Raw genomic sequence first — 113,418 nt, 5'->3', positions numbered from 1 at the left:
TTGCGGGGCACGAGCACCGCCCAGGTGCCGGAGGCGTCCACCTGCCTGGTGACGGCGGGCGAGGGCGTACCGACTTCGGCAGTACTGCTGAGGCGTTGAGGCACCCAGGTTGTTCCAGGGGCGCGGGGAACTGCGCGACCAGCCACGACGAACCCGCACGCGAAAGAGGCGAGCACCATGGCAGAAGCGAAGACGGAACCCCTCCTGACCCCGGTCGCCGACGACGACGGCGCCCCCTTCTGGGACTACGCCGCCCGAGGCGAACTCCGCGTCCAGGCCTGCGCGCAAGACGCCTGCGGCGAGCTCCGCTTCCCCCCACGCCCCTGCTGCCCGCACTGCGGGTCCTTCGACACCACGTGGCGCCGCATGAGCGGCAAGGGCAGGATCTGGTCCTACGTCATCCCGCACCCCCCGCTCCTCCCGGCCTACGCCGCCCTCTCCCCGTACAACGCGATCCTCGTGGAACTGACCGACGCCCCCAGGATCCGCCTGGTCGGCAACCTGGTCACCAAGGCGGGCGCACCCCCGAACTCCGTCCCACCGGAACGCCTGCGCATCGGCGCCCGCGTCCAGGTGGTCTTCGCCGAGCGCGGCGGCCTCGTGCTGCCGCAGTGGGTACTGGAGCGCTCATGACACCCCCGGAGCCGACCGGCCTGCGGGTGGACCGGGACGAGAAGACCGGGGTCGCCGTGGTGACCCTGGACCGCCCGGCCCGCCACAACGCGCTGTCTCCGGAGACGGCGGCCGAACTCGCCCGGCAGTGGCGGGAGTTCCGGGGCGACGACGCGATCCGGGCGATCGTCCTCACCGGCGCCGGTGAGCGGGCCTTCTGCACCGGCGTGGACCGCACCGCCGAGGTCCCGCAGCCGTCGTCCCCGTACTCGATCGAGGACCCCCTCCTCACCGTCGGGCCGAAGGCCAACGACCTGTGGAAACCGGTGCTCGCCGCCGTCAACGGCATGGCGTGCGGCGGCGCCTTCTACCTCATCGGCGAGTGCGAGTTCGTGGTCGCGGCGGAGCACGCCACGTTCTTCGACCCGCACACGACGTACGGGATGGTCAGCGCGTACGAGGCCATCGCGATGGCGCAGCGGATGCCGTTCGGGGAGGTGGCGCGGATGTCCCTGATGGGGACGGCGGAACGGGTGTCCGCGCGGCGGGCGTACGAGATCGGGCTCGTGTCGGAGGTGGTGCCGGGCCCCGAGGTGGTGGCCGCGGCGGTGCGGGCCGCCGCCACGATCGCCGCCTTCCCGACGGCGGCCGTGCAGGGCACGGTACGTGCCGTGTGGTCCGCCAAGGAGGCCGCGCGGAGCCAGGCCATGGCGCACGCCCCGCACCTCATCGCCCTGGGCAACGCGGACCCCGCCCGGCAGGCGGAGCTGTTCGCGGCGCGCGGCCGGGGCGACGGCTTCCGGACCCGGTAGGGCGCCCCTCGCCCGCCCCGCGCCCGCGCCGGGGCTCAGCGGGAGGTCGCCGTCCCCCGCTCCGCGTCCAGCGCGTACACACACCGGTCCTTGCTGCACGCGTACACCACCCCGTCCCGCACCACCGGCGCACCGGTGATCTCGCCGCCGGTGGCCAGCTTCCAGCGGAGGCGGCCGTCGTCGGCCTTGAGGGTGTAGAGGAGGTGGTCGGTGGCGCCGAAGTGGATGCGGCGGTCGGCGACGACGGGGGAACCGACGACCTCGCCGCCCGCCTGGAAGCGCCACTTGGGGGTGCCGGTGACGGCGTCGAGGGTGTAGAGGCCCTTGCCGCTGCCCACGTGCACGTGGCCGTCGGCGACGAGGACGGGGTCGACGGAGGAGCGGGCCTCGGTGGCGATGCGCCAGCGGTCGCGGCCGTCGGTGGCGTCGAGGGCGTACACGGTGCCGAGGTAGTCGGCGAGGTACACGCCGCCGCCGGTGACGGCGGGGCCGGGGGCGAAGGCGGGCGGACAGAGGAACGCGGCGGGCGCCTCGAAGTGCCAGCGGACGTGCCCGGCGGCCACGTCGACGGCGAGGACACGCGTCCCGGCGGCGATGTACACGTAGCCGTCGGGCGCCTGGGTGACACGGACCGGCACGCCGCCGCAGGACGCGGCGTCGCCGACGGGGTAGGACCAGCGCTCGATGCCGGTGCGGGCCTCGACGGCGCGCAGCCGGGCGTCCTTCCAGACGTACACGGTGCCGTCGACGATGACGGGCGCGGCCTCGGGCGTCTCGAACTCGGTCTGGGCGTTGGTGATCTCCCAGAGCTTCTCGCCGTTCGCGGCCTCCCAGCCCTGTACGCCGCCGCCTCGGGTGGCGGTGACGACGGTGCCCCGGTCGGCCTGGAGGGCGTACACCCAGGCGTCGGTCTGGATCCGCCACAGGTCGGAGCCGTCGGTGCCGTCGAGGGCGTACAGGGTGGGGCCGTCGGAGGCGTGGATGCGGCCGTCGGCGACCGCCATGGACCAGGCGACGTCACGGGTCTTGAAACTGCGCCGGCCGGTGCTCACGTCGAGGGCGTGCACCTCGAAGGACGTGACGTACACGAGGTTCCCGGCGACGGCGGGCGTGCCCCAGACGTCGTTGGACATCCGGAACCGCCAGGGCCGCCAGGAGGCCGGGGCACCGGAGCCCGCGGCCGGAGCGGCCACGCCCCCCGTGACCCCCGCGTCGGCCCCGTTGGCCCCGGGCCGCCCCGCGACCGCCCCCGGCGCGGGTGCCGACCTCGACCAGGACCCGGCGAGCCCGGAGTCGACGGGCGCGGCCGCCCCCCGGGCCTCGGCGACGCGCGGCCCGGGCCCGATCGGCACCTGGGCCCCGGCGAGCTGCACGGGTCCGGCGTCGGGCGCGGCGCGGCCGGGTGCCTGGAAGGGCTGGGAGGCGCCGGGGTGCGGCGCGTGGAACGGCTGGGACGCCCCGTTGGGCACCTGGGCGGGCAGTCCGGGGGCGTGCGAGGGCACGGCGGGCGCCTGCCGGGGCGGCGGCGGCACGGCGGACACGGGCGCGGCCGAGGCCCCGGCGGCGGAGTTGCCGCGCGCTCCCCGGCCCGCGGAGCCGCCACCGGCGGCGGCACGCATGGCGGGGCGGCCGCCCCGGCGGGCCTCGATGAGCGCGACGGCCCGCTCGGGCAGCCAGGCGGAGGCGGTGCCGCTGTCGTCGCCGTTGCCCTCGGAGGCGAAGAGGTGCGGGGCGAGCTGGGACTGGAGGTCGTTCGGGGTGGGCCGGAGGGCGGCCTCCATCTGCATGCAGGACTCGATGAGGGGCCGCAGCTCGTCGGGCAGGCCCTCCAGGTCGGGGCCCTCGCGAAGCAGCATGAAGACGGTCTCGACGGGGTTGGCGCCGTGGAAGGGGGCGTGCCCGGTGGCGGCGAAGACGAGGGTCGAGCCGAGGGAGAACACATCGCTGGCGCCGGTGACGCTGCGGGAGTCCTTGGCCTGCTCGGGCGACATGTAGGCGGGGGTGCCGACGGCGACGTTGGTCATGGTCAGGCGGGTGTTGGAGACGCCCGACGCGATGCCGAAGTCGATGACGCGGGGGCCGTCCTCGACGACGAGCACGTTGGACGGCTTCAGGTCGCGGTGGACGAGCCCGGCGCCGTGGATGGACTCCAGGGCCTCGGCGACGCCCGCGGCCAGCCAGCGCACGGCCTGGGTGGGCAGCGGCCCGTGCTCGTTCACTATTTCCTCGAGCGAGGGCGCGGGCACGTACGCGGTGGCGAGCCAGGGCACGGCGGCGCGCGGGTCGGCGTCGACCACGGCGGCCGTGTAGAAGCCGGACACGGCGCGGGCCGCCTCGACCTCGCGCGTGAAGCGGACTCGGAACAGCTGGTCCTCGGCGAGCTCGGTTCTGACCGTCTTGATCGCCACGCGCCGCCCGGAGGCGGAGCGCGCGAGATAGACGAGTCCCATGCCACCGGCGCCGAGCCGTCCAAGGACCTCGAACGGGCCGATCCGCCGCGGATCGTGCTGCGTCAGCTGGTCCACCACTTGCCTGCCACCTCCCCGTACGCGCGGCCGCCGTTCCGAGCGGCCCCGTGCAGCGTCTCACCACCGAGCCGCTACGGCGGCACGCACCCTGATTCTTCCTGGCTCGGGCCACGGTTGCGAACCCGGGGCAAGATCGGGCTGTTTCGGGACAAAAGCGAAGTATGGGTACATCAAAAGGGGCGATGCCCTCCGATACCCCTCACACACCTCTCCCGTACCTCTTCCGCTCCTCGCCCGGATCGCACCCGGATCAAGCCCGGATCACGCCTGGTCCGGCTCCTGGAGGACGGCGAAAGCCGCTCCTTGGTTGTCCACCAGGGTGCAGATGCGTCCGTACGGCGTGTCCTGCGGCTCGTCGCGCACGCGCCCGCCGAGCCGGCGGGCGGTGGCCGCGGCGGCGTCGCAGTCGGCGACGACGAAGTAGTTGAGGAAGTGCGGGGGCATCTCGGCCGGGAAGGCCCCGCCCATCAGCGCCCGGCCGCCGATCGCGGTGTCGGGCCCCGGCCGCGCCCCGGCGGGCGACCAGACCCGGAAGTCCTCGCCCGCGTCGTCCAGGTCCTGGCCCCCGTAGCCGAAGACGCCCTCGTAGAAGGGGTCGACCGTCTCCTTGGTGCGGGCGTACACCTCGGTCCAGCAGAAGGCGCCGGGCTCCCGCTGCCTGCCGAAGCCCAGGTGCGCGCCCGCCTGCCAGAGGCCGAAGACGGCGCCCTCGGGGTCGGCCGCGAGCCCCATCGTGCCGAACGGGCCGACCGGCATCGGGTCCATGATCATCTGCCCGCCCGCACCCTTGATGCGCCCGGCGAGCGCGACCGCGTCCGGGGTCGCGAGGTAGACCGTCCAGGACGTGGGCATGCGGCCGTCCGGCTTGGGGGCGAGCGCGGCGACGGGCGCACCGGCGAGGAACGCCTGGGTGTAGTTCCCGTACTCCGCCCCGGCACCGTCGTCGAAGGTCCAGCCGAAGAGCTCGCCGTAGAAGCGCTTGCCACCCTCGACGTCCGGGAGCATCGCGTCCACCCAGCAGGGGACGCCTTCCGCGAATTCCATGAGACCGATCCCTTGGTTCGCCCGCGGAGGGCCGTCCTGTGGCCTCCGTCACAGTCAAGCTAGCCGCACCCCGACAGGCCCGCAGCACATCGATTCGAACACGTGGCCAATTCTGCCGGGGCGGCCGAGCGATCACGGCCGAGCGGCGGCGTACTCCTGAACGATCATTTCCGGCCGGAGCGCGGCCCCCGTCACGGGCGCCCCCGCCCCGCTTCCCCCCCTCCCGTCACCCCGGTGCACCCCTCCGGCGCCCCTCCGCCACCCCTCTGGCACCCCTTCAACCCCATTTGCACTCGGCCGAATCGCGCTCCGATCACCCCTCGGTAAGCTGACGGCATGACAGGACAGGTACGTACCGTCGACGGCCGTGTGGCCGGTCGGCGTGGTCAGGCGACACGTCAGAAACTGCTGGACTGCCTGAGCGAGATGCTCAGCTCCTCGCCCTACCGGGACGTCAAAGTCATCGACGTCGCCCGGAAGGCGGGCACTTCGCCGGCGACGTTCTACCAGTACTTCCCGGACGTCGAGGGCGCCGTCCTGGAGATCGCCGAGCAAATGGCCGCCGAGGGCGCGCAGTTGACGCAGCTCCTCGAAGGCCGCTCCTGGGTCGGCAAGGCCGGCTGGCAGACCTCGCAGGAGCTGGTCGACGGGTTCCTCGACTTCTGGCGGAAGAACGACGCGATCCTCCGGGTGGTCGACCTCGGTGCCGCCGAGGGCGACAAGCGGTTCTACAAAATCCGGATGAAGATCCTCAATTCGGTGAACAACTCCCTTACGGACACCGTCAAGGAGCTCCAGTCCAAGGGCAAGGTCGACAAGGACGTGAGCCCCGCGGCGATGGCCGGTTCGCTGGTCGCGATGCTCGCCGCGGTCGCCTCGCACCAGCGCGGCTTCCAGACCTGGGGCGTCAAGCAGGCGGAACTGAAGCCCAATCTGGCGCTGTTGGTGCACCTGGGCGTGACGGGCAAGAAGCCGACGAAGTAGGCGCCCGGCACCGGAGTCCTGTCACCACGGCGGCGGATCACTGTCTGTGATCCGCCGCTGTGCTCTCCGCATGATCCGGTGTGCCGCGGCTCGATCGTTGACGCCTGCCCCCCGTGGCGCCCGCCCCCGTGGCATCCTCCCCCGTGGCGCCTGCCCCCCGTTCGGGTGCGCTACCTCCGTTCCAGCCGGAACAGCCGTATCTCGCGCTCCACCCGTGCCTGGTACGTCGCGTACGGCGGCCAGAACGCCACCGCCGCCTCCCAGGCCGCAGCCCGCTCCGCCCCCGCCAACAGCCGTGCCCGCACCGGGATGTCGACCCCGCGCCAGTTGATCGAGGCGTCCGGACCCGCCAGCAGGTTCGCGGTCCACGCCGGATGCGCGGGCCGTCCGAAGTTCGACCCGACGAGCAGCCAGCTCCCGCCGTCCTCCGGCACGCACGCCAACGGAGTACGCCGGTCGAGCCCGCTCCGCGCACCCCGCACAGTCAAGATCACGCCGGGCAGCATCCGGGCGCTGAGCAGCACCTTTCCGCGCGTGAGCCGGTGCACGCCCCGGTCCATGGCGGGTACGAGGCGGGGGGCCACGCGGGCGAAGGCACGGGTCGCGGACACCTTCCGCACCAGGCGGAGCCCGACCCCGGCGGCCATCAGCGCCCCGTCCCGTCGGCCCGCCGCCCCCGGCCCGCCCCGACCACCCGAACGGCGGGCGCGTCCCGATCCGGCGCCCCGGCGGCCACCGCCCCGTCCGCGCCGCGCGCCCCCGCGGCTCCCCGCGCCCCCTCTTCCCGCTCTGACCGCTCCGCCCCCGCCGCGAACAGCCCGGCGCGGTCGGCCGCGTGCGCCCGCAGCCGGTGCACCGGCCCGAAGAGCAGTTCATCGCCGGAGGCCCGCTTGAGGTACAGGTGGGCGTCGTGCTCCCAGGTGAAGCCGATGCCGCCGTGCAGCTGGACGGCCTCGGCGGCGGCGGCGCGCAGGGCTTCGAGACCCTGCGCGAGGGCGATCCCCCCGACCAGCTCGCCCCGGCCGCCGTCACCGTCACCGTCACCCTCGCGTGCGTCCGCCGCCCACGCCGCGTAGTACGCCGCCGACCTGGCCGCCTGCACCCGCACGTACACATCCGCGAGCCGGTGCTTCACGGCCTGGAAGGACCCGATCGCCCGCCCGAACTGCTCGCGCTCCTTGACGTAGGAGACGGTGCGGGCGAGCGCGCGGTCGGCGGCGCCGACGGCCTCGGCGGCGAGCAGGACGGCGACGCGCTCCCCGACTCCGCCGAGTGCGGCGCCCACGTCACCGCCGTCGCCCAGCAACTCGCCCGCCACCTCCCGGAGTTCGAGCCGGGCGCGCGGCCGCGTCTCGTCGAGCGCGGTCTGCCGTACGCGGACGAGACCGGGGGCGTCACCGCGTACGAGGAACAGCAGCGCCCGCGACCGGGCGAAGCCGCCGGTGTGCGCGGCGACGAGGAGCAGCCCGGCGCTGTGCCCGTCGAGGACCTGGTCGACCTGCCCGTACAGCCGCCAGACACCGTCGACCGCCCGCGCCTGCACGCCGCCCGCGCGGCCGCCACCCGCCCAGTCGGCACGGTGGGCGCGGTCGTCGCGGCCGTCGCGGTCGTCTTCGCGAGCGTCGACCAGGCCGAGGGCGGTGGCGAGGGCGGCGCCCGGGACGGCGAGGGCGGCGGTCAGCTCGCCGGTGGCGACGCGGGGCAGCAGCTCGGCGCACCGGCGCGGGGTGCCGAGGGCGAGCAGGAGCGGTGCGGCGAGCCCGGCGGTGGCGACGAGGGGCGAGGGGGCGAGGCCCTGGCCCAGTTCCTCGTAGGCCAGGGCGAGTTCGAGGGTGCCGCAGCCGGTGCCGCCGTGCCGCTCGGGCAGGGCCAGGCCGGGCAGGCCGAGCTGTCCGGCGAGGGCGGCCCACAGCCCGGCGTCGTACCCGGCGGCGGTGCGGACGGCGGCTTTGACGTCGTCGGGGCCGCTGCGTTTGGTGACGATCTCCCGCAGGGTGCGGCGGATCTCGTCCTGTTCCGCGGTGAGGGCGGCGTCCATCGGCGGGCTCCTCTCCCGGGCCCGGGGCCCCGGATCTGACGAACCGTCACATGAGCTGACGGGCCGACATGCTAGGACGCGGGGGCGTGGTTGCCCAGGGCCGTGACGCGCCCGCCCCGGCGACGGCCCCCTTCCCCCGACCCCCCCCCGGCCTCCGCAGGCGACCTCCCACCCACCCCCAGATCTGATGTACCGTCAGATTCATGGCCGTTGACACTGGTTCACGCCGCCCCGGAGGTGCCCGCAGCTCTGGTCGCCGAAAGGTCGCCGTCGTAGGAGTGGCTCTCTCGGACTGCGGGCGGGTCGACGACGCGACGGCGTACGCGCTGCACGCGCAGGCGGCCCGGCGCGCCCTTGCGGACTCCGGGCTCGACCGTGCGGTGATCGACGGGATCGCCTCGGCGGGGCTCGGGACGCTGGCGCCGGTCGAGGTCGCCGAGTATCTGGGCCTGCGGCCGCGCTGGGTGGACTCGACGTCCGTGGGCGGCGCGACCTGGGAGGTGATGGCGGCGCACGCGGCCGACGCGATCGCGGCGGGGCACGCCAACGCCGTCCTGCTCGTGTACGGCTCCACGGCCCGCGCCGACCTCAAGGCGCGGCGGCGCACGGCGAACCTGTCGTTCGGGGCGCGCGGCCCGCTCCAGTTCGAGGTCCCCTACGGGCACACCCTGGTCGCCAAGTACGCGATGGCGGCGCGCCGCCACATGCACGAGTACGGGACGACGCTGGAGCAGTTGGCGCAGGTCGCCGTGCAGGCACGGGCCAACGCGGCGGCGAACCCGGAGGCGATGTACCGCGACCCGATCACCGTGGACGACGTGCTGACCGGCCCGATGATCGCGGACCCGTTCACGAAGCTGCACTGCTGCATCCGGTCCGACGGCGGCTGCGCGGTGCTGCTGGCCGCCGAGGATTACGTACCGGACTGCGCGTCCGTGCCGGTGTGGGTGCTCGGGTCCGGGGAGCACGTGTCGCACACGGCCATGTCCGAGTGGGAGGACTTCACGGTGTCCCCGGCGGCGGTCAGCGGACGGCTCGCGTTCGAGCGGGCCGGGGTGGGCCCGGCGGACGTGGACATCGCCGAGATCTACGACGCCTTCACCTACATGACGCTGGTGACCCTGGAGGACCTGGGCTTCTGCGCCAAGGGCGAGGGCGGCGCGTTCGTGGAGAAGGGCCGCCTGCTGCGCGACGGCGAGCTCCCGACCAACACCGACGGCGGCGGCCTGTCCGCCCAGCACCCGGGAATGCGGGGCCTGTTCCTGCTGGTGGAGGCGGTACGGCAGCTGCGCGGGACGGCCGGGCAGGGGCGGCAGGTGCGGCGGGCCGGGGGGCGGCTGCCGGAGGTGGCGGTGGTGTCGGGGACGGGTGGGTGGTTCTGCTCTTCGGGGACGGTGGTGCTGGGGAGGTAGGCGGGGCTGCCGGGCCGGGGGGCGGCCCCGGTGGGGTCGACGGGGGCGGGGGCGCCGTTCCCGGGCCCCGAACCCCCGGAGGCACGGGCCGTGCGCGGGGGATCCCCCCTCCCCGCGCCCGCCCCGGACGGATCAGTCCTGGTGCAGCTCGTTGCGCCCGGCGCCGCCGGAGAGCTTGTCGGTGCCGGTGCCGCCCCACAGGACGTCGTCGCCGCTGTTGCCCCACAGCGTGTCGTTGCCCGCCTCGCCGTACAGCTTGTCGTTGCCCTTGCCGCCGTGGAGGACGTCGGCGCCCGCCTTGCCGTGCAGGACGTCGTTGCCGTCGTCGCCGTGCAGGGTGTTCTCCTCGCCGTTGCCGGAGAGCGAGTCGTCGCCGGTGCCGCCGAAGCAGTCCTGGCCGCAGTCGACGAGGGTGTCGTCACCGGCGCCGCCGTACGAGCCGAAGCCCATGGGGCCGCCGCCCCCGACGAGGCGGTCGTCGCCGCCCTGGCCGTGCAGCATGGACCCGGTGGAGCCGTTGAGCACGTCGTTGCCCGTGCCGCCGTAGACACCGGCCCAGGCCTCGCTCTCGGGCTTCAGGGTGAGGGTGTCGTTCTTGTCGCCGAGGTCGATGTCGTAGGTGTCGGAGTCGTCCGAGTTCTGCGGGATCTCGATCCGGCACCGGACGGTCTTGTGGTCGGACGCCGACGGGTACGCGCACTCGTCCCACTCCGCCGCGTTCGCGTCGATGGAGATGTCGAACCGGTCGCGGAAGGTGAGGACGTAGTACGCCTCGTTGTCACCGACGTGGTCGATCTTGTCGGTGACCGTCAGCTTGTTCTGCTGGCCGGGGGCGGCCTTGTACCAGAGTTCGTCGCCGTCGTGGACGAGGGCGGCCGTCGCCGCCGGTGCCGCCGGTGCCGCCTGGGCGGTGGGGACCGCTAAGGCGGCGCCGCCGAGGGCGAGGACGAGGGAGGCGATGGCGGTGCTGGTCCGGTGAGTGCGCATGCGGAAGTGCCCTTCGGGATGTCGGTGTGCGGTGGTGCTTTCGGTACGTCCCGTTAGACCAGGGGCATATGGAGGGAGTTGTGCAGTTGATCATGAACATAGGAGGGCCGCGCCGTTGCCGGAACGTGGACGCGGCGACGGGCAGGGCCACCGCCGCCGCGGGCCCTGCTTCGGGTCCTGCTTCGGGCCCTGCCGCGGGGACGGGGCGCGCGGGACGGGGCGCGCGGGACGACAATCCCCTCATGACGACACCCACGCCCGAGCGGCAGCCCGCGTCCCCCACCACGCCCGCGACGGAGTTCCGGCGACTGCTGCGCGCCCAGAAGGTCTGGGACGTCGAACTGCCGGAGTTCGACCCGGCCGAGGCGCCGCCCGCCCCGGTGGACCTGTTCCACGGGTGGTTCGCGCAGGCCGTGGCGGCGGGGCAGCCGGAGCCGCACACGATGGGCCTGGCGACGGTGGACGAGGCGGGCGACCCGGACGTACGGACGGTGATGCTGCACGACGTGGACGAAGCGGGCTGGCACTTCGCGTCGCACGCGACGAGCGTCAAGGGTCAGCAGCTCGCGGCGCACCCGTACGGGGCTCTGCACTTCTACTGGCCGGCGCAAGGACGCCAGGTCAGGGTGCGCGGCCCGGTGCGGACGGCGTCGCACGCCGAGGCCCTGGCGGACCTGCACGCGAGGTCGGCGGGGGCGCTGGCGGCGGCGCTCGTGGGGCGGCAGAGCGAAGTCCTGACGGCGCCGGAGGAGTTGGCGCGGGCCTCGGCGGCGGCGTGGGAGCGGGCCGCGCGGGAGCCGACGGCCGACGCGCCGAGCTGGACGCTGTACGCGCTGGCGCCGCACGAGGTGGAATTCTTCCAGGGAGACGCGCGGAGGCGTCATGTGCGGCTGCGCTACCGTGCGGCTGAAAACGGGGGCTGGGCTAGGGAGTTGATGTGGCCGTGACGACCCACGAGGAACCTGTGGTGGAATTGCGCCCCGCGACGCCGGCCGATGTGGCGGCGATCGCCCGGATCTGGCACGAGGGCTGGGGCGACGGCCATCTGGGCAACGTACCGGCGGCGCTGGTGGCGGTGCGCACGGCACACTCGTTCGGCCTGCGGGCGCCGCAGCGGGTCGCGGACACGGCGGTGGCGACGGTCGGCGGCGAAGTGGCCGGTTTCGTGATGGTCGTCGACGACGAGGTGGAGCAGGTGTACGTCGACGCGAACCACCGGGGCACGACCGTGGCCCGCTCCCTCCTCGCCGAGGCGGAACGCCGCGTGGCCGCCAGGGGCCACACCCGCGCCTGGCTCGCCGTGGTCAACGGCAACGCCCGCGCCCGCAGGTTCTACGAACGCAACGGCTGGACCGACGAGGGCCTCTTCGAGTACCTGGCGGCGAGCGACAGCGGCCCGATCCGGGTGCCGTGCCATCGGTACGCGAAGCGGGTCGCCGCCTCCTGACCGCCTGCCGGGGCGGACGGGCACGACGACGGTCAGCGCGGCCGGAACACCGGCACCGGCACGCCCTCGCCCTGCTCCCGGAAGGTGACCTCAAGGGGCAGGCCAGGGCGCGGCGCGGGCTTCGGGCCGGCGGCCGGGGCGACGAGTTCCGTCATCATCCGGGGGCCCTCGGCGAGGTCGACGACGGCCGCGGTGTACGGGACGCGGGTGCCGAAGGGCGGCAGGTCGTTCCGGTGGACCACCGACCAGGTGTAGAGCGTGGCGTGGCCGCTCGCGCGCTCCCAGGTGACGTGCTCGCTCCAGCAGTGCGGGCAGAACTCGCGCGGGTAGTGGTGGGCGCGGCCGCACGCGGGGGCATGGCAGCGGCGGACGAGGAGATGACCCTCGGCGGCGGCGTCCCAGTAGGGGCGGGTGAAGGGGTCGGGGTCGGGGAGGTCGAACCGTACGCCGCTCACCGGACCGACCCCCCACCCCGCCCGAACCAGCCCTTCTCGCCCTCGCCGCACCGCCGCCCCAGCCCCCACGGGCCACACCCGCCGCGAAGCACAGCGAGCCGCTCGCCGCCCCCGACCCAGATCAAGTCCACGCCGCGACCTCCCAAGTCCCGCTCACCATCGCCCGCCGACCCCCGCTCCGCGCCTCGCATACACCCCCACAAGGGAATGTTCCGGGCGCCCGGCAAGAGATTCTGACGGTACGTCAGTTCAGCGCACCCGACGGCCCGGCGCAAGACGGGTGCGTCCGGGCCTCCCGCACACGTGATCGGATCGCAACCGGTTTCGGACTTGTCCGTCACCCATCAAGTGACGACGTGGTTACTCTCCAGAACATGGCCGACTCCACCAACCCCCCAGCGCGCCGCAGCCAGCGCCCCGCGCCCGGCCGCCCGGCCCACGACCGCCCGGTGTACGTCATCGGCGGCGGCCCCGGCGGACTCTCCGTGGCGGCCGCCCTGCGCGCACGCGGCGTACGCGCCGTCGTCCTGGAGAAGTCCGACCGCGTCGGCGCCTCCTGGCGCGCCCACTACGACCGCCTCCAGCTGCACACCACGCGCCGCCTGTCCGCCCTGCCGGGCCTCGCGATGCCGCGTTCGTTCGGCAGGTGGGTCGCGCGCGACAACGTGCTCCGCTACCTGGAGAAGTACGCGGAGCACCACGAGCTGGAAGTCGTCACCGGCGTGCGGGTCTCCCGCCTGGAACGCACCGCCGACGGCGCGGGCTGGCTGCTGCACGCCACCGGCGGCCGGGAGCTGACCGGCAGCGCGGTCGTCGTCGCCACCGGCTACAACCACTCCCCGCTGCTGCCGGACTGGCCCGGCCGCGACACGTACACCGGCGATCTGCTGCACGCGAGCGCCTACCGCGAGCCGTCCCCCTACGCGGGCAAGGACGTGCTCGTCGTCGGCGTCGGCAACACCGGCGCGGAGATCGCCGTCGACCTGGTCGAGGGCGGCGCGGCGCGGGTGCGGCTCGCGGTGCGCACGGCCCCGCACATCGTGCGCCGCTCCACCGCCGGGTGGGCGGCGCAGCGCTCCGGCATCCTGTGCCGCAGACTGCCGGTGCCCGTGGTCGACCGGCTGGCCCGCGTGATCGCCAAGGTGAGCGTGCCCGACCTGTCCGCGCGGGGGCTGCCGCGACCGGACACCGGCCTGTACACCCGGGCCCACGAGGGTGCCATCCCGGTGCAGGACGTCGGCCTGATCGACGCCGTCCGCACGGGCCGGGTCGAGCCCGTCGCGGCCGTCGAGTCCTTCGAGGAGGACAAGGTCGTCCTCGCGGACGGCACCCGCGTCGGCCCGGACACCGTCATCGCCGCCACCGGCTACACCCGCGCCCTGGAGCCCCTGCTCGGCCACCTCGGCGTGCTCGACAGCCAGGGGCGCCCTCGGGTGCACGGCCCGCGCACCGCCCCCGAAGCCCCCGACCTGTACTTCACCGGCTTCACCAACCCCATCAGCGGGATGCTGCGCGAACTGGGCAGGGACGCGGGGCGGATCGCGGGGGCGGTGGCGAAGTCCGCGGCCCGCGCGGGCCGTAAGTAACCGGCCAGTTCCCCTACGCACCCTTGGCACGGGCGGGCTTCTGCGGTTCCGTGGTGTTACCGGTGTTACCGGGCGTACGCGCATGTCGCACCCACCCCAGCAGCCCCACGCACCACCACTCGACCTAAGACCTCACCCAGCTCACCCAGCTCACCCAGCTCACAACTTCACCGCACCAAGGCAGCTCCCTGTGCCACGGCAAGCCGGCCTCCCCCGCGCCGTCGTACAAAATCCGCAGCCCCATTCCTGACACAGCGTCAGTTCAGTAATCTGACTATGCGTCAGTTATGTTGCTGTCACACAGGAGCGGGCGGACCGATGCTTGGATCGACATACGGCACCTTCACCTCCGACCCCCGCCGCGCCCGCGCGGTGGCCTGCGGCAACCTCCCCGCCGCCACCGTCCACGGCCGCGCCGCGGCGACCGGCGACCTGGACGTGGGCGGCCGGCCGCTGGCCGCCGACGTACCCGACCTGGACCGCTTCTTCCGCCCCGAGTCGGTCGCCGTGATCGGCGCGTCGGACGCGGAGGGGCGGCCGAACACCGGCATCACGCGCCAACTCGTGGCGTGGGCGGAGCGCGTCGGCGCCCGGCTGCACCCGGTACACCCCACCCGCCCGTCGGTGTTCGGCACGCCCTGCTTCCCGTCCGTGGCCGACCTGCCCGAGCCGATCGACCTCGCCGTACTCCTGATCAGTGACCCGCTGCCGGTCATCGAGGAACTGGCCGAGGCGAAGGTGAAGTTCGCCGTGGCGTTCGCGTCCGGCTTCGCGGAGACGGGCGCGGCGGGCGCGCTCGCGCAGCAGCGCCTGGCGGCGGCCGTCGGCCGCTCGGGCATGCGGCTGCTCGGCCCGAACACCAACCTCAACGCCTTCGAGCGGTTCCGCGACGACCTCGAAGGCCCGGCCATCGCCCTCATCACCCAGTCCGGCCACCAGGGCCGCCCCGTCTTCACGCTCCAGGAGCTCGGCGTCCGCCTCTCGCACTGGGCGCCCACGGGCAACGAGGCGGACCTGGAGACGGCCGACTTCCTCTCGTACTTCGCGGAGCAGCCCGAGGTGGGCGCGATCGCCTGTTACGTGGAGGGCCTCAAGGACGGCCGCGCGTTCCTCCTCGCGGCGGACCGGGCGGCGCGGCGCGGGGTGCCGGTGGTCGCCGTGAAGGTCGGCCGGACGGAGACGGGCGCGCGCACGGCCGCCTCGCACACCGGGAAGCTGACCGGGGCGGACGCGGTGGTGGACGCGGCGATGCGGCAGTACGGCGTGATCCGCGTCGACGGCCTGGACGAACTCCAGGACACCGCGACGCTGTTGGCACGGGCCCGGCCACCGCGGGCCGACGGCGTGGTCGTGTACTCCATCTCCGGCGGCACCGGCGCCCACTTCGCCGACCTGGCCACCGAGGCGGGCCTGCCGCTGCCGACGCTCTCCACCGCCAAACAGGCCGAACTCCACGACTGGATCCCGCACTACCTGAACGTCGCCAACCCCGTCGACAACGGCGGCCACCCCGTGGGCGACTGGCGCGGCCGGAAGATCATCGACGCGATCCTGGCGGACCCCGAGGTCGGCGTCCTCATCTGCCCCATCACGGGCCCCTTCCCGCCGATGAGCGACAAGCTGGCCGAGGACCTGGTGGCCGCGGCGGAGCAGACGGACAAGCTGGTGTGCGTGGTGTGGGGTTCGCCGCTGGGTACGGAGGCGGCGTACCGCGAGACGCTCCTCGGCTCGTCCCGCGTGGCCACGTTCCGCACCTTCGCCAACTGCATCGGCGCCGTGCGCGCCTACCTCGACCACCACCGCTTCACCGCCTCCTACCGCTCCCCCTTCGACGAGGCGCCGCGCGCCGTCTCCCCGTCGTACCGCAAGGCACAGGCGCTCCTCCGGCCGGGCCAACGCCTCAGCGAGCACGCGGCGAAGCAGCTCCTCCGGGCGTACGGGATCCGGGTGCCGCGGGAACAGTTGGTGACCAGCGCGGCGGCGTCGGTCCGGGCGGCAGGCCTCGTCGGCTACCCGGTGGTCATGAAGGCGTCCGGCACCCGCATCGCCCACAAGACCGAACTCGGCCTGGTCAAGGTGGGCCTCACCTCCGCCAGCCAGGTCCGCGACGCCTACCGCGACCTCACCGACATCGCCCGCTACGAAGACGTCGCACTCGACGGCATCCTCGTCTGCCAAATGATCGAACGCGGCGTCGAGATGGTCGTCGGCGTCTCCCCCGACCCCCTCTTCGGCCCCACCGTCACGGTCGGCCTGGGCGGCGTCCTGGTGGAGGTCCTGCGCGATGTGGCGGTGGGGGTCCCGCCGTTCGGCGAGGAGGAGGCCCGCCGGATGCTGTCGTCCCTGCGCGGCCGAGCCCTCCTCGACGGCGTCCGGGGCGCACCACCGGCCGACCTCGACGCCCTCGTCGAGGTCGTACTGCGGGTCCAACGGATGGCCCTTGAACTGGGCGACGAGCTGGCGGAGCTGGACATCAACCCGTTGTTGGTCCTGCCACGGGGGCAGGGAGCGGTGGCGCTGGACGCGCTGGCGGTGTGCCACTGATGACCACGCCGACGCCCGCACCGAAGTCCACACCGACGCCCACACCTGCGCCCACACCTGCACCCACACCCATCCTCCACACCCCCATCCTCCACACCCTCACCCCCAACGGCGTCTCCTGGATCACCCTCAACCGCCCGGAGGTCCTGAACGCGATCACGGCAGAGCAACGCGACCACCTGATCACCCTCCTCGAAGAGGCCACGACCACCCCCACCATCCGAGCGGTGGTCCTCACAGCCACAGGCAAGGGCTTCTGCACAGGCGCCGACCTGCGCGGCCCCACCACACCCCCACCGGACACCGAACGCACGGCGGGCGACATCTCCCGCACCCTCAGGCAGGGCGCCCAACGCCTGATCACCGCGATCCTGGACTGCGAGAAGCCCGTCCTCGCAGCGGTGAACGGCACCGCGGCAGGCCTCGGCGCCCACCTGGCCCTGGCCTGCGACCTGGTCCTGGCCGCGGAATCGGCCCGCTTCATAGAGATCTTCGTACGCCGAGGCCTCGTCCCCGACGGCGCGGGCGCCTACCTCCTCCCCCGCCTGATCGGCCCCCAACGCACCAAGGAACTCATGTTCTTCGGCGACGCACTCCCCGCAGCGGAGGCGGAACGCCTCGGCCTGGTCAACCGCGTCGTCCCCGACGCCGACCTCCCGAAGACCGCCCAGGCCTGGGCGGACCGCCTGGCCACGTCCCCGACCCGAGCCCTGGCCCTCACCAAGCAACTGGTCAACGCCTCCTTGGACACGGACCGCACGGCCGCGCTGGCGGCGGAGGCTGCGGCGCAGGAGATCAATATGGCTTCGGCGGACGCGAAGGAGGGGGTGGCGGCGTTTGTGGAGCGGCGGGGGGCTGTTTATCGGGGGAGGTGAGGGGGGCGCGGTGCTGTTCCGCCTTCGGACTGGCGGTGCGAACGGTAGGAATGGGGGTGCGTCAGGTGTGGGGCTTAGGGCAGTTCGTGGTGGCTGGCTGGTGTATGGGTTATGCATGCGGGGAGTGCGGGTTTGTGGTTGAAGGAGCGAATTGTCGGTCTCGCAAGAAGTGAAGAGAAACTGGCTGGCCGCCGGATAAAACCGCAGGTCGCGGCCTGTGGTACCCGCGCGTGCGGGGGTGGTCCCCAGCTTCGGCACGGCGGCCTGGGTCAAGAGCGGTGGTCCCCGCGCGTGCGGGGGTGGTCCCGCCGAGAGGCGGCCATCCGCGCCGCGCGTGATGTGGTCCCCGCGCGTGCGGGGATGGACTCTCCCCTACCTTGACGCCGCACCAGAACTGTCGGATGTGGATGATCAATTGCGGGTACGGCGACGGCCCCAGCACCGACCACACCCGGGAGGCGGGGATGCGGCGACACCTGGCAGGCCGGGCCGATCCGGTCAGTTCAGTGCGGCAATCGCCTTGAGGATCAGAGCCCGCGCCTCGGCCCCGTGGACCGCCATGCCCCGCAGTTGCTCGAAAGCCTTCAGATACAGGGCGATCTCCGAAGGTTGGGTGATGTTGACCTCCGCCGAGAGGAACTCCACGGACACGAGAGTGTCGTCGTACACATGGAAAGTCTCGACAGGCCATTGCATTCGCTGCCGCGTTGCCATGGGGACGATGCCCAGCGATACCTGCGGGAGCGCACCCGCAGTGAGGAGGTGGCCGAGCTGGGCGGCCATCGCGTCCTCGTCGCCCAACTGGGCGTACAGGACGGCCTCCTCGATGAGCATCACGAATCGGTGGCCCGGTTCGTGAATGACGCGGGACCGCTCGACGCGGGCGGCCGCGGCCTCCGCGCCGTCGTTGAACGGAATGCCGCGGAAGTCGGCGATGCGGCTCAGCAGCGCGGCGGCATAGCCCTCGGTCTGCAACAACCCCGGCACCATGGTCGAGGAGTAGATCCGGAACAGCTGGGTGTCGTGGAAGAACTGCACCATGCTGTCCTGCAGTTGCTTCATGCCGCGCCGCACCTGATGGCGCCACTCGCTGTACATCGATTCGGCGTTCAGCGACTGGGTGACGATGTCCTCAGCCTGATCAGCTGCCCCGCAGGCCGCAGTCCAGGCCCGTATGTCCTTGGCTGAGGGTGCGGTGACGGCGTTCTCGACGCGTGACGTCTTCGAGTGGTGCCAGCCACACCGGTCAGCCAGCTCAACGACCGTCAACCCGGCGGCCTTTCGAAGGTCACGCAGCCGGAGTGCGACAACCCGGCGTGCGGCCTGGGCAGACGAGGACGGGGAGATGGGCATGAACTGGCCTGTCCGGTACGCACTGCGCGCTGTCGGTGTCGGTGTCGGTGTCGGTGTCAGTAGATCTCGTACTGGTCGTGCGGGGTGGCGCGCGCCCACACCGCCTCGAACGCATCGGCACACAGTTTCGCAGAGTCCGGAGCGTCGGTTACTTCCTCTCCTGTCCAGGAGCCGTCACCGGCGAAGTGGTTCCAGTGGACCCAACGGCCGTCGAACAGCCAGAAGTCGTTCCCTGGCAGGGCGATGCCGCAGGCGCGACGGCGAGGCAGCCACCGCACCTGCTCACCGGCGGCGACGTTGGTGAAGGTCCCGTCGTACAAGAAGCGGGTGTACTCGCTGACGGGCTCGGACACGATCCGAGCGCGGCGGACGGTGACGCCTCGACCCACGGTCTCCTGGATCAGGTCGAGCCACGGCCGCCACCACGAGGCCCGGTCCGCGCCCGGATCATGACGGAAGCCGTTCTTCCAGTCGGCGAACGGCCCTTCCTCGTAGTCGACGGCGTACGAGTCCCGCATCTCAAGATGCACGGCGGAGCGGGTGCAGTCCGCGATCAGCTCATCGAATGTGGGCACGCTCGACGGCATCGCACGCCTCCCTGATCATGTGCGTCATCCGGGCCGGGATACGGACCACGGCCTCATCTTCCGGGATGCCCTTGGCGTGGCCGGGCATCTCGAACGCGGCGCATTCCGATTCGAGTTCGGGGTTCGGCTTCCAGCCCTGGAAGACGAGCTCCTGCTTCGCCTGGTCGACCCACACGGTGGGACTCTGCTTGTCCCCCGTCTCGGGGTCGATACCGATGAACAACAGCGACACGACTGCCTCCTGTGGGTGTGCGCTTGTGTGCATCACAGTCGCAGTATCGGATTGGCCAAGCAAGGGCGCGAAGTAGCCATCAAGCTGCGCTAATTGGAGTGTGTAGACAGATCTGCACATTGCTGGTGGCACGGTGCATCGCACTCGTACGGTCGGCGGATACGACGACCCCGGGAGTCGGTACAACTTGCCCGGGGCGCGACCGATCGCGAAGGAGTCGACATGGTCGACATGAGCGAAGCCGTGGACTCCGCAGCGGCACCCGGTGAGCGGGCCGGAGAAGCGGCACTACGTCCTGGCGCGCAGGGCTCGTCGAGCGTGCACGGGCCCGGCGGGGGCGGGGTCGCGGAGTGGTTCGCCAAGGCCCACCCGCTGCCGCGTCAGGCGGAGTCCGAGTGGGCGCGTCATGGTGTCGCGCTCCTGCCTCTCGGCGTACGTTTCGACGCCGTACGCGTTCCCGCTCGGCGCGTCCACGACGCGGTGGGCAGCGCCGAGCCCGCAACCGTGGCGGAGGCCCTGGCCGAGTGGCTGCACGGGCCCGTCATCCGCGCCGCCCGCACCGGCAGCGGCTTCTACTACGTCCTCGTAGCGCCGGATACCCCCTGGCGCGGAGCGGAGGACCGGCTCGGGACCGGCACCTACCTGGCGGTGCCCCGCATCGGCCGGCCGGTGTCCCCCGTCACGTACTGGGCCGTGCCCCCGCCCCGCCGCGGAAGCCTGTGCGACCCCGCGTTCCTCTCCGCACTCCTGGCCGTCGCCCCCGCCCCCGGGACGCAGGAACAGTGACCACCCCGGACCACACCACGACGCACGCCGTGGCAGACGAGCTGTACCGCATCCACCTCCGCCACCTCGACGACTGCCAGACCTGCCGGATCCAAGGCGACTGCGAACAGGGCACCCGGCTGCGGCGGGCCGTACGCGCCGCACGCCTCGCAGACGGGGCGAGGCCGCGCCGAGGCACCACATAGCCTGCCCCGCCCAGCCCGACGGCCACCTTCCACACCCCTCAGGTTGGCGAGGCCTCACCAACCCACGCCCCCTGCCCGCGAGTTGCCCCACACCGCCACAACAGCTCTAGAGTTACGCCGACGTGGCGTCATCCGGCCTCCGGGCCGACAGGAAGCAGTGCCTTGCCGGGCATGCAGCGATCTGAGGGTGAATAGCCGATATGCCGGTATCTCGCAAAGTAAGGAGAAACCGCGGATCGGCGACATGAAGCCGCAGGTCACGGCCTGTGGTCCCCGCGCGTGCGGGGGTGGTCCCCTGCCACAGATCGCCGCTGACCTCGCCGTCGGGTGGTCCCCGCACGTGCGGGGGTGGTCCCGTCACCTCGGTCTCGGAGAGGTCACCGACGTCGTGGTCCCCGCGCGTGCGGGGGTGGTCCCACTACGAACCGGGCGCGTGTGCCACTGAGACTGTGGTCCCCGCGCGTGCGGGGGTGGTCCCAGGCCGCCGTCACCGCCGAAAACCAGCGTGTTGTGGTCCCCGCGCGTGCGGGGGTGGTCCCGGCTGGCAGAGATCGTCCAGGAAGTCGATGCGGTGGTCCCCGCGCGTGCGGGGGTGGTCCCCTGGACGCCCTGCGTCTCGACGCACAGCTTCCGTGGTCCCCGCGTGCGTGGGGAGCGCGGTGCCGTTCCGCCTTCGGACGGGGCGGAGCGGACGACAACAGTGGCGTGGCCTCAGCGCTGATGTGCGATGGGGGCGATGACCGCCGGCGACAATCGCCGTACTCGTAGGGGTGATTGGCGCTGGGTCTGGCCTCTTCGCGCTGCCCGCCCGCTGAATCGCCTCGCCCCCCGCCTGCCTTCGGTCGGGAGGGGCCCTTCACTCTTGGTTCGTCAGCCTCGGCGTGCCGCGCCCTCTGGCCACACAACATCGACGACAAGCCCCTCGGCGCGCGCTTGCTCGACTGTGTCGGACGTGCCGCCCCCCTTGCCGGAGGGCGGAGTACCGTCCCACACCGCGACGAGTCGGTCGCCGCGGCGCAGCAGTTCGCCGTTCGCCGACTCGTACGCCTGCCGGTTCGCAGTCTCGTGCGGCATGACGACGACTTCGGTGGCCGCTTCGACGAGACGGTCGAAGGTCTCGGCGTGCTGGGGCTTCACCTTCGCCTGCCGGTAGTCCCGTGACGGCAGCACGACGACGAGACGCCCTCCGGCAGCGAGCAGTTCCTCAGCGAAGATCGAGTCCGAACCGGCAGCGATGCACGAGATCCCGACGAGGTCGCCCTCGGTATGCCGGGCAAGGAACTCGCGCAACGCGTCGCGCACGAGTCCGACGCTCTTGTCGGTCAAGTCCATGTGTCCGGTAACGGCGTACGCCGTCATGCCTGTGCCCCTCTCGTCAGCTCGCCAACAGGCCGCGAACCCTATCCCGTGCTTCCCTCATGCCACGGTTCGCGTCTCGCCCCACGGTGTACGGGTACAACTCGCCAAGCAGATCGCGTACGCGTTTCGACTGCGTCCGCTCGGCGGCGTCGACTGCCCTGTGCGTCTGCGCGACACCTGAAGTGACGTCACCCATCAGGAAGTAGCACTCCGCGAGACCGACGTGGTCCAGTGCGTGACTGCGCCCCGCCTCCGCACCGCGATGTTCCAGAGCTGTACGGATCTTTCCGGCGGCCGTCTCGGCGTGCTTGCTCGCATCTTGCCGTGCGAGGTCGAGCAGCCGACCACCAGTGACCCCTGCGAGTTCGGCCTCGTCGAAGTAGGCAATCCAGAAGGGCGCATCAGCCCCCTTCGCGTCGTGAAGTACTTCGGCTGCCTGCAGGGTCGCGCGCTGGAACGCCGCTACACGTCCCATCGCGGCGTACGCCCACGCCTCACGGGTGTGGAGCATGGCCCGTACCTTGGGGCCGACCTTTCCGCGGGCGCCGTCCTGGGCCAGCCGAACAAGGTCACCCGCGTCCTTCGGACGGCCGCGACAGAGCATCTGGCGCGCCATCCCGGCGATCACATTCGTGCCGAACTCGACGTCGCCGGCGGCGTGTGCGGAGCGCAGGGCGAGCAGGTAGTACCTCTGTGCGTCCCGTTGCATGCCCGAGTCCCACGACATCGTCGCGGCCATGCCCGCGAGCTGCGCCATGACGCCGAGCAGACGTCGCTCGATCACCGACGTCTGATGACCGTCGAGCGCGTCCGACACCTCAGCGAGCTGCCCGATCACCGCCTTCCGACGCAGCCCGCCACCGTACGCGTGATCCCACTCTCGGAACTTGCGAGCTGTCGATTCGAGCTCGCCGCACTCCCGTGCACCAAGCCGCCCACGGGGCAGAGCAACGGGGACGGTGGCACTCTGCGCATCGAGAGGCAGGAGCCACCCTTCCAGGGGCTCGAGCAGAGCGGCTCCGCCTACTGCGGCTGCGGCGATCGCCTTCGACGCCGCGCGACGATCCATCACAAGGTCACTCCTGGTCATGCGCGTGGCCATGCTCACTGTGGTCTCGCGCCGCCATGGCATGTCGTCGATCTCGTCGACCGACGGTCCCTCGACGATTGTCTCCCGGGGTGCTTCTCCCCTCGACTCCCAAGGGCGTTCCGCGAGCCCGAGCAGCTTGCCGGGGATTCGTAACCCGTCGGCGATCCGCGAAACCACTTCGAAACTCGTGATCTGCTGTGCGCCGTTGATGACCTGCGACACCTTGCCGGGAGTCATCGAACACGCTGCCGCGATCTTGTTCTGAGAGATGCCACCGTACTTCTTGAGCAGCATGAAGGCAGCAGCGAAGTCGTGTTCCGCAAGGGCGCGCTGCACATCGACCCGTTCGAGGATTCCGGCGGGCAGCGGACCAGGGTTCGTGGCGTTCATGGCGGCAACTTCCGCAGCAGGGTAGGCACAGCGAAGCAAGATTCCACGAGTGGAACGAGTGTTTTACCGCCTCGGTAACACCCGCCGGTCATCCCGGAGTTGCACGCACGAGACGACCCTCGATGGGGAACGGAACAGACGACCCCGGCGACCGCGCGAACGGTCCCGGGGGCATGGCCGACCATTGAGGAGTCAACATGGGCGAGGCTATGGCCCCCACGCCAGGCCCGAGAAGCAGCGCGCGGGAGCAGGCACTCGACTGCGGCGCCATCGCCGCCTGGCTCGCGAGGGCCCATCCATCCCCCCGCGAGGCCGTCACCGAGTGGGCGAATCGAGGCGTCGCGCTACTGCCTCTCGGCGTGCGGTTCGACGCGGTACGCGTCCCGGCATCACGCATCCACCGCTCCGTGTGCAGCGAAGACCCGACGGCGGTAGCCCCTGCCCTCGACGACTGGCTCGGTGGTCCAGTCGTCCGCGACCTGCGGGCGTCCAGCGGCGACTACTACGTACTGGTGGCACCAGGAGCCGAGTGGAACGGCAAGGAGGAACGCCTCGGCAAGGGCAGCTTCCTCGTCGTCCCGCGCGTCGGGAACCTCTCGCTGATCACTCACTGGGTCGTGCCCCCGCGGTATCCCGGCAACCTGTGCTCCACCGCCCGCCTGCGCGCACTGCTCACGCTCGCCGAAGCGCTGAAGGCGACCGAGTCATGACGGTCGCCGACGACGTGACGGCGCACGCGGACGAGCTGTACCGGATCCACCTCCGCCACCTCGACGACTGCCAGACCTGCCGGACCCAGGACGACTGCGAACGGGGCACCCGGCTGCGCCGGGCCGTACGCGCTGCACGCCTCACGACCGACGCAAGGCCGCGACGAAGTACCACATAGCCTGCCCCGCCCAGCCCGACGGCCACCTTCCACACCCCTCGGGTTGGCGAGGCCTCACCAACCCACATCGCCCGCTGACAGGTTGCCCCACACCCCTACAGCAGCCCTACAGTTACGCCGACGTGGCGTCATCCGGCCTCCGGGCCGACTGGGAACAGTGCCTTGCCGGGCATGCGGCGATCTGAGGATGAATGGCCGATATGCCGATATCTCGCAAAGTAGGGAGAAACCGCGAAACGGCGACATGAAGCCGCAGGTCACGGCCTGTGGTCCCCGCGCGTGCGGGGGTGGTCCCGGTCTCCCGGCTTGACACGGGCTACGGGGTGAGTGGTCCCCGCGCGTGCGGGGGTGGTCCCGGAACTGGTCGTCTCGCCGCTCATGTACTCATGTGGTCCCCGCGCGTGCGGGGGTCTCACCGTTGCCCACTGGTTCTCGTACGCGGCGCGCGCCGAAGTTCCGCCCTGGCACGCTGCTGCCTCTCGTCGGGTACGACCCCCAACCGGCCACAGGCCTGTGCCTGGTACGTCTCCGAACTCAGACGAACCCCTAGGTCTGCGCGACCCCGATCGTGGGCGGGGCCGACGCGTACCTCCAATGGGTCCAGTCGTCCACGACCGCCGACTAGACGCGGGCCTCATCCAGCAGCTCGGCGACCGCTGCCAGCGCCGGTATCTGGCGGCGGACAGATCGGCGATGACCGACGCCAGACACCTCCGCCCTGCTCCGGGAGAGCGGAGCCGTTTCGTCACTCCCGCCCATTGACGTGAGCCGTACGCTGGCGAGACCGGCACCGCCAGACGAGGGGGCAGCATGGACATCCAGGACGACCTCAGCATCGGCGAGCGGATTCGGGTCCTACGCGAGTCGCGAGGTATGTCGCGCCCCGGTCTGGCGCAGCTCTGCGGACGAGGCCCCGACTGGTTGAAGAAGATCGAGTCAGGTGAACGCGACCTCGACTCGCACACGCTCCTGCTGCGGCTGGCCGCAGCGCTGCAGCTCTCGGATCTTTCCGTACTCACCGGACGCAACGACGGCCCCGCGCAGCCCGTCCCGGTCGGCCGTCTCGCCCACCCCGGTCTGCCCGCCATCTGGTCCGCCGTGATGAACCGGACGCTCGGCCCCTCCTCCGCCGCACCCACGGACCCCGCCCTGCTGCAAGGGCGGGCCGATCAGTCCTGGCGCCTGTGGCACCGCAGCGAGCGGAACCGCACTCAGGTCGGGTCCCTGCTACCTGATTTGATCCGCGACGGCGAAACGGCCGTGCGCGCCCTCGGCGGAGACGAGCGACGAGCTGCACTCGTGGCGCTCTCCGACATCTACCGTCTGACCGGGCAAGCCACCGCCTACATCGCTCCGCCAGAGCTTGCATGGGTCGTCGCGGACCGCGCACTCGCAGCAGCACAGGACGCGGACCAACCCGCCGCAATGGCGGCGGCGGCCTGGAACATGGGCAACATCCTCAGGGAAACCTCGTACCCCGAGGAGGCCTTGCGCGTCGTCACCGAAGCAGCAGACCTTCTCCGTCCCCACCTCGACGAGGCCCCCGAAGACTGGCGTGGCATCTACGGCGCGCTCCAACTGCACGCCGCGGTCACCGCCGCACGCGAAGCCCGAGAGGGAGACGCCTGGCGGTACTGGGACAAGGGAGACCAGGTCGCCAAGAGCCTGCCCGCCACCTACGTACACCCCTCGACGGTCTTCGGCCGGGCCAACGTCGACTTCCACGCCGTCTCGGTAGCAACCGATCTGAAGCTGTCCACCCGCGCCATCGGGCTCGCCGACGACCTCGACCCCGACACCATGCCGAGCCTGGAACGCAGGGCCCGGCTGTGGACCGAGGTTGCCCGCGGCCATCTTCAGCGCGGCGATCGCACCGCTGCCCTGCACGTCATGCAGATGGCCGTCGAGATCAGCCAGGAAACCGTGGCCTACACCCCGACCGCCCGCGGCGTCGCCGCCGACCTCTGGCGCTCCGCGCCGCGCGCGATGCGCAAGGACGCGGGGCGGCTCGCCGAGTCCGTAGGCGTGATGACCGGGAGCTGACCAGGGACAGCCGGGGACAGGGGGACAATCCGTCCCCCTTCCCGCACGTTCCGGGGCCTACGGTGCCCACCTCACTGAAGCCAGCGAGGGGGATACGCCATGCCTCTACCTGCCCGATTGCACGCCTCGCCCCGCCGTGACGAGCCGGTGTCCGTCGACACAGGGACCGGCGAAGTGCGTGTGCCGCTTGCCCTTTACGCGCTCGACGAGCACCGCGGGGACATCGAGCTCGTCCTGTCCCGAGTCGAGGGAACAACGCTCTCTGCCCTCCTCGCCGCGCACCTGCGCCCCCGTCCGCGGGCGGTGGGATGATGGACGGTCCCGATCGCGCGGCGATCCGCACTTGGCTCGCACGCGCCCACCCCTCCCCGCGCAGGGCCGAGGCTGACTGGGCAGACCACGGGGTCGCGCTGTTGCCTCTCGGCCAGCTCTTCGACGCGCTCCGCGTCCCGGCCTTCCACATCCACGCCGCCGTCGGGAGCGACAACCGGAAGACGGTCGGCGAGGCCTTGAACGACTGGCTGCACGGCCCCGTCATCCGCGACACCCGCACTGGCAGCGGCCTGTACTACGTGCTCATCCCTCCGGGCGCCGCGTGGGAGGGAGAGGCGGACCGACTCGGGGCGGGCGCGTACTTGGGTGTCCCGCGCGTGGGCACACAGGTCTCGCCGGTGACGTTCTGGGCTGTGCAGCCGGAGCGTCGCGGGCAGTTGTGCGACCCGGCGCACCTAGCCGCACTGCTCTCGACCGGCGAGACGCTGGAGGCGATCCAGCCGTGACCGCGACGGAGAGCGCCGCTTCGCGCGCGGACGAGTTGTACCGGATCCATCTCCGCCACCTCGACGACTGCCCTGTGTGCCGTGAGTGCGTCGAGTGCGGCAAGGGCTTCCGCCTGCGCCGGGCCGTGCGCGCGGCCCGGCTCGCCGCCGACAGGGGGCGGCCGCGGTGGACGTGACCGACGCGGCCGAGGCCGTACGAGCCTTCCTCGTACCCGCCCCGAGCACCCTCACCATCGAGCAGCGGTGGGGCAACGCCTGCGTCTGGTGCCCGCAGACGATCCTGCCCGGCCAGGGTGTGAACCTCGGCGGCACCGACGACTGCCACCCGCACGCCTGCCCACCGTGCCACGAGGACCAGGCTGCGGCTCTGGCCGCGTACCTCGACTGGAACGAGCACGTCTCGCACTGCACGATCTGCCGGACAGGCCCGTGCGATACGACCCTGACCATGAAGCACGCGACCATGCGGGCGCGGGAGCACGCAGGATGGGGAGCGGCCTACTGCGCGTCCTGCCAGAAGACATTCGGGCCCGGCGAGGGGTTCATGCCGCACGTCTGGCTCGGGACGTCCCGCGTAGTGCTCTCCCTCGTACACACCGGCCCGTGCGCGTTGCCCCAGGTCCCCGATAAGTACTGAGGTCCCCCGATGGACAAATGACGACCGACGGAGCGGCGCGAACGATAGGAATAGGGTTGCCTGAGCTGTAAGGCCGACGACAATTCCTGTTGGCTGGCTGGCACATGCCCTACGCACGCAGGGTGCATGGATTTGTGATTACAGGAGCGAAATGCCGGTATCACAAGAAGTGAAGAGAAACTGGCTAGCCGTAGCATAAAACCGCAGGTCGCGGCTTGCGGACCCCGCGCGTGCGGGGGTGGTCCCCAGTGGTCGAGGTAGCGGCGCCACCGGTATTCGTGGTCCCCGCGCGTGCGGGGGTGATCCCTGGGAGTGGAAGCCGTACCCGGGGTCGTTGTGGTGGTCCCCGCGTGCGGGCATGTCCCCGGTGCCGGGCTACCTGGTTCGGGGGAAGTGACGGCGGGCGGGCGAGGACGTCTGCCCTCCACTTGTCACCCGCCGACCATCACTCCCGGCCGTGACTCCTGGTAGAGCCACGTCCACACCGCACGCCGACAGCGTGCGCAGCCCCGCGAAGCGGGGACCACCTTGTCGATTTGATCGAGAAGGGACCACCCCTGATGTGCTCAGGGACGCCACAAGCATCATGCCGCACCCTCTTCCACATGCACGAGCCGTGTCTATGTGCGGACGTACGGCAACCACCGTGCTTCCACTACGACTTACCGGATTGGGTCCTGCCTGCCACGGTCTCCGGCCCTACGGTGAGAGCACAACTTCTCTATCAAGCAGGGCCCAGGAGCTGTGAGTGGCATGGCGAAGCACGAGAAACGATCCAAGTCCCGTGAGCTGAACTTGAAGGTCCCGCTGCCTCACCTCCCGCTCTGGAGCTTTGTGCCCAGCAGCGCCTTCGGTGTCTGGACCACGCAGGTGGAGATGGACACCACCACCGTGTGGGCGCAGACGGTCCTCTGTTCAGTCGCCATGGTCTGCGAAACGTTCAGGACCGTGTTCCGTGGCCGCTGGGCTTGACGACCCCTCGGCGGATTGACCGGCGGGCTTGGACGGCGCCAGCGTCAGCAGCCCGCAGCCGTAGGCCTTGGCTGGGCCTATGCCGTTCAGGAGGTGGTGGGTGAGGGCGTCGGGGTCGGTGATGTGGAGGCGGCCCTCGAAGGTGACGGTGTGGATGGTGAGTTGGGGGCCGCGGCCGTTCTTGGCGAAGGTGCGGCGGTGGCGGGCTGTGATGCGTACTTCTCGGGGAGCCGGGTGGGGGGTGTCCTCGGGGTTCAGGCCGGGGGCCGGGGGGTCGGTGCGGGATTCGGGGACGGTGAAGCCCCAGCGGTCGGTGCGCTGGAGGAACCAGAGGAGCTGCGCGGACGCCGTGCGGTGCGCCATGCGGAAGCCGCGGCGGCGGGCGGGGTTCTCGGTGGCGGACATGCGCTTGCGCTGGGTGGGGGTGGGCGAGGTGGGCGTCGGAGAGTTCTGCACGGGGTTCGCGGTGAGGCGGAACGAGAACTCCCGGCCCGGGGTGAGGTGGGTGAGCAGGGGCGCGTAGTCGCGGACCAGGGCGTGTTCGCCGTCCGCGTCCGGCCAGCCCGCGCGCTCCACGATGTGCGACCAGTCGGGCCGGGCGCGGGTCAGGACGACCAGGTGGGGGCGGTGCGGGTCGTCGGAGTCGAGCCGCCACAGCGGCCGTTCGTCGCTCGCGGCGCCCGGCAGGCCGCCCATGACGGCACCGTGCACGGCGTGCGGGCTCGCCAGGTAGCGACGGCTCTCCGCGCGGAGCGGATTGATGCGGATGCGGGACAGGTACGGCATCGGGTCACCGGCCCAGGAGTTCGAAGGGGTCGTGTCCGTTCTCGTCCGTCTCGAACTCCGTGGGGGCGTCGGGGTCCGCGAAACCGGTCGGGATCCGCAACCATTCACGGCGCACCCGGCGGCCCGCGAACGCGCGGTCGTGCGGGTCGAAGGAGAGCGGTACGTCCCGCAGGACGTCGTCACCGTCGGCGTGCTCCAGGGTCGCCGAGCAGGCCAGCGTCGCGGGGTGGAAGGGGCCGTCCAGGCCGCGACGGCGGCCCAGCTTGTAGGCGTAGCTCTGCCGCGCCCGCTGCGACGCCTGCCAGGGCAGCGCGTGCAGCACGCCCTCCAGGTCCCCCTCCTCGACGCCGAGGACGAGCGGCTGGGTGGGTGGGCACGAGCGGCGGCCGAGCGCGAGCGGGAAGTGGGGTGCCCGCACGGCACCGTCGAGCCGGTCGAGCAGGTCGCGGGGGCCTTCCAACGCGGCGACGAACAGCGCGTCCTGGAGGTAGTACCGCGTGGTGACGTGCGTGTACTTGGCCGGTGAGGTGGGCCGCTGCACCCCCTTGGCGGAGACCCCGGCCTGGGGCAGCGGCCTGCCGCGGAAGTCGCTGACGACGTGGTAGTCCCGCAGCAGGGTGCCCGGCACATCGGCCCGTACCCCCATGCGCAGCGTCAGCAGTTCGTCCAGTGCCGCTCCCCGGGGCAGCCCCAGGGCCGCCGCGAGCAGTCCGGTCACGCCGGATTTGGTGGGCTCGGACTTCGTCTCCCGTACGTTGAACGCTCCCTGCGCGCCCCAGGACTGCAGGGGCCCGGCCAGACGCAGGACGAGAACGGCCCGGTCGCCGGCCGGGACAGGCCGGGCGGCGTGACCGTCGGGCGCGGCGAGCCCGGGCTCCTCGGGCGTCATCGCCCGGCCTCGCCGATCGCCGTGGACAGGTGCGCGTCCAGGCCGTCAAGCAGCGCGGGAAAGCCGACAGCCGAGCCGAAGGCGTCTTCGAGCCGCCGTGCCGTCTCGCCGCGGAAGGCGTGGCAGACCGCGCTGAAGGCGGGGGTGTCGCCCCACCGGTCGACGGCGGTGCGGTGCTCCTCGGCCAGCCGCCGGGCGGACTCGGCGGCGATGCCGGTTGCGCCGGACGCGGGGGTGACCGGCTCCTCGTAGGCCGTGACGAGGTTGACGGGTTGGTCGGGCCGGACGACGACGGAGACCAGGCTGGGCAGGGTCTGGTGAGCGAAGGAGTTGCGGTAGCCGCCCGGCACGGACCGGGCGAAGGACGTGACGAACTTCCGGATCCCGTCGACGGCGGCCGCGTCGTCGCCGAGGTTCCTCCGGAGCTGGTGCAGGCCCACGCTGGCATACCGGTAGAGCGTCGCGGAGTTGAAGCCGATGGTGCCGATCATTCCGGCGCCGGGCTCCCGCTCCTCCTCGGCGCGGTCGTCGACAGCGGTGAAGTAGTCGAACTCCAGGGTCACGGAGTGGGTGGAGAGGGCGTGGGCGACCTGGACGGCGGCGTCCACGCGCAGCGCGGCGATGTCGGCCACCATCCGCCCGAAGAGCGCCACGTCCAGCGAGTGCCCGGAGCTGAACTTCTCTTGCACCGGCAGCTTTTCGACCTCGGCCAGCAGATCCTTCTCGTCGAGGGCGGCGAGTTCGGCGGCGCGGTCGCCTACGAGCCCCGCGACGTTCTCCAGCTGGCTGCGTCCGTAGAAGAGCAGGTAGGCCGTGTCGCCCTTCTTCCGGCCCGCGCTGATCTTCAGCGGTGCCAGCAGGGCGTCCGCGAGCCGGCCCGCGGGTTCCTCGGCCAGGTCCGTGCGGTCCTTGAGGATGTCGGTCAACGCGCCGGCGACGCGGCGGGTGCGGGTCGCGAGGTCGTGGGCGGGCATGTGCTCGGTGAAGTGCATGCGGGTGGCGCGTTTCCACGCCTGCGAGGAGATGCGGGACCGGCGCGTACCGCCGTAGTAGGCCTCTTTGGGGTTGCCCTGGTCGTCGCGGTTGAGATTGGCCGGGGGCACGGTCTGCAGGATGTGTACGTCGACGTAGAGGCGGGGCGGGAGGAACGTCACGATGGGCTCCGGTCGGGTCGGGCGGGTCGGTGGAGGTCAGGCGCCGGACGACGCTCCGCGGGCGCCGGGTGCCGGGGTGCCCGCTCCGGTGGCGCCGCTGTCGTCAGCCGGGCCCTGGTCGGCCCCGTTCTGCTCGCCGCGCGTGTAGTAGGCGAGGGCCCATCTGCGGCGCACCCACTGCCGTCGCTCCGCCTGCGACCACTGCCGCAGATCGCGCGCGAGCTGGTCGTAGTCCAACGGAATTGCCTGGCCCCGAAGTTGGGTGACGAGGCCGCGGAGCCGGTACAGCAGGGCGGGCACGGATGTGGTGGTCGCCGCGGTCTCGACCCTGCGGTCGAGGGCGCTGTCGAGGAACTTCTCGCTGTCGCGGAGCCTGCGCAGCGCCGCACCGAGGTTGACGCCCTTCTTGTGCATGGGGCGCTTCTGGCTCTGCTGGTGCAGGCCGTAGAGAGTCAGCGCCCCGTGCTCGGCGACGAGTTCGGGCGTGAGCTCGCCGTCGGTCTCCGCGGCGTAGTACGGCCAGAGCGCGATCACCGATCCGGCCGGCTGGCCGAGCCCCGACCGCAGGTCCGCCAGCTCCTCACCGGGAGGCCCGTTCTTCCCCACCAGTGGCTTCCAGGTGCCGTCGGCACGGAGGTGGCGGCGCCAGTAGGGGACCGGGGGGCGCCGCTCGGTGCTCTCCGCCTCGGCGGGCGAGGTGGACGCAGGGGGCGAAGGGTTGGTCACGGTGGTCACTGCTCCGGAGTCGGATGGTCATCGGACGCGGGCGGCCGCCGTGCCTGGAGGTGGGCGGCCCGGCGGAACAGGATCGTGCGGAGGTTGGCTCGGAAGAACGTCTCCGCGGTGCTCAGCCGGGCGAACCGGGGCTGGCCGTCCTTGCCCTTCACCTCCCGACCGGCGAAGGCGGCCGCCATGTCGGTCGCCGAGAGCAGGTCGTCGGCGATCCTCCAGGCCTCCCGGTGGGCCCGCTCCTCCCAGGCCAGCAAGCCCTGTTCGGTGCGGTCGAAGTCCTCGTCCCCGACGTCCCGGAGGCCGACGAGGAGGCGCCGAACCAGCGGGTCGAGGGCGTGCAGCAGCGTCTCGCCCGGGTACTGCCAGGTCCCCGGGGCGGCGGCGGGCGCGCCGACCGCGCGACGCAGCTCGGCGGAGAGGGCGTTGACGGCCCTGGCGAGTTCCTCGGCCTGTTCGACCACGCCGAGGACGGCGCCGCGGATGTCGCTGTCGGGGCGCAGGGCGGCGAGGGGCAGCGGGATCTCGTCGTGGTAGGCGTCCTCGATGTTGCCGAGTTTTGTGCCGTAGCGGATGCCGGTGAGCTCCACCTGGGCGCCGTAGCCGCCGGGCAGGCTGTCGCCGACGTCGACGAGCTGGCTGAGCAGGATGCTGGTGTGGAGGCCTTCGGCCCGCTCGGTGGCGTGCTGGTCCACGGTGGACCTGCGGACGGCGAGGAGCGCGTCGAGTCCGCGCCAGGCCGCCCGCCCGCTCCGGTGGCGCACGGGACGGAAGTGCGCGTGCTCCCCCTGCCGGTCGCCGCTCCGCGCGGTCCGCCGGGAGCGGGTACGGGCGCTGTCGACGTGCCAGGAGGTGTGCGGCTCGATGTCCATGTCGGGGAGCAGCCGATCGCCCGCGGCTACGACGGCCCGGGATACGCGCAGTTCGCCGCGGGTCGTGCGTTCGGGCACGAGGCGTACGCGGCGCGACTGCCAGGTCCACACGTCGAGCAGCCCCATGCCGGATCGCTCAGTCCAGACCGGCGTCGCGCAGGAGAGGGTCTCCGCCGCCTCTCCGTCCTTGGCGCGACGCCGCCACTGGGGGAGGTCGTCCTTGCGGGGGTTCCTGCCGTACGGGATGTTGAGCAGCAGGGTCTCGTACACCGTGGTGCCGAGCGGCATGACGACGCCGAGCTGCCCGAGGGGCCCGACGGGGTTGCCCGTCGTCTTGCCCGCCTTCACGTTCGGGTCTCCCGTCGCACCCGTCTTGATCGCGCCGGTGTCCCAGCAGTGGACGTGCAGCAGCCAGCGGGCCGCCTGTGCCGGGGTCAGCGCCAGCGGGTCGCCCTCGGTGCGGGAGGAGAACAGCGGCACGTTGTTGCCCAGGGCCGCGGTGGCGACCAGTACGGCGGCGCCTTTGGTGGCGTCCCCGGAGGTGGTGAGGCCGGGGACCTGGGCGAAGGGGTCGTCCGGGGAGAAGAGGTCGAAGAGGTGGTGGTGGGCGTCGAGATAGGCGGTGAGCCGTTCGCGTTCCTCGGCGCCGAACCGCCCGGCCGTGAACATGCGCCCCCACGCCATGGCGTCCTCGGGGGAGCCGAGGGCGTCCACCACGAGGGGAAGCAGCAACTGCCGGTAGATGGCGGGGCGTTGAGTAGGGGCGTCGACCAGGAGTTCCGCATGGTCGTGGGCGTCGAGCAAAAGCTCACGGACGCTGATCTCGTGCGGGCGGGCGGAGAGTTGCCCCCCGTCCCGACTGACGGCCGGACGGTCCCGCACCGGCAGCCACGGCTCATCCAGCAGGTTCCACAACGCGCATCCCCCTCGACGCGACCGTCTCCACCCCGTCCGGACCACGGACGTCAGCCAGCTTTTCACACCGGAATCGCATACAGCGGGTGAACAGTCGATTTCCCGGACGGCCCGCTGAGGCTCCCCGGGAAAGGGCAGCGACACCGCCCTAGGGCCCGCCCACGGCACCCTCGTCGACCAGGCCCAACTCGGCGTCGTACCGCAGTCGGCGCCCTTGAAGGACGACGCGGTGCCGCACATCCAGCACCAGCGCCCGACGAATGCTGAGCCGCGGCTCGACCTCCGCCGTCTTCCCCCGCTCCCCCCGCTCCTTCTTCCGCTTCCGCCACGCGGGCAGCGGGTGCAGGACGGCTGGGTGCAACGGCGCGTACTCAGCGGGGAGCTCGAGCGTGTGGGTGAGGAGGTCGTCGATGCGATCAGGGGGTACGTGGCCGTCGGTGCCCAGCGGCATTCCCTCCATCGTGCGGTAGGCGCCGCCGTCCCGTACGACCACCACGGCCTCGCTCGGCGGTCGTTCGCCGCGCACCAGAGCCGACAGGCCCCGGCCGCCCCGGAGGACGGGGGCCGCCACATAGTGCAGCCCGGCGAGAGTGCCGCCCTCGTCGCCGCCTCGCCGGGACAGCAGCAGGCGGCGGGCCTGGTCGGCGCGTTTTCTCCGGACGTCGCGCCACTGCCTCCGGGCGGCCTCCTCGGCGGGGCGCCACGCGGTCGGGAGGCCGGAGGCGTCTCCGTATCCGGCGGCCACCAGGTCCGGGATGCGCCGGGGCAACGTCCAGGGCCCGTCGGCGCCGTGGGCGGCGAGGACCAGGTGGGCGGCCATCAGGAGCGGGTGGCGTCCGTACCGCTCCTCGCACGCGGGCAGGAAGCCGGGCGGGCCCGGGGAGCCGTCCGCGGTGCCCTCCGGTGCGTCGGCGGTACTCATGCCGGTGACCAGAACACGCGGTGCGCGCAGGCGGGCGGGGCGCACGCGGCGCGGGTCGCGGTGCAGTCGGCCGATCCGCTGCAGGAGCAGGTCGATGGGGGCGGGGTCGGTGACCAGCAGGTCGACGTCCACGTCGAACGCCTCCTCGGCGACCCTCGTGGCAACCACCAGCAGACGGTGCGGCCCCTCGCCGGTGGCGCGCGGGGAGAGGGCGCGCAGGCACAGGTCCGTGCGCAGGGCGCGGTCCCGCGCGGTCATGTGCTCGTGCAGCAGGACGACTTCGTCCGGGTCGAAGCGCTCCCGCAGTGACCGGTAGAGGCTCTGGGCGCGCTCCCTCGTGTCGCGGATCACCAACACGCGCCCGCCGTCGGCCAGTTCCTCCGCGAGACGTGCGGTGAGCGCCGCGTCGGCCGCCTCCACGCCCGTCTCCGTCGCCACGTCCTCGGGGAGTACGTCGACGGTGTACGCCCGGTCCGCGAGGAAGCTGTCACAGATCCGCACCGTCGGAGAGCCGGGTGCCGCCTCGCCGTCGAGCGGGGCGTGGACCGCAGTGACGCGGGCGCATCCCGCCGGGCCGGGGAGCCCTTCGCCCCCGGGCGCCTCACTCCCTGACCTCTCACTCCCAAACCCCTCGCCCCCCGGCTCCTCGCGACCAGTCGCGCCCGCGAGGTACGCGTCCGCCAGCCCCCGCCGCTGCTCCGCCGCCAGCGTCGCCGACAGGAGCACCACCGGCACCCGGGCCTGCCCGAGCCAGCGCAGCGCCTCCTGGAGGAACTGCGAGCCGTGGACGTCCGTCGCGTGCACCTCGTCCAGGACGACGACCTTGCCCAGCAGCCCGGCCATCCGCATCGACGCCCAGTTGCCGCGTGCGGCCGCGTACAGCAACTCGTCGTAGGAGCTGACCACGAACGGGCACAGCAGTCCGCGCCCCGTGCCGAAGAAGAAGTCCGCCGGGCTCTGCCCACCGTCGTCCCCCTCCGCCCTGTCGCCGTCCTCCTCCCCACCACCGTCCCGCGCCCGCCCGGCGCGGCCGTCCCCGCGCCCGGCATCCGCGCGCTCCCCGCAGTCGCCCAGCGCCGCCGCGCGCTGCGCCGCGGTCGCGTGGTGCAGCGCGGTCCACTCGGGGGCGAAGTTGTGCCACAGGTGCAGCAGGGCGACCTGGGCGCCGAGCCCTTCGCCCGTGGCCTGCGCCCATTCCTTGACCTCGCGGAACAAGGGATCGGCCGTCGCCCAGCGCGGCATGCCGACGAACACGCCGTCGAAGCCGAAGCGGGCCGCCATGATCTCCGCCGTCAGCAGTCCCGCCCGGGTCTTGCCCTCCCCCATGGGGGCCTCGACGATCAGCACCCCGGGGGCGGGCATCGTACGGGCCACCTCGGTCGCCAGCCGCTGGACGGGCCGTGGCGGCTCTCCGTACCGCCGCTCGAAGACATCGTCGTCGGGCACGGGAAGGTCCTCCCAGGCGCGGCGCCGGCCCAGTTCCCGCCATGCCGTGGCGGCACGCTCCCGCGCCCCGCGGAGCGTCACCTTCGCGGGGTCGTCGACGCCCTTGAAGTAGCGGGGACTGCTGGCCATCTGGTCGGCCATCGCGACGAGACCCGCGAGGTGCAACTGGAGGGCACGGGAGGGGACTTCACTGGGTACGAGTCGCTCCACGCGCTCCAGTCCGAGGAGTTCGCCCACCCGGCGCAGCAGGGCCCGCTGGACCTCGGGCCAGCGTCCACCGCCCTCGGCCTGGCCGCGCGCGGGCGGGGGCGGCTTGATGGCGCTGGCCAGCGGAAAGAAGCCATGATGCCCAGCGACCAGCGGCCAGACCCAGGCCACGTGCTCCGCGGGCCAACGCGCCTCGGCCAGGAACCGTTTCACGAGATGTGCGCCCGCGTGCTGGTGCGACCACCCGTACCGCCCGACAGTCGGTTCGTGCCAGCTCAACCCGGCTTCCCTGACAGCCTTCGCCACCGAGGGATGCTTGCCCTGCCAGGCCGGTGTCGCCTTGCCCAGGTCGTGCAGAGCCCCGAGCCACATGAGCAGTTCGCGCCCCCGGCCGGGCCCTCCGGCCGTCCGGTCGAGCAGGTCGCGGGTGGCGCGCGCGAGGAAGTCCTCCCAGACGCGCTCCGCGACAGCCGCCGTGTCGAGGAGGTGGGACAGGAGCAGGTTCTCCGTCCCGCCCGCGTGGCAGGCGGTCTTGCCGCGCAGGGCCCACATCATCCGCTCGATGTCGCCGTCGCGCCCGTCGCCCCCGTCCACACCGTTGCTCCCGTCTCCCGCGCCTTCCTCGCCCCGTCGACCGTCTCCGCACCCCGCGTCACCATCGCCCACAACTCCCCCTCACCCATGCCCTGTTGCCTCCTCAAGGAAAGCCTGCCACCACGGCCCCCGCCGCCGTCTGTGTCATCCTGCTGCCATGACGGACGACATGCCCCCGGACGGCCGGGCGCTGACCGCCGCCTTCGACGGAGACCTGCTCACGGAGTACGTGCCCGACGCGCTCGGCGCCGCCGATGTCCGCCGTCGGCTCGCCCTCGGTCGGCCGCTGGACGACGGGGCACTCGAGCCGCTCCACGTCGGGCGACTGCGCGTCCCCCTCACCAGGCGCGCGGAGACCGTACCGGTCGTCTCCTGCGCCGCACGGGCCCGGCTGCTCCTGCTCACCGAGGAGGCCCTGGCCGGGCACGCGCCACGCCCCGAAGTGTTCAGCTACCGCTCGCTGGGCTGGGAGTACCGCCCCGCCTACCAGGCCCGGCAGCGGCACCTCCGGACCCTGGCCGCCCGGCCCGAACTGCCGCTGGTCCTGGTCCTCGACGTCCACCGCTTCGGCCGGTCCCTGCCGCTTGCCACCCTCCGCCGCGCGCCCTGGATGACGGAACGCCTCGCCGGAGCACTCACCGCCCTGCACGGCGCCGCGGGCCGCAGCCTGCTGCCCGGTCACCGCTGGTCCAACCGGCTCGCCACGGCCGCACTGGCCCCGCTGGACGACACCGTGGCCGCCCTGGCACCGGGCCGCTGGGCTCGCTGGGGCGACGACCTCCACATCTTCGTACGCGACCACGCCGAGGCCGACGGCATCCGCGCCGCAGTGGTGACCGCCCTCCAGGAGCTCGGGCTGCGGCTGTCGGCGGAGAAGAGCACCGTCACCGCCCCGGCCGCTGTGCTCGCCGGGCCCGCCCGTGTCATCGACGGCCACCCGGCGGAGGTCTGGCGGACCGGCCTGGCCGCCGACGATGTCACCGCGCTCCGCTACGCGCTGCCCCGCACCCCGCCCGACGAGGCCGTCTCCCGGACCCTCGTCGGCGCCGTCCGGGACCGGCCGGTACTCCTCCCCCGCGCCGTGCACTACCTCGACCTCGCCGCGGGCACGGCCGCCGGTCGGGCCGCCGCGCAAGAGCTGCTGCGCACCGCGGCGGCCGACGCGTTCACCGCCGCTCGCGTCCTGGCCCTCGCCGGGCGGCATCCGGACCTCGCCGCCGAAGTGCCCGACGCGTTGCTGGCGGTGGCGTACGACTCCGGGTTCGTCCCGCTGTGCGAACTCGCCTTCCGGGTCGACGTGTCGCGCGGCCGCGGCGACAGGCCCCCGCCCTCGACACGCATGCGGGACCTGCGAACTGCCGACGGTCTCTCCCCACGCCAACAGCCACAGGTCTCTACGCTGTTGTGACATGGAGACGGAGGAACGACGCACAGGGATATCGAGGGCGTCGGGAACGGCCGATGCGACGGGGACTTCGGACGCGTCAGGCCCTTTCGGCTCCACGACCGCCGACGTCTGGCACTCCCGCCCCCTCGCGGACCGCCACCATCTGACGGCCCTGGCCGTCGTCCTGCACTGCTTCCGGCAGGCTCTCGAACCGGGCAGCTGGTATCTCAAGGGCTCCGCGGCGCTGGCCGCCTGGATAGGTGCGGCGGCCCGGCTCCCGAACGACCTCGACCTGGTCGTACCGGACGACGCGGGCCGTCGGCTGCTGGCGTCGGGCACCCTGCCGCCCGGCCCGCGCGGGGAGTCGGTGCGTGTGACACGCCACGAGCCGGTGGTGTTCAGCGCGGGCGCGAAACCCCCGGTGCACCGGGCCCTTGTGGCCGTCGACGGGCCTGAGGCGCTGCCGCCCGTGCTCCTGGGCCTGGTCCTCGTACCGGAAACCGACGCGGGCGACGCCGAGCGCGTCACGCCGCTCGACTTCCCCGGGCCGACGGGAACGGTCACCGTGCCGTCGGTGACCGGGTACCGGTTCCTGACGCAGAAGCTGTTGCGCTACGCGCGGCAACGCAGCGGCGGCCGCGTCAACACACACTGGTGGGACCTGAGCGACATGCTCCTCGCCGCGGCTCACCCCGACTTCCCCGAGCTGCGGTTGGGCGAGCTGCGCCGGGATCTCGCGACCGAGGTGGCAGGCCGTGGCCTGGCTCTCCCGGACCGTCTCCCCGCACCGCCCACCGAGTGGCTCGACTTCTGGGACACGGCGACGTTCGCGCACGGGCTGCCGTTCGGCCGACTGCCCGAGGCGGCGGAGCGGCTGTCACACTTCTGGGAGCCCGTGCTGCGGGGCGTGGAACCCGGGGCCGGGGAGAGCGGGGACGCGGCGGACCGGGCGGACGCGGCCTGGACACCGGATGCGTGGGGCTGGGTCGGCCCCTGACGCGTTCCGCGCCGTCTCACAGGCGTACGAACTCCCCGTGGGCCGGCGACGGCAGGTGCTCCAGCCACCGGTCACGCCACCGCCGGGCATGGGTCAGATGATGGCGGCCCGCCCGCCCGGCTCCCGCGCGGGCGAGCCTGGTGAGGAAGTCCTGGGCGTACGCGGCGCTCTGGGCGCCCAGCGGCTTCCCGTACTCGTGCACGGCGGCCTCCGGACACCCCGATCCCTTGAGCGTCTTGGTCACGTGCAGGCTGAAATGCGCGCGCTCCCGCGTCTCGGCGAGGTCCATGGAGACCAGCCGGGTCACTCCGGCACCGCTGTGCATGCGCCCCTCGGCCCGGAGGTTGGCCGCCGTGACCGCCGCCCGGACGGTCGCCACGTCCGGTGCGAGGCCACTGAGCCCGTCGCCCAGCGTCGCGTGCAGCCGCCCCGTCGGCCGCACCGTGTCGCTCAGCGCGCGCAGGTGCTCCAGGAGCTCGGTCTCGCGCCCGAGCCGGAGCCGGTACGCCTCTCCCAGCATCTTGGCCGGGTCCGTCCGGCCCGCCAGCCACTCCTCGGCCAGCGGCAGGAGTTGGTGGGCGTTGCCCTCGGTGAGACGGGCCCCGTCCGGACGGCGCAGGGTGCCCCACTCGATGTCGTGCACGTCCGTCACCACGTAGCAGCCGGTGGGCGAGCGCCCCGTAACGGTGTCGGCCCAGCCGTCGGCGGAGGGCAAACCGGGCAGGCGCGGGTCCTCGCCGGGCGCGGCGCCACGTAGCCCCTCTCCTCCGCCCAGGGGGCGTACCAACACCCCGGCCAGCAGCGACGCGGCCTGTGCCGGGTCGAGGACGCGTGGGACCCCGTCGAGCACCGGGCCGCTGCGGGTCTCCTCGATCTCCGGCCGGTCGCGCCTGAGCCGTGCGGCCATCGACACCTCGTAACAGGCGGCCAGCAAGGACTCACGCCGCTGGGCGACGCTCCCGCCGAGCTCCACACGGTCCCAGGCCCACCCGTGCCGCGTCCCTTCGCCGAACCGCATCCGGGGCGGCGGCGCCACGCCCGAGGCCGTGAGGACCAGGTCCTTGCCGTAGTACGAGGCCGTCCACCGGCCGGTGTCCGTCGTGCTCGCCGTGCGTGCCAGGCTCTCCCGCACACCGCGCAGCCCGGCGTCGTGGTCCCCGCTCGCCTCCACGCTGGCCCGGAGCGCGCTGGTCACCACGGCGAGGGTGATCGTGCCCCCGCCGTCCTCGGCGATCCGGCCGAGGACGTCCCCGGTGTCCGCGCAGCCCGCCGGGAAGCCCGCAGCGTGGCGGGGCGGCCAGGTGAACGCGGCGCTCACGGGCGTCCCCCGCGACCGATGCGCCCCCTACGACCCGTCCGGCTCCCGCGACCGGCGCGGCTCCGGAAGAGGGTGACGAACAGGCGGCGCAGGCCGGGGAAGGCGCTCATGAGGAGGACCGTGGTCACGCAGGTGACCGCCAGCGTCCGGTACAGGGAAGGCGCACCCGACTGCGGCAGCCCCTGCCAGATCGCGAGGCCGGTCGCCAGCGGCAGACCGACCGCGGCCAGCAGGCCCAGGATGGCGTTGGTCGTCTCGGTCTCCGCCGCCTGCACCTGCCGGGCCAGCTCACCCAGATCGCCGACCAGGCTCTGCAGCGCCTCGGGCAGGCCGCAGCCCCGCTGGAGGTTCCGGATGATCGCCGTGCACACGGCCTGCCGTCCGAAGTCCGCGGCCCAGTAGCCGCGCCGGAAGACGAGCAGGTCCCGCTCCAACTGGCCCACCTTGCGCCGCAGCGGCTCGCTCTCCCCCATCCGGGCCACCTCACGGCCGAACGCGTCGAGGACGGCCTTCTGCAGGCAGGCCAGCGCGAGCGCGTCGCTGTGCAGCGTCGCCAGGTGGAAGCTGGAGGCGTCGAAGTACTGGAAGTCCGGGGGCTGTTCCGGATTGGGGTCGGCCGCGGTCCCCACCACGGAGAGCCCTCGGGCTCCCGCAACGCCGCGCACGGCGGTGGGGAAGCGCAGGCGCAGCTCCCGCAGTTCCTCCTCGGCCTCACTCGGAGGCGCGTACTCAGTCGCGTACAGCATCTTCCACAGCCACTGCTCCGGCGCGTCGAGCTCCAACCCCTCGTGCAAGACGGGCAGTTCCCGCCGCGGGGTGACGAGTACGCCGTGCACCATCTCGCGCTCGGTCTCGGCGAGGCGGCAGCCGCTCGGCAACTGCCGTGCCACCCATTGCCGTTGCTCGCCCTGCCGGTGATGGGCGTCGATGTTCGCGCAGAACTGCAGGACCTTGGGCAGGTGGGCGGGTCTGACGGCGGGAAGCGTGCCGTGCAGGAGCGCCACCCCGTTCGCCGCGGCGGGCGTGTCCATGCCCGCGAGGGCGGTGTCCATCACGGCACCGAGCCGGATCACTTCCACGGCGCCGAGCCGGAATCCGGCCGGAGACACCACGTCCCCCGCGCTCTCCCTGTGCCATCGGACGTCGGGCGCCCACAACAGGGGGACGAGCCGAGGACTCGTGTACGAGGAGCGTCGGGCTGTGTCCGACACGACCTCGTTCGGCCGTCCCACCCGCCAACGCCGCTGCAGCGGTCCCGGCGTGAACGCCCCGTCCGGGCTCCGCTCAACCCGTACGGCCGCGACGAGAACCACCTCGCGACGGTGGAGCAGCCCCGGATCGTCGAGGTCATCGGGCCGCGCACCGGCGGGCCCCACGGGCGGGCCACTCATCCCAGCGCTTCCGGGCGAGCCAGCTCCTCCAGCGCGTCCAGCGCTGCCAGGGCAGCGCGCAGATGCTGCCGCCTCTCGGCCTCGTCGAGCCGCCGCCACTGCCTCGTCTCCGGCGGTACGGCCTCGCCGTCCAGCAGCACACGGGAGTACGCGCGCCGCGGAAGCCCTCGGGCGACGAAGGTCATGGCGCCCGCCCGGGCGTGCGCCCGATGAAACACGAAGGCGTCCATGCCGTAGCGCTGACCGGCGGAGAAGACCTGCGTACGGCGGTGGTTGACCACAGCCGTCTCGTCGTGGGACGTGTCGAAGCAGTGCTTGCCGTCCTCGGGCCGGTAGCGGGCCACGGGCAGGCAGTTCGGGGGGCTCCCGGCGGAGCCGGGGGTGACGGTCACATCCATCAGGGTGTGCGACAGCTCGCCGCACAGCACGGCGGAGGCGAACGCCCAGCGGTGGTCGTGCACGGCGGCGTCCGCGCTGTCCGCCCGCCAGACGTGCAGGAAGAGCCTGGTGTCGCCGTCACCGGTCCGCGCGAGCGGCAGCTTGACGAACCCGTTGGGGTGGATGATGGCCTGCGGCTCGCGGGGCGGAAGCAGACCGGCGTCGAAGCGCTGCTCCAGGGCGGCCAGGAGCGCCGCACCGACCAGCTCGTCACAGACGGCCGTGTCCGCCATGGAACCCCCTTGCCCTTCGCGTCCCGGTGCCCCTCGCACACAAGGAACCAAGCGTAGTCGGGGGTGCGCGGGGTGGTCCCGAGCCGATTGGACTCGGGGAGCCACCACCAGACAGATCCCGCAGAGCACCCTGACAAGATGGACGAATGCCAGCGAAACCCGGGGAACCCCCAGCCCCCGCCCACGACGACCTCCTCGCCGCCAAAGCGCTCCTCTACGACCCCCTCGGCTTCGCCTGCTCGGAGCCGGTGCCCGAGGCCGAGAGTGCCGAGTACGGGGCGCACGCGTTCACGTTGGACGGTCTTGCCGTGCGGTTTCGGGTCGCCAAGACGACGCCCACCAAGGTCGGACAGTTCGTCACCGTGTGGCAGCGGTCCGAGGCCGGGCCCATCCGGCCTTTCGACGACGCCGACCCCGTCGATCTGTTCGTCGTCAGCAGTCGTGACGGCGCGCACTTCGGGCAGTTCGTGTTCCCCCGGGACGTGCTCCGCGAGCGCGGCATCGTGTCCAAGGGCGGCGTGGGCGGGAAGCGGGCCTTCCGGGTCTATCCGCCGTGGGTCACCACGACCAGCCGTCAGGCCGAGCGCACTCAGGCCTGGCAGCGGGACTGGTTCCTGGCGGTGGCCGAGGGCGGGGCCCTCGACGCCGAGAGGGCCCGGAAGTTGTACCACCCGTAGGGACGCGAAAGCCGTACCACCCCTTGGCGCGGGGGCCGTTCCCCACGGCTGCGGGGCGACAGGGCTGCGGGGCTTCCGATCTGACAACCCGTCAGGTTCAATGGAAGCATGATGGGACACGCAGGGATGGCGGCCACCGCCGTCCGCTACCTCAGGTCGGTCGGGGCCCCGACCGCCGCCGCCCAGCCGGTCGAGGCGCTGCCCCGGCCACAGCTGCGGGCCGTCCGCGAGGACGAGCGCGCGCCGGTCGACGCGGCCGAGTTCCGGCGGGTGCTCGGGCACTTCGCGACCGGCGTGACAGTGGTGACCGCCCCGGCGGCCCCCTCGGCCGACGTGGCTCCGGCGGGCCCCGCGGCGGCGACCGCGGCGACCGCGGCTCCCGGGCCCCCGGCGGCTCCCTCAACCGCCGCGGCCCCGGCGGCCCCCGAAACCCCCGCAGGCTTCGCCTGTCAGTCCTTCGCCTCCCTCTCCCTCGACCCGCCCCTCGTCTCCTTCATGGTCGCCCGCACCTCCACCACCTGGCCCCGCATCGCCCGCGCGGGCGTCTTCTGCGTGAACATCCTGGGGGCCGACCAGGGCGCCCTGTGCCGCGCCTTCGCGGTCAGCGGGGCGGACAAGTTCGCGGGGGTCGAGTACGACGCCGCCCCGGTCACCGGGTCGCCCCGGCTCGCGGGCGTCCCGGCCTGGATCGACTGCGTCGTGCACGCCGTGCACACCGGCGGCGACCACCTCATCGTCGTCGGCCGCGTGGAGGCCCTCGGCACCGCCGAAGGTTCCGACGAGGGCGGCAGCGAGAGCGCCGCCGCGCCCCTCCTCTTCCACCGCGGCGCCTTCGGCGGCTTCACCCCCCACGCCGCGAAGTAGGCGCCCTCACGCCGCGAAGCAGGTGCCCCACCCCGCGAAGCAGGCCCTCACCCCGCGGTGCAGACGCCCTCACGCCGCCAACTCCGCGCCCCCCACCCCCCGCCGCCGGATCACCAGCACCATCAGCGCCGCCGCCGCGCACAGCGCCCCGGACGCGTACCAGACCACGTCGTAGCTCCCGAAGACGTCCCGCGCCACTCCGCCCAGGAACGCGACCACCGCCGCGCCGACCTGGTGCGACGCCAGGACCCAGCCGAAGACGATCGCGCTGTCCTCGCCGTAGTGCTCGCGGCACAGCGCCAGCGTCGGCGGCACCGTGGCGACCCAGTCGAGGCCGTAGAAGATGATGAAGAAGATCATCGGCGGGTGCACGGTCGGGGCGAGCAGCATCGGCAGGAAGAGGAGCGAGATGCCGCGCAGGCCGTAGTACACCGCCAGCAGGCGGCGGGACTCGAAGCGGTCCGTCAGCCAGCCGGAGGCGATCGTTCCGACCACGTCGAAGACGCCGATGACCGCGAGCAGCGACGCCGCCGCGGTGATCTGCATGCCGTGGTCGTGCGCGGACGGTACGAAGTGTGTGCGGATCAGGCCGTTCGTCGACGCCCCGCAGATCGCGAACGAGCCCGCGAGCAGCCAGAAGGGCCCCGTCCTCGCCGCGTCGAGCAGCACCCGCACCGTCCGCCTCGCCGCACCCCGCGTCGGCTCCGGCTTCGGCGTGAACTCCCCGCCGTACGGGGCGAGTCCGACGTCCGCCGGATGGTCCCGCAGCAGCAGCCACACGAACGGCACCACGACGAGCGCCGCAAGGGCGACCGTCACCGACGCCGGGCGCCACCCGTGCTCGTCCACGATCCACGCGCACAGCGGCAGGAAAACGAGCTGGCCGGAGGCCCCCGCCGCCGTCAGGATGCCCGTCACCAGGCCGCGCCGCGCCACGAACCAGCGGTTGGTGACCGTCGCCGAGAAGGCAAGCGCCATCGAGCCGGTGCCGAGGCCGACGAGCAGGCCCCAGTAGAGCATCAGCTGCCAGCTCGCCGTCATCCATACGCTGAGCAGCGCCCCCGTCGCGACCAGGCTGAGCGCGACCACCACGACCTTGCGGATGCCGAAGCGGTCCATCAGCGCGGCGGCGAACGGGGCGGTGAGCCCGTACAGCGCCATGTCGATCGAGACCGCGAAGCCGATCTCGCCGCGCGACCAGTCGAACTCGTCGTGCAGCGGGTCGATGAGCAGGCCCGGCAGGGAATTGAAGGCGGCGCCGCCGATGATCGTCACGAAGGCGACGGCGGCGACGAACCAGGCCCGGTGGATCCGGGGCCTCCAGTTCCCGCCCCCACCGCCTCCCACCCGCGGCTGCGGCCCCTTCGACAGCTCGGTCCCGGTGGTCCGCACCCGCGGATCGGTTGTCTCGTTCACGTCAGACAGCATCCGTAGAACCAGCCACCCCGATCGAGTGGCCCGAAGGACAGCATTCGCTAGGATCGGGCCATGACCGAGGCCCAGGAGCCCCGCGTACGGCCGCCGCGCCACCGCGTACGACCGCCGCGCCACCGTGTCGTCGTCCTCGCCCTCGACGGCGTCATCCCCTTCGAGCTGGGCATCCCCCAGCGGATCTTCGGGCGCGCGCGGAACGCCGCGGGTGACCGGCTGTACGAGGTCGTGACCTGCTCCGTCCGGCCCCCGGGCCCCGTCCGCACGGACGCCGACTTCGCGATCCTCGTCGAGCACGGGCCGGAGGCCCTCGCCACCGCGGACACGCTCGTCATCTCCGCCTCGTACGAGCTGGGGCCCGTGTACGAGGACGGCCGCCTCACCGAGGAGCTGGCCGCCGCCCTCGCCCACCTGCGGCCCGGCACCCGCCTCGTCTCCATCTGCACCGGCAGCTACGTCCTCGCCGCCGCGGGCTGGCTCGACGGGCGCCCCGCGACGACGCACTGGGCGTCGGCCGACCACTTCCAGGAGCTGTTCCCGCGGATCAAGGTCGACGCGGACGTCCTGTTCATCGACGACGGCGACGTGCTGACCTCCGCGGGGGTCGCGGCGGGCGTCGACCTGTGCCTGCATCTGGTACGCCGTGACCACGGCACCGCCGTCGCCAACGAGGTGGCCCGCCGGACCGTCGTACCGCCGCACCGCGACGGCGGGCAGGCGCAGTACATCCAACGCCCCTTTCCCGAACCGCAGTTGGCGACGACCACCGTGGCGCGGGCGTGGGCCCTCGGGCGGCTGCACGAGCCGATCCAGCTGCGGGACATGGCCGAGCAGGAGGCGATGTCCGTGCGGACCTTCACGCGGCGCTTCCGCGAGGAGGTCGGGGTCAGCCCCGGGCAGTGGCTGACGCGGCAGCGGGTGGAGCGGGCGCGGCACCTCCTTGAGTCCAGCGAGCTGTCGGTCGACCAGGTCGCGCGGGACGCGGGGTTCGGTACGGCGCAGTCGATGCGGCAGCACTTGCAGGCGGCGCTCGGCGTGACGCCGACGGCGTACCGGCGGACGTTCCGGGCGACGGACACGCGCCACGGCCTCTGACACCGCGACCGCCGACGCCACGACCACTGACACCACGACCGCCGACGCCACGACCACTGATAATGAGCCGCAAGCCGCGGTGCCGGACACCGCGGAGCGCGGGGAGAACGGGGAGGGTACCGATCATGTACGCGATATCTCTGGGTGCCGACGGCGCGGAGCTGCGGCCGTTGGAGCCCTGGCAGGCCGAGGAGTTCCTGGCCCACATCGACCGGGGGCGGGAGTTCATCGGGCAGCACAACGGCCTGCCCGACGTGGTCCACGACCTGGCCTCCAGCCGGGCCTACCTCAAGGCGTACGCCGACAAGACCGCCACCGACACCGGCCGGATCTGCGGCATCCACCTGGACGGCGAGCTCGTCGGCGCGGTCATCCTGCGCACCATGGACGTGGCCCGGGGCACCGCCGAGGCGGGCTGCTGGCTGGAGCCCGCGGCGGCCGGCAAGGGCCTGGTGACCCGGGCCGCCCGCGCCCTCATCGACTGGGCCATCGAGGAGCGCGGCATCCACCGCGTGGACTGGTGGGTCTCCTCGGCCAACGCCCCCAGCATCGCCGTCGCCCGCCGCCTTGGCATGACCCGTGACGGCGTTCTCCGGGGCAGCTATCTGTACCGGGGGAAGCGGCATGACCAGGAGATCTGGTCGGTGCTCGCGCCGGAGTGGCGGGAGGCCAAGTCGGCGGCCGCGCCAACGGGTTGAGCCCGGGGCCGGGCAGGGTCGGGGCCGCCCGTGGTCCCCGCGACACGCGGGGTTGATCCCGTCTTGAGGCGTGGCTCGTCGGCCAGGATGTTGTGGTCCCCGCATGTGCGGGGGTGGTCCCGTGAAGGACTTCGTAACCGGGTTGATCCCGGGGTGGTCCCCGCCGCCTGCGGGGGTGATCCGATGACGCCCTTCGAAATGCCGGGCCGGATCGGGTGGTCCCCGCATGTGCGGGGGTGGTCCCGGCACGTTGCCGATCGCCGCGTCGAACTCGCCGTGGTCCCCGCGCGCGGGGGTGGTCCCGGATGCACAAGACCTAAGGTGGTTCGCCCGTTGTGGTCCCCGCGCGTGCGGGGGTGGTCCCTCGCAGACCGGCACGCCCTCCCAGGCTCCTGAGTGGTCCCCGCGCGCGGGGGTGGTCCCACCGACCCGGACCAGGTGTACGAACAGTGCCTGTGGTCCCCGCACCTGCGGGGCTGGCCCCGGCCTCAGCTCGACGGGCGCTCCGGGACCCCACCAGGCGAGACCGCCGCACCTCCCCCAGAGACCACCCCGGACTCCCCACCCCCCACAGCCCCAGCCCCGGCCCCAGGCGCAGGCCGCACCTCCGCCAGCGTGCCCACCAACGTCAGCACCACCGTCAACCCCACCCCCGCCAAGATCGCAGTCGACGGCGTCGTGACACTGAGCAGGCCCCCGGCCAGCGAACCGCTGACCGCGTACCCCGCCCCGATCGCCGCGTACATCACGGAGTACCCCGCGGCCAGCGCGCTCGGCGGCAGGACCTCGCGCAACGTCAGGTTGCGGGTGAGCATCGAACCCGCCTGGAGGAAACCGGCGCAGGCGAGGCCGACCGCCAGCCATGCGGCCGTCGGCAGGACGGCGACCACGGCCAGGCAGCCGCTGACGGCGAGCATGCACACCAGGCTCTGGGTGCGGAGCCGTCCGGGCCACTTCCGCAGGCCGTACACGAACGAGCCGACCGCCGAGCCCACCGCGAGACCGGCGAGGAGCGGGCCCGACATGCCGACGGATATCTCGCGCTGCTCCAGGAGCGCGGGCAGCACCAACTCGGCCAGGGCGAGCAGCGACAGACCGGCCGCCCCCGTCACGTACACCGGCCACGCGCGGGCCATGATGCGCAGCATCGGCTCGCCGTCCCGGTCGGACTCGTCGGCCTTCCAGCCCGCGGGCAGCAGCCACAGTCCGGGCACGGAGAGGCCCATCAGGGCGGCGGCCAGCAGGAGGGGCAGGCCCGGTGCGACGCCGAGCGCGAGCCCCGTGACGGCCGCGGGCGCGATGGCCCAGATGACGAAGACCAGGACGGATTCGGCGGACATGGCCTGGGCCATCGACCGCTCCGGAACCAGGCTGTTGAGGAGCGCGCGCATCCCACCCGGCGCGGCCCCGGGCGCCCCGCCCGCCACGAACGCGCACACGGCCAGCACCAGGGCGGGCGCGTCCGGCAGCGCGCCGAGCGCCGCGAAGCCCACGGCGCCGACGCCGAGGCCGACGGCCAGCTGCGGCCGCGCCCGCTCGGCCCGCATCCGCATCCCGAGGAGCGCGGCCCCCACGATCTCGCCGACCACGTACACCGCGGCCAGGATCGCGCCGAGCGCGTACCCGCCCTCGCGCTCGCGCACCAGGAACACCACGGCGAGGGGCGCCATGGCCACGGGCATCCGGGCGCCCACGGCCACGGCGGCCCAGGCCAGGGTCCCCCGCGACGCGATCTCGCGATAGCTCATACGTACGAAGGTAGGTCACCCCACTGACAACGCCCCACGGCTCTTCCCACGAGGACGGAGGGCACCGGAACTCGGGTACGGGTACGGGGACCGGAAGCCTGCAACAGGGACCGGAACTCGGGTGCGGAGTCCGGAACTCGGTTACCGCGGCGGCGGGTTCAGAACACCAGCACTCCCCGGGCCACCCGCCCCGCCTCCGCGTCCTCCCGCGCCACCGCGAACTCCTCCACCGGGTACGTCCGCGTCACCAGCTCGTCCAGGAGCAGCCGCCCGGCCAGGTACAGGTCGGCGTACAGCGCGAAGTCCCGCTGCGGGCGCGCCGAGCCGTAGCGGCAGCCGAGGATGGACTTGTCCAGGAACAGCGACGAGACGAGGAAGGACGCCTCGGCCGTCGCTGGCGGCACGCCGAGCAGGACGGCCTGGCCGTGCCGGTCCAGCGCGTCGACGGCCTGCCGGATCAGCTCGACGCGGCCCACGCACTCGAAGGCGTGGTCGGCGCCGTTCGGCAGGATGTCCGCGACGCCCTCCGCCGACGGCAGGAAGTGGGTGGCACCGAACTGCCGCGCCACCGCCTCCTTCTCGGGGTTGGCGTCGACGGCGACGATGGTGGTGGCCCCGGCGATGCGCGCCCCCTGGAGGACGTTGAGGCCGATGCCGCCGGTGCCGATGACGAGGACGGAGTCCCCGTACGCGACCCGCGCGCGGTTGAGCGCGGCGCCGACGCCGGTGACGACGCCGCAGCCGATGAGGGCCGCCGACGTCAGCGGGATCTCCTTGGGGATGCGTACGGCCTGCACGGCCTTGACGAGGGTGCGTTCGGCGAACGCCGAGTTCGCGGCGAACTGGTACAGCGGCCTGCCCGCGCGCGAGAACGGCTGTTGGGGCATCCCGATGGCCTTGCGGCACATGGTGGGGCGGCCCCGGTGGCACTGCGCGCAGGCCCCGCAGTTCGCGATGGTGGACAGCGCCACGTGGTCGCCGGGCGAGACGTGCGCGACGCCCGCGCCGACCGCCTCGACGACGCCCGCGCCCTCGTGCCCGAGCACCACGGGCGGCGGGAACGGGATCGTGCCGTCGATCACCGACAGGTCGCTGTGGCACAGCCCGGCCGCCGCGATGGCGACCAGGACCTCCCCGGGGCCCGGGTCGCGTATCTCCAGGTCGTCGACGACCTCGACCCGCGCCCCGTCGAACACCACGCCTCTCATGCCGTACCCCTCACCGGCCCCTTGGCCTCTCTCGGCAGTCCGAGCACCCGCTCGGCGATGATGTTCCGCTGGATCTCGTCCGAGCCGCCGTAGATCGTGTCGGCGCGGGAGAACAGGAACAGGCGCTGCAGCGCGTCCAGTTCGTACGGGGCGTCCGCGCTCCAGTCCGTGGGGCCGACGGCCGCCGCCGCCCCCCGTACGGCCATCGCCAGCTCGCCGAGCCGCTGGTGCCAGCCGCCCCACAGCAGCTTCGCCACACTGGGCGCGCCCGCGGCCGAACCAGAACCTGAGCCGGAACCCGAACCGGAGCCCGACCCGGATTCCGAACCCCCCAGCGTCCGCAGCGCGTTCCACCGCATCACCCGCAGCTCCGCCCACTGCCGCACCAACCGGTCCCGCAGCACCGCGTCGCCCGCCGCCCCGCCGCGCAGCGCCTCCCGTACGACCCGCCCCAGCTCCTCCGTGAAGCCGATCTGCTGGGCCAGCGTGGACACCCCGCGTTCGAAGCCGAGCAGCCCCATGGCGACCTGCCAGCCGTTGCCCTCGCCGCCGACGAGGTGGGCGCCACGCGCGCGTGCCCCGTCGAAGAAGACCTCGTTGAACTCGCTCGTGCCGGTGAGCTGCCGGATCGGGCGGACGTCGATGCGGCCGGGCTGGTCCATGGGAAGCAGCAGGAAGGACAGGCCGTGGTGGCGGCGCGAGCCGGGCCCGGTGCGGGCCAGGACGAAGCACCAGTCGGCCTCGTGGGCGAGGGACGTCCAGATCTTCTGTCCGGTGATCCGGTACGTCCCGTCGGCGTCCCGCACGGCCGTGGTCCGCAGGCCCGCCAGGTCGGAGCCCGCGCCGGGCTCGCTGTACCCCTGGCACCACAGGGTCTCGCCGCGGGCGATGCCGGGCAGGAACTCGTCCTGCTGCTCCTTGCTGCCGTGCGCGAGGAGCGTGGGCGCGAGCAGGTTCTCGCCGATGTGTCCGCAGCGGCCCGGCGCGCGCACGCGCGCGTACTCCTCGGCCCAGACGACCTGTTGCGTCAGGGTGGCCCGCCGGATCCCGTACGCGGACTCCTCGGCCGGCCGGATCCCGTACGCGGACGACCCGCCGCGCGGACCGGTGTCCCACCCGATGCCGATCCACCCGCCCCGCCCCAGCTCCCGCTCCCACGCCCGCCGCACGTCCCCGCGCTCGTGCTCGCTCCCGGGCCCACCGCGCCCTGCGGCCCCCGCGAAGTCCCCGGTCAGCCGCTCCTCGAGCCACTCCCGGGCCTCCCGCCGAAACGCCTCGTCCGCGGCCCCGAACTCGAAGTCCACGGCGCGGCCTAGGCGCTGGGACGGGGGTGGGAGGTGGGCCTGGCCCCGGGCGGAGACCCCGCGTTGGGCCGCTCCTTGGCCGCCGCGGCCCGTGCCATCTCCTCCAGCTTCGCGAGCAGCGGCATCGGGTCCGTGCCGACCGTCCCGGGCAGGAACTCGGCGATCCGCTCCGGCGTCCAGCCGCCCTCCGCGTACCCGGCGCGCAGCTCGCGCGGCTGCGCCCAGACGGCGATCTTCGGGCCCGCGATCGTGTACACCTGGCCGGTGATCCGCTCCTGGCGCGCGCGGTCGCTGAGCAGGTAGACGACGAGGGCGGCCACGTCCTCGGGGTCGCCGATCTCGGTGAGTTCCATGGGGACGTTGGCGGACATCCGGGTGCGGGCGACGGGGGCGACGGCGTTGGCGGTGATGCCGTACTTGTGCAGGCCGAGGGCGGCGCTGCGGACCAGGGAGATGATGCCGCCCTTGGCGGCGCTGTAGTTGGCCTGGGCGACGGAGCCCTGGTGGTTGCCGCTGGTGAAGCCGATGAGGGTGCCGGAGCCCTGTTTGCGCATGACGGCGGACGCGGCCCGGAAGGCCGTGAAGGTGCCCTTCAGGTGGGTGGCGAGCACCGGGTCCCACTCCTCCTCCGCCATGTTGAACAGCATGCGTTCGCGCAGGATCCCGGCCACGCACACGACGCCGTCCACGCGCCCGTAGCGGGCGAGGGCCACGTCGACGACGCGCTGTCCGCCCGCCATGGTGGAGATGTCGTCCGCGACGGCCACCGCCTCGCCGCCCGCCGCCTCGATCTCCTTGACGACGGCCGCGGCGACCTCGCTGGTGGGCTCGGCGCCCTCGACGGACACTCCGTAGTCGTTGACGACGACCCGCGCGCCCTCGGCCGCCGCGGCGAGCGCGACCGCCCTGCCGATGCCCCGTCCGGCGCCGGTGACGGCCACCACCTTGCCTGCCAAGAAGTTCCCCACACCGGCCCCTTCCCGCGGTTTCTGACGGACCGTTAGATTCTATGACCCGTCAGACACCGGAAGACAAGCCCCGGGGAGCACCCATGTCAGCCTCGTTCGACCCCGCGCCCGCCCCGGCCGCGCCATCCGGCCCGCCGATGCCGCCCGCGTTCCTCGACATCGCCAAGCGCGTCAACAACTGGGGCCGCTGGGGCGCCGACGACGAGATCGGCACCCTGAACCTCATCACCGACGAGGTGGTCCGGACGGCCGCCGCCACGGTCCGCACCGGCCGCCGCGTACCGCTGGCGCTGCCGCTGCGCCAGAACGGGGTGCAGACGGGCTCGATCCCGGGCCGCGTCAATCCGCTGCACACGATGGTGCAGATCAACCAGCCCCTGTTCGGGCCCGGTTCGGTCGCGACCAGCGACGACACCGTGACCATGGGCCTGCAGGCGGCCACGCACTGGGACGCGCTGCCGCACGTCTCGCACTCGGGCCTGATCTACAACGGCCGCCCCGCGGACACGATCACCGCGCACGAGGGCGCCCGCTTCAGCGGCATCGGCACGGCCGCGCACGTCGTCTCGCGCGGCGTCCTGCTCGATGTGGCCCGCGCCAAGGGGGTCGACCGGCTGCCCGTCGGGCACGCCGTGACCCCCGAAGACCTCGACGAGGCGGCGGAGTTCGGGGGTGTCACCGTCGGCGCCGGGGACATCGTCCTCGTACGCACCGGGCACATCCGGACCTATCTGGCGGGCGACAGGCGGGCGTACGGCTATCCGTCGCCGGGGCTCTCGGTGCGGGCGCCGGAGTGGTTCCACGCGCGGGACGTGGCGGCCGTCGCCAATGACACGCTCACCTTCGAGGTCTTCCCGCCGGAGATCGAGAACCTGTGGCTGCCGGTACACGCCCTGGACCTGGTCGAGATGGGCATGCCGCAGGGCCAGAACTGGGATCTCGAAGAGTTGTCCACAGCCTGTGGAGAAGAACGCCGTCACAGCTTCCTGCTGTCGGCGACGCCGGAGCCCTTCACGGGCGCGACGGGCGCACCGGTGGCACCGGTCGCCGTCCTCTGAGTCACGGGCCCGGGTCCGAGCATGGACCGCCGGGTCGGAGTTCGGGTGGCGGCGCGTCGGCGCCCGCCCCGAGCGCTGTACCGCGCGCCGCCATCCGGCTCCGGCGTACGAGCCCCCGCCCCCCTTCTGCCCTGAGGGAGCGCCACGCCGAATCACGATCCGCACCTCGCCAAGGACCGGGCCACAGGCGCCAGCGCCCCTCGGCGTCCCCTCGCGGCGAATCGCTGCCCACCAGCGTGATCAATTGGTCACGGTACGTCAACACCGAGTCGGGGATTTATGGGGTTTGCCGCTTTTGAACCGGCCCGCGCACGGCCGCGCATCGTGGCACGGGACGGCGCATGCGACGGCACACCGGGCGGCGCGGGCGCGCGGGGCGGCGGGGCGGGGCGGCGGGACACAGACGGGGAGCGGGGGCGGTCAAGGGTCACACGGTGTCGTACCCGGGGTCGCGCGGATGCGGCCGGGGCGTCCAGCGGGTCTGTACGCGAGGTCACGCGGGTGGGGCCGGGGCTTCGTGGGCGACGTGGGCGGGCTACACCGCTTCGTACGCGACGTCCTCGTGGGTGGTCCCGTCGAACGTGACGGCGGGGGTGCCCGCCTCGCACCGGTCGACCTCGCACCAGATGCTCTTGCCGGTGCCCTCGTGCCGCCAGCCCCAGCGGTCGGCGAGTCCGTCGACCAGTTCCAGGCCGCGGCCGTTGGTGTCGTCGCCCTCGGCGTGCCGGGGGCGGGGCGGGCGGGCGCTGCGGTCGGCGACCTCGACGCGGACGGTGCCGGGCTCGTCGGCGGGGACTCCGGGCAGCAGCATGCGCAGGACCGCCGGACAGCCCGTGTGCACAACGGCGTTGGTGACCAGCTCCGAGATCAGCAGGATCAGCGTCTCGGCCACCGGCTCATCGGCAGCTATGCCCGACCCGGCGAGCCGTGAACGGGCCCATCTGCGGGCCCGGCCCACTTCCGCGGGATCGGGACCGACTTCCAGCTGAACTTGAAGCACCTGCACCGCTCACACCATCCGAACCGGCGGACACATCGCCTCGTGACTCCACAAGCTCACAGAACGTGAAACCCTTGAGAGACAGCATGGTTGACGTTCAGTCACCCCAACAAGCGCTTCGGGCATATTCCAGCGCGAAGGAGTACGCGTGCGGCATACTGTGCGACGCGCGCCGCAGGGGGTCGAACAGGCGGGCGCTCGGCCTCGTCCTGCGCGGCGAGAGGAGCGCGTTACCAGGCACGGAGCTGCCTCGGGGGCAACACCGGCACGGCTCGGCCTCAGGACCTCTCGCATCTGAGACAAGGTACCGGAGCCGGGCGCCGACTCCGCGTCGTGACGAGTCACGCCTAGGACACAACCCGATATCGACGCTCGGTGCGACGCTCAGTAGCCTTACCGCCTTCCCCCGGGCGCACAAGTCGATCATGGGACCGTGCCCGTGCCGCCCCGCGTCCCGCCCGCACCGGGCCCCTCACAGCGCCGCCGCCAAGGCTTCCTCGGCCCCCGCCGCACCCCCGCCGAGCCCCGCCCGCACCCACGCCCGCTTCAGGTGCAGATGGACGTCGGACTCCCAGGTGAACCCCATGCCACCGTGCACTTGCAGACAGTCACGGGCGTTGCGTACGGCGGCGTCGTCGGCCAGCAGCCGGGCCCCGGAGGCCTCCAGCGGGTCCCCGGTGACGGCGGCGGCGTAGACGGCGACGCGGGCCAGCTCCGCGCGGACCAGCATGTCGGCGCACAGGTGCTGCACGGCCTGGAAGCGGCCGACGGGGCCGCCGAACTGTTCCCGTTCCCGGGCGTGTTGGACGGCCAGTTCGGCGGTGCGGGCGGCGGAGCCCAGTTGTTCGGCGGCCGTCAAGAGCACGGCCGGGGTCTCTTCGTCGGGCACGGGCGCCCCTTCCCGCACCCGGTGCAGCGGCGTCAGCGGGTCGACGGACCGTACGGCCACCGCCCCCGCCGCGTCCCCCCGCACCACGTCGGCCTCGTCCAGCCACGGCACGAAAGGCCCGGCGACGGCCGTGACGACCACCGTGCCCCCGGCGGCGCCCTCGACCGCCCCGGCCGCGAGGAACGTCGCCACGGCGGGCCCGGGCAGCAGCACCCGCCCGGCCTCCTCGAACGCCAACACGGCCGCGGGCAGCCCCAGTCCGACGCCGCCCGCGTCCTCGGGCAGGCAGAGCGCGAAGAACCCGGCGTCGCCGAGCGTCCGCCACAGCTCCCGGTCGAGCCGGGGCGCGTCGACGGCGGCCCGCAGCGCGTCCCGCCCGAACCGCCCTTCGAGGACGTCCCGCAGGCCCCGCCGCAACGCACGTTGATCATCGCTGAGTTGGAAGTCCACGCGCCGCTCACCGGCCCTTCGGCAGGCCGAGGATCCGCTCGGCGACGATGTTCCGCTGGATCTGCGAGGTCCCGGCGGCGATGGTGTACGACAGTGAGGAGAGGCGTTCGCGGGTCCAGGCCTCGTCGAGGTCGAGGGCGCCGGGGCCGAGCACCTGGGCCGCCGTGTCGTACAGCTCCTGGCGGGCGTGCGAGTAGCGCAGCTTGAAGACGGAGCCGCCGACGCCGGGGACGCCGCCGGTGCGCTGGGCCTCGCTGACGTTCCACTGGGTGAGCCGCCACAGGGCCCCGAACTCGGCGCTGAGCCGCCCGAGCCCGCGCCGCAGCACCGGGTCGTCCCAGCGCCCGCTGGCGCGCGCCGCGCGGGCCAGCTCGCCGAGCAGCCGCCGGCAGGCCACGACCTCCCCCACGAAGGCCGTGCCCCGCTCGAACGACAGGGTCACCATGGTCACGCGCCACCCGTCGTTCTCGGCGCCCACCCGGTTGCCGACCGGCACCCGCACCTCGTCGAGGAACACCTCGGCGAACTCGGCGGAGCCCGCGAGGGTCCGCAGCGGCCGCACCGTGATCCCGACCGCGTCCATGGGCAGCGCGAGCCAGGTGATGCCCCGGTGCTTGGGTACCTCCGCGCTCACGGGCGTGGTCCGCACCAGGAGTTCGCACCAGTCGGCGACCTCCGCGTGCGAGGTCCAGATCTTCGAACCGCTCACTACGTAGTCGTCGCCGTCCCGCCACGCGCGCGTGCGCAGCGACGCGAGGTCGGACCCGGCGTCCGGTTCGCTGAACCCCTGGCACCACACCTCGTCCCCGCGCAGCACGGGCGGCAGCCACCGCTCCCGCTGCTCGGGGCTGCCTTCGGAGGCGATGGTGGGCCCCGCGTGCAACAGCCCCACGAAATTGGCCCCTACGTAGGGCGCGCCCGCCTTCTCCGTCTCCTCCAGGAAGATCAACCGCCGGGTCGCCGAGGCATCCCAGTGCACCTCCCCGTACCCCGCGTCGTACAACATCCGCTGCCACGCGGTGTCGTACGCCCGCCGCCCCGGCCAGTCGTCGACCGACGGCTTCCCGGGCAGCTTCGGCAGCACCTCGGCGAGCCACCCCCGCAGCCCGGCCCGGAAGGCTTCCTCTTCCTCCGTGTACGTCAGGTCCATCGAGGTCCCCTCGCCCGACCGTTTCTGACGGTTCGTCAGCCAGCAGGCTAGCCCCGCACCCCTGGACCGACAAGGAGCGGGGCTCTACGCTCACCGCACCATCTGACTATCCATCAGATTCGCCGGGCTACGCCGAGGGGGCCGCCGTGCACGACGACACCGCCCATGCCCTGAGCGCCTGCGGGACGCTCTGGGAGCTGATCGAACGCCGCGCCGCCCTCACCCCGGACGCCCCCGCCCTGATCCAGGCCGCCGCCGACCCCGCCGACGACCGGACGCTCACGTTCGGGGGGCTGCGGAAGAGCTGCGAGCGGGTGGCGGCGGGGCTGTACGGGATGGGAGTGCGGCCCGGGACGGTGGTCGCGTGGCAGTTGCCCACGCGGATCGAGACGGCCGTCCTGTCCTTCGCCCTCGCCCGGCTCGGGGCCGTGCAGTCGCCGGTGATCCCGTTCTACCGGGAGCGCGAGGTCGGCTTCGCGCTGCGGGAGTCGAAGGCCGCGTACTTCGCCGTGCCGGGCGTCTGGCGGGGCTTCGACCACGCGGAGCTAGCCCGGCGGCTCGGCGCGCGCGGCGTGTTCACCGCGTACGACGAACTCCCTGAGGACGACCCGGGCATGCTGCCCCCGCCGCCCGCCGACGGCCGCGCGGTGCGCTGGATCTACTGGACGTCCGGTACGACGTCCGACCCCAAGGGCGTCCTGCACACCGACCGCTCCCTGCTCGCGGGCGGCGCCTGCCTCGCGCACGCGCTGCGCCTGACACCGGCCGACGTCGGCTCGATGGCCTTCCCCTTCGCGCACATCGCGGGCCCCGACTACACGGTGATGCTGCTCCTGTACGGCTTCCCGGCCGTCATGTTCGAGCACTTCGCGCTGCCGGCCGCGCTGGACGGCTACCGGCGGCACGGCGTGACGGTCGCGGGCGGCTCGACGGCGTTCTACTCGATGTTCCTGGCCGAGCAGCGCAAGCGGCCCGCCGAGCCCCTCATCCCCACGCTCCGCCTGCTCGCGGGCGGCGGCGCCCCCAAGCCCCCCGACGTCTACCACGCCGTCGTACGCGAACTCGGCTGCCAACTCACCCACGGCTACGGCATGACCGAGGTCCCGATGATCACGATGGGCGACCCCGAGGACAGCGCCGAGAACCTGGCCACCACGGAGGGCCGCCCGCCCGCCGGTATGCAGATCCGCGTCACCGACGCCGACGGCAAGGAGGTGCCGGTCGGCACCGACGGCGAGGTGCGGCTGCGCGGGGAGGCCGTCTGCGAGGGCTACTTGGACGCCGCCGCGACGCGGGCCGCCTTCGACGCGGACGGCTTCCTCATCACCGGGGACCTTGGACACGTACGGGAATCGGGACACCTGGTGCTCACGGGCCGCGCCAAGGACATCATCATCCGCAAGGGCGAGAACATCTCCGCCAAGGAGATCGAGGACCTGCTGCACACCCACCCCGCGGTGGCCGACGTGGCCGTGATCGGCCTGCCGGACGCGGAGCGCGGCGAGCGGGTGTGCGCGGTCGTGGAACAGGCCGCCGACGCCCCCGCGTTGACCCTCCCGGAGGCCACCGCGTACCTCCGGGGCCAGGGCCTGTCCGTGCACAAGCTCCCGGAGCGCCTCGAACTGGTGGCGGCCCTGCCCCGCAACGAGGCGCTGCGGAAGGTCCTCAAGTACAGACTGCGGGAGCGCTATTCGGCGTGAGCCACGCGCGCGCGTGCGCGTGGCCGCACGACGGAAGCAGTGGACGTACGCCCTACTCGGGGACCGTGAAGTACGACGCGAAGGCGGTGACCACCTGGTCCTCGGTGACCGGGCCCAGGTCCGTGGCGACCTGCTCGGCGACGCCCGGCTGCACGCCGAGGACCCGCAGCACCCGGGCGACCTCGGCGCCGGTGACCGAACCGTCGGCGTCGCCGTCCGCCAGGGCGATCAGCGCGTGCAGGAACGGCCGGGCGATCTCCGCGAACCGCGCGGGGTTGTCGCGCAGCCGCTTCACGGCGCCGCCCACGAACTCGTCCCGGGTGATCCGCTGGTCCCCGTCCCGGTCGGCGATGCCCGCCATGCCCTGCCAGAACGCCTCAGCCCCGATGTACAGGGCCTGGCCCTTCTCGGACCGCGCCGTCACCCCGAACTCCGCGAGCAGCGCCTTGGCCGCCGTGCTGAAGTCCTCACGGGAGATGTAGCCGTTGCCGTCCTGGTCGAAGGTGGCGAAACGGGCCGCGATCCTGCGTTCGTACTCGGCACTGTCCATGGTCTTCGGGCCGCCTCACTTCTCATGCGGTTGGGGGGTTCGGCCGCCGTGACCGGGGCCGCGGCGGCCGTACTTCAGGTATCTGTCCAGGAGCGTACGACGCCGTCGCCCGCCGGGAGGCGGAAAAGCGACGCCTGTGCCAAGACCGCTGGAATTCCGGGACACAGGTGTGTCACGGGCGCGATCCTGGACCGGCGCACGCCTGCCGCGGCATCCGCTCGGGACGGTTGTATCAGCATTCCGATCTTGACCGGGATGTGGGGCTCCGCTTGCCCGCCGGACCGGCCGCCGCAGGCCGCACGGGACTCGCGGGACTCGCGGGACTCGCGGGCTACGCGGTCAGCGGCGCCGCGCTGTCGTCGACCGCCGACTCGGCGTCCGGATACACCTCGAAGAGGCGCCGTACGCCAAGGGCGGCGAGGACGCGGTTCACGTGCGAGCCGTCGACGGCGCCCTGCGCGGGCAGGATCAGGCGCAGACGGCCGCGGCAGGAGCGCATCAGACGACGCGTGGTGATCAGTACGCCGACGCCGCTGGAGTCGCAGAAGAACACGTCGGACAGGTCGAGGACCAGGCTGCGGCGGCCCTCGGCCACGGCGTCGTGCACGCGCTGTCGCAGCACGGGTGACGCCAGGAGGTCCATCTCCCCCGACACCCGCAGCACGACCCAGTCGCCCTGCTCGCCCACGGCCACCTGCAACGCCACGCGTCCAGCCTCTCGTCCGCTGATTCGGAAGCAGCACCTTCGGTTCCTCTTTCGCGGCTGCCCCACGGCTCTTCCATGAAACACCAGAGCCCCACCCGCCCCGGAAGCGGGCCGCGGACGGCGGCCGAGTTCAATATCATCCGCCGCCCCGCCCAAGGCCCGCTTTGCCACAAAGAACGGGAAAGCGCGGGGAAAGGGCGGTGCGCTGTCAGTGCCGCCGACTACATTCGATGTAACGGTGAGGGTGAGGACGGCGAGCGCACGAGGGGGCCGCATGCCGAAGGACGCGCCGCGTCGCTGGGACCGCCGCATGCAGCAGCGCCTGGCGCACGGAGAGGCAGCCGCGCTCGGCGAGCTGTACGACCACTTCGCCTCGCTGGTGCACGGCCTGGCGCACCGCGTCCTCGGCGACGTGGCGGCGGCCGACCGCATCACCCGCGAGGTCTTCACGCACGTCTGGGAGAACCCCGAGGCGTACGACCCGAAGCAGGGCCCGCTGCGCTCCTGGATCGCCATGCTCGCCCACCAGCAGGCCGTGCGCCGACTCCGCCAGACCGAGTCCGCCGCGCTCGCCCGCGGCGGCGAGGGCACCACCGAGGACCTGGAGCGCACGGTCCGCCGCGCCTCCGCCGCCGCCCGCGCGGACTACATCGTCACCGCCATGCCCGCCCCGCTGCGCGCCGCCCTCGAATTGGCCTATTTCCAACGCCGGGACTACCGCCAGACCGCCGCGGACCTCGGCGTGACCGAGGACGAGGCCCGCCGCAGGCTCCGCCTCGGCCTCCAGCTCCTCTCCACCGCCCACGACACCGCGCCCTCCGAAGAGCCCACCGACACCGGAGCCCACGGCTACGGGAGAGCGCTGTGACCAGGCCCGACCAGCCGGACCCGTACGAGGACGACGGGACGGGCCCCGAGGACGCCGCGGCCTTCGACCCGGCCGGACGGCCCGGGCCGTCCGGGAGCGGTGCGCCGCGCATACCCGCGCCGAGGGTGTCCGTGGAGGACAGCGGGGGGCCGCTGCCGGAGGGGTGGGGGACCCCGGAGCGGGGGGCCGGGGGCGGGGCGTCGGGGGCGGGCGCAGACTTGGGGGCGGGGCCGGACGCGGGGGCGGCGCCGGGGGCCGGTGCGGGGGCACCGGATCCGGAAGCAGCGGCTGCCGCTGACGCGACGGCGTATGCGAGAACCGAATCGGAAGCGGGGACGGGGGCGGGGGCGGGGGCCGCGTCGGACGGGGGTGTGGGGATGGGGGCGCGGGACGCCGACGGGTTCGACCATCAAGTGCTGAAGTCGCTGCTCGGGGCCTGGGCGCTCGCCGCCTGCTCCGCCCAGGAGTCGATGGCCGTCGAGGAACACCTGGGCAGCTGCGGGCCGTGCGCGGACGAGGCGCTGCGGCTGCGCGAGGCCGTCGGACTGCTGCACCCCGAGGAGAGCCTCGACCTCGACCCCGGGCTGCGTACGCGCGTCCTGGAGAGCTGCCTGGGCCGGCGCCCGCCGCGCATCCCGCTGCCGGAGTGGGCGGCTCCGTACGACGCCGAGACGGCACGCCTGGACGCGCTGCTGCAGGACATCGGGGATGCCGAGTGGCATGCGCCGGTGCGGCTGCGGTGGTTCGAGGACGACCGTCCGGTGAGCCGCAAGACGACGGTGGCCGGGGTGATCGCGCACCTCCTGGCCGTCGACGGCCTGGTCGGCACGGCGCTCGGCCTGCAGGACCCGCTCGGCCCGGAGGCTCCGCCGGTGCCGGACCCGACGCGGCGCACGGAGGCGTACTGGCGCGCGTCGCACTTCCCGCCCACACGCGCGGTACGCGGACCGTGGCGGGACCAGACGCACGAGCTGATCCGGACGGTGTCCTTCGCGGGTGGCGGGTCGGGGCGGCTCGCCGTGGAGTACGGGATCGCGGACGAGGTGGCCGGGGCGGACGGCCCCAGGGTGGAACTGCCGTTGCGGGACTCGATGGTGGAGCGGGCCTTCGAGTGCTGGATCCACGCGGAGGACATCGCCGAGGCGGTGGACTATCCGTACGAGCCGCCCTCGCCACGGCACCTCCACCACATGATCGACCTGGCGGCCCGGATGCTGCCGACGACCCTCGCCGAGCGGCGGCGGTCCGGGCGGGCGGCGCCGTCGCGCGAGCTCGTCGCGGCGGGGGCGCCGGGGCGCAGCCTCCGTCTTGAGGTCGAGGGGGTCGGCGGCGGCGAGTGGTTCATCCCGCTGGACTCGCCCGGGGCCAGCGGGTCCGCCGAGTCCGAGGTCGCGCACATCGCCCTGGACGGCGTGGAGTTCTGCCGCCTGGCCGCGGGGCATGTCGCCCCCGAGGAGGCGGCGGCCGGGCAGCTCGGGGACCGCGAGGCGATCCGGGATGTGCTGTTCGCCGCGGCGTCGCTGAGTCGCCTGTGACCGGCGTGGGCGTCGGAAGGCCCACCTGGTCGTACCCGCCACCGTCGGCCTGTGGCCGCGCCCGCCCCGGCGACGCCGAACGGCCGCGCGACGAACCCACCGACGCGCGGGGTCGCGCGGAGCCGCCCGGAGCCGCGCCGTGGGTCTACGCGAAGACCACGGTGCGGTGGCCGTTCAGGAGGATCCGGTGCTCCGCGTGCCACTTCACGGCCCGCGCCAGCGCCTGGCATTCGACGTCCCGCCCGACGGCGACGAGCTGGTCGGGGGTGACCCCGTGCCCCACCCGCTCGACCTCCTGCTCGATGATCGGCCCCTCGTCGAGATCGGCGGTGACGTAGTGCGCCGTGGCCCCGATGAGCTTCACCCCCCGCGCATGCGCCTGGTGATACGGCTTCGCACCCTTGAAGCTGGGCAGGAAGGAGTGGTGGATGTTGATGATCCGCCCGCTGAGCGCCTTGCAGAGGTCGTCGGAGAGGACCTGCATGTAACGGGCGAGCACGACGAGGTCGACGTCTTCCGCCCGCACGAGTTCGAGCAGCCGCGCCTCCGCCTCGGCCTTGGTGTCCCGCGTCACCGGAATGTGATGGAAGGGCACGTCGTAGGACGCGGCGAGCTCGGCGAAGTCGGTGTGGTTGGAGACGACGGCGGCGATCTCGACGGGCAGCGCGCCGATGCGCGAGCGGAAGAGCAGGTCGTTCAGGCAGTGCCCGAACTTCGAGACCAGCAGGACGATCCGCATCTTCTGGTCGGCCCGGTGGAGCTGCCAGTCCATCTGGAAGGAGTCACCGATGGCGGCGAAGCTCGCGCGGAGCTTGTCGAGGGTGACGGGCGGCTCGGCGGAGAAGTGCACCCGCATGAAGAAGAGTCCGGTGTCGTGGTCGCCGAACTGCTGGCTGTCCTCGATGTTGCAGCCGGTCATGAAGAGGTAGCTCGACACGGCGTGCACGATGCCCTGTTTGTCGGGGCAGGAGAGGGTGAGGACGTACTGCTCGGCGCGGTCGGCGCGCTGGTCACTGGCGACGGCGGACTGCTCGTTCATCCGCCCAGGGTCCCATATCCGGCGACCCCCCACGGACCGCCGTCGCACCCCTGCGGAACAGGACGAATGCCACACACCCCCAGCATGAACAACCCCCCGCGGACCTCTCGCGGGCCGCCCCCACAAGACGTACGCGTCAACCCGGCCGCGTACGGGAAGGCCTCAGCCGGACCGCGTGAGGATCCGCAGGACTTCCAGCGTCCGCGGCGCCCCGTCCGGGTCCTCCCCGTCGGCCGTCGCGAGCCGCACGTGCGCGTCCCGCGCGGCGCGCACCGCGTCGGGCCAGCCGGGGTGGTCGAGATACACGGACACCGCGGCGTCCGGACCGGCTTCGTGCATGATGCGCAGCACCCGCAGCACGGCGGCGTCGACGAGCGCGGCCTCCTGGGAGTCCCGGAAGATCGTGCCGACGTACTTCTCGGCCGACCAGTTGTCCAGCCACGTGTCCTCGACCAGGCGGTACACGGCGTCGGTCACATCCCCGTACTCCTCGCGCCCGGCGAGCCAGCACTCCCGCTGGAAGACCGGGTCGGAGAGCATGTGCAGCGCCGAGCGCACGTTGCTGCGCCAGCGCCACCACGGCATGTCGTTCGTTGGCATGCCGCCTATGGTCGTCGACCGACGGCCGCGACGGGAAGACTTCTCCGCTCCTTGCACGGTCATCGATCGTACGTTCCCACATCCCGCACGCGTCTATGGCCCCACCAGTTCACTCTCTGGTCACCAACCGTTGAATGCGCGTCACTCCGCGGTTGGTCCGCTGCCGGAATCGTGCCTGTCCATGGCCGCCTTGCGACGCGTCTTCCCTCCCCGTCCCGACCAGACCGCGCCCCGAGCGCGAAAAGCGCAGCTCAGCGTGGTTGTCGTGGCGGCGTGTGCGTCCCTGGCCGTCGGCTGCGGGGTCATCCCCGGTACCACGGGGGGTTCCGGGGATGACCCCGTCACGGTCATGACCTGGGCGCCGGAGCACACGAAGGCGACCAACAAGCCCGGTATGCCCGCGATGGCCAAGGCGTACGCCCGCTGGGTCAACGCCACCGGCGGCCTCGACGGCCGCAAGCTCGAAGTCGTCACCTGCAACGAGCGCAACGACCCGGTCGGCGCGGGCAACTGCGCCCGCCGGGCCGTGAAGGAGGACGTCGCCGCCGTCGTCGGCTCCTACAGCCAGCACGGCCGCGCGTTCATGGGGCCCCTGGAGTCCGCCGGCATCCCGTACATCGGCGGCTACGGCCTCACCGACGAGGAGTTCTCCAGCCCGCTGTCGTACCCCGTCAACGGCGGGCAGCCCGCGCTGCTCGCGGGCAACGGGCGGCAGCTCGCCGGTGTCTGCGACCGCGTCTCGCTGGTGCGGCCGGACACCATAGCGGGCGACAACCTCTCCAAGCTCCTGGACTCCGGCCTCGCCCAGGGCAACCGCGCGGCGTCGGCCGACATCCGGGCGCCCGAGGACGGCACGGACTACACGGCACAGGCCGAGCAGGCGCTGCACCGGGCGTCGGGCAGCACGGGTTCCGGCTCCGGTACGGGCAGCGGCTCCGGTACGAGCGGCGGCGCCAGCTCGGAGTCCGGCAGCGGCGTCGGTACGCGGGCCGCCTCCGGCCCCGGCTCCGGCGGCAAGGAGGGCTGTGTCGCCGCCGCCCTCGGCGCCCGCACGGACACCTTCTTCGACTCGTTCCGGCGCACCGAGGACGCGTACCCGCCGGTCCGCACCGCCTCCGTGCTCGGCAGCGTCGACCAGTCCCTCGTCGACCGGACGGGCGGCGCGGACGGCCCGTACGAGGGGGCGTACGTCACCGGCTGGTACCCGGCCGCGAGCGACGCGCGCTGGTCGAAGATGCGCGAGGTCATCCGCGAGCACGCCTTCGTCGACAACCGCGTCGACGAGGCGGACGCGGGCACGCAGACCACGTGGATCGCGTTCACCGTGCTGCGCCAGGCCGTCGAGTCCCTGAACGGCGACGCCGTCACCGCCCGTTCGTTGCGGCGCGCCCTCGACCAGGGCCTGCGCGTGGACACGGGCGGCCTCACCCCGATGCTGCGCTGGCGCTTCGAGGACATGCTGGCGGCGGGCGACTACCCGCGCCTGGTGAACGCGGACGTCACCTTCCAGGTGGTGCGGGACGGCCGCCTGATCCTGGCGCGCAAGGAGTTCGTGAACGTGGCGAAGACGCTGGAGTCCGCCCGCTGAGGGCACCCGCCGCACCGCTGAACGCACCGGCCGGTGTCCCCCGTCCATCGGGGACACCGGCCGGTCGCGTCCGTGGGCCCGCCCTTTCGCGGGCCCGCCCTCACAGCTGCGTCGGGATCCGCTTCGTCAGCCCGTGCTGCGTCGCGATCGCGTTCCACAGCGCCGCCGCCTGCTGCTTCGCGCGGGTCGCCTCGCCGCTCGCGCGGTTGCCCGCGGCCGAGTGGTTGGTCTGGCGGGCGTGGCCCTTGCGGCAGCCCTTCTTGCGGGCGACCTGGTCGGCCCACGCGGCGTAGTGGTTGTCGGCGGACGCGGACGCCTTCCACGCCTTGTTCAGCTCGGTGGTCAGGCGCTGGTTCGAGGGCAGCTTGTCGACGGTGAGGCCGGAGAGCCTGCCGACGAGGCCGTTGCGCTGCTTGGCGGCGGCCCGCAGGTCGGTGGCGGCCCGCCCCAGGTTGTCGCACCTGCCGACGTCGCGGACGGCGCCGATCACCGACTCGCGGCTGTTGTTGCTGTCCGCGAGGAGCTTGTCCAGGGCGACGGCCTGCTTCTTGGCGGGGTCGGCGGTCGGGGACGGCTTCTTGGACTCCTCGTCACCGGCCGGGGCGGTCGCGGCGAGCGGCTCGTTGTCGTCCTTCTTGTCGTCGTCGCCCCCGCCGGAGAGCATCGCGCCCGCGCCGACGCCGAGCACGGCGATGCCGACGCCGACGGCCACGAGGAGCGGCATCTTGGAACCGGTACGCCCCCGGCGCTGCCGCCCGGGCGCGGGCTCCGGCTCGGCCACGGGGCCCGGCGCGGGCGCGGCGGCGGGCGCCTGGAAGCGCGGCATCTGCTGGGTGGACGCGGGGCCCTGGTCGGGCTCGGGCTCCCGGCGGAAGAGGCTGTCGAACTCGGCGGGCGGCTGCCGGTCGCCCGGCGCCCCGGGGCGCACCCCGTACGCGGCGTGCGCGGCGCCGGGCGGACCCGCGGGGCCACCGCCGTCCGTGATGGGCGCGATGAACTGGGTGGGCGCGTTGTCGTCCGGGGCGGCGGGCATGACGTCCCCGGCCCGGCCGAGGAACTGGGTGGCGCCGTCGGCGGGCATCTCGGGCGGCAGCGCGCCCGGGGCGGCCGGGCCGCCGCCGTCGGTGACGGGGGCGATGAACTGGGTGGCCTCGGCGTCGGGCCCGCTGGGCGCGGGCGCGGCGTGCCGTCGTCCGCCCGCGTTCGCGGCGGGCGGCGTCCCGTAGGCGCCGTCGTGCGGTCCCGCGGGCTGTCCTGCCGACGGGAGCGGCATGCCCCCCGGTGCGGCGGGCGGGAGCGGCGCGGGGGCGTGCCCGCCGTACGAGGCTTCGGGCAGTTGGTGCCCCGGCCCCTGGCCGTGCTCCTGGCCGGGCCCGGCCGGGGGGAGCGGGTGGCTCTGGTGGCCGCCCTGGGCGTGGAACTGGTCCTGCGGCTGGGGCTGGCCGTGGTTCGGGGCTTGCGCCTGCGGCTGGGCTTGCGCCTGTGCTTGGACCGAGGCCTGACCCTGCGGCTGGGGCTGCGTCGGGACCTGGCCCTGGTACTGGGGCTGCGCCTCCGGCTGGGGCTGGTTCTGGCCCTGGAACTGGCCCTGCGCCTGTGGCGGGGCCTGCGTCGGAGGCTGCCCCCGGAAGGCGCCCTGCGCCTGGCTCTGGAGCTGGTCCTGGAACTGGTCGTAGCCCTGGTCGTACCCCTGCCCCTGGCCGTAGACCTGCCCCTGGTGGTCAGCCTGCCCCTGTCCCTGGGCCTCTCCCTGGAACTGCCCCTGGGCCTGCCCCTGGGCCTGCCCCTGGGGCAGCATCGGATGCCCCTCGGCGGGGATCGGGCCCTGACCCGGTATTCGGCCCGCTCCCGGCCCGGGCATCGGCCCCGCGCCCGGCCCGGGCATCGCACCCGCCCCCGGCGCGAACCCCTGCCCCGCCCCCTCGGGCGGCAGCGGCGCCCCGTACGACCCGCCGTAACCGGCGCCCCCGTACGAGGAGGAGTCCGGGTACGACGCGACCTCAGGCGGCCCCGCGGGCGGCAGCGGCGCGCCCTCCGGCGGCAGCGGCACCCCGGCCCGGCCCTGCTGCGGCGCGGCGGGCTCCTGCTGGGACGGCTGCTGGTAGGACGCGGTGGGCTCCTGCTGGGGCTGCTGGTAGCCCCCGGCGGCGGGCTCCTGGTGGGCCTGCTGGTACCCCCCGGCGGGCTCGTGCTGCGGCGCGCCCCAGGACTGGCCCGCCCCCGGTGCGGGTGGTGCGGGTGACGCGGTCCCGGGGCCCCACGGGTCGCCCCAGGGGCTGCCGACGGGTGGGGCGGCGTGGTCGCCGGTGGTGCCCGGCATCAGCGGCTCGCTGCCGTCCGCGGGCAGCACGATGCCCTCGTGCGCGTGCCGCGCCGCGGGTTGCTGCGGTTCGGAGGAAGCAGCGCCTTGCCCGCTCTGCTGCGTCACCGGGACTCCTACGAATGGGGGACCTTCGGAACGTCGGCTCACGCTACCGGGTCCCCGTGGCGCTCGGCCACGCAGCTCAGAGCACGCCGGACGCCACCCCTGACGCGGGCGTCACGCGAGTAACACAAGTCGTACGGCAGACGCTGTTGAAGGGGGCGTGCGTCGCGGCGCGGGGCTCCCTGCACCCCTTTCACGCCACACGCCCCCCCGACAAGTCGTCCGGGGCGACCCTCGCCGTGGCGACCGTCACGCCGCCTGCAGGTCGAGCCGCGCCCCGAACTCGCGTACCACCGGCTCCTCCCGGAACGGTTCGAGCCGCTGCTGGAAGTCGTCGAGGTACTCCGCGCCGCGGTTGGACCGCAGGGTGCCGAGGAGTTCGACCGCCTTCAGGCCGGTGTGGCAGGCCTGTTCGATCTCGCGGCGCTGCACCTGGGCCGTGGCGAGCAGGACCAGACCGATGGCGCGGCGCCGCGCCCGGGTCGGCGGATGCCCGGCCAGGGACTCCTCCGCGCACCGTGCGGCGGCGTCGGCCTGGCCCAAGTCGCGGTGGCAGTGCGCGAGTTCGTCGGCGAGGTACGCCTGGTCGAAGTGGCGGATCCACACCGGGTCGTCGCCCGAGTCCTCCTCGCCCGTGGCCCGTTCCATCGCCTCGACGGCGCGCCCCGCCACCACCTGCGTGGACCGGGCGTCGCCGAGCAGCGCGTGGCCCCGCGCCTCCGCGGCGTAGAACATCGCCTCCGCGCGCGGCGAGACGCGCCCGCGCGCCCCCTCCTGCGCCGCCCGCGCCAACTGCGCGATCTCGCGCGGGTTGCCGAGCTGCGCGGCGAGGTGGCTCATCGACGCCGCGAGCACGTACCCGCCGTACCCCCGGTCGCCCGCCGCCTGGGCCAGGCGCAGCGCCTGGATGTAGTAGCGCTGGGCGAGGCCGGGCTGGCCCGTGTCGACGGCCATGTATCCGGCCAGTTCCGTCAACCGCGCGACCGCGGCGAACAGTTCGCGGCCCACGGCCTCGCGGTAGGAGCCCGCGAGCAGCCCGGAGACGACGGAGTTGAGGTAGTGCACGACGACGGGGCGGACGTGCCCGCTGCCGTACTGGTGGTCCAGTTGCGTCAGGGCCTCCGTCATCGCCTTCACGGCGGCCACGTCCGAGAGCCCGACGCGCGGCCCCGCGGTCCGGCCGACCTGCGCGTCCGGCGAGGAGATCAGCCAGTCCCTGCTCGGCTCCACGAGCGCGGACGCGGCCACGGAGGAGCCGGACAGGAAGTCCCGCCGCCCCACGTCGCTGCGCCACAGCTCGCAGACCTGCTCGATCGCGCCGAGCACGGTGGGCGAGAACTGCAGGCCCACGCCGGAGGCGAGGTTCTTGCCGTTCGCCATGCCGATCTCGTCGATCGTGACCGTGCGCCCCAGTTTGCGGCCGAGCGCCTCGGCGATGATGCCCGGCGCGCGCCCGCGCGGCTGCTGGCCGCGCAGCCAGCGAGCCACCGACGTCTTGTCGTATCGAAGGTCGAGACCGTGCTCCGCGCCGCACATGTTCACGCGACGGGCCAGGCCGGCGTTGGAACAGCCGGCTTCCTGAATAAGCGCCTGCAGCCGTTCGTTCGGCTGCCGTGCGACGAGAGGCCTGGCGGCCATGGCGTACCCCCTGTGTGCACCGTGGACCATCTGGAACTTCGGATGTGGATGTCGAATGAGGAACGGTCCGGGCCGGTTTGCCCGCATCGCCCAGATGATCAATGCCCTGGGAACAACCGGAAGATGCACCACATACACCACAAATGCACAGCACTCCGTCGGAACTTGGTGTTTCGCGGTGCTTTACGGCAGAGTGCGGCACACGTCAGCGAGCGGGGTGAACATGGATCACCCAATGGACTCGGATCAACTCCGACTGCCCCAGACGTGGCTACCCGCGCCCGGCCCCCCTTGCCCATGCGCGCCCCCACCCGTGCACCCATGCGCCCCGCAGCAGGATCGATGCTCCTCCCCCGCGCACGTGACACCCCGTAACCCGACATGACGCGCGCAGTTGAGAGGTGCGTGGAAGAGACCATCGGAGTCACGTCAGCCGCGCAGATCCCGAAGCAGCGCGGAGAGGCCCTGCAGGACACGGCCGTACGGTACGCGGAGGAACGCCACTGGGATGTCTTCCCCGGCGCCTGGCTCGACTCCGTCGAGGGCACCTGGCGCTGCTCGTGCGGCGAGGCCGCCTGCCCCGCGCCCGGCGCCCACCCCGTGCGCGAGGACTGGGCCACGCAGGCCACGGGCAGTGCGACGGTCGCCCGGCGCATGTGGGCGAAGCAGCCGAACGCGTCGATCCTGCTGCCCACCGGCCGCACGTTCGACGCGATCGACGTGCCCGAGACAGCCGGTTTCCTCGCCCTCGCCCGCATGGAGCGGATGGAGCTCACGCTCGGCCCCGTGACCTGCACGCCCGACCGCCGCATGCAGTTCCTGGTGCTCCCCGGCGCCGCCGCGAAGGTCCCGGACCTGGTCCGCAAGCTCGGCTGGCCGCCCGCCGCCCTCGACCTCGTCACCCTCGGTGAAGGCGGCTACGTCGCCGCACCCCCCACTCGTTTCGGCGCCTCCGGCGCCGTCCAGTGGGCCAACCGCCCCACCGCCGCCAACCGCTGGCTCCCCGACGCCGAAGAAATCATCTCCCCCCTCTCCTACGCCTGCGGCAGGGAGGCACGCCGCAAGTAGCCGCCGGAGGCAGCCCCGGCCGACGGCCACCGTCAGTCCAAGGTCCACCGAGCCGACGTATCGTGCGCACACAGGACGACGGCGAGGAATAAGGGGCAACGGTGGCCGACCCGACGGAAACCCCCGCGGCAGCGGTGCGCGTACACAACCTGTGGAAGGCCTTCGGCCAGCAACTCGCCGTGGCCGGCATCGACCTGACGCTCCCGGCGGGCAAGTTCATCGGCCTCGTGGGCCCGAACGGCGCGGGCAAGACCACCACCCTCTCCATGATCACCGGCCTCCTCCGCCCCGACCAGGGCACGGTCCAGGTGGTCGGCCACGACGTCTGGCAGGACCCCGCGGAGGTCAAGGCCCGCATCGGCGTGCTCCCCGAGGGCCTGCGCCTCTTCGAGCGCCTGTCCGGCCGCGAACTCCTCGCGTACACGGGAAGACTCCGGGGCCTCCCGGGCGCGGAGGTCGACAAGCGGGCCACCCAGCTCCTGGACGTACTCGACCTCGCGGGCGCCCAGCACAAGCTGGTGGTCGACTACTCCACCGGCATGCGCAAGAAGATCGGCCTGGCGGCGGCCCTGCTGCACAACCCGGAAGTGCTGTTCCTGGACGAGCCGTTCGAGGGCGTGGACCCGGTCTCCGCACAGACCATCCGTGGCGTCCTGGAGCGCTACACGGCCTCCGGGGCGACGGTGGTGTTCTCCAGCCACGTCATGGAGCTGGTGGAGTCCCTGTGCGACTGGGTCGCCGTGATCGCGGCGGGCCGCATCCGCGCCCAGGGCCCCCTGGCCGAGGTCCGCGGCGACGCGGCGACCCTCCAGGAGGCGTTCCTGGAACTCGTCGGCGCGAACGGCCGCGACCCGGGCTCGGACCTCGACTGGCTGGGCGGCGGCGCCCGATGACGGCCCCGGCCACCACCGCGTCCGGTACAACACCGCGGCCGGCCCCCGCCCTGACCCCCGTCTTCGTACGCCTGAAGCTGTCCCTCCTGCGCAACGGCCTGCGCCAGTCCAGCGGCCGCCGCGCCGCCTACGTGGCGTCGGCCGTCATCGCGCTCCTGTTCGCCGCGCTGCAGCTCCTCGGCCTGATCCTGCTGCGCGGCAACGAGCACGCCGCCACCGTGTCGATCATCCTCGTCGCGGTCCTGGCGCTCGGCTGGGCCGTGATGCCGCTGTTCTTCCCCAGCGGCGACGAGACCCTCGACCCCACCCGCCTGGTGATGCTGCCGCTGCGCCCGCGGCCCCTCGTCCGGGCCCTCCTGGTCGCCTCGCTGGTCGGTATCGGGCCACTGTTCACGCTCTGTCTGGCGCTCGGCGCGGTCATCGCGGTGGCGGACGGCGGGGCGGCGGTCGCCGTGGGCGCCGTCGCCGTCCCGCTCGCGCTGCTCGTCTGCGTGGCGCTCGCGCGGGCCGTCGCCGCCGCCAACATCCGTCTGCTGACCAGCCGAAAGGGCCGCGACCTCGCCGTCCTGAGCGGACTCGTCATCGCCGTCGGCGCGCAGGTGGTCAACTTCGGGGCGCAACGGCTCGGTTCGTCGGACAACGGCCTGGGCGAGCTGGATCCGGCGGCGGACGTACTCGGCTGGATCCCGCCGTCGTCGGCGCTGTCGGCGGTGCACGCGACCGGCGAGGCGCGGTACGCCACGGCGGCGGCCCAACTGGCCCTGTCCGCCGTCGCGCTCGTCCTGCTCCTGCACCTGTGGCAGCGCAGCCTCACCCGCCTGATGACCGCGCCCGACGGCTCCACGCTCGCCGCGGCCGAGCCGGCCCGCAAGGGCCGCGGCACCACCGGCGGCCTCTACGCCAAGCTCCCCGCGGGCCGCACCGGACCCGTCATGGAGCGCACCCTCCGCTACGTCTGGCGCGACCCCAAGACCAAGGCGGCCTGGGTGACGTCCCTGGCCATCGGCCTGATCGTGCCCCTCTTCAACGCCCTGCAGGGCACCGGCTCCATCTATTTCGCGTGCTTCGCCGCCGGGATGCTCGGCATCCAGATGTACAACCAGTTCGGGCAGGACACGTCGGCGTTCTGGATGGTCGCGATGACGATCTCCCGCACCCGGGACGCGTACGAGGAACTGCGCGCCCGCGCGCTCGCGCTGCTGGTGATCACGCTGCCGTACGCGACCCTCGTCACCGTTCTGACGACGGCCCTCCTCGGCGACTGGGCCGCGCTGCCCGAGGCACTCGGCCTGTCCTTCGCGCTGCTCGGCGCCATGCTGACCACCGGCGCCTGGTCGTCGGCCCGCTTCCCCTACTCCATCCCGCAGCAGGGCTACAAGAACGTCGCCCCCGGCCAGGCGGGCCTCGCCTGGATCTCCATCGTCGGCGGGATGGTCGCCGCCGCCGTGCTCTGCGCGCCCGTCCTGGCCTTCACCATCTGGCTGCACACCGCGGACCACGCGTCCTGGAGCTGGCTCCTGCTGCCCCTGGGCACGGTCTACGGAGCGGCCGTCACGGTGGCGGGGCTGCGGCTCGCGGCGCCGCGGGTGGCGGGGCGGCTGCCGGAGATCCTGGCGGCGGTGAGCAAGGGGTGAGTACGTCCCGGGGTGCGCCCGCCCCGGACACGGAGCGACCCGCGAGCCGTGGTTCCCCTGCGCTGAGGCCGGGGAAGCCGGCCGGACGTACCGGCGGCTCGCGGGTCGGGTGACTGCTTGAATTGCGGCCGGCTGCGCACCTGTATCGCGCGCTGGTCCGGCACCGCACTCAGTGTGGTGGCGGGCCGCTAGCCCGCAGCCACCTCTTCCGTCCGGTATTCATACATCTGCCGAACCACCTCCTCTCCGAAGTGACACCCACACTAAGAAGCCCGCCCGGACCGTTCAACTGTTTTTCTGAGACCTTGGTCCGGCAACGATTTGCCTCAACTTCCGGGAACTTACTGTGTGCTGCGTCACGTTCAAGTTGAATGATCTGGCGACGAGGACGATGAGGACACAGCCTGCAGGGGGGTCCGGGTGAGTGCTTCCCGACAGAGCGGAGCCACCGACGAACTGGGTCCCGAAGAGCCCGAGCCCGGCGGCGCCGAGCTGCTCGCGGCCCTGCTCGACGGGATGGACGCCGCGTTGTGCGCGTTCGACGCCGACGGAGCCGTGACGCACTGGAACCGCGAGGCCGAGCGGATCCTCGGCTGGTCGGCCGCGGAGGCGGTCGGACGGCGCGGGTTCGCGGGCTGGGCGGTGCGCAGCGCCGACGCGGAGGACGTCGAGGGGCGGCTGCTGTCCGCCATGCACGCGCCGGGGCGGCAGGTCGACGAGTTCGCGCTCCTGACCAAGAACGGCGGGCGCGTGCTCGTCCGCACCCAGACCTCCGCCGTGCGCGGCGGCGACGGCAAGCCCAGCGGGGTGTACTGCGCCTTCAGCGAGGTGCACGCCCAGATCGACCTGGAGCGGTCCATCGCCCTGAGCGAGGCGCTGTTCGAGAACGCCTCCTGGGGCGTCGTGCTCGTCGACGCCGACCTGCGGCCCGCCGTGGTGAACGCGCACGCCGCGCGGGCCCTCGGCATGGGGCGCACCGCCCTCCTCGGGCGGCCGCTCGGCGAAGTCCTCTCCCAGGGCGTCGAGGAGTTGGAGAGCGCCCTCACCCACGTGCTCGCCGAGGGCGCGCCGCCCGCCCCCGCCGAGATGTGGCTGGCCGTCCGGGGGGACGGCGGCGAGCCGGAGCGGCGCTGCTGGCGCAGCGGGTTCCTGCGGCTCGGGTCGCCGCTCGCCGAAGAGCCCGTGCCGCTCGGCGTCGGCTGGCTCTTCCTCGACGTCACCGAGGCCAAGCAGACCGAACAGGAAGCCTCCCAGCTCCGCTTCCGGTCGCAGCAGTTGCACCGGGCCGCCCGGGCCGCCGCCGAGTGCGAGGACCCCATGGAGGCGGCCACCGTCCAGCTCGACTTCGCCCTCGCCGGGTTCGCCGACCACGCCCTCATCGACGTCATCGAGAGCGAGGAGCCCCGGCTCCGGCTCGTCCGGGCCGCCGTCACCCCGGCCGGTGTGCCCGGGCCCTGCCAGCCCGCGGGCAAGGCGCGGCTGCCGCTGCGGTACACGGAGGGGCACCCCGCGCCGCAGTGCGTCGAGCGCGTCGGGTCGGTCCGGGCCACCGCGGCCACCGCCGATCCCGAGCGCGCCCGGGACTGGGCCCTTGCCCGGCAGTGGCCCGAGTCGTCCGTCCACGCGTTGTGCGCCGTGCTCCGCAGCCGGGGGCGCACCCTTGGGGTGATCACCTTTCTGCGGGGTGCGGCCCGCGCCCAGTTCGAGCGGGCCGACGCCGCATACGCGGAGAGTGTCGCCGCGCGGGTTGCGGCTGCGCTGGATCTGGCGGGGGTGGGGGGGTAGGTCCTCGCGGGGGCGCCCCAGGCCCGCCCCTTCTCCGAAACCGGGGGCTGAGAAGGTGCGGGTAAGTCTTAGCCCCTCCGGCGTTTGAGGAGCGGGGTCTGGGGCGGAGCCCCGGTTTCGGGAAGGGGCGGGACTGGGGAATGCCCCGCAGGGCCCACCTACGCCGCGTGCAACGCCAACGTCGGAGACAACCGCGCCGCCCGCACCGCGGGGTACAACCCCGCCACCGTCCCGATCGCCAGGGTCGCACCGAACCCCGCGGTCACCGCCCACAGCGGAACCACCCACGGCAGGTCGCCGGACGCCGCGTAGGCCGCGGTGGCCGCCGCGCCGAGCACGACGCCCGCCAGGCCGCCGAGGCCGGACAGCATCAGCGACTCGGTGACGAACTGGATGCGGATCTGGCCGCGGGTGGCCCCCAGGGACCGGCGCAGGCCGATTTCGTAGCGGCGCTCCAGGACCGAGATGATCATGGTGTTGGCCACGCCCACGCCGCCCACGAGGAGGGCGATGCCGCCGAGGCCCAGGAGCAGCGTGGAGAACGCGCCCTCCGTGTCCGCCTTGGCCTGGAGGGCCGCCGACGGGTCGGTGACCTTCACGTCGCGCGGGCTCTCGGGTGAGATCGACGCGGCGAGCAGCGCCCGGACGTCGTGCACGGCGTCGTCCGCCGAGCGCTCGTACAGCGACGTCGGGTGCCCGTCGAAGCCGAGCAGCGACTTCGCCGCGGCCCAGCCGGTGAGGGCCGAGCGTTCGATGTCGGGGGCGAGCGGCAGCGGGGCGAGGATGCCGATGACCGTGAAGTACCGGTCGTCCACCCAGACCTGCTGCCCCGGCGAGGTGATCCCGAGGCGGCGGGCGGCGACATGGCCGAGGACGATCGACGGATAGCGGCCGTTGGCGGCGTTCAGCCAGGTGCCGCTGGCCGTCCGGCCGCGCAGGACCTTCAGCAGGTCCTCCGTGGCCGCCTTGACGGCGATGCCGCCCGTCTCGCCCTCGGGGATCTTCTCGCTGCGCCGCACCGAGCGCTCCAGGTCGCCGGTGGCGCCCACGTCCTCGACGCCCTCGACCCGGGACACCCGGCCCACCGCGTCCTTCGGCAGCTTCGGCTCCTCACCGGAGAACAGCGCGTCGCCGGGCGCGGCCACCAGCATGTTCGTACCCAACTTGTCCAGTTTTTCGAGGAGTTGGGCCTTGCTGGAGGCGGAGACGCCGACCACCGCGACCATCGTGGCGATGCCGATCGCGATGCCGAGCGCGGAGAGGACCACGCGCAGGGGGCGGCTGCGCAGGCCGGACGAGCCGACGTGGGCGATGTCGCGGGGGCTCAGCCGGGCGGCGCGCAGCCGTTTCGGCTGCGTACGGTCTGCGGTCATCGCGCCACGGCTCCCTGTGCTGGTACGTCCTGGACGGCGCGGCCGCCATCGTGCACCACCTGGCCGTCGCGGATCCGCACCTGCCGGGGCAGCCGGTCCGCGATCTGCCCGTCGTGGGTGATGACGGCGATCGTCGCGCCCTCGGAGTTGAGGCCGTGCAGGAGTTCGAGGACCGCCTCGCCAGAGGCGGAGTCGAGCGCTCCGGTGGGTTCGTCGGCGAGCAGCAGGTCCGGTTCGCCGACGACCGCGCGGGCGATGGCGACGCGCTGCTTCTGGCCGCCGGACAGCTCGTGCGGCCGGTGCCGCATCCGGTCGGCGAGGCCGACGCGGTCCAGGGCCTCGGCGGCACGGGCCCGCCGCACCGCGCGCGGCAGGCCGGAGTAGAGCAGGCCCTCGGCCACGTTGTCGCGGGCGCTGACGCCGGGGACCAGGTGGAAGGCCTGGAACACGAAGCCGATCCGGGAGGCCCGCAGCGCGGACAGCTTCCGGTCGGACAGGGCGGCCACGTCGTGCCCGGCGATCTCGACCGTGCCCGCCGTCGGCCGGTCCAGCGTGCCCACGATGTGCAGCAGCGTGGACTTGCCGGAGCCCGACGGGCCGACGATGGCGAGGAGTTCGCCCTCCCCGACGTCGAGGTCGACGCCGCGCAGGGCGGCGACACCGCCCGGGTACTCCTTGGTGACACCGGTGAGGCGGACGACCGGGCGAGGGCCGGGACCGGGACGGGGGTGGCCGCCCGCGGGCACCGGCTCGACGCCGTCCCCGGGCCCTGCCCCCTCGTACGTACGCTCCGCACGCCGCAGGCTCATATCTTCGGCACCCCGACCTTCATCCCGGCCCGCAGCCCCCCGCCGCTCACCTCGACCCGGCCCGAGCCGAACATGCCGAGCTTCACGCGCACTTGGCGGGCCTTCCCGTCGGCGACGACCTGGACGCCGTAGCCGCCGCCGGGCAGCGCGAGGAGGGCGTTGACGGGGACGGAGAGGACGCCCTCGCGGGTCTCGCCGGTGAGGTTCACGGTGACCGGGGACTGGTCGAAGCCGCTGACGTCGGAGGGGTCGTTGAAGGACACCGTCACCGGGATCTTCGGGGTCTTGTCGGCCGGGTCGTCGCCGGGCTTCGCGGTCCTGCCGACCGCGGCGACCCTGCCGGACGCCGTCGAGCCGTCCGGAAGCGACACCTCGACCTTGGTGCCGACCTTCGCCAGCTTCCCGTCGGACACCTCCAGCTGGAACCGCACGACGCGCTCGGACGCGGTCGTCGTGAGCACGGGGCGGCCGGGCGACACCTGGTCGCCGACCGCCGCGGCCACGGACTTCACGCGCACCGCGGCCGGCGAGAAGGCGATGTCGCCGGGCTCGACCCGCCCCGTCTGCCGCCGCTCGTGCGCCTTCTGCCAGCGCTTCACGGCGGCCGCGGTCCCCGCCGTGTACTCGTCGTCGACGGCGAGCCCGGCCGCGTACCCGAGCGCCTGGAGGTTCAGTTCGAGCTGCCGTACGTCCTCGCCCTCGGAGCCCGGCTTCAGGGTGCGGTACATGGGCACGGTGCCGTACATCAGGCGTACGGGCACACCGTTGACCTCGTACAGGCGCCCGTCACGCCGGATGGTGTCGCCCGTGCCCGGGGTGCGGGTGAGGATGCCCGCGCCGCCCGCGTTGACCTTGCGTTCCTTGGCGTAGCCGAGGGTGCCGTCGACCTGGGTGCCGCTGCTGAGGTCGCCGCGCTCGACGGCCGCGGTGGCGGGCGGCAGGTCCGCGCTCCGCGTCGACCCGCCGTCGTCGCCGCCGTCCCCCATGAGCCCGCTGTGTCCGGTGACGGCGACCCCGGCGCCGGTGACCGCGAGCAGGGCGACGACCGTCGAGAGGACTGCCGTGCGCCGCCTCATCCGACGATGCCCTTGCACGCCTTGGCGGCCTTCTCCATCTTCTTCATCTCGGCGCCCTTCGGCGCGGGCATCGCGCGCGCCATGCCGTCCTTGAACTCCGGGTCCGGCATGTTGAAGCCGTTCTTGCGCATGCACTGCGCGTACTTGACCATCTTGTCCTTGTCGGCCTGCGAGACGCCGCCGCCCGCCGACCCCGGGCCTTTGCCGGTGCACTCCTTGAGGGCCTTCTGCATCTTCTCCTTGCTGAGGTCACCGCCGATCGTGATGCCGTTGCCGTCCTGGCCCGACTTCGGCTCGGGGACCTTGAGGCCGTGCTTGCGAAGGCACTCGCGCTCCTTGAAGGCCTTGTCGGCGGCGTTCTCCTTGCCGCCGGTGTCCTTCTTGCCGTCGCCGTCGTCCCCGCCGCCGCAGGCGGTCGCGAGGAGCGCGAGGGCGGCGGCCGCGGTGGCGAGCGCGGCTGAACGGCTGCGGGTACGCGTACGTGTCATGGCTTCCCCTGGTGTCCGGTGGCCGGCGCTGATCGCGGCCGCTGCGGCACAGGCTCACCGGAAGCGGGGTTTCGTCTCTCTCACGGCAAACCTTTACACCGGCGAAAGGTGGCCCTCGGGTACACAGGGCGGCATGCGCGTACTGCTGGTGGAGGACGAGGAATTCCTGGCCGAGATGATCGCCGTCGGGCTGCGCCGCGACGCGCTCGCGGTCGACGTGGCCGCGGACGGCCTGACCGCGCTGCGCAAGCTCCAGCTCGGCGAGTACGACGTCCTCGTCCTCGACCGGGACCTGCCCGGCGTGCACGGCGACGAGGTGTGCCGCCGGGTCGTACGGCAGCGGCTGCTCACCCGGGTCCTGATGCTCACGGCGGCGGGCACGGTGCGCGACCGCGTCGCGGGCCTCGGGCTCGGCGCCGACGACTACCTGACCAAGCCGTTCGCGTACGACGAGTTGCTCGCCCGGGTCCTCGCTCTCGGGCGGCGCGCCCGGCCCGCGCTGCCGCCGGTCATCGAGCGCGCGGGCGTCGTCCTGGACACCGCACGCCGCCAGGCCAGCCGGGACGGCCGCCACCTGTCGCTGTCCCGGAAGGAATTCGCCGTCCTGGAGGCGCTGCTTCGCGCGGACGGCGCGGTCGTCAGCGGCGAGGACCTGATCGAACAGGTCTGGGAGGAGGACACCAGCTACCGCACCAACGCCGTCCGCGTCACCCTCTCCAAGCTCCGCGCGAAGCTCGGGGAGCCGGGGGTGGTGGAGACGGTGCCGGGGGCGGGGTACCGGATATCGGGGGTGTCGCTGTGAGGCGGGCGACCGGTCTGTGCGCCTGCGCCGCCTCGCTCGACGCGGTGGGCTCCCCCGGCCCTCTCGGCTCCCCCGGCTCGCACGCCGCGCCCTCCGCGCCCTCCGCGCACGCCGACCGGGCGTCCGAGGTCCACCGCCCGCCGTGGGCCGGGCGGCGGGGCGCCCTGCGGGTGCACGGCGAGCGCGCCCGCCTGACCGCGCTGTACGGCGTCCTCCTGGTCCTCGCGGGCGCGCTGCTCACCGGCGTGGTGTACGTCCTCGTACGGCAGGGCCTGTACTCGTCGATCAGCACGGCCGTCACCACGGCCGTGCCCGGGACCCGGGTCGGCCGGGACGGCTTCGGCCCGCCGTGGGTCCTGCCGACGCACGAGGTGGCCGCGCCCGCGCGGCCCATGAAACTCTCCGACACCGTGCCCGCACAGGCGGTGACCCGGGTCAGCGACGCCGCCGGGGAGGCCGCGCTCGGCCGGCTGCTCTCGGTCTCCGTGATCGTCCTCGCCGTGTACGTCGTGCTGTCCGTCGCCCTTGCCTGGTGGATGGCGGGCCGTGTGCTGCGTCCCGTCGCCGTGATCACCGAGAGCGCGCGCCGTCTTTCCGGCTCCAACCTGCACGAACGCATCGCCCTCGACGCGCCGCCCGGCGAGCTGAAGCAGCTCGCCGACACCTTCGACGCGATGCTCGACCGGATCGAGCGGCTGGTCGGCGCGCAGCAGCGGTTCGCGGCCAACGCGGCCCACGAGCTGCGTACGCCCCTGGCCGTGCAGCGGGCCGCCGCCGAGATCGGGCTCGCCGGGAACCCGCCGCCGGAGCACGTCGCCCGCATCCGTACGAAGCTGATCTCCGTCGCCGACGGCAGCGAGCGCCTCATCGAGGGGCTGCTGCTGCTCGCCACCGCCGACGCGCCGAGCGGCCCCGGCCGCGCCCTGGAGCGGCACGAACCCGTCGCCCTGGACGTCACCGCCCACGAGGTGGCCGACGCGCTGGCCGAGGAGGCCGCCCGGCGTGACGTCACGGTCGCCGTACGGACCGCCCCGCTCACCGTCCACGGCGACGGCGTGCTCCTGGAGCGCCTGGTGCACAACCTGGTCGCGAACGCCGTGCGCCACAACGTCCCGACCGGCGGCCGGGTCGAGGTGACCACGACGTCCGACGGCGTCACCGTCACCAACACCGGCCCCGACATCCCACCCGCCACCGTCACCCACCTCTTCGAGCCGTTCCACCGCCTGCGCCCCCGCACCCACGCACACGGCGAGGGCTCGGGCCTGGGCCTGTCGATCGTGACGGCGATAGCGAGGGCGCACGGGGGAACGGCGGAGGCGGAGGCGAACGGGGCGGGCGGCGGCCTACGGGTGACCGTGCGCTTCCCCCGGGGCGCCGCGGTCACATCACAGCCCACCCGGCGGAGCCCTCAGTGACGGTAGAAGATCCGATCCCCGTACTCGGAGAAGACCCGCCCGTTCCAGTCATGGCCGCCGTCGACGTTGGCCGAGCGCAGCAGCGGCGGCTGGATGCCCCGCGCGGCCAGAGCGGCCGCGGCCGAGGCCATCATGGCCTGCATCAACGCGCTCGCGACCATCGTGGAGGCGGGCCCGAACGGCGCGTCCACGGAGTCGAGGGCCAGCTCCGCGTCCCCCACGGCGATCTTGGAATCGAGGACGAGGTCGCAGTGGTCCTTCAGGAAGCTGCCCGTGACGTGCCGCGACTTCGTCTCCGTGGCGTACGCCACCGAGGTCACGCCGATGACCTTGAGGCCGAGGGCGCGGGCGTTGACGGCCATCTCCACGGGCAGCGAGTTCCGCCCGGACAGGGAGATGATCACCAGCACGTCGCCGGGCCGGACCGGGCTGGAGTCCAGGACGGCGCCCGCGAGCCCGTTGACGCGCTCCAGGGCCGAGCCGAGCGTCGCGGGCATCACGTCGACGCCGACGACACCGGGCACGGAGAGCAGGTTCATCAGGGCGAGGCCGCCCGCGCGGTAGACGACGTCCTGGGCGGCGAGGGAGGAGTGGCCCGCGCCGAAGGCGAAGAGGCGGCCCTCGGCGGCGACGGCGTCGGCGATCAGCTCGCCCGCGGCGGTGATGCGGTCGGCCTCCTCGTCGCGGACGCGCTGCAGGAGGCCGATGGCGGCGTCCAGATACCGCCCGGCCAGCTCGCGGTCGCCGGACGCGCCCGCCCCACCGGTACCACCGGTGCCGCCGGTCGCACCGGTCCCGCCGTCACGCATGCCGTCGCTCATCCGCGAAACCCCTTCGTCCCGCCGTCGTCCCGTAGTCCCGTCGTGTCGCGGATCACGGTGCGGTCTGGACCAGTGCCCTGTCAATACGGCCTTCCACACGGCCTCGGACCGCCTCTTTTCCCGGCGCAACCCGGTTGTCAGTGGTATGCGTCAGAATTGAGGGCAGGGCCAGCGCACGAGCGAAATCTGAGGGGCACCCATGTCGGGGCTTATTGACACCACTGAGATGTATTTGCGCACCATCCTCGAACTGGAGGAGGAGGGTGTCGTCCCCATGCGCGCCCGCATCGCCGAGCGGCTCGACCAGAGCGGCCCGACGGTGAGCCAGACGGTGGCGCGCATGGAGCGCGACGGCCTGGTGGCCGTCGCCAGCGACCGGCACCTGGAGCTGACCGAGGAGGGCCGCCGTCTCGCCACCCGCGTGATGCGCAAGCACCGCCTCGCCGAATGTCTCCTGGTCGACGTGATCGGCCTGGAGTGGGAGCAGGTGCACGCCGAGGCCTGCCGCTGGGAGCACGTGATGAGCGAGGCGGTGGAGCGCCGCGTCCTGGAGCTCCTGCGCCACCCCACCGAGTCGCCGTACGGCAACCCCATCCCGGGCCTGGAGGAGCTGGGCGAGAAGGACGGCGCCGACCCGTTCCTGGACGAGGGCATGGTCTCCCTGATCGACCTCGACCCGGGCACGGACGGCAAGACGGTCGTGGTGCGCCGGATCGGCGAGCCGATTCAGACGGACGCCCAGCTGATGTACACGCTCCGGCGCGCGGGCGTGCAGCCCGGCTCGGTCGTGAGCGTGACGGAGTCCGCCGGCGGGGTGCTCGTGGGCAGCAGCGGCGAGGCCGCCGAGCTGGCGGCCGACGTCGCGTCGCACGTGTTCGTCGCCAAGCGCTGACCGCGTGCGGCTCCGGGCCCCGGCGGGTCTCGGCGCCCGCGTCAACTGCCGTTACCACAGGTGCAGTTGAGGCGAGTCCGAGACCCGCCGGAGTCCAAGATTCAGTGTGCCGAATCGCAGCGCCGGGACGGTTTGCGTGCGAGGCTGTCGCGTGAGGCATATGACCTGAGGGCACTTGACCGGGTCGGCACCGGGACGCGGCCGAGCGCACCGCCGGGACCTGGCCGGACGGCCGCGGCAGGGCCGAAGCGGGCCAGGCAGGGACCGGAACGGCGCCTGAACGGGCCGGAAGGCGACCGGAGCGGAGCGGGACCGGGGAAAGGCCGGAGAGCCGGAGAGGGGGCAGACGATGTGCCCGACAGCGGAACTGGAACGCGCGGGGCGCGCCGCGGGGCGCGGCGCGCACACAGAGGGCCCCGGCGCCCTTGAGCGCCGGGGCCTGTCCTCCCCTGTGCTGACCCGGAGCCCCGAGCTCCCAGGGTCATCCCCCTCGGACCGGCTTCCCCGAGCGGCCCGCCCCCCGTTGAAGATCTCCCCTCGGCGGCGGCGGTCAATCCTTGAGCATGGTCACCCGAACGAGGGGTGTTGGCGGCAGGACGGCCGCTGTCGAATGAGGGTTCGATAGCGTGCCGGGGTGCGTGAGTGAACAACCCGAGCGGAGTCAAGGGGGGTGCCTGGGACCATGGTGCGGCGCATCGACGTGACCGGCGCGGGCGGCGTGAGCCTCGCCGCCTGGGAGTACGCCGACCCTCCCAAATCCAGGGAGGCCGACTCGCCCCCGGGCGGAGTGCTGTTACTGCACGGCCTGATGGGCCGCGCCTCGCACTGGGCGGGCACGGCACGCTGGCTCTCCGAGCGCCACCGCGCGGTCGCGCTCGACCAGCGGGGGCACGGGCAGAGCGACAAGCCCGCCGACGGGCCCTACGACCGCGAGGCGTACGTCGACGACGCCGAGGCCGCCCTGGAGCAGCTGGGCCTCGCGCCCGCGGTGCTCATCGGGCACTCCATGGGCGCGCTCACCGCCTGGCAGCTCGCCGCGCGCCGCCCCGACCTGGTCCGCGGCCTGATCATCTGCGACATGCGTGCGTCGGCGCTCGGCGCCGCGTCCCAGCGGGAGTGGGAGGACTGGTTCAAGTCCTGGCCGGTGCCCTTCGCGACGCTCGCCGACGTGCGGAAGTGGTTCGGCGAGGACGATCCGTGGGTGGAGCGGCCCAACCCCTCACGCGGGGCGTTCTTCTCCGAGGTCATGGCCGAGGGGGAGGACGGGTGGCGGCCCGTCTTCGACCCCGCGCAGATGCTGAAGTCCCGCGAGACGTGGGTGTTCGACGCGCACTGGGAGGAACTCGTCCAGGTCCAGTGCCCCGCCCTCGTCGTCCGCGGCCTGGACGGCGAGCTGGGCCGCGCCGAGTCCCAGGAAATGGTCCGCGTCCTGCCCCGCGGGGCGTACGCGGAGGTCCCCGACGCCGGCCACCTCGTCCACTACGACCAGCCGGAGGGCTGGCGCCAGGCGATCGAGCCGTTCCTGGACGGGGTCCTGGCGGGGTCGTAGGCCCGCGCCGGCGCGGGCGGCCGCCGCCCGCGCCGGGGCCCCGCCGCCGGGGTCAGGGGCTGAGGCGCTGGAGGGTCCACGGGGCCGCCGCGTCCGGCCGGGTGTAGACGAGGCGGTCGTGGAGGCGGTTCGTGCGGCCCTGCCAGAATTCGACGGTGCGCGGGGTGATCCGGTAGCCGCCCCAGTTCGGCGGGGCCGGGACCTGCTCGCCCTCGGGGTAGCGGGCCGCCAACTCCGCGTACGCCGCGTCGAGTTCGTCCCGGGAGGCGATCACGGACGACTGCGCGCTGGCCCACGCCCCGAGCTGCGAGCCGTGCGGCCGCCCCCGGAAGTACCGCACGGTCTCGTCCCGCCCGATCCGCTCGGCCGTACCGGCGACGATCACCTGGCGGGCCATCGGATGCCAGGGGAAGAGCAGCGAGACGTGCGGGTTGGCGTCGATGTCCCGCGCCTTGCGGGACTCGTAGTTGGTGTAGAAGACGAAGCCCCGCGCGTCGTACCCCTTGAGGAGCACCGTGCGGGAGCCGGGCCGCCCCTGCGCGTCGGCGGTCGACACGACCATGGCGTTCGGCTCCCGGATCACCCCGGCGGGGTCGGCGGCCTCGGCGGCGGCGGCCGCGAACCAGGCCCCGAACTGCTCGACCGGATCGGCGGGGAAGTCGGTCTCGGCGATGCCCTCGGCGCGGTACTGCGCCCGCATCGCGGCCACGTCGTAACCCGCCGCGGCGGACGAAGGCGCAGGTCCGGGCGGAGCGGGGGCGGGCGTCGGGGAGCCGGGCACCTCGGGCCCGGACGCGTCGGGGGCGGTGGCGCGGAAGTCGGTCACGCGGTCATCTTGCCGTATACGAACACCCCGCCCCACAGCGGCAGTCGGCGGGCGCGCGGACCCACCTGAAGGTGATGTGTGGCACTGGGTGCCGCTGTCCGTCGCCAAGGGTGGCACCAAGGGTTATCGTTCCGAATCCGTGTCGGTTGGGTGACCTCCGGCCGCGCGGGGCATCACCGGGTTACCCCGACCCCAGCGCCCAGGCCTCGGGTCGCACGACATCCCGTCGTACACACATCGCCGTACACACCGTGTCGCCCACATCATGAGGAGCCGCCTGATGTCCGACTTCGTACCCGGACTTGAAGGAGTCGTCGCGTTCGAGACGGAGATCGCCGAACCGGACAAGGAAGGCGGTGCCCTGCGCTACCGGGGCGTCGACATCGAGGACCTGGTCGGCAGCGTCTCCTTCGGCAACGTCTGGGGCCTGCTCGTCGACGGCGCCTTCGACCCCGGTCTGCCCCCGGCCGAGCCGTTCCCGATCCCCGTGCACTCCGGTGACATCCGCGTCGACGTGCAGTCGGCGCTCGCCATGCTCGCCCCGGTGTGGGGCCTGCGCCCGCTCCTGGATATCGACGAGGCCCAGGCCCGCGACGACCTGGCCCGCGCCGCCGTCATGGCGCTCTCCTACGTCGCCCAGTCCGCCCGCGGCCAGGGCCTGCCGATGGTCCCGCAGCGCGAGATCGACAAGGCCGAGACGGTCGTGGAGCGCTTCATGCGGCGCTGGCGCGGCGAGCCCGACCCGCGCCACGTCCAGGCCGTCGACGCGTACTGGACGTCCGCCGCCGAGCACGGCATGAACGCCTCCACGTTCACCGCCCGCGTCATCGCCTCCACCGGCGCCGACGTCGCCGCCGCCCTGTCCGGCGCGGTCGGCGCCATGTCGGGCCCGCTGCACGGCGGCGCGCCGTCCCGCGTGCTCGGCATGATCGAGGAGATCGAGCGCACCGGCGACGCCGTCGCCTACGTCAAGCGCGCCCTGGACAAGGGCGAGCGCCTGATGGGCTTCGGCCACCGCGTCTACCGCGCCGAGGACCCCCGCGCCCGCGTCCTGCGCCGCACCGCCCGCGAGCTGGGCGCGCCCCGCTTCGAGGTCGCGGAGGCGCTGGAGAAGGCGGCCCTGGACGAGTTGCACGATCGCCGCCCGGACCGCGTCCTCGCCACGAACGTGGAGTTCTGGGCAGCGATCGTCCTGGACTTCGCCGAGGTCCCGGCGCACATGTTCACCTCGATGTTCACCTGTGCCCGCACCGCGGGCTGGTCGGCGCACATCCTGGAGCAGAAGCGCACCGGCCGCCTCGTGCGCCCCTCGGCGCGCTACATCGGCCCGGCCGCCCGCGGCCCCCAGGAGATCGCCGGGTACGGCAACCTCAAGGGCTGACCCCGTCGGCGGACGCACCGCGGCCGCACCGCGTCACGCCGTACTCGCAGCGACCGCCGCCGCCACGAACGAGGCGACCAGGGGGCGGCGGTCGCGCTCGGACCAGGCGATGACGAGCGTGCTGGGGCTCGCGTCGGTCACGGGTACGCACACGATGCCCGCGGGGACGGGTTCGACGAGGGAGCGGGGCAGGACCGCGATCATCCGGCCGAGGGTGATCAGGTGGATCATCTGCGTCACGTCGGCGACTTCCGGACGGCGCGCGTCGGCGTCCGGGCCGAGCCCGCCGGTCTCCCAGCCGCTCCCGTCGTCGCGCACGCCCTTCCAGCGCGGCAGCGTCTCCCCCTCAAGGTCGGCAAGGCGCAGCTCGTCGCGCCCGGCAAGGCGGTGCCCTGCGGGCAGCACCGCGACGCGCCCCTCGACGTGCAGCGTCTCGTGCGCGAGGCCGTCCAGGTCGTCGAAGGGCACGTACAGCAGCGCCACGTCCGCCCGGCCGTCGCGCAGGTGGTCGACCCGGTCGGTGGCGCCGCTGAACAGGATGTCCACCCGGCGCGCGTCGGGCCGGTCCGCGTACGCGGCGAGCATCCCGGACAGCAGGTGCGCGTCCCCGCCCGGCTTGAGTACGAGCCGTAGGCGCGCGTCGGCGTCACCGGCCCGCCGGGCGTGCCGGACCGCGGCGCCGACCGCGTTCAGCGCGTGCCGCCCGTGCTCCAGCAGCGCCGCACCCGCGGGCGTGAGCGCCACATGGCGGCTGGAGCGGTCGAAGAGCCGCACGCCGAGCCGGGACTCGACGCGCCGGATCGCCTTGGACAGCGCGGGCTGGGCGATCGAGAGGCGGTCGGCGGCCCGCCCGAAGTGCAGCTCGTCCGCGACCGCGACGAAGTACTCCAGCTCCCGGGTCTCCAGTTCCACCATGCCCACAGGTTATGGGTCGAGGCCGAATCGGTCTTGGACTCCACTCGTGTACGCCTGTTTCGATGGCCGCATGATCCAGCACACGATGATGGTTTCCTTCGAAGGCCCGATCCCGGACGCGGACCTCGATCAGTTCCTCAAGGACATCGAACGCGTCATGCTCGACTCCGGCCACGCGCAGACGGTCTCGGCGCGGCGGCACCTCCCGGTGCCCGGCGAGGAGGCCTTTTCCACGCCTGCCGCGGCCGCGGTCATCTGGTTCGGCCTCACCGGCACCGACGCCCTCGCCGCGTCCTTCACGGCTCCCGGCGTCGGGGAACTCATCCACCACTGGCAGTCCCGCCACCCGTACCGGGTCACGTGGGCGAACCACGAGCCGCTCGACTGAGCCGGGGCCCACCGCCCCCCTCGGCCGGACCCCTCAGCCCAACGCCTCGTCCACCAGCCGCCCCCACTCCGCCACGACCCGCTGCCGCCGGGCCCCGTCATCCGTGAGGAGGTTCGCGAGCCCGAGCCCCCGAGCCATGTCGAGCAGCCCCTGTACGGTCTCCCGCGCCCCCGGCACGCTCTCGTCGGCGCCGAGCAGCTCCACCGCGATCCGATGGGTCTCCCGGCCGACCCGGGCCTCCAACTCGGCGACGCGCGGACCGAGTTGCTCCTCGTTGGACGCGGCGACCCACAGCTGCAGGGCGGCCCGGAACAGCGGGCCGGTGTACAGGTCGACCAGGGCCGCGACCACCGCGGTCCGGTCGGCCCCGGCCGGGCCCCCGGCGCCCTCGGGGAACAGCCCGCGCAGCGCGGCCGACCGTTCCTCGGCGACGTACTCGACGGCGGCCGTGAACAGTTCCTCGCGGGTGCGGAAGTGGTGCTGGGCGGCGCCGCGCGACACCCCGGCCCGCTCCGCGACGACGGACACCGTCGAGCCCGCCCAGCCGTGTTCGGCCAGGCAGGACACCGCCGCCTCCAGGAGCCGTTGCCGGGTGACCCGGCTGCGGTCCTGCTTGGGGGCGCGGTCGGCCTCGGTCACAGCGCCCATGAACGCTCCCGTCGTTCCAGGAACGCCTCCATCCCCTCCTTGGCCTCGGCGGAGCCGAAGCGGTGGGCGGAGAGGGCGACGAGGGCGTCCGCTTCCTTGTCGAATGCGTCAAGAACCCTAGCCGTGACGAGTCTCTTCGCGTCGGCCAGCGCCCCCGGAGCGGCCTTGCGCAGCCCTTCGAGCACCGGCTCCAGGACCACGCCGACGCCGTCATCGGCCCCCGCGTACGCCGAGACCAGGCCGATCCGGGCCGCCTCCGCGCCGCCGAAGCGCTCACCGGTGAGGTAGTAGCGGCTCGCGGCGCGCGCGTCCAGGCGCGGCAGGAGCGTCAGCGAGATCACCGCCGGTACGACCCCGATGTGCACCTCGGTCAGCGCGAACGACACGTCCGGTCCGCCCGCCACCGCGATGTCGCACGCCCCGAGCAGCCCGAGCCCGCCCGCCCGCACGTGCCCGCGCACCCGCGCCACCACGGGTTTCGGCAGCTCCACGAGCTGCCGGAGCAGCGCCACGAACGCCCCCGGGTCGGGGGGTTCGCGCAGGTCGGCGCCCGCGCAGAACGTCGACCCCGTGTGGGTCAGGACCACCGCGCGCACGCCGTCGTCCCGGCCCGACTCGGCGAGTGCGTCCGCCAGTTCACCGACCAGGGCCGCCGACAGGGCGTTGCGGTTCGCGGGCGAGTCCAGCGTGAGGGTGACGATGCCCCGGTCCGGCTCCGAGACGAGTACCACTGCCATCAGAACTCCCTGGGAAGACTCGGACACCTAGTACGACTTGGGCAGGCCCAGGCTCTGGTGGGACACGAAGTTGAGGATCATCTCCCGGCTCACCGGCGCGATCCGCGCGACCCGGGACGCCACGATCAGCGAGGCGAGCCCGAACTCCTTGGTCAGGCCGTTGCCGCCGAGGGTGTGCACCGCCTGGTCGACGGCCTTCACGCAGGCGTCGGCCGCCGCGAACTTCGCCATGTTCGCGGCCTCGCCCGCCCCCAGGTCGTCCCCGTCGTCGTACAGGCGGGCCGCCTTCTGCATCATCAGGCGGGCCAGCTCGATCTCTATGTGGGACTGGGCGAGCGGGTGCGCGATCGCCTGGTGGGCGCCGATCGGGGACTTCCAGACGCTGCGTTCCTTGGCGTACTCCACGGCCCGCGCGAGCGCGAAGCGCGCCATGCCGAGGGAGAACGCGGCCGTCATGATGCGCTCCGGGTTGAGCCCGGCGAAGAGCTGGAGCAGGCCCGCGTCCTCGTCGCCCACCAGCGCGTCGGCGGGCAGCCGCACCTCGTCGAGCACCAGCTCGAACTGCTTCTCCGGGGCCTGGAGTTCCATGTCGATGCGGTGGCGGGTGAAGCCCGGCGCGTCGCGCGGGACGATGAACAGGCAGGGCTTCAGCTTGCCCGTGCGGGCGTCCTCGGTGCGGCCCACGACGAGGGTGGCGTCGGCGATGTCGACGCCGGAGATGAAGACCTTGCGGCCGGTCAGGACCCAGTCGTCGCCGTCCCTGCGGGCGGTGGTGGTGATGCGGTGCGAGTTGGAGCCCGCGTCGGGCTCGGTGATGCCGAACGCCATCGTGCGGGTGCCGTCGGCGAGGCCCGGCAGCCACGTCCGCCGCTGCGCCTCGGTGCCGAAGCGGGCGATCACCGTGCCGCAGATCGCCGGGGACACCACCATCATCAGCAGTGGGCTGCCGGCGGCCCCCAACTCCTCCAGGACGATGGAGAGTTCGGCGATGCCGCCGCCCCCGCCGCCGTACTCCTCGGGCAGGTTCACGCCCAGGTAGCCGAGCTTGGCGGCGTCCGCCCACAGCTCGTCGGGGTGGCCCTCGTCCCGCACGACGCGGGTCATGTAGGCGCGGCCGTAGCGCTTGCCGAGCGCCGCGACGGCCGCGCGCAACGCCTGGTGTTCCTCGGTTTCGAGCACGGGAGCGTTCACAGTTCTTCCTCCTGTACGTCTTCCTCGACCACAGTGAGCTGTACGTCTTCCTGCCCCGCCGCGAGCTGGGCGTCCTCCTGGACCACCGCGAGCAGCGCGCCCACCTCGACCTGCCGCCCCGGCTCCGCGTGCAGCGCGGTGAGGGTTCCGGCGGCGGGGGCCACGACCCGGTGCTCCATCTTCATCGCCTCCAGCCACACCACCGGCTGCCCGGCCTCGACCCGCGCGCCCGCCGCCAGGCCCTCCCCGACCCGGAGCACCGTCCCCGGCATCGGCGCGAGCAGCGAGCCCGGCTCCTGCCGCACGGTGGGCTCGGGCAGCGGCGACAGCGCGTCCAGCGCCACGTTCCCGACGTACACGCGGCTCCCGCCGTACGACGCCACCGCGAACTCCCGCCGCACGCCGTCGGCTTCGAGCACCACGAGGTCGGGCGCGGCCCGCAGCACGCGGACGCCGTCGGCGACCGGGCCGCCACGGGTGTGCGCGTACCGGACCTCGTGCTCGACGCCGTCCGCCACGCTCAGGTACCGCTTGACCTGCGGCTGCGAGCGCAGATTGCGCCAGCCGCCGAACCGGGACCGGCCGCAGGCGTCGGCGAGGGCTGCGGCCAGCGGCGCGTACCGGGCCCACGGGCCGGGGTCGGGGGCCGTCAGCCCGGGCAGATGCCGGTCGTAGAACGACGTGTCCATGCGGGCCGCCGCGAACTCCGGGTGCCGCAGCGACCGCACCAGCGACTCCCGGTTGGTGACCGGGCCGTGGACCACCGTCCGGTCCAGGGCGCCCGCCAGCTTCCGCAGCGCCTCCGCGCGGGTCGGCGCGTGGGCGACGACCTTCGCGAGCATCGCGTCGTAGTGCACGCCGACGGTGTCGCCGTCCGCGTACCCGGTGTCGAGGCGCACCCCGTCCGGCACGGCGATGCGGTGCAGGGTGCCGGTCTGCGGGGCCCACCCGGCCGCCGGGTCCTCGGCGTAGAGGCGGGCCTCGACGGCGTGCCCGTGCGCGGGCGGCGGCTGCGGGCCGGGCAGCGGCTCGCCCTCGGCGACGCGGAGCTGCAGGGCGACCAGGTCGAGGCCGAACACGGCCTCCGTCACGGGGTGTTCGACCTGGAGGCGGGTGTTCATCTCCAGGAAGTGCGCGGTGCCGTCGGCGGCGACCAGGAACTCCACGGTCCCGGCGCCCCGGTAGTCGGTAGCGCGGGCGGCGCGGGTCGCCAACGCGTGCAGTCGCGCCACGAGTTCACTGTCGAGCCCGGGTGCCGGGGCCTCCTCGATGACCTTCTGATGGCGGCGCTGCAGCGTGCAGTCGCGCGTCCCGAGCGCCCACACCGTCCCGTGCCCGTCGGCCATGACCTGCACCTCGACGTGCCGCCCGCCCTCGACGTACGGCTCGACGAACACCTCGCCGTCCCCGAAGGCGCTGGCCGCCTCGGCCCGCGCGGCCGCCAACTCACCCTTGAGGGCGTCCAGTTCCCGTACGACCCGCATCCCGCGCCCGCCACCGCCGGCCGCTGCCTTCACGAGCACCGGAAGGTCGGCCTCCGTGACCGCGTCCACGGCCAGCGGTGCGAGCCCCATCAGCTCCTTGGCGCGGGTCTTGGAGGCCATCGCCTCGATGGCCTCCGGCGGCGGCCCGATCCACAGCAGGCCCGCGTCGGCGACGGCCCGCGCGAAGGCGGCGTTCTCCGACAGGAAGCCGTAGCCCGGGTGGACCGCGTCCGCGCCCGCCGCCTGCGCGGCCTTCACCACCAGCTCGCCGCGCAGATACGTCTCCGAAGGCGCCGCCCCCGGCAGCCGTACCGCCTCATCGGCCTCTCGTACGTGCAGCGCGTCCGCGTCGGCGTCGGAGTGCACGGCGACCGTGGCGATGCCGAGCTCCCGGCAGGTACGGAACACCCGGCAGGCGATCTCGCCCCGGTTGGCGACCAACAGCTTGGAGATCATGGGAGATTCAGTCACCTTGCCTCACATCCTGAAGACGCCGAAGCCGCCGCGCGCGCCTTCGACCGGGGCCGTGTGGAGGGCGGACAGGCAGATCCCGAGGACGGTGCGGGTGTCGCGCGGGTCGATCACCCCGTCGTCGTAGAGACGCCCCGAGAGGAACATCGGCAGCGACTCGGACTCGATCTGCTGCTCCACCATCGCGCGCAGCGCCGCGTCGGCGTCGTCGTCGTAGGGCTTGCCCTTCGCCGCCGCCGACTGGCGCGCCACGATCGACAGGACGCCCGCGAGCTGCTGCGGGCCCATGACGGCGGACTTGGCGCTGGGCCAGGCGAACAGGAACCGGGGGTCGTAGGCGCGCCCGCACATGCCGTAGTGCCCGGCGCCGTAGGAGGCGCCCATCAGGACCGACAGGTGCGGCACCCGCGAGTTGCTGACCGCGTTGATCATCATCGCGCCGTGCTTGATGATGCCGCCCTGCTCGTACTCCTTGCCGACCATGTAGCCGGTGGTGTTGTGCAGGAACAGCAGCGGGATGTCACGCTGATTCGCCAACTGGATGAACTGGGCGGCCTTCTGCGACTCCGCGGAGAACAGCACGCCCTGCGCGTTGGCGAGGACACCGACCGGGTAGCCGTGCAGGCGCGCCCAGCCCGTCACCAGGCTCGTCCCGTACAGCGGCTTGAACTCGTCGAAGTCGGAGCCGTCGACGATCCGCGCGATGACCTCGCGGGGGTCGAAGGGGGTGCGCAAATCGCCGGGGACGATGCCGAGGAGTTCCTCGGTGTCGTACTTGGGCGGCTCGGCGGGGACGGCCGGGTCGGCGTGCGCCTTGCGCCAGTTGAGGCGGGCGACGACGCGGCGGGTCTGGCGGAGCGCGTCGTGCTCGTCCTCGGCGAGGTAGTCGGCGAGGCCGGAGGTGCGGGCGTGCATCTCGGCGCCGCCCAGGGACTCGTCGTCGCTCTCCTCGCCGGTCGCCATCTTCACCAGCGGCGGCCCGCCGAGGAACACCTTCGCGCGCTCCTTGACCATGATCACGTGGTCGCACATGCCGGGGACGTAGGCGCCGCCCGCCGTGGAGTTGCCGAAGACGACGGCGACGGTCGGGATCCCGGCGGCCGACGAACGCGTGAGGTGCTTGAACAGGGCGCCGCCCGGGATGAAGATCTCCTTCTGGGACGGCAGGTCGGCGCCCCCGGACTCCACCAGGTGGACGGACGGCAGCCGGTTGGCGTGGCCGATCTCGTGCGCGCGGAACGCCTTCTTCAGCGTCCAGGGGTTGCTGGCGCCGCCGCGTACCGTCGGGTCGTTGGCGGTGATCAGGCACTCCACGCCCTCGACGACGCCGATGCCGGTGACCATGGAGGCTCCGACCGGGTACTCGCTGCCCCACGCGGCGAGCGGCGACAGCTCCAGGAACGGCGTGTCCGGGTCGAGCAGCAGCTCGATGCGCTCCCGGGCCAGCAGCTTCCCCCGGTCCCGGTGCCGTTGGACGTACTTCTCGCCGCCCCCCGCCAGCGCCTTGGCCTGCTCGGCGTCGAGGTCGGCCAGCTTGGCGAGCATGGCGGCGCGGTGGTCGGCGTACTCGGGGCTCGCCGGGTCGAGCGCGGACGCGAGCACGGTCACCTGATACCTCCGAGGATGCCCCGGCCTTCAGGGCGGGGAGGAATCGGAGCCCTGCGGAGCAGGGCGAGGAAAGAGCAATCGCTGTCAGGGCGATTGCTCGTCTGCCGAGTCGCTGCCGCGCCCGACCTCAAGCCGGTGCAGGATCTCGGAGTTGAGGGACCTGCGGGCGGACTTGGCCTGAGAGACCAGCCACTCGTGCAGGTCGGCGGGCAGCCTGAGCGTGATGCGCACTTCATGATCCATGCCCTCAATCGTAGTGTTAGAATGGTGTCATGACGACACCGTCGATATCGGGGGGCGCCGGGCATGCCCGGTACACCTACCGGCTTCGCCTGTCGTCGACCGCCCGCACCGGCCTTGAAACCGAGTGGGCGCGCTGCCGGTGGGTGTGGAACGAGTGCGTGGCCATGTCCCGCAAGGTCCACGCTGCGAACCAGGGGGCGGTCGAGAAGACGACGTGCGGCCCGGCCCAGCTTGACAAGATGCTGACCGAGGCCCGCAACGCCATGTCGTGGCTGCGTGAGGGTGCGTCGGTGCCGCAGCAGCAGACCATCCGCGACTTCGCCAAGTCCCGCGCCAAGGCACTCAAGGACATCAAGGCGAAGCTGCCGCTCCGGCAGCGCGCCGGGATGCCCCGCATCAAGCGGAAGCCTGACGCGCTGCCGACCCTGAACTACACGACGCGCGGGTTCCGGTTGAAGGACGGCCGCCTGCACGTCGCGGGCGGGATCGTCCTGACGGTCGTCTGGTCCCGCGACCTCCCGGCCGCGCCCTCCAGCGTGCGGATCTACCAGGACTCCTTGGGGCACTGGTACGCGTCGTTCGTCGTCGCCACCGAGGTGCAGCCGCTCCCCAGGACCAGCGCCGTGCTCGGTGTGGACTGGGGCGTCACGGAGACCGCCACCACCACGTCCGACGTGCACGACCTCCCCCACGCCGAGCACGGAAAGAACGCTGCGCAGCGCCTCGCCCGCTACCAGCGGATGATGGCCCGCCGTAGGCCCGCGAAGGGACAGCCCGCTTCGCGCGGCTACCGGAAGGCCCAGGCGCAGACGGCGAAGCTGCACAAGAAGGTAGCCCGGCAACGCCAGGACACCGCACGCAAGTGGGCCAAGCGCGCTGTCCGCAACCACGACGCCATCGCCGTCGAGGACTTCCACCCGAAGTTCCTCGCCAAGACCACCATGGCCCGCAAGGCCGCTGACGCGGCGATCAGCGCCACCAAGACGGCCCTGATCGAGATGGGCCGCAAGCACGGACGCGATGTGCGCCTCGTGCATCCCGCGCACACCACCATGGACTGCGCGCACTGCATGACGAGAGCCAAGCATGCACTTCCTCTTTCGGAACGTACTTACACCTGCACCGCGTGCGAAGCCGTGTCCCCTCGGGATAAGAACTCCGCGCGCGTGATGCTGGTCCGGGCTGGTCTCAACCCGGCTGGTGTCGAGGGCGTAAGACCTCCGGGAGCGCTGCTCCCAGAGGCAGCCTGAGCCAGGAATCCCCTCCCTTCAGGGAGGGGAGGATTCAAAGCAGTACCTCCGGGATGTCGAGGTGGCGGGCGCGCAGCCACTCGCCGAGGCCCTTGGCCTGCGGGTCGAAGCGGGCCTGCGAGGCGACTCCGGCGCCGAGGATGCCCTCGACGTGGAAGTTCAGGGCGCGCAGGTTGGGCAGCAGGTGCCGGGTGACCTGCAGCTCCCGGCTCTCCGGGAGCAGCCGCCGGAACTCGTCGACGGTCAGGTGATGGGCGAGCCACCGCCAGGCGTCGTCCGTGCGCACCCACACACCGACGTTGGCGTCCCCGCCCTTGTCACCGCTGCGGGCACCGGCGACGGTCCCGAGGGGCACGCGCCGGGTCCGCTCGTACGCCAACGGCTCGGGCAGGTCCGGCGGCTCGACGTCGGCCAGCTCACGGGTCCCGCCCCCCGCCGCTGCCGCCGCCGGGATGGCGACGCGCAGCCCGTCCGGGGTCACCGCCACCTGTCGTACGGAGGTGGCGTCGACGTGGACCGCCTCGAACACCCCGTACGGGGTGCCCTTGCCGGGCGGGGCGGTGACGTGGAACCCGGGGTAGCTGCCGAGGGCGAGTTCGATCGCGGCGCCGCTGAGGGCGCGGCCGACCACGTCCGCGTCCCGGTCGCGCACGACGAGCCGCAGCAGGGCGCTGGCGGTCTCCTCCGTGGGCGCGTCGGCGCGGTCGGTGCGGGCCAGCTCCCAGCGCACCTCGGCGGGGCGGGACTTGGCGCGGTCCAGGGCGTCCTCGATCTGGGCGCGCACCAGGTCGGCCTTCGCGTCGACGTCGAGGCCGGTGAGGACGAACACGACTTCGTTGCGGTGCCCGCCGACGCGGGTGAGCCCGGCCTTGAGGGTGGGGGGCGGTGCCTCGCCGCGGACGCCGTCCACGCGGACGCGGTCCGGGCCCTCCTGGGTGAGGCGGACGGTGTCGAGGCGCGCGGTGACGTCGGGTCCGGCGTAGCGGGCGCCGGAGGTCTCGTACAGGAGCTGCGCGGTGACCGTGCCGACGTCGACGACTCCGCCCGTCCCGTCGTGCTTGGTGATCACGCAGGAGCCGTCGGCGTGCAGCTCGGCGAGGGGGAAGCCGGGGTGCGTCATCCTCGCGGGGTCGAGCTCGCGGAAGAAGGCGTAGTTGCCGCCGGTGGCCTGGGTGCCGCACTCCAGGATGTGCCCGGCGACGACGGCGCCCGCGAGCCGGTCGTGGTCGCCGGGCCCCCAGCCGAAGTGGGCGGCGGCGGGGCCCGTCACCAGGGCGGCGTCGGTGACGCGGCCGGTGACGACGAGATCGGCGCCCGCGCGGAGCGCCTCCGCGATGCCGAAGCCGCCCAGGTAGGCGTGCGCGGTGAGGGCCTCGCGGAAGCGCGGGCCCAGATCGTCGCCCTCGACGTGGGCGACGCGCACGTCCAGGCCGAGCCGCTCCGCCAACTCCCGTAGCTGCTCGGCGAGTCCGGCCGGGTTGAGGCCGCCCGCGTTGGCGACGATCCGGACGCCCCGGTCCATCGCCTCGCCCAGGCACTCCTCCATCTGCTTCAGGAACGTCTTCGCGTAGCCCCGGTCCGGGTCCTTGAGGCGGTCGCGGCCGAGGATGAGCATGGTCAGCTCGGCGAGGTAGTCGCCGGTGAGGACGTCCAGGGGGCCGCCGGTGAGCATGTCCCGCACGGCGGTGTGGCGGTCGCCGTAGAAGCCGGAGGCGTTGCCGATCCGCAGGGGGTCGCGCGGGCCCTGCCCCGCCGCCTCGGCGCTCACGCCCCGCCCTCCTCGGCGCCCTGCGCGCTCGTCCGGCCTTCCCCCGGCGGGCCCGCGAACGCCTGGGCGATGCTGAGCCACTGCTCGGCGTCGGGGCCTTGCGCCCGTACCGCCAGGTCGTCGCGGTGGGCGCGGCGGGTGGCGAGGAGGCAGAAGTCGAGGGCGGGCCCGGTGACGCGCTGGGCCGCGCCTTCCGGCCCGTACGTCCACACGTCACCATCGGGCGTGTGGAGTTCGACGCGGAACTCCTCGGCGGGCGGGGTGAGTCCGCGGACCGCGTACGCGTAGTCGCGCGCCCGGACGCCGATGCGGGCGACGTGCCGGAGGCGGTCGGTGGGTGCGCGCCGGACGCCGAGGGTGTCGGCGACGTCCTGGCCGTGGGCCCAGGTCTCCATGATCCGCGCGGTCGCGACGGAGGCGGCGGACATGGGCGGCCCGTACCAGGGGAAGCGGGCCCCGGCGGGCGCCGCCCGCAGCGCGCGCTGCAACGCGTCCCGCCCGTCCCGCCACGAGGCGAGCAGCTCTCCCGGGGGCAGCGCGGCCCCCTCCCGGGCGCCGTCGTCGACGAAGGTGTCCGGGGACTTCAGCGCGACGGCCGCGTGCGCGGCGAACGCGTCGGCGTCGGTCACCGCGAGCAGTGCGGCCCGGTCGGTCCAGGCGAGGTGCGCGATCTGGTGGGCGATGGTCCAGCCGACCGCGGGGGTGTCGAGCGTCCAGCTCGACTCCCCCAAGTCCCCGACCAGCCGGTCGAGTTCGTCGCTCTCGGCACGCAGGTCGTCGAGCACGGCGCTGACGTCGGACACGGTGCGCTCCCCTCCGGGCAGGGCGGTGTGCCTGGGAGCATGGCAGCGCTTCGAGAAACAAGCAAGCGTGCTTGGTTATTTTCTGGCCAGGGCACCGGCCACGCCAGGGCTCGCGCCGTTCTCAGGGCGCCGTCTTCGCCTTCCCGCGCCCCACCTGCGTCCGCACCGCGCCCATGCTCGCCGCGATGACCAGGGTGATCGCGAGGGATTCGACGAGGGTGAGGGACTGGCTGAGGATCAGGAAGCCCGCGATGGCGGCGATGGCCGGTTCCAGGCTCATCATCACGGCGAAGGTGGCGGCGGGCAGGCGGCGCAGGGCGAGGAGTTCGAGGGTGTAGGGCAGGACGGAGGACATGACGGCGACCGCCGCCGCGAGGCCCAGGGTGCTGGGGACCGTCAGTTTCGAGCCGGACTCGATGATGCCGAGGGGCAGGACGAGGATCGCCGCCACGGCCATCGCGAGGGCGAGGCCGTCCGCCTGCGGGAAGCGGCGGCCCGTACGGGCGCTGAACACGATGTACGTCGCCCACATCGCCCCCGCCGCCAGCGCGAACGCCACCCCGACCGGGTCGAGTTCCCCGAAGCCGCCCCCGCCGAGCAGGAACACCCCGCACAGGGCGAGGCCCGCCCAGACCACGTTCACCAGGCGCCGGGACGTGATCACCGAAAGGGCCAGCGGGCCGAGGACTTCGAGGGTGACCGCCGGGCCCAGCGGGATGCGGTCCACGGCCTGGTAGAAGAGGCCGTTCATCGCGGCCAGCGTCGCGCCGAAGGCGAGGACGGTTCCCCAGTCGGCCCGCGAGTGCCCGCGCAGCCGGGGGCGGCAGATCACCAGCAGCACGAGCGCGGCGAAGAGCAGCCGCAGGGTGACCACGCCGAGCGCCCCGGCGCGCGGCATCAGGCTGACGGCGACGGCCCCGCCGAACTGGACGGAGACGCAGCCCGCGAGGACGAGGCCGATGGGCGCGAGGGCCGCGCGGCGGCTTCCGGGACCGCCCGACGCGGCACCGGCGGCATCGGCGGCTTCCCCCGCGACCTCGGGCCGGCCGACGGTGGCCGGTGCCTCCACGGACGCGGCCGCGCCACTCCCGACCGCAGCCGACCCATCCGTACGCGAGATGTTCACGCCAAGCCTTTCCCGCCGTCGCCGCCACGACGACCTTTCCTATAGTCCAAGCTCATGGACTCTTCCGTCCAAGGTAATGGACTACGTCAGGATTATGGAACCCTTTCGGGGCTTACGAGCCCCGCAGAGAGACGTACGCCTCACTGGTCGAGGCCCTCGGCGAGCACCTCCGCCAGGTGCCGCCCCCGCACCCCCGCGAGCTGATCGAGCTGCGTGCGGCAGGAGAAGCCGTCCGCCAGGACCTCCGCGCCGGGCGGCGCCTCCCGGACGGCGGGCAGGAGCTGCTCCTCCGCGCAGGCCGTCGACACGTCGTAGTGCCCCTTCTCGAACCCGAAGTTCCCCGCGAGGCCGCAACAGCCCCCGGACAGTTCGCCGTCGAGGCCCGCGGCGGCGCGCAGGCGGCGTTCGGCGGCGTCGCCGAGGACGGCGTGCTGGTGGCAGTGGGTCTGGCCGACGGCGGGGCGGTCCAGGCGCGGCGGCCGCCAGTCGGGGGCGCACTCCTCCAGGACCTGCGCGAACGTACGCACCGACGCCGCCAGCTCCCCCGCCCGCGCGTCGGCAGGCGCGGCCAGCTCCACCAGGTCCGTCTTCAGTGCCGCCGCGCAGCTCGGTTCGAGGACGACGAGGGGCGCCCCCGCGGCCAGCAGCGGACGCATCAGTTCCAGGGTGCGGCGCTGCACGGCGCGGGCCTGGTCGAGCTGCCCCGTGGAGACGTACGTGAGCCCGCAGCACACGCCGTCCGGCGGCAGCACGACCGTCAGACCGGCGGCTTCGAGCACGCGGACGGCGGCACGGGCGACGTCGGGCGAGAGGTGGTCGGTGAAGGTGTCGGGCCAGAGGACCACGGTGCGGCCGGACCCGCCGGGCGCCCCGTCAGGCGACCCGCCAGGTGCTCCACCGGGGGCGCCCGCGCGCCCCGCGGCCGCGTCCCCGCGCGTCCGCCGCCACCACTGCCGGAACGTACGCGTCGCCACCCTCGGCAGCGCCCGCCGCGGCTCGATCCCGCCCAGCCGCTTGGCGAGGGCGGCCAGCGGCCCGATGGCGGCGAGGAGGTTGGCGACCCGAGCCGTACGGGTCACCGCCACCACGCGCAGCCAGCGCGGCAGCCGCCCCATCGCGTAGTGCGCGGCGGGCCTGCGCCGCCCCTCGTAGTGGTGGTGCAGGAACTCGGCCTTGTACGTGGCCATGTCGACGCCGACCGGGCAGTCGGAGCGGCAGCCCTTGCAGGACAGGCACAGGTCGAGCGCGTCGCGTACCTCCGTGGAGCGCCAGCCGTCCTCGACGACCTCCCCGGCGAGCATCTCGTGCAGGAGCCGGGCGCGGCCGCGCGTGGAGTGCTCCTCCTCGCCGGTGGCGCGGAAGGACGGGCACATCACGCCGCCACCGGAAGCGGCCGTCGTGGTACGGCACTTGGCGACGCCGACGCACCGCCGGACGGCGGCCGAGAAGTCACCGCCGTCGTGCGGGTAGCCGAAGGCGACATCGACGGGCTCGCGGGGCAGGGGCGCGAAACGGAGGTTGGTGTCGAGGGGGGCGGGCCGGACGAGCATGTCGGGGTTGAGGAGACCCGCCGGGTCCCAGAGGTCCTTGACGCGCTCGAAGAGCCGGACGAGTTCGTCCCCGTACATCTTCGGCAGCAGCTCCGCGCGGGCCTGCCCGTCACCGTGCTCACCGGAGAGGGAACCCCCGTGCCCGACAACGAGATCGGCAAGGTCCTCGGAGAAGCGCCGGAACCGGCCGACCCCCTCCGCGCTCAGCAAGTCGAAATCGATCCGCACATGAATGCACCCGTCGCCGAAGTGCCCGTACGGGGTGCCGCGCAGGCCGTGGTCGGTGAGCAGGGCGCGGAAGTCGCGGAGGTAGTGGCCGAGGCGGGCGGGCGGTACGGCGCAGTCCTCCCAGCCGGGCCAGGCCTCGCTGCCGTCCGGCATCCGGGTGGCCGTGCCGGAGGCGTCCTCACGGACCCGCCACAGGGCGCGCTGCCGCGCCGGATCGGTGACGACGACGGCGTCCAGGCAGTCCGCGGCGCGCGCGATCGCCTCGGCCCCCGCCTTCGCCTCCCCCTGCGTGCCGCCGCCCGTCTCCACGAACAGCCAGGCGCCGCCCTTGGGCAGGCCGCGCGGGTCCCGTACGAGGTCGGCGGCCATGCCCTCGACGGTGAGGGGGTGGTGCGGGAGCAGGCCGGGGGCGGCCTCGGCGGCGGCGCTCTCGTCGGCGTAGCCGAGGACGGCGAGGGCGCGGGCGCGCGGCGCTTCGACGAGGCGGACGGTGGCCTCCGTCAGCACGCCGAGGGTGCCTTCGCTGCCGCAGAAGAAGCGGGGGAGGTCGGGGCCGTGCTCCGGGAGGAGGGCGTCGAGGGCGTAGCCGGAGATGCGGCGGGGGAGGTCGGGGAAGCCGGTCCGCAGCAGCGCGAGGTCGCCCTCGACGAGGGCGCGCAGGCCGTCGGGGGCGCCGTCCCAGGTGCTCCGCTCCAGCGTGCGGGGCTCCCCGTCCCCCCGCACCACCGTCACCGCCCGCACGTTGTCGGCCGTCGTCCCCCAGGCCACGGAGTGGGAGCCGCACGAGTTGTTGCCGATCATGCCGCCGAGGGTGCAGCGGCTGTGCGTGGACGGATCAGGACCGAACGTCAGCCCGTGCCGGGCGGCTCGGCTCCGCAGGGTGTCCAGTACGAGGCCGGGCTGCACGCGGGCCGTACGCGCCTGCGGATCCAGCTCCAGCACCTCCCCCATGTGCCGGGTGAAGTCCAGGACGACCCCGGTCCCCGTCGCCTGACCGGCGATGGACGTCCCCCCGCCGCGCGCCACCACGGGCACCTCGTGCTCCCGGCAGACGGCCAGGGCGGCGGCCACGTCGGCCGCGTCGCACGGGGCGACGACGCCTCGCGGGACGCGGCGGTAGTTGGACGCGTCCATCGTGTTCAACGCCCGCCCCGTCACGGAGAAGTCCACGTCCCCGCGGACCGCACGCCGCAGTACCTGCTCCAACTCGTTTCCAGTACCCATCCCCACAGGTTGCCCACCGCCACAGACCTACTCACCGCCGTCGCCGACACCGCTGTCGGCCTGTGGCTGTGCCCACCCGTCCCGCCCTGCGGGACGATTGCCCACAGCGGTGGGGGGCAACGGGCGGGGCAGCCCCGCGCGGCGCGGGGAACCACCCACCCGCCCCGACGACGCCGAACGACCGGACCCGGCACCGGGAGGCAGGGCCGACCCGGGCCGGAGGTCGGCGGGGGCGGACGAGGGCGCGGAGCCCGCGGCGGGCTGGAAACGGGCGGGCGGGTGGGAGAGAAACCCGCGCGGCAGCGCGGGAACCCACCCACCGCCCGGCACCGGGCGACGTCTCGCGGGATGGACGAGGCCGACCCCCCACATCCCGGAACAGCTAGGCTCCCTACGTGGCAGAGATCCAGATTCCCGCTGACATCAAGCCCGCCGACGGCCGTTTCGGCGCGGGCCCCTCCAAGGTGCGGACGGAGGCACTGGACGCCCTGGCCGCGACCGGCACGTCTCTGCTGGGTACGTCCCACCGCCAGGCGCCGGTGAAGAACCTGGTGGGCCGCGTGCGCGAGGGCGTGCGCGAGCTGTTCCAGTTCCCCGAGGGCTACGAGGTGATCCTCGGCAACGGCGGCTCCACGGCGTTCTGGGACGTGGCGACGCACGGCCTGATCGAGAACAAGTCGCAGCACCTGTCCTTCGGCGAGTTCAGCTCGAAGTTCGCGAAGGCGGCGAAGCTGGCCCCGTGGCTGGCGGAGCCGACGGTCATCGCGTCCGACCCGGGCACGCACCCGGCGCCGGAGGCGGAGGCGGGCGTGGACGTGTACGCGTTCACGCACAACGAGACGTCGACCGGCGTGGCGGCCCCGATCGAGCGGGTGGCGGGCGCCGACGCGGGCTCCCTGGTCCTGGTGGACGCGACGTCGGGCGCGGGCGGCCTGCCGGTGGACATCGCGCAGAGCGACGTCTACTACTTCGCCCCGCAGAAGTCCTTCGCGTCGGACGGCGGCCTGTGGGTGGCCGCGTTCTCCCCGGCGGCGATCGAGCGCGCCGAGCGGATCCACGCGAGCGGCCGTCACGTACCGGAGTTCTTCAGCCTGCCGACGGCGATCGACAACTCCCGCAAGAACCAGACGTACAACACCCCCGCGCTGGCGACCCTGTTCCTGCTCGCCGAGCAGTTGGACTGGATCAACGGCCAGGGCGGCCTGGACTGGTCGGTGCGGCGCACGGCGACGTCCGCGCGGACGCTGTACGGCTGGGCGGAGGAGTCGAAGTACGCGAATCCGTTCGTCGGTGACCCGGCGAAGCGCTCGCAGGTCATCGGCACGATCGACTTCGCGGAGGAGATCGACGCGGCGGCCGTCGCGAAGGCGCTGCGCGCGAACGGCATCGTGGACACGGAGCCGTACCGCAAGCTGGGCCGCAACCAGCTGCGCGTGGCGATGTTCCCGGCGATCGACCCGGCGGACGTCGAGGCGCTCACGAAGTGCGTCGACTACGTGATCGAGAAGCTGTAACGACGAGGCACGAGCCACCCGAGCAGAGGCACGAGCCACCCGAGCAGCAGACCGGGCCCGGGTACGCACCACGCGTACCCGGGCCCGTCCGCGTACCGAAAGCCACCGGCCGACGTACCAACCCCCCTACCGGCTGAGCCCCTTGAACCTCCGCACGGCCAGCGGCAGGAACACCGCCGTCACCACCAGCGGCCACACCACCCCCATCAGCACCGCGTTCTGCTCGACCCAGCTGGACCCGCCCGCGCCGGGGTTGCCGAAGAGTTCACGGGCGGCCGTGCCGGTGGAGGACACCGGGTTCCAGGCGGCGATGGGCGCGAGCCAGTCCGGCATGAGGGACGGGGCGACGAACACGCTGGAGATCATGGTGAGCGGGAACGCGACCGCGTAGAGACCGCCCGCCGCCTCCGCGCTGGGCACGACCAGGCCGAGCCACACGCCCACCCAGATCAGGCTGAAGCGCAGCAGCAGAAGCAGCCCGAACGCGGCCACGGCGTTCAGGACGCCGTTGCCCGGCCGCCAGCCGATCGCCAGGGCCGTGAGCGCGAGGATCGTCAACTCCGCGCAGGCCACGATGAGGTCGGAGAGGCCGCGCCCGGCCGACACCGCCGACGGCGCCATGGGCATGGAGCGGAAGCGGTCGATGACGCCCTTGGAGGCGTCCGTGACGACGCCCATCGCGGTGTTCATGAAGCCGAAGGCCATGGTCATCACGAACATGCCGGGCATCAGGAACTGCTTGTAGTCGCCCTCGCCGCCGGGCACCTTCATGGCCTCGCCGAAGACGAAGCCGTACAGGAGCACGCTGATGATGGGGAAGCCGAGCTGCCAGGCGATCACGATGGGCTGGCGCTGGAAGTGGGTCAGGTAGCGGCGGGTGATGTTGAGGGTGTCGGAGACCGCCCAGTACGCCCGCCCGTGCTCGGGCCCCGCTGCCGGACCCGCGCCCCCGCGCCCGCCGCCGAGCCCGCCCCCGCCGCTCATCGTCGTCGTCACGTCACTCATGCCGCAGCTCCCGTCCGCCCCTGCTTCTGCGCCCGCCCTTGCCCCTGCCCCTGCCCCTGCGCACTCTCCTGCTGGTCCTTCGTCCGACCCCCCGTGAGCCGCAGGAACACGTCGTCCAGACTCGGCCGCCGCAGCCCGATGTCCTCGACCGCGACGCCCTCGTCCTGGAGGGTGCGCGCGACCTCGGTGAGCGCGCCCACCCGGTCGGTGACCGCGGCCTGCACGCGCCGCTCCGCGTCGACCGCCTCGGGCTCGCCGGCCGCGACGCGGGCGACGGCCTTGACGGCGGCGGGCAGGTCGGCGGGCTCGGCGACGACGACTTCGAGCTGGCTGCCGCCGACGGTGGCCTTGAGGCCGTCGGGAGTGTCGTCGGCGATGGCGCGGCCCTGGTCGATGACGGTGATGCGGGAGGCGAGCTTGTCGGCCTCCTCCAGATACTGCGTAGTGAGTAGAACGCTCGTTCCGCTCGCCACCAAGGACCGTACGGAGTCCCAGACCTCGCTGCGGCCGCGCGGGTCGAGGCCGGTCGTCGGCTCGTCCAGGAACAGCACGGACGGGGCGAGGATCATCGACGCGGCGAGGTCGAGGCGGCGCCGCATGCCGCCGCTGTACGTCCCGGCGCCCTTGTCGGCGGCGGCCTCCAGGCCGAACTGCTCCAGGAGTTCCGCCGCGCGCCGCGCCGCCCGCTTGCCGCCGAGGTGGAAGAGGCGGCCGAACATCTCCAGGTTCTGCCGCCCGCTGAGGACCTCGTCCACCGCGGCGTACTGACCGGTCAGGCCGATGCGGCCGCGTACGGTCCGGGCGTCGCGCCGGACGTCCGCGCCGCCGACCGTGGCCCGGCCGCCGTCGAGCCGGATGAGCGTCGACAGGACGCGCACCGCCGTCGTCTTGCCCGCGCCGTTCGGACCGAGCAGGCCGTGCACCGTGCCGTGCGCCACGGTCAGGTCGAAGCCGTCCAGGGCCCGCTTGTCGCCGTACCGCTTCTCCAGGCCCCGGGCCCGGACCGCGTACGCGCCGGCGTCGTCGCCGCGCCCGCCGAAGTCACTGTCGCTCACTGCCCCTCCAACTCCCGTTCCGCTCTTCGCACCACACGCGCCACCCTTGTGAGTACACCGTACCCAATTAAGAGTACACCGTACTCAGTTTTGGCCCAAGGGCTTATCGTGAGATCCATGGCAACGACGGAGACCAGCGGCAGCGGCGACATCACACGCAGCCTGGAACTGATGTGGGGCGGCGGCGAGCGCCCCACGCGCGGACCGAAACCGGCCCTGACGCTGGAGCGGATCATCATCGCGGCCGTGCGCCTCGCCGACGCCGAGGGCATCGCCGCGGTCTCCATGCGCCGGCTCTCCACGGAGCTGGGCACGGGCACGATGTCGCTGTACCGCTACGTCCCCGGCAAGGCCGAGCTGCTCGACCTGATGCTCAACCACGTGCAGGCGCCCACCGACGACGAGGAGCCGTACCGCGGCGGCTGGCGCGCGGCCCTGGCGGCGTACGGGCGCGGGACCCTGGAGCAGCACCGCAAGCACCCGTGGCTGCTCCAGGTCAACCAGGCGCGGCCCGTGCTCGGCCCGAGCGCGGTGGGCGGCCTGGAGCGGGTCCTGACGTACATCAAGCCGATGGGTCTGACCGACCCCGAGCTGATCTCCGTGCTGATCATGGTCGAGGGGTACGTGTCGGGGGTCGCCCGCAATCACGTGCACGCGGCGCAGGCCGCGGCCGACTCACAGCTCTCGGACGAGGCGTTCTGGGAGGCGCAGCGGCCGGTCCTCGACCGGATCATGCAGAGCGGCAAGTACCCGCTGATCGCGGGGCTCTCGGAGGACTCGTTCGGGTCGGACTTCGACCACTTCGAGTTCGGCCTGCAACGGATCCTGGACGGCCTCGAAGTGCTGGTCGAACGCCGCAAGCAGGACGCCGAGGGCTAGCGGACAGGTCCTAGCCGCTCTTCTTCCCGAACAGCCGCTTCAGCCCGAACACCACCACCAGCACCGCGGCGATCGCCAGGGCACCCCCCTTGTACCCGCCCCCGAACGCACCCCCGTCGTCACTGTCGGACCCCGAGCCCCCCGCCGCCCCCGGGGGCCGCCCCGCGCCCTTGACGTCCACGGGCTCGACGTCGCTCTCCTGGCCCTCGGTGCCGTACATCAGCCGGGAGCCGTCCGGGCTGTACGCCACCGACTCGCCCTGCCGCTGCAGCGGCACGCTCAGCCGCCCCTCGCGTTTGATCTTGCCGCCGGCGCCCTCCCACCGGTACGAGACGCCGCCGAGGTAGCCGCGCAGGGCGAGCTGCTTGCCGTTGGGCGAGAAGGCACCGTCCGTCGCCCACAGGTCGACGTCGGCGACGCGCTTGAAGACGTTGGTGCGGGACGTGGACATGGCAGCGGGCGGCGGGCCTTCGTAGAGGCTGCCCTCGCCGTCCTCGTTCTTGTCCACGATGTAGACCCGCCCGGTCTTCGGGTGGACCATCATCGACTCGGCGTCGCGCGGGCCGTCCGAGTACTTCACGACGTACTGCTTCGCCCGGATCGACTGGTCCTTGAGCTGCTTGGGCTCGGGCAGTTTGTAGACCCACACGAAGGACCACTTGCCGCCGAGGTTGTCGCCGATGTCACCGACGTACAGATCACCGTCGGGCCCCATCGAGATCGCCTCGACGTCGCGCGGCTTGCCGACGCCGGTCATCGTGATCGTGGCGACGGTCTCGCCGGTGGCACTGTCCACCGCGTAGAGGAAGGCGCCCTTGTCCTGGTCGTTGTGGGTCCAGTACACGCCGGGGTGGGCGCGGGACGCGACCAGGCCGCTGGACTCGGTGATGCGCGGGTCCTTGATGCTGAACCCGTCGTTGCCCTTGCTGCCCTTGCCGTCGTCGGCGTGGGCCGCCGGGGCGGTGAGGAGGAGCGCCGTACACACGGCGACGGCGGTGGCGGCACCGGGGACCACAGACGGAAGCGAGCGCATGACCTCAAGCGTGCCATCCGCGCGGCGCGGCAGGACCCGGGCCCGCGCGGCGTGCTCAGCCTCACACGCACAGCGGCGGCCGGACACCCCTCGGTGACGCCATGATGAGCGGATGCTCAGGTTCATGTTCGTCGGCGACTCGATGACCATCGGAAGCGCCGGGGAACACACCTGGCGCTACTGGATGTGGCGCCACCTGTGCGCCACCCACGGCGCCCCCTTCAAGATCGTCGGCCCTCGGGAGACCTTGTACGACAAGGCCACCGAGTCCCCCACGTCGTACGAGTACGCCGAACCGGACTTCCCGAGCCGCCACTTGGCGGGCTGGGGCGAGGGCTGGCTGCAGCTCACGCCGCTGATCGCCGACGCCGTCAAGGCGGGCCGCGCGGACGTCGTCCTCGTCTCCCTCGGCCTCATCGATCTCGGCTTCTACACGAACGCCGAGCAGACCGCCGAGAACGTGGCCCGCTTCGTCGCCGAGGCCCGCCGCGCCAACCCGCGCGTCGCCCTCGCCGTCCTGCCCGTGATACCGAACGTCCGCGCCGAGGACGACCCCGACTTCGCCGCCGAGGTCACCCGCTTCAACGAACTCCTCGCCAAGACGGTCGCCGACCTCGACACCTCCGCCTCCGCCCTCCTCCTGGCCTCACCCCCGCCCGCGTACGACATCCACCTGGACACCTACGACGGCACGCACCCCAACGAACACGGCGAACGCAAACTGGCGGCGGCGTTCGCGGCGGCGATGTGGGAGGCGTGGGGGTTGGGCGGCCCGCCGGAGTAGGCGGCCACCGAGCAGCCCCAGCACCCCGGCTCCGACCCCGGCCCCGGCCCCGGCCCCGGCCCCGGCCCCGAACGGCCCCGCGGATTCCTCAGTTCCGCCCGCAGAACTCGGCCTCGACCACCTCGTCCTCCCCCTTCTGCTCGCCCCAGTCCCCGTTGCGGTTCATGGTCAGCACGTGTCGTCCGTCCGCGGCGGCCACCGTGCGGCTCGCCGATCCGGGGATCATGCCGCCGTGGCCCCAGGCCCAGCAGCCCTCCTTCAGCTTGAAGTGACGTATACCGAGGCCGTAGACGTCGTCCGGGCCGCCGTGTCCCTTGTCGCCGTCCACGGGGATGGCGTCGAGCAGTTGCCGCTGCTGGGCGGGGAGCAGGACCTGGCCGCGCAGCAGCTTCGACATGAAGGTGTTCACGTCGCCGACGGTCGATATCAACTGCCCGGCGGAGAAGGCCACGGTGGGGCTGAACTCGGTGACGTCGCGCACCTTCGCGTGCGGCGGGTCCTCGAAGAGCGTGGAGTAGTGCGTCGCGTGCGGGGACGGCACCTTGGGCGAGCGGCCGGGCACGCTGGTGCCGCGCAGGCCGAGCGGGTCGATGACCAACCGGTCGACGGCCTCCTCGTACGGACCGCCCGTCGCCTTCTCGATGATCATTCCGGCGAGTATGTAGTTGGTGTCCGAGTAGTCCCACTCGCCGGCGTGCCCGGGTCTGCTGCCTTGCTCCGGCTGGAAGTTGGGCGGGTGGGCGAGCGCGATGTCGACCAGTTGGGCGGGCCGCCACCGGGTGTGGCGGTTCTTGTCGAACGCGTCCCCCGCGTACTTGGCGCGGAAGCCGTCGTCCATGTTGTAGTCGAAGATCCCGCTCGTGTGGTTCAGCAGGTGCCGCACCGTGATGGCCCCCGGCCGGTAGCCCTTGCCGCGCACCACACCGGGCAGCCACTTCTCGACGCTGTCGTCCAGCGACAGGCCGCCCTCGGCCTCCAGCTTGAGCAGCACCACGGACGTGAACGTCTTGCTCAGGCTGGCGATGCGGAACTTCTCGTCCGGGCCCCGCTCGCCCCCGGTCGCGAGGTCGCCGACCCCCGCGCGCCCGTGCCACACCCCACGTCTGTCTCTGACTTGGGCGATGACGCCCGGCGTGCCCTGCTCGACGATCCGGTCGAGGGCCGCCTGGGTCGGCGCGTGCGGCGGCGGGGGCGGCGGTGGCCGGTGCGGCTCGTCGGCGAGGGCCGGGGCGGCGACGCCGAGCGTGCCGAGGGCACACAGGACGGGAACGAGACGGCGAGATGACCTGGGTAACGGGAAGCGACTCATGACACCAGCTCATCAGCCGGGCCCGGCCCGCTCCATCAGGAATCCCCCGGATATCGATCAGGGGCACACCTTAGGGCCTGTCCGATGGGTCGCTGCGACGCCGCCCCGACCCATCGGGCAGGCCCTAGGGGCCGCCTACGCCCCCCACCACAGGCCCTAGGGGCCGCCTACACCCCCCACCCCCGCACCGCGAACTTCCCGCTGTCCCGCCGCACTTCGGCCACCCCGGACCCCCCGAAGTGCGCAGGCACGAGCAACTCCCCCTCGTCGGCGGCCCGTTCCAGCACCCGGCGCCGACTGACCGCCGCCGCCTTCGGGTCCTCGCACAGACAGCTGCTGCACTCCGGCTCCAGTATCTGCACCGGCGTGTGCAGCAGGTCGCCCACGAACACGGCCCGGTCCGAGCCGGAGGCGAGCCGCAGCACGGACGAGCCCGGGGTGTGGCCCGGGGCGGGTTCGAGGGTGAGGTGGCCGTCGATGCGGTGGGCGCCCTCCCAGAGGACGGCCTGCCCCGCCCGCCGGATCGGCGCCACGCTGTCCGCGAAGATGTTCCGGTGCTCCTCGCGGCGGGCGCGTCCGGCGTCGTCGCGGGGTGCGGGGCGGGCGGCGTCGCCCTCCGGTGAGAAGTACGCGTAGTCGGCGGCGGGCATGAGGTACGAGGCGTTCGGGAAGGTGGGCGCCCAGTCGCCGCCGTCCGCGCCCACCGCGCCGCCCGCGGTCCCCGCACCCTCCGCGCCACCCGCACCACCCGCACCGCCCGCGCCCTCCGCCCGCGTGTTCCACCCCACATGGTCCCCGTGCAGATGCGTGTTCACGACGACATCCACATCCTCGGGCCGCACCCCCACCGCCGCGAGCCGCCCCAGGAAGTCCGTCTCCAACCGGTCGAAGTGCGGCGACCCGGGCCGCCGCCGTCCGTTGCCGACCCCCGTGTCCACGAGGACCGTCCGCCCCTCGCTCCGCAGCACCCACGTCTGCACGACCCCCACGACCTGGTCGTCCTCCGGCTCCCAGAAGTCCGGCGCCAGCCAGTCCCGATGGGCGTCCCACACCTCGGCCGGGCAGTCCGGCACGAGCACCCGCCCGGACCCGAAGCGCCCGCGCAGCTCCTCGACCCGCACGACCTCGACGTCCCCCAGCATGAACCGCTGCTCCATGACTCCGCCCTCCATGACCTTGTGATGCCCGACCGTCCCGGTGATGCCCGGCCATCCCTGTGATGCCCGACCGTCCCCGCGTCCCCGCATCCCTACGCCCTCAAGCTAGAAGCCACCCGTGAGCGTCTCAATGCTCACCGACCTCATCTGGATACGCGAACGTCTCATCCTCCGCGTACGCTGACCGCATGGACGTGGTGAGCGACGCGATCGCGGCGGTGCGGGTGGGCGACCCGTTCGCCAACCGGGTGCGGGCGGAAGGCAGTTGGTGCGCCCGGCTGCCCGCGTACGAGGGGGCGGGCTTCCACGTGGTCCTGGACGGGAGCTGCCAGCTGTTGCTCGACGAGGGCCACCGGCCGGTCCCGCTGGGCCGGGGCGATGTGGTGCTGCTGCCGCACGGCTCGGAGCACCTGCTCGCGGACGCGGCGGCGGAGGGGGTGGCGGCGGCGCGGCGGGCGGTGGAGTTCGACCGCTGGGCGGACCGCCCGGACGCGGCCGACCCGAGCACAGCCGTACCGGACACCCCCGCCCCGAACACCCCCACCGCCGAGCTCATGTGCGGCAAGTACCGCCTCGACCGCGCCCGCGCCCACCCCCTCCTCGCCGAGCTCCCCGACGTCCTCCACCTCCCGGCGGCCCCGGACCGCCACCCCGAACTGCACGCGGCGCTCGGCCTGTTGGCGCACGAGACGACGGACGTCCGCCCCGGCGCCGACATCGCCGTACCCGGCCTCCTGGACCTCCTCCTCGTCTACCTGATCCGGGCCTGGCTGGCCGACCGCGCGGTGGCGGGCACGTCCGGCTGGCCGTGCGCCCTGGGCGACCCGGTGGTGGCGTCGGCCCTGAGTCTCCTGCACACCGACCCGGCCCACCCCTGGACGAACGACCAGTTGGCGGCCCGTGCGGGCGTCTCCCGCGCCACCCTGGCCCGCAGGTTCACGCTCTTGGTCGGCCGCCCGCCGATGGCGTACCTGAGCTGGTGGCGGATGACGCGGGCGGCGGCGCTGCTGCGGGACGGCGAGGCTCCCTTGGAGGCGATCGCACGCCGCGTGGGCTACGGCTCGCCGTACGCGCTGTCGCACGCGTTCAGCAGGGAGTTCGGGGTGACCCCGGGCAGATACCGAACGCGCGCCGCGAAAGCCCACGCGACTTCCGGCATGGAGATCCCGGCCGCGGGCTAGGGTCCGGGCCGTGCGCGTACTTCTGGTGGAAGACGACGAACCGATCGCCCAGTCACCGCGACGCGGCCTGGTCCGGTACGGCTTCGAGGTGGAGCGGGTGACCACGGGCGGGGCGGCGCTGGCCCACGAGGGGGCGTCCGACGTCGTCCTGCCCGACCTCGGGCTGCCGGACGCGGACGGCCTCGACGTGTGCAAGGCGCTCCGGGCGCGTGGCGACGTACCGATCATCGTGATCAGTGCGCGGAGCGACGAGACGGACCGGGTGGTGGGCCTGGAGCTGGGGGCCGACGACTACGTGTCGAAACCGTTCGGCGTACGGGAGGTCATCGCGCGCACAAGGCCGGTGATGCGGCGCGCGCGGCGGTGGCCCCGGCGGGGGAAGGGCCGGATCCCGGCCATCGGGCGCAGGCGCGTCCGGCCGCTGGCGGCCGCCGCAGCACGGCTCGCGAGGACGCCCGCGCTCAGCGGGCCGGCGTGTGAAGGATCCCGTTGATCAGGACGTTCAACTGCCACGTGGCGCGGTCGCCGGGGGCGAACAGGGCCTCGCGGAGTCCGGTGATCATCGGGTACTTGTCGGCGGGCAGGGCCGCGTAGCGCCGGTCGGCTGCGGCGATGGCGTCCTCCTCTTCGGTGTCCTTGGTGTCGTACGTGGCCTGCTCGGCCGCCGCCGCGGCGACGTGGAGGAAGAGCAGGTCCACGGCCCAGGCGGCGGTGACGTCGTCGAGGCCGCCCTCCTTGAGCAGGGCGAGCATGCGGTCCAGGACGAGGAGGGCGTTGTCGCCGGTGGGGATCGCGCCGAGGGCGACGGCGGCGAGGCCCTCGTGGCGGCTCATGGCCTCGGTCGCGGCGGCGGCCAGCGCCCGGAGCCGCTCCTGCCAGGTGCCGTCCGAGGCGAGCGGCACCTGCGCGAGGGCCGCGTCGAGCATCGCCGTCATCAAGTCGTCGCGATGGGCAACGTA

At 73.2% G+C, this 113,418-nt stretch carries 101 protein-coding genes, 1 pseudogene and 1 CRISPR repeat array (2 of these 103 running past the window's edge); of the genes and pseudogenes, 45 read left to right on the top strand and 57 right to left on the bottom strand.

Annotated features, from left to right (window positions below):
- The 3 genes from IE274_RS14950 to IE274_RS14940 form a co-directional block, all read left to right on the top strand.
- A protein-coding gene (locus tag IE274_RS14950; protein ID WP_190116202.1) for a lipid-transfer protein crosses the window boundary here: on the top strand, positions 1-99 show its 3' end. Its footprint begins 1,050 nt before the window's first position; only the last 99 of its 1,149 coding nucleotides appear in the window; its start codon lies beyond the left edge, outside the window; the stop codon is at positions 97-99.
- Positions 100-177: 78 nt separating this feature from the next.
- Entirely contained in the window at positions 178-633 is a 456-nt protein-coding gene (locus IE274_RS14945) for a Zn-ribbon domain-containing OB-fold protein (RefSeq protein WP_190116201.1), read from the top strand.
- On the top strand, positions 630-1,424 hold the full coding sequence (locus IE274_RS14940; protein ID WP_190116200.1) for an enoyl-CoA hydratase/isomerase family protein: 795 nt from the start codon (positions 630-632) through the stop codon (positions 1,422-1,424). Before IE274_RS14945 ends, IE274_RS14940 begins: the two co-directional genes overlap by 4 nt.
- Positions 1,425-1,459: 35 nt before the next feature.
- On the opposite strand, the gene afsK is transcribed toward IE274_RS14940, so the two are convergent.
- Both afsK and kbpA read right to left on the bottom strand, forming a co-directional pair.
- Positions 1,460-3,952: a protein serine/threonine kinase AfsK gene (afsK, locus tag IE274_RS14935; protein WP_190116199.1), complete on the bottom strand. Its 2,493-nt coding sequence runs from the start codon at positions 3,950-3,952 to the stop codon at positions 1,460-1,462.
- A 261-nt stretch (positions 3,953-4,213) separates the two neighbouring features.
- Positions 4,214-4,996 carry an AfsK-binding protein KbpA gene (kbpA, locus tag IE274_RS14930; protein ID WP_190116198.1) on the bottom strand — a complete coding sequence of 261 codons (783 nt, stop codon included), beginning with the start codon at positions 4,994-4,996 and terminating at the stop codon, positions 4,214-4,216.
- 336 nt (positions 4,997-5,332) lie between these two features.
- On the opposite strand from kbpA, the gene IE274_RS14925 reads away from it, so the two are divergent.
- Positions 5,333-5,980, top strand: coding sequence for a TetR/AcrR family transcriptional regulator (locus IE274_RS14925; RefSeq protein ID WP_190116197.1), 648 nt, complete (start codon positions 5,333-5,335; stop codon positions 5,978-5,980).
- A 170-nt stretch (positions 5,981-6,150) separates the two neighbouring features.
- On the opposite strand, the gene IE274_RS14920 is transcribed toward IE274_RS14925, so the two are convergent.
- Both IE274_RS14920 and IE274_RS14915 read right to left on the bottom strand, forming a co-directional pair.
- Positions 6,151-6,627 carry a nitroreductase/quinone reductase family protein gene (locus IE274_RS14920; protein ID WP_190116196.1) on the bottom strand — a complete coding sequence of 159 codons (477 nt, stop codon included), beginning with the start codon at positions 6,625-6,627 and terminating at the stop codon, positions 6,151-6,153.
- Entirely contained in the window at positions 6,627-8,018 is a 1,392-nt protein-coding gene (locus tag IE274_RS14915) for an acyl-CoA dehydrogenase family protein (protein ID WP_190116195.1), read from the bottom strand. The genes IE274_RS14920 and IE274_RS14915 overlap by 1 nt, the downstream gene beginning before the upstream one ends.
- A gap of 203 nt (positions 8,019-8,221) precedes the next feature.
- Here IE274_RS14915 and IE274_RS14910 point away from each other — a divergent pair, with 203 nt between their 5' ends.
- Positions 8,222-9,430, top strand: coding sequence for a thiolase C-terminal domain-containing protein (locus IE274_RS14910; RefSeq protein WP_190116194.1), 1,209 nt, complete (start codon positions 8,222-8,224; stop codon positions 9,428-9,430).
- Between the two features lie 132 nt (positions 9,431-9,562).
- On the opposite strand, the gene IE274_RS14905 is transcribed toward IE274_RS14910, so the two are convergent.
- Complete coding sequence (locus IE274_RS14905; protein WP_190116193.1) at positions 9,563-10,417, bottom strand: calcium-binding protein; 855 nt, start codon at positions 10,415-10,417, stop codon at positions 9,563-9,565.
- Positions 10,418-10,659: 242 nt separating this feature from the next.
- Here IE274_RS14905 and IE274_RS14900 point away from each other — a divergent pair, with 242 nt between their 5' ends.
- Positions 10,660-11,364, top strand: a complete 705-nt coding sequence (locus IE274_RS14900; RefSeq protein ID WP_190116192.1) for a pyridoxine/pyridoxamine 5'-phosphate oxidase — start codon at positions 10,660-10,662, stop codon at positions 11,362-11,364.
- Positions 11,361-11,864 (top strand): GNAT family N-acetyltransferase, encoded by a 504-nt coding sequence (locus IE274_RS14895; RefSeq protein ID WP_190116191.1) that lies wholly within the window; start codon positions 11,361-11,363, stop codon positions 11,862-11,864. Before IE274_RS14900 ends, IE274_RS14895 begins: the two co-directional genes overlap by 4 nt.
- Before the next feature lie 32 nt (positions 11,865-11,896).
- Here the strand turns inward: IE274_RS14895 and IE274_RS14890 are convergent, their stop codons facing one another.
- Entirely contained in the window at positions 11,897-12,319 is a 423-nt protein-coding gene (locus tag IE274_RS14890; RefSeq protein ID WP_190116190.1) for a Zn-ribbon domain-containing OB-fold protein, read from the bottom strand.
- 374 nt (positions 12,320-12,693) lie between these two features.
- Here IE274_RS14890 and IE274_RS14885 point away from each other — a divergent pair, with 374 nt between their 5' ends.
- The 3 genes from IE274_RS14885 to IE274_RS14875 all read left to right on the top strand — a co-directional run bounded on the left by IE274_RS14885 (position 12,694) and on the right by IE274_RS14875 (position 17,324).
- Entirely contained in the window at positions 12,694-13,905 is a 1,212-nt protein-coding gene (locus IE274_RS14885) for a flavin-containing monooxygenase (protein ID WP_190116189.1), read from the top strand.
- 318 nt (positions 13,906-14,223) lie between these two features.
- Positions 14,224-16,449, top strand: a complete 2,226-nt coding sequence (locus IE274_RS14880; protein ID WP_190116188.1) for an acetate--CoA ligase family protein — start codon at positions 14,224-14,226, stop codon at positions 16,447-16,449.
- Positions 16,449-17,324 carry an enoyl-CoA hydratase/isomerase family protein gene (locus IE274_RS14875; RefSeq protein ID WP_190116187.1) on the top strand — a complete coding sequence of 292 codons (876 nt, stop codon included), beginning with the start codon at positions 16,449-16,451 and terminating at the stop codon, positions 17,322-17,324. The genes IE274_RS14880 and IE274_RS14875 overlap by 1 nt, the downstream gene beginning before the upstream one ends.
- A gap of 498 nt (positions 17,325-17,822) precedes the next feature.
- Here the strand turns inward: IE274_RS14875 and IE274_RS14870 are convergent, their stop codons facing one another.
- Genes IE274_RS14870 through IE274_RS14860 form a run of 3 tightly spaced genes read right to left on the bottom strand, consistent with a single transcriptional unit; the run spans position 17,823 to position 19,496 of the window.
- Positions 17,823-18,677, bottom strand: coding sequence for a helix-turn-helix domain-containing protein (locus IE274_RS14870; RefSeq protein WP_190116186.1), 855 nt, complete (start codon positions 18,675-18,677; stop codon positions 17,823-17,825).
- Positions 18,678-18,733: 56 nt separating this feature from the next.
- Positions 18,734-19,264, bottom strand: coding sequence for a DUF6879 family protein (locus IE274_RS14865; protein WP_190116185.1), 531 nt, complete (start codon positions 19,262-19,264; stop codon positions 18,734-18,736).
- On the bottom strand, positions 19,236-19,496 hold the full coding sequence (locus IE274_RS14860) for a hypothetical protein (RefSeq protein ID WP_190116184.1): 261 nt from the start codon (positions 19,494-19,496) through the stop codon (positions 19,236-19,238). Before IE274_RS14860 ends, IE274_RS14865 begins: the two co-directional genes overlap by 29 nt.
- A gap of 222 nt (positions 19,497-19,718) precedes the next feature.
- Between IE274_RS14860 and IE274_RS14855 the strand changes: the two genes are divergently transcribed.
- The gene (locus IE274_RS14855; protein ID WP_229909553.1) at positions 19,719-20,282 is read left to right on the top strand and encodes a hypothetical protein; all 564 of its coding nucleotides are present in this window, start codon (positions 19,719-19,721) and stop codon (positions 20,280-20,282) included.
- Entirely contained in the window at positions 20,279-20,467 is a 189-nt protein-coding gene (locus IE274_RS14850) for a hypothetical protein (RefSeq protein ID WP_190116183.1), read from the top strand. Before IE274_RS14855 ends, IE274_RS14850 begins: the two co-directional genes overlap by 4 nt.
- Positions 20,468-20,733: 266 nt before the next feature.
- Positions 20,734-21,067: a CRISPR direct-repeat array (repeat unit 29 nt; unit sequence GTGGTCCCCGCGCGTGCGGGGGTGGTCCC).
- Between the two features lie 270 nt (positions 21,068-21,337).
- On the opposite strand, the gene IE274_RS14845 is transcribed toward IE274_RS14850, so the two are convergent.
- Together IE274_RS14845 and IE274_RS14840 are read right to left on the bottom strand one after the other, a co-directional pair.
- Positions 21,338-21,826 carry a hypothetical protein gene (locus tag IE274_RS14845; protein ID WP_190116182.1) on the bottom strand — a complete coding sequence of 163 codons (489 nt, stop codon included), beginning with the start codon at positions 21,824-21,826 and terminating at the stop codon, positions 21,338-21,340.
- A 16-nt stretch (positions 21,827-21,842) separates the two neighbouring features.
- Complete coding sequence (locus IE274_RS14840; RefSeq protein WP_190116181.1) at positions 21,843-23,306, bottom strand: NsdA family TPR-like regulatory protein; 1,464 nt, start codon at positions 23,304-23,306, stop codon at positions 21,843-21,845.
- Positions 23,307-23,503: 197 nt separating this feature from the next.
- Between IE274_RS14840 and IE274_RS14835 the strand changes: the two genes are divergently transcribed.
- The 6 genes from IE274_RS14835 to IE274_RS14810 all read left to right on the top strand — a co-directional run bounded on the left by IE274_RS14835 (position 23,504) and on the right by IE274_RS14810 (position 27,654).
- Positions 23,504-24,016, top strand: coding sequence for a hypothetical protein (locus IE274_RS14835; RefSeq protein ID WP_229909552.1), 513 nt, complete (start codon positions 23,504-23,506; stop codon positions 24,014-24,016).
- Positions 24,013-24,195 carry a hypothetical protein gene (locus tag IE274_RS14830; protein ID WP_190116180.1) on the top strand — a complete coding sequence of 61 codons (183 nt, stop codon included), beginning with the start codon at positions 24,013-24,015 and terminating at the stop codon, positions 24,193-24,195. The genes IE274_RS14835 and IE274_RS14830 overlap by 4 nt, the downstream gene beginning before the upstream one ends.
- An 810-nt stretch (positions 24,196-25,005) precedes the next feature.
- Complete coding sequence (locus tag IE274_RS14825) at positions 25,006-26,238, top strand: helix-turn-helix domain-containing protein (protein ID WP_190116179.1); 1,233 nt, start codon at positions 25,006-25,008, stop codon at positions 26,236-26,238.
- A gap of 413 nt (positions 26,239-26,651) precedes the next feature.
- Entirely contained in the window at positions 26,652-27,017 is a 366-nt protein-coding gene (locus IE274_RS14820; protein WP_229909551.1) for a hypothetical protein, read from the top strand.
- Positions 27,014-27,193, top strand: a complete 180-nt coding sequence (locus tag IE274_RS14815; protein WP_190116177.1) for a hypothetical protein — start codon at positions 27,014-27,016, stop codon at positions 27,191-27,193. The genes IE274_RS14820 and IE274_RS14815 overlap by 4 nt, the downstream gene beginning before the upstream one ends.
- On the top strand, positions 27,184-27,654 hold the full coding sequence (locus IE274_RS14810) for a hypothetical protein (RefSeq protein WP_190116176.1): 471 nt from the start codon (positions 27,184-27,186) through the stop codon (positions 27,652-27,654). Before IE274_RS14815 ends, IE274_RS14810 begins: the two co-directional genes overlap by 10 nt.
- 915 nt (positions 27,655-28,569) lie before the next feature.
- On the opposite strand, the gene cas6e is transcribed toward IE274_RS14810, so the two are convergent.
- The 6 genes from cas6e to IE274_RS40060 form a co-directional block, all read right to left on the bottom strand.
- Positions 28,570-29,412, bottom strand: a complete 843-nt coding sequence (gene cas6e / locus IE274_RS14805; protein WP_190116175.1) for a type I-E CRISPR-associated protein Cas6/Cse3/CasE — start codon at positions 29,410-29,412, stop codon at positions 28,570-28,572.
- A gap of 4 nt (positions 29,413-29,416) precedes the next feature.
- Positions 29,417-30,301 (bottom strand): type I-E CRISPR-associated protein Cas5/CasD, encoded by an 885-nt coding sequence (gene cas5e, locus IE274_RS14800; protein ID WP_190116174.1) that lies wholly within the window; start codon positions 30,299-30,301, stop codon positions 29,417-29,419.
- Complete coding sequence (gene cas7e / locus IE274_RS14795) at positions 30,298-31,455, bottom strand: type I-E CRISPR-associated protein Cas7/Cse4/CasC (RefSeq protein ID WP_190116173.1); 1,158 nt, start codon at positions 31,453-31,455, stop codon at positions 30,298-30,300. The genes cas5e and cas7e overlap by 4 nt, the downstream gene beginning before the upstream one ends.
- A 36-nt stretch (positions 31,456-31,491) precedes the next feature.
- Complete coding sequence (casB, locus tag IE274_RS14790) at positions 31,492-32,181, bottom strand: type I-E CRISPR-associated protein Cse2/CasB (protein ID WP_229909550.1); 690 nt, start codon at positions 32,179-32,181, stop codon at positions 31,492-31,494.
- A 5-nt stretch (positions 32,182-32,186) separates the two neighbouring features.
- On the bottom strand, positions 32,187-33,971 hold the full coding sequence (casA, locus tag IE274_RS14785; RefSeq protein WP_229909583.1) for a type I-E CRISPR-associated protein Cse1/CasA: 1,785 nt from the start codon (positions 33,969-33,971) through the stop codon (positions 32,187-32,189).
- Between the two features lie 148 nt (positions 33,972-34,119).
- Entirely contained in the window at positions 34,120-37,140 is a 3,021-nt protein-coding gene (locus IE274_RS40060) for a CRISPR-associated endonuclease Cas3'' (RefSeq protein ID WP_190116170.1), read from the bottom strand.
- A 157-nt stretch (positions 37,141-37,297) separates the two neighbouring features.
- On the opposite strand from IE274_RS40060, the gene IE274_RS14775 reads away from it, so the two are divergent.
- Together IE274_RS14775 and IE274_RS14770 are read left to right on the top strand one after the other, a co-directional pair.
- Complete coding sequence (locus IE274_RS14775; protein WP_190116169.1) at positions 37,298-38,548, top strand: RNA-dependent RNA polymerase family protein; 1,251 nt, start codon at positions 37,298-37,300, stop codon at positions 38,546-38,548.
- A 1-nt stretch (position 38,549) separates the two neighbouring features.
- Entirely contained in the window at positions 38,550-39,524 is a 975-nt protein-coding gene (locus IE274_RS14770) for a nucleotidyl transferase AbiEii/AbiGii toxin family protein (protein WP_190116168.1), read from the top strand.
- Positions 39,525-39,540: 16 nt separating this feature from the next.
- On the opposite strand, the gene IE274_RS14765 is transcribed toward IE274_RS14770, so the two are convergent.
- From IE274_RS14765 to IE274_RS14755, 3 genes are all read right to left on the bottom strand, one after another.
- Positions 39,541-40,842, bottom strand: a complete 1,302-nt coding sequence (locus tag IE274_RS14765) for a hypothetical protein (protein ID WP_190116167.1) — start codon at positions 40,840-40,842, stop codon at positions 39,541-39,543.
- Positions 40,839-41,954: a hypothetical protein gene (locus IE274_RS14760; protein WP_229909549.1), complete on the bottom strand. Its 1,116-nt coding sequence runs from the start codon at positions 41,952-41,954 to the stop codon at positions 40,839-40,841. Before IE274_RS14760 ends, IE274_RS14765 begins: the two co-directional genes overlap by 4 nt.
- 275 nt (positions 41,955-42,229) lie before the next feature.
- Positions 42,230-42,904 carry a hypothetical protein gene (locus IE274_RS14755; RefSeq protein WP_190116165.1) on the bottom strand — a complete coding sequence of 225 codons (675 nt, stop codon included), beginning with the start codon at positions 42,902-42,904 and terminating at the stop codon, positions 42,230-42,232.
- Between the two features lie 146 nt (positions 42,905-43,050).
- Between IE274_RS14755 and IE274_RS14750 the strand changes: the two genes are divergently transcribed.
- Positions 43,051-43,581 (top strand): MepB family protein, encoded by a 531-nt coding sequence (locus tag IE274_RS14750; protein ID WP_190116164.1) that lies wholly within the window; start codon positions 43,051-43,053, stop codon positions 43,579-43,581.
- Positions 43,582-43,689: 108 nt separating this feature from the next.
- Complete coding sequence (locus IE274_RS14745) at positions 43,690-44,445, top strand: flavin reductase family protein (protein WP_190116163.1); 756 nt, start codon at positions 43,690-43,692, stop codon at positions 44,443-44,445.
- 69 nt (positions 44,446-44,514) lie between these two features.
- Here IE274_RS14745 and IE274_RS14740 read toward each other — a convergent pair whose 3' ends face one another.
- Entirely contained in the window at positions 44,515-45,873 is a 1,359-nt protein-coding gene (locus tag IE274_RS14740; RefSeq protein ID WP_229909548.1) for an MFS transporter, read from the bottom strand.
- A gap of 60 nt (positions 45,874-45,933) precedes the next feature.
- Here IE274_RS14740 and IE274_RS14735 point away from each other — a divergent pair, with 60 nt between their 5' ends.
- Both IE274_RS14735 and IE274_RS14730 read left to right on the top strand, forming a co-directional pair.
- A complete protein-coding gene (locus IE274_RS14735; protein WP_190116162.1) occupies positions 45,934-46,971 on the top strand; it encodes a GlxA family transcriptional regulator in 1,038 nt (345 codons plus the stop codon).
- A 125-nt stretch (positions 46,972-47,096) separates the two neighbouring features.
- Positions 47,097-47,669, top strand: a complete 573-nt coding sequence (locus IE274_RS14730; protein WP_190116161.1) for a GNAT family N-acetyltransferase — start codon at positions 47,097-47,099, stop codon at positions 47,667-47,669.
- A gap of 488 nt (positions 47,670-48,157) precedes the next feature.
- Here the strand turns inward: IE274_RS14730 and IE274_RS14725 are convergent, their stop codons facing one another.
- From IE274_RS14725 to IE274_RS14710, 4 genes are all read right to left on the bottom strand, one after another.
- A complete protein-coding gene (locus IE274_RS14725) occupies positions 48,158-49,417 on the bottom strand; it encodes an MFS transporter (RefSeq protein WP_190116160.1) in 1,260 nt (419 codons plus the stop codon).
- Between the two features lie 158 nt (positions 49,418-49,575).
- Complete coding sequence (locus IE274_RS14720) at positions 49,576-50,625, bottom strand: Zn-dependent alcohol dehydrogenase (RefSeq protein ID WP_190116159.1); 1,050 nt, start codon at positions 50,623-50,625, stop codon at positions 49,576-49,578.
- Complete coding sequence (locus IE274_RS14715) at positions 50,622-51,929, bottom strand: acyl-CoA dehydrogenase family protein (RefSeq protein WP_190116158.1); 1,308 nt, start codon at positions 51,927-51,929, stop codon at positions 50,622-50,624. The genes IE274_RS14720 and IE274_RS14715 overlap by 4 nt, the downstream gene beginning before the upstream one ends.
- Before the next feature lie 8 nt (positions 51,930-51,937).
- On the bottom strand, positions 51,938-52,897 hold the full coding sequence (locus IE274_RS14710; RefSeq protein ID WP_190116157.1) for an SDR family NAD(P)-dependent oxidoreductase: 960 nt from the start codon (positions 52,895-52,897) through the stop codon (positions 51,938-51,940).
- Positions 52,898-53,034: 137 nt separating this feature from the next.
- On the opposite strand from IE274_RS14710, the gene IE274_RS14705 reads away from it, so the two are divergent.
- Positions 53,035-53,955 carry a cyclase family protein gene (locus IE274_RS14705; protein ID WP_190116494.1) on the top strand — a complete coding sequence of 307 codons (921 nt, stop codon included), beginning with the start codon at positions 53,035-53,037 and terminating at the stop codon, positions 53,953-53,955.
- Between the two features lie 535 nt (positions 53,956-54,490).
- Here IE274_RS14705 and IE274_RS14700 read toward each other — a convergent pair.
- The 3 genes from IE274_RS14700 to IE274_RS14690 form a co-directional block, all read right to left on the bottom strand.
- On the bottom strand, positions 54,491-54,961 hold the full coding sequence (locus tag IE274_RS14700; protein WP_190116156.1) for an ATP-binding protein: 471 nt from the start codon (positions 54,959-54,961) through the stop codon (positions 54,491-54,493).
- Positions 54,962-55,427: 466 nt separating this feature from the next.
- Complete coding sequence (locus tag IE274_RS14695; RefSeq protein ID WP_190116155.1) at positions 55,428-56,294, bottom strand: acyl-CoA dehydrogenase family protein; 867 nt, start codon at positions 56,292-56,294, stop codon at positions 55,428-55,430.
- Between the two features lie 7 nt (positions 56,295-56,301).
- Entirely contained in the window at positions 56,302-57,444 is a 1,143-nt protein-coding gene (locus IE274_RS14690) for an acyl-CoA dehydrogenase family protein (protein WP_190116154.1), read from the bottom strand.
- Between the two features lie 146 nt (positions 57,445-57,590).
- On the opposite strand from IE274_RS14690, the gene IE274_RS14685 reads away from it, so the two are divergent.
- Entirely contained in the window at positions 57,591-59,144 is a 1,554-nt protein-coding gene (locus IE274_RS14685) for a class I adenylate-forming enzyme family protein (RefSeq protein WP_190116153.1), read from the top strand.
- Positions 59,145-59,196: 52 nt separating this feature from the next.
- Here IE274_RS14685 and IE274_RS14680 read toward each other — a convergent pair whose 3' ends face one another.
- Together IE274_RS14680 and IE274_RS14675 are read right to left on the bottom strand one after the other, a co-directional pair.
- A complete protein-coding gene (locus IE274_RS14680; protein WP_190116152.1) occupies positions 59,197-59,694 on the bottom strand; it encodes an EF-hand domain-containing protein in 498 nt (165 codons plus the stop codon).
- 331 nt (positions 59,695-60,025) lie between these two features.
- Positions 60,026-60,400, bottom strand: a complete 375-nt coding sequence (locus IE274_RS14675; protein ID WP_190116151.1) for an STAS domain-containing protein — start codon at positions 60,398-60,400, stop codon at positions 60,026-60,028.
- Positions 60,401-60,674: 274 nt separating this feature from the next.
- Between IE274_RS14675 and IE274_RS14670 the strand changes: the two genes are divergently transcribed.
- Complete coding sequence (locus IE274_RS14670) at positions 60,675-61,268, top strand: sigma-70 family RNA polymerase sigma factor (protein ID WP_190116150.1); 594 nt, start codon at positions 60,675-60,677, stop codon at positions 61,266-61,268.
- Complete coding sequence (locus IE274_RS14665) at positions 61,265-62,803, top strand: maleylpyruvate isomerase mycothiol-dependent enzyme family protein (RefSeq protein WP_372446991.1); 1,539 nt, start codon at positions 61,265-61,267, stop codon at positions 62,801-62,803. Before IE274_RS14670 ends, IE274_RS14665 begins: the two co-directional genes overlap by 4 nt.
- Before the next feature lie 145 nt (positions 62,804-62,948).
- On the opposite strand, the gene purU is transcribed toward IE274_RS14665, so the two are convergent.
- Positions 62,949-63,842 carry a formyltetrahydrofolate deformylase gene (purU, locus tag IE274_RS14660; protein WP_190116149.1) on the bottom strand — a complete coding sequence of 298 codons (894 nt, stop codon included), beginning with the start codon at positions 63,840-63,842 and terminating at the stop codon, positions 62,949-62,951.
- A 162-nt stretch (positions 63,843-64,004) separates the two neighbouring features.
- Positions 64,005-64,505, bottom strand: a complete 501-nt coding sequence (locus IE274_RS14655) for an SCO4402 family protein (protein WP_190116148.1) — start codon at positions 64,503-64,505, stop codon at positions 64,005-64,007.
- A 286-nt stretch (positions 64,506-64,791) separates the two neighbouring features.
- On the opposite strand from IE274_RS14655, the gene IE274_RS14650 reads away from it, so the two are divergent.
- Positions 64,792-66,030, top strand: a complete 1,239-nt coding sequence (locus tag IE274_RS14650) for an ABC transporter substrate-binding protein (RefSeq protein ID WP_372446992.1) — start codon at positions 64,792-64,794, stop codon at positions 66,028-66,030.
- Between the two features lie 100 nt (positions 66,031-66,130).
- Here IE274_RS14650 and IE274_RS39465 read toward each other — a convergent pair whose 3' ends face one another.
- Together IE274_RS39465 and IE274_RS14640 are read right to left on the bottom strand one after the other, a co-directional pair.
- Positions 66,131-68,458, bottom strand: coding sequence for a hypothetical protein (locus IE274_RS39465; RefSeq protein WP_229909547.1), 2,328 nt, complete (start codon positions 68,456-68,458; stop codon positions 66,131-66,133).
- Between the two features lie 246 nt (positions 68,459-68,704).
- Positions 68,705-70,093: an NsdA family TPR-like regulatory protein gene (locus IE274_RS14640; RefSeq protein ID WP_190116146.1), complete on the bottom strand. Its 1,389-nt coding sequence runs from the start codon at positions 70,091-70,093 to the stop codon at positions 68,705-68,707.
- A gap of 381 nt (positions 70,094-70,474) precedes the next feature.
- On the opposite strand from IE274_RS14640, the gene IE274_RS14635 reads away from it, so the two are divergent.
- From IE274_RS14635 to IE274_RS14620, 4 genes are all read left to right on the top strand, one after another.
- On the top strand, positions 70,475-71,161 hold the full coding sequence (locus IE274_RS14635) for a bifunctional DNA primase/polymerase (protein WP_190116145.1): 687 nt from the start codon (positions 70,475-70,477) through the stop codon (positions 71,159-71,161).
- 101 nt (positions 71,162-71,262) lie between these two features.
- The gene (locus IE274_RS14630; protein ID WP_190116144.1) at positions 71,263-72,054 is read left to right on the top strand and encodes an ABC transporter ATP-binding protein; all 792 of its coding nucleotides are present in this window, start codon (positions 71,263-71,265) and stop codon (positions 72,052-72,054) included.
- A complete protein-coding gene (locus IE274_RS14625) occupies positions 72,051-73,688 on the top strand; it encodes a transporter (RefSeq protein WP_190116143.1) in 1,638 nt (545 codons plus the stop codon). Before IE274_RS14630 ends, IE274_RS14625 begins: the two co-directional genes overlap by 4 nt.
- A gap of 420 nt (positions 73,689-74,108) precedes the next feature.
- Complete coding sequence (locus IE274_RS14620) at positions 74,109-75,473, top strand: PAS domain-containing protein (protein WP_190116142.1); 1,365 nt, start codon at positions 74,109-74,111, stop codon at positions 75,471-75,473.
- A gap of 158 nt (positions 75,474-75,631) precedes the next feature.
- Here IE274_RS14620 and IE274_RS14615 read toward each other — a convergent pair whose 3' ends face one another.
- From IE274_RS14615 to IE274_RS14600, 4 genes are read right to left on the bottom strand one after another with little or no spacing between them, the layout of a single operon-like run.
- Positions 75,632-76,846, bottom strand: coding sequence for an ABC transporter permease (locus IE274_RS14615; RefSeq protein ID WP_190116141.1), 1,215 nt, complete (start codon positions 76,844-76,846; stop codon positions 75,632-75,634).
- Positions 76,843-77,655, bottom strand: a complete 813-nt coding sequence (locus IE274_RS14610; RefSeq protein WP_229909545.1) for an ABC transporter ATP-binding protein — start codon at positions 77,653-77,655, stop codon at positions 76,843-76,845. Before IE274_RS14610 ends, IE274_RS14615 begins: the two co-directional genes overlap by 4 nt.
- Positions 77,652-78,731, bottom strand: a complete 1,080-nt coding sequence (locus IE274_RS14605; protein ID WP_190116140.1) for an efflux RND transporter periplasmic adaptor subunit — start codon at positions 78,729-78,731, stop codon at positions 77,652-77,654. Before IE274_RS14605 ends, IE274_RS14610 begins: the two co-directional genes overlap by 4 nt.
- Positions 78,728-79,219 carry a hypothetical protein gene (locus tag IE274_RS14600; protein ID WP_190116139.1) on the bottom strand — a complete coding sequence of 164 codons (492 nt, stop codon included), beginning with the start codon at positions 79,217-79,219 and terminating at the stop codon, positions 78,728-78,730. Before IE274_RS14600 ends, IE274_RS14605 begins: the two co-directional genes overlap by 4 nt.
- A 133-nt stretch (positions 79,220-79,352) precedes the next feature.
- Here IE274_RS14600 and IE274_RS14595 point away from each other — a divergent pair, with 133 nt between their 5' ends.
- Together IE274_RS14595 and IE274_RS14590 are read left to right on the top strand one after the other, a co-directional pair.
- Positions 79,353-80,021 (top strand): response regulator transcription factor, encoded by a 669-nt coding sequence (locus tag IE274_RS14595; RefSeq protein WP_190116138.1) that lies wholly within the window; start codon positions 79,353-79,355, stop codon positions 80,019-80,021.
- A 170-nt stretch (positions 80,022-80,191) separates the two neighbouring features.
- On the top strand, positions 80,192-81,439 hold the full coding sequence (locus IE274_RS14590) for a sensor histidine kinase (protein WP_190116490.1): 1,248 nt from the start codon (positions 80,192-80,194) through the stop codon (positions 81,437-81,439).
- Here the strand turns inward: IE274_RS14590 and IE274_RS14585 are convergent.
- Positions 81,433-82,260 (bottom strand): SIS domain-containing protein, encoded by an 828-nt coding sequence (locus IE274_RS14585; protein WP_229909544.1) that lies wholly within the window; start codon positions 82,258-82,260, stop codon positions 81,433-81,435. The two genes, IE274_RS14590 and IE274_RS14585, sit on opposite strands and share 7 nt — an antisense overlap.
- A 199-nt stretch (positions 82,261-82,459) precedes the next feature.
- Between IE274_RS14585 and IE274_RS14580 the strand changes: the two genes are divergently transcribed.
- Positions 82,460-83,152 carry an iron-dependent transcriptional repressor DtxR gene (locus tag IE274_RS14580; protein WP_030361523.1) on the top strand — a complete coding sequence of 231 codons (693 nt, stop codon included), beginning with the start codon at positions 82,460-82,462 and terminating at the stop codon, positions 83,150-83,152.
- 682 nt (positions 83,153-83,834) lie between these two features.
- Entirely contained in the window at positions 83,835-84,701 is an 867-nt protein-coding gene (locus tag IE274_RS14575; protein ID WP_190116488.1) for an alpha/beta fold hydrolase, read from the top strand.
- 52 nt (positions 84,702-84,753) lie between these two features.
- Here the strand turns inward: IE274_RS14575 and pdxH are convergent, their stop codons facing one another.
- A complete protein-coding gene (gene pdxH / locus IE274_RS14570; protein WP_190116487.1) occupies positions 84,754-85,401 on the bottom strand; it encodes a pyridoxamine 5'-phosphate oxidase in 648 nt (215 codons plus the stop codon).
- A gap of 406 nt (positions 85,402-85,807) precedes the next feature.
- On the opposite strand from pdxH, the gene IE274_RS14565 reads away from it, so the two are divergent.
- Positions 85,808-86,908 carry a citrate synthase 2 gene (locus tag IE274_RS14565; protein ID WP_190116137.1) on the top strand — a complete coding sequence of 367 codons (1,101 nt, stop codon included), beginning with the start codon at positions 85,808-85,810 and terminating at the stop codon, positions 86,906-86,908.
- Positions 86,909-86,941: 33 nt separating this feature from the next.
- On the opposite strand, the gene IE274_RS14560 is transcribed toward IE274_RS14565, so the two are convergent.
- Positions 86,942-87,823 (bottom strand): LysR family transcriptional regulator, encoded by an 882-nt coding sequence (locus tag IE274_RS14560; RefSeq protein WP_190116136.1) that lies wholly within the window; start codon positions 87,821-87,823, stop codon positions 86,942-86,944.
- 70 nt (positions 87,824-87,893) lie between these two features.
- Here IE274_RS14560 and IE274_RS14555 point away from each other — a divergent pair, with 70 nt between their 5' ends.
- Positions 87,894-88,211, top strand: coding sequence for a hypothetical protein (locus tag IE274_RS14555; protein WP_190116135.1), 318 nt, complete (start codon positions 87,894-87,896; stop codon positions 88,209-88,211).
- A gap of 33 nt (positions 88,212-88,244) precedes the next feature.
- On the opposite strand, the gene IE274_RS14550 is transcribed toward IE274_RS14555, so the two are convergent.
- The 6 genes from IE274_RS14550 to IE274_RS14525 all read right to left on the bottom strand — a co-directional run bounded on the left by IE274_RS14550 (position 88,245) and on the right by IE274_RS14525 (position 94,593).
- Complete coding sequence (locus IE274_RS14550) at positions 88,245-88,859, bottom strand: TetR/AcrR family transcriptional regulator (protein ID WP_190116134.1); 615 nt, start codon at positions 88,857-88,859, stop codon at positions 88,245-88,247.
- Positions 88,847-89,596 (bottom strand): enoyl-CoA hydratase family protein, encoded by a 750-nt coding sequence (locus tag IE274_RS14545; protein ID WP_190116133.1) that lies wholly within the window; start codon positions 89,594-89,596, stop codon positions 88,847-88,849. The genes IE274_RS14550 and IE274_RS14545 overlap by 13 nt, the downstream gene beginning before the upstream one ends.
- Before the next feature lie 27 nt (positions 89,597-89,623).
- Positions 89,624-90,787, bottom strand: a complete 1,164-nt coding sequence (locus tag IE274_RS14540; protein WP_190116132.1) for an acyl-CoA dehydrogenase family protein — start codon at positions 90,785-90,787, stop codon at positions 89,624-89,626.
- On the bottom strand, positions 90,784-92,727 hold the full coding sequence (locus IE274_RS14535; protein ID WP_190116131.1) for an acetyl/propionyl/methylcrotonyl-CoA carboxylase subunit alpha: 1,944 nt from the start codon (positions 92,725-92,727) through the stop codon (positions 90,784-90,786). Before IE274_RS14535 ends, IE274_RS14540 begins: the two co-directional genes overlap by 4 nt.
- A gap of 21 nt (positions 92,728-92,748) precedes the next feature.
- Complete coding sequence (locus tag IE274_RS14530) at positions 92,749-94,350, bottom strand: acyl-CoA carboxylase subunit beta (RefSeq protein WP_190116130.1); 1,602 nt, start codon at positions 94,348-94,350, stop codon at positions 92,749-92,751.
- 84 nt (positions 94,351-94,434) lie between these two features.
- Positions 94,435-94,593: an Arc family DNA-binding protein gene (locus tag IE274_RS14525; protein WP_190116129.1), complete on the bottom strand. Its 159-nt coding sequence runs from the start codon at positions 94,591-94,593 to the stop codon at positions 94,435-94,437.
- A 29-nt stretch (positions 94,594-94,622) separates the two neighbouring features.
- Here IE274_RS14525 and IE274_RS14520 point away from each other — a divergent pair, with 29 nt between their 5' ends.
- A complete protein-coding gene (locus tag IE274_RS14520; protein ID WP_190116128.1) occupies positions 94,623-95,843 on the top strand; it encodes an RNA-guided endonuclease InsQ/TnpB family protein in 1,221 nt (406 codons plus the stop codon).
- A gap of 34 nt (positions 95,844-95,877) precedes the next feature.
- Here the strand turns inward: IE274_RS14520 and IE274_RS14515 are convergent, their stop codons facing one another.
- From IE274_RS14515 to IE274_RS14500, 4 genes are all read right to left on the bottom strand, one after another.
- Positions 95,878-97,611 carry an acyclic terpene utilization AtuA family protein gene (locus IE274_RS14515; protein ID WP_190116127.1) on the bottom strand — a complete coding sequence of 578 codons (1,734 nt, stop codon included), beginning with the start codon at positions 97,609-97,611 and terminating at the stop codon, positions 95,878-95,880.
- Positions 97,608-98,414, bottom strand: coding sequence for a TIGR03084 family metal-binding protein (locus tag IE274_RS14510; RefSeq protein ID WP_190116126.1), 807 nt, complete (start codon positions 98,412-98,414; stop codon positions 97,608-97,610). The genes IE274_RS14515 and IE274_RS14510 overlap by 4 nt, the downstream gene beginning before the upstream one ends.
- Positions 98,415-98,535: 121 nt before the next feature.
- Entirely contained in the window at positions 98,536-99,483 is a 948-nt protein-coding gene (locus tag IE274_RS14505) for an EamA family transporter (RefSeq protein WP_190116486.1), read from the bottom strand.
- A gap of 197 nt (positions 99,484-99,680) precedes the next feature.
- Positions 99,681-102,542, bottom strand: a complete 2,862-nt coding sequence (locus IE274_RS14500; protein WP_190116125.1) for an FAD-binding and (Fe-S)-binding domain-containing protein — start codon at positions 102,540-102,542, stop codon at positions 99,681-99,683.
- 395 nt (positions 102,543-102,937) lie between these two features.
- Between IE274_RS14500 and serC the strand changes: the two genes are divergently transcribed.
- The gene (gene serC / locus IE274_RS14495; RefSeq protein ID WP_190116124.1) at positions 102,938-104,056 is read left to right on the top strand and encodes a phosphoserine transaminase; all 1,119 of its coding nucleotides are present in this window, start codon (positions 102,938-102,940) and stop codon (positions 104,054-104,056) included.
- A gap of 126 nt (positions 104,057-104,182) precedes the next feature.
- Here the strand turns inward: serC and IE274_RS14490 are convergent, their stop codons facing one another.
- Both IE274_RS14490 and IE274_RS14485 read right to left on the bottom strand, forming a co-directional pair.
- Positions 104,183-105,040 carry an ABC transporter permease gene (locus tag IE274_RS14490; RefSeq protein WP_190116485.1) on the bottom strand — a complete coding sequence of 286 codons (858 nt, stop codon included), beginning with the start codon at positions 105,038-105,040 and terminating at the stop codon, positions 104,183-104,185.
- Between the two features lie 17 nt (positions 105,041-105,057).
- Positions 105,058-106,116, bottom strand: coding sequence for an ATP-binding cassette domain-containing protein (locus tag IE274_RS14485; protein ID WP_190116123.1), 1,059 nt, complete (start codon positions 106,114-106,116; stop codon positions 105,058-105,060).
- Positions 106,117-106,233: 117 nt separating this feature from the next.
- On the opposite strand from IE274_RS14485, the gene IE274_RS14480 reads away from it, so the two are divergent.
- Complete coding sequence (locus IE274_RS14480) at positions 106,234-106,995, top strand: TetR/AcrR family transcriptional regulator (RefSeq protein ID WP_190116122.1); 762 nt, start codon at positions 106,234-106,236, stop codon at positions 106,993-106,995.
- Positions 106,996-107,005: 10 nt separating this feature from the next.
- On the opposite strand, the gene IE274_RS14475 is transcribed toward IE274_RS14480, so the two are convergent.
- The gene (locus tag IE274_RS14475) at positions 107,006-108,028 is read right to left on the bottom strand and encodes a TolB-like translocation protein (protein ID WP_229909543.1); all 1,023 of its coding nucleotides are present in this window, start codon (positions 108,026-108,028) and stop codon (positions 107,006-107,008) included.
- A gap of 112 nt (positions 108,029-108,140) precedes the next feature.
- On the opposite strand from IE274_RS14475, the gene IE274_RS14470 reads away from it, so the two are divergent.
- Positions 108,141-108,812: a GDSL-type esterase/lipase family protein gene (locus IE274_RS14470; RefSeq protein WP_190116121.1), complete on the top strand. Its 672-nt coding sequence runs from the start codon at positions 108,141-108,143 to the stop codon at positions 108,810-108,812.
- A gap of 88 nt (positions 108,813-108,900) precedes the next feature.
- On the opposite strand, the gene IE274_RS14465 is transcribed toward IE274_RS14470, so the two are convergent.
- Together IE274_RS14465 and IE274_RS14460 are read right to left on the bottom strand one after the other, a co-directional pair.
- Complete coding sequence (locus tag IE274_RS14465) at positions 108,901-110,121, bottom strand: serine hydrolase domain-containing protein (protein ID WP_190116120.1); 1,221 nt, start codon at positions 110,119-110,121, stop codon at positions 108,901-108,903.
- A gap of 167 nt (positions 110,122-110,288) precedes the next feature.
- On the bottom strand, positions 110,289-111,278 hold the full coding sequence (locus tag IE274_RS14460) for an MBL fold metallo-hydrolase (RefSeq protein ID WP_190116119.1): 990 nt from the start codon (positions 111,276-111,278) through the stop codon (positions 110,289-110,291).
- A gap of 188 nt (positions 111,279-111,466) precedes the next feature.
- On the opposite strand from IE274_RS14460, the gene IE274_RS14455 reads away from it, so the two are divergent.
- The gene (locus IE274_RS14455) at positions 111,467-112,459 is read left to right on the top strand and encodes an AraC family transcriptional regulator (RefSeq protein ID WP_190116118.1); all 993 of its coding nucleotides are present in this window, start codon (positions 111,467-111,469) and stop codon (positions 112,457-112,459) included.
- Between the two features lie 10 nt (positions 112,460-112,469).
- Positions 112,470-112,820 (top strand): annotated as a pseudogene (locus IE274_RS14450) (response regulator transcription factor); the annotation flags it as partial.
- Between the two features lie 100 nt (positions 112,821-112,920).
- Here IE274_RS14450 and IE274_RS14445 read toward each other — a convergent pair.
- Positions 112,921-113,418: the 3' portion of a TetR/AcrR family transcriptional regulator gene (locus IE274_RS14445; protein WP_190116117.1), read on the bottom strand. Its footprint extends 168 nt past the window's final position; only the last 498 of its 666 coding nucleotides appear in the window; the start codon falls outside the window, past its right edge; the stop codon is at positions 112,921-112,923.

Origin of the sequence: Streptomyces flavofungini (assembly GCF_014650815.1) — a bacterium.
Classification (GTDB): Bacteria; Actinomycetota; Actinomycetes; order Streptomycetales; family Streptomycetaceae; genus Streptomyces; species Streptomyces flavofungini.
Note: the sequence above shows the minus strand (reverse complement) of the source record. Positions and strands in the feature narration are given on the sequence as shown.

What these genes read in the sequence shown, in the direction of transcription:
- IE274_RS14945 (WP_190116201.1), top strand. Translation starts at nt 178, where the DNA reads ATGGCAGAAGCGAAGACGGAACCCCTCCTGACCCCGGTCGCCGACGAC.
- IE274_RS14940 (WP_190116200.1), top strand. Translation starts at nt 630, where the DNA reads ATGACACCCCCGGAGCCGACCGGCCTGCGGGTGGACCGGGACGAGAAG.
- kbpA (WP_190116198.1), bottom strand. Translation starts at nt 4,996, where the DNA reads ATGGAATTCGCGGAAGGCGTCCCCTGCTGGGTGGACGCGATGCTCCCG.
- IE274_RS14925 (WP_190116197.1), top strand. Translation starts at nt 5,333, where the DNA reads ATGACAGGACAGGTACGTACCGTCGACGGCCGTGTGGCCGGTCGGCGT.
- IE274_RS14920 (WP_190116196.1), bottom strand. Translation starts at nt 6,627, where the DNA reads ATGGCCGCCGGGGTCGGGCTCCGCCTGGTGCGGAAGGTGTCCGCGACC.
- IE274_RS14915 (WP_190116195.1), bottom strand. Translation starts at nt 8,018, where the DNA reads ATGGACGCCGCCCTCACCGCGGAACAGGACGAGATCCGCCGCACCCTG.
- IE274_RS14910 (WP_190116194.1), top strand. Translation starts at nt 8,222, where the DNA reads ATGGCCGTTGACACTGGTTCACGCCGCCCCGGAGGTGCCCGCAGCTCT.
- IE274_RS14905 (WP_190116193.1), bottom strand. Translation starts at nt 10,417, where the DNA reads ATGCGCACTCACCGGACCAGCACCGCCATCGCCTCCCTCGTCCTCGCC.
- IE274_RS14900 (WP_190116192.1), top strand. Translation starts at nt 10,660, where the DNA reads ATGACGACACCCACGCCCGAGCGGCAGCCCGCGTCCCCCACCACGCCC.
- IE274_RS14885 (WP_190116189.1), top strand. Translation starts at nt 12,694, where the DNA reads ATGGCCGACTCCACCAACCCCCCAGCGCGCCGCAGCCAGCGCCCCGCG.
- IE274_RS14880 (WP_190116188.1), top strand. Translation starts at nt 14,224, where the DNA reads ATGCTTGGATCGACATACGGCACCTTCACCTCCGACCCCCGCCGCGCC.
- IE274_RS14875 (WP_190116187.1), top strand. Translation starts at nt 16,449, where the DNA reads ATGACCACGCCGACGCCCGCACCGAAGTCCACACCGACGCCCACACCT.
- IE274_RS14870 (WP_190116186.1), bottom strand. Translation starts at nt 18,677, where the DNA reads ATGCCCATCTCCCCGTCCTCGTCTGCCCAGGCCGCACGCCGGGTTGTC.
- IE274_RS14865 (WP_190116185.1), bottom strand. Translation starts at nt 19,264, where the DNA reads ATGCCGTCGAGCGTGCCCACATTCGATGAGCTGATCGCGGACTGCACC.
- IE274_RS14855 (WP_229909553.1), top strand. Translation starts at nt 19,719, where the DNA reads ATGGTCGACATGAGCGAAGCCGTGGACTCCGCAGCGGCACCCGGTGAG.
- IE274_RS14845 (WP_190116182.1), bottom strand. Translation starts at nt 21,826, where the DNA reads ATGACGGCGTACGCCGTTACCGGACACATGGACTTGACCGACAAGAGC.
- IE274_RS14840 (WP_190116181.1), bottom strand. Translation starts at nt 23,306, where the DNA reads ATGAACGCCACGAACCCTGGTCCGCTGCCCGCCGGAATCCTCGAACGG.
- IE274_RS14835 (WP_229909552.1), top strand. Translation starts at nt 23,504, where the DNA reads ATGGGCGAGGCTATGGCCCCCACGCCAGGCCCGAGAAGCAGCGCGCGG.
- IE274_RS14830 (WP_190116180.1), top strand. Translation starts at nt 24,013, where the DNA reads ATGACGGTCGCCGACGACGTGACGGCGCACGCGGACGAGCTGTACCGG.
- IE274_RS14825 (WP_190116179.1), top strand. Translation starts at nt 25,006, where the DNA reads ATGGACATCCAGGACGACCTCAGCATCGGCGAGCGGATTCGGGTCCTA.
- cas6e (WP_190116175.1), bottom strand. Translation starts at nt 29,412, where the DNA reads ATGCCGTACCTGTCCCGCATCCGCATCAATCCGCTCCGCGCGGAGAGC.
- cas5e (WP_190116174.1), bottom strand. Translation starts at nt 30,301, where the DNA reads ATGACGCCCGAGGAGCCCGGGCTCGCCGCGCCCGACGGTCACGCCGCC.
- IE274_RS14775 (WP_190116169.1), top strand. Translation starts at nt 37,298, where the DNA reads ATGACGGACGACATGCCCCCGGACGGCCGGGCGCTGACCGCCGCCTTC.
- IE274_RS14770 (WP_190116168.1), top strand. Translation starts at nt 38,550, where the DNA reads ATGGAGACGGAGGAACGACGCACAGGGATATCGAGGGCGTCGGGAACG.
- IE274_RS14755 (WP_190116165.1), bottom strand. Translation starts at nt 42,904, where the DNA reads ATGGCGGACACGGCCGTCTGTGACGAGCTGGTCGGTGCGGCGCTCCTG.
- IE274_RS14750 (WP_190116164.1), top strand. Translation starts at nt 43,051, where the DNA reads ATGCCAGCGAAACCCGGGGAACCCCCAGCCCCCGCCCACGACGACCTC.
- IE274_RS14745 (WP_190116163.1), top strand. Translation starts at nt 43,690, where the DNA reads ATGATGGGACACGCAGGGATGGCGGCCACCGCCGTCCGCTACCTCAGG.
- IE274_RS14740 (WP_229909548.1), bottom strand. Translation starts at nt 45,873, where the DNA reads ATGCTGTCTGACGTGAACGAGACAACCGATCCGCGGGTGCGGACCACC.
- IE274_RS14735 (WP_190116162.1), top strand. Translation starts at nt 45,934, where the DNA reads ATGACCGAGGCCCAGGAGCCCCGCGTACGGCCGCCGCGCCACCGCGTA.
- IE274_RS14730 (WP_190116161.1), top strand. Translation starts at nt 47,097, where the DNA reads ATGTACGCGATATCTCTGGGTGCCGACGGCGCGGAGCTGCGGCCGTTG.
- IE274_RS14725 (WP_190116160.1), bottom strand. Translation starts at nt 49,417, where the DNA reads ATGAGCTATCGCGAGATCGCGTCGCGGGGGACCCTGGCCTGGGCCGCC.
- IE274_RS14720 (WP_190116159.1), bottom strand. Translation starts at nt 50,625, where the DNA reads ATGAGAGGCGTGGTGTTCGACGGGGCGCGGGTCGAGGTCGTCGACGAC.
- IE274_RS14705 (WP_190116494.1), top strand. Translation starts at nt 53,035, where the DNA reads ATGCCGCCCGCGTTCCTCGACATCGCCAAGCGCGTCAACAACTGGGGC.
- IE274_RS14690 (WP_190116154.1), bottom strand. Translation starts at nt 57,444, where the DNA reads ATGGACCTGACGTACACGGAGGAAGAGGAAGCCTTCCGGGCCGGGCTG.
- IE274_RS14680 (WP_190116152.1), bottom strand. Translation starts at nt 59,694, where the DNA reads ATGGACAGTGCCGAGTACGAACGCAGGATCGCGGCCCGTTTCGCCACC.
- IE274_RS14670 (WP_190116150.1), top strand. Translation starts at nt 60,675, where the DNA reads ATGCCGAAGGACGCGCCGCGTCGCTGGGACCGCCGCATGCAGCAGCGC.
- purU (WP_190116149.1), bottom strand. Translation starts at nt 63,842, where the DNA reads ATGAACGAGCAGTCCGCCGTCGCCAGTGACCAGCGCGCCGACCGCGCC.
- IE274_RS14655 (WP_190116148.1), bottom strand. Translation starts at nt 64,505, where the DNA reads ATGACCGTGCAAGGAGCGGAGAAGTCTTCCCGTCGCGGCCGTCGGTCG.
- IE274_RS14650 (WP_372446992.1), top strand. Translation starts at nt 64,792, where the DNA reads ATGACCTGGGCGCCGGAGCACACGAAGGCGACCAACAAGCCCGGTATG.
- IE274_RS14640 (WP_190116146.1), bottom strand. Translation starts at nt 70,093, where the DNA reads ATGGCCGCCAGGCCTCTCGTCGCACGGCAGCCGAACGAACGGCTGCAG.
- IE274_RS14635 (WP_190116145.1), top strand. Translation starts at nt 70,475, where the DNA reads ATGACGCGCGCAGTTGAGAGGTGCGTGGAAGAGACCATCGGAGTCACG.
- IE274_RS14625 (WP_190116143.1), top strand. Translation starts at nt 72,051, where the DNA reads ATGACGGCCCCGGCCACCACCGCGTCCGGTACAACACCGCGGCCGGCC.
- IE274_RS14615 (WP_190116141.1), bottom strand. Translation starts at nt 76,846, where the DNA reads ATGACCGCAGACCGTACGCAGCCGAAACGGCTGCGCGCCGCCCGGCTG.
- IE274_RS14610 (WP_229909545.1), bottom strand. Translation starts at nt 77,655, where the DNA reads ATGAGCCTGCGGCGTGCGGAGCGTACGTACGAGGGGGCAGGGCCCGGG.
- IE274_RS14605 (WP_190116140.1), bottom strand. Translation starts at nt 78,731, where the DNA reads ATGAGGCGGCGCACGGCAGTCCTCTCGACGGTCGTCGCCCTGCTCGCG.
- IE274_RS14600 (WP_190116139.1), bottom strand. Translation starts at nt 79,219, where the DNA reads ATGACACGTACGCGTACCCGCAGCCGTTCAGCCGCGCTCGCCACCGCG.
- IE274_RS14595 (WP_190116138.1), top strand. Translation starts at nt 79,353, where the DNA reads ATGCGCGTACTGCTGGTGGAGGACGAGGAATTCCTGGCCGAGATGATC.
- IE274_RS14585 (WP_229909544.1), bottom strand. Translation starts at nt 82,260, where the DNA reads ATGAGCGACGGCATGCGTGACGGCGGGACCGGTGCGACCGGCGGCACC.
- IE274_RS14580 (WP_030361523.1), top strand. Translation starts at nt 82,460, where the DNA reads ATGTCGGGGCTTATTGACACCACTGAGATGTATTTGCGCACCATCCTC.
- IE274_RS14575 (WP_190116488.1), top strand. Translation starts at nt 83,835, where the DNA reads ATGGTGCGGCGCATCGACGTGACCGGCGCGGGCGGCGTGAGCCTCGCC.
- pdxH (WP_190116487.1), bottom strand. Translation starts at nt 85,401, where the DNA reads ATGCGGGCGCAGTACCGCGCCGAGGGCATCGCCGAGACCGACTTCCCC.
- IE274_RS14565 (WP_190116137.1), top strand. Translation starts at nt 85,808, where the DNA reads ATGTCCGACTTCGTACCCGGACTTGAAGGAGTCGTCGCGTTCGAGACG.
- IE274_RS14560 (WP_190116136.1), bottom strand. Translation starts at nt 87,823, where the DNA reads ATGGTGGAACTGGAGACCCGGGAGCTGGAGTACTTCGTCGCGGTCGCG.
- IE274_RS14555 (WP_190116135.1), top strand. Translation starts at nt 87,894, where the DNA reads ATGATCCAGCACACGATGATGGTTTCCTTCGAAGGCCCGATCCCGGAC.
- IE274_RS14550 (WP_190116134.1), bottom strand. Translation starts at nt 88,859, where the DNA reads ATGGGCGCTGTGACCGAGGCCGACCGCGCCCCCAAGCAGGACCGCAGC.
- IE274_RS14545 (WP_190116133.1), bottom strand. Translation starts at nt 89,596, where the DNA reads ATGGCAGTGGTACTCGTCTCGGAGCCGGACCGGGGCATCGTCACCCTC.
- IE274_RS14535 (WP_190116131.1), bottom strand. Translation starts at nt 92,727, where the DNA reads ATGATCTCCAAGCTGTTGGTCGCCAACCGGGGCGAGATCGCCTGCCGG.
- IE274_RS14525 (WP_190116129.1), bottom strand. Translation starts at nt 94,593, where the DNA reads ATGGATCATGAAGTGCGCATCACGCTCAGGCTGCCCGCCGACCTGCAC.
- IE274_RS14520 (WP_190116128.1), top strand. Translation starts at nt 94,623, where the DNA reads ATGACGACACCGTCGATATCGGGGGGCGCCGGGCATGCCCGGTACACC.
- IE274_RS14500 (WP_190116125.1), bottom strand. Translation starts at nt 102,542, where the DNA reads ATGGGTACTGGAAACGAGTTGGAGCAGGTACTGCGGCGTGCGGTCCGC.
- IE274_RS14490 (WP_190116485.1), bottom strand. Translation starts at nt 105,040, where the DNA reads ATGAGCGGCGGGGGCGGGCTCGGCGGCGGGCGCGGGGGCGCGGGTCCG.
- IE274_RS14480 (WP_190116122.1), top strand. Translation starts at nt 106,234, where the DNA reads ATGGCAACGACGGAGACCAGCGGCAGCGGCGACATCACACGCAGCCTG.
- IE274_RS14475 (WP_229909543.1), bottom strand. Translation starts at nt 108,028, where the DNA reads ATGCGCTCGCTTCCGTCTGTGGTCCCCGGTGCCGCCACCGCCGTCGCC.
- IE274_RS14470 (WP_190116121.1), top strand. Translation starts at nt 108,141, where the DNA reads ATGCTCAGGTTCATGTTCGTCGGCGACTCGATGACCATCGGAAGCGCC.
- IE274_RS14465 (WP_190116120.1), bottom strand. Translation starts at nt 110,121, where the DNA reads ATGAGTCGCTTCCCGTTACCCAGGTCATCTCGCCGTCTCGTTCCCGTC.
- IE274_RS14460 (WP_190116119.1), bottom strand. Translation starts at nt 111,278, where the DNA reads ATGGAGCAGCGGTTCATGCTGGGGGACGTCGAGGTCGTGCGGGTCGAG.
- IE274_RS14455 (WP_190116118.1), top strand. Translation starts at nt 111,467, where the DNA reads ATGGACGTGGTGAGCGACGCGATCGCGGCGGTGCGGGTGGGCGACCCG.